The organism is Burkholderia sp. Bp9140 (genome assembly GCF_003853425.1).
Taxonomy (GTDB): Bacteria; Pseudomonadota; Gammaproteobacteria; order Burkholderiales; family Burkholderiaceae; genus Burkholderia.
Window position 1 is genome coordinate 1 of sequence record NZ_QTPQ01000033.1, and the last position, 100,690, is coordinate 100,690.

Annotated in this window: 92 protein-coding genes, 1 tRNA gene and 1 riboswitch; of the genes, 54 read left to right on the plus strand and 39 right to left on the minus strand. The window is 68.0% G+C overall.

Annotation, left to right across the window (positions count from 1 at the left end; translation table 11 throughout):
* From DIE21_RS25485 to DIE21_RS25495, 3 genes are all read left to right on the plus strand, one after another.
* Nucleotides 1-2,445, plus strand: a 2,445-nt coding sequence (locus DIE21_RS25485) for a tetratricopeptide repeat protein (RefSeq protein ID WP_124500297.1), incomplete at its 5' end; no start/stop codon positions are given.
* Nucleotides 2,442-4,928, plus strand: a complete 2,487-nt coding sequence (locus tag DIE21_RS25490; protein ID WP_124500298.1) for a tetratricopeptide repeat protein — start codon at nucleotides 2,442-2,444, stop codon at nucleotides 4,926-4,928. The genes DIE21_RS25485 and DIE21_RS25490, both read left to right, overlap by 4 nt.
* Nucleotides 4,925-7,186: a tetratricopeptide repeat protein gene (locus DIE21_RS25495; protein WP_124500299.1), complete on the plus strand. Its 2,262-nt coding sequence runs from the start codon at nucleotides 4,925-4,927 to the stop codon at nucleotides 7,184-7,186. The genes DIE21_RS25490 and DIE21_RS25495 overlap by 4 nt, the downstream gene beginning before the upstream one ends.
* Nucleotides 7,187-7,332: 146 nt before the next feature.
* Here the strand turns inward: DIE21_RS25495 and DIE21_RS25500 are convergent, their stop codons facing one another.
* The 3 genes from DIE21_RS25500 to DIE21_RS25510 all read right to left on the minus strand — a co-directional run bounded on the left by DIE21_RS25500 (nucleotide 7,333) and on the right by DIE21_RS25510 (nucleotide 10,104).
* Entirely contained in the window at nucleotides 7,333-7,629 is a 297-nt protein-coding gene (locus DIE21_RS25500) for a flagellar protein FliT (RefSeq protein WP_124500300.1), read from the minus strand.
* Between the two features lie 35 nt (nucleotides 7,630-7,664).
* Nucleotides 7,665-9,092, minus strand: coding sequence for a flagellar filament capping protein FliD (fliD, locus tag DIE21_RS25505; RefSeq protein ID WP_124500301.1), 1,428 nt, complete (start codon nucleotides 9,090-9,092; stop codon nucleotides 7,665-7,667).
* A gap of 187 nt (nucleotides 9,093-9,279) precedes the next feature.
* On the minus strand, nucleotides 9,280-10,104 hold the full coding sequence (locus DIE21_RS25510) for a flagellin domain-containing protein (RefSeq protein ID WP_012362818.1): 825 nt from the start codon (nucleotides 10,102-10,104) through the stop codon (nucleotides 9,280-9,282).
* A 541-nt stretch (nucleotides 10,105-10,645) separates the two neighbouring features.
* Here DIE21_RS25510 and rpsU point away from each other — a divergent pair.
* Entirely contained in the window at nucleotides 10,646-10,858 is a 213-nt protein-coding gene (gene rpsU, locus DIE21_RS25515) for a 30S ribosomal protein S21 (RefSeq protein WP_006401410.1), read from the plus strand.
* A 331-nt stretch (nucleotides 10,859-11,189) separates the two neighbouring features.
* Here rpsU and DIE21_RS25520 read toward each other — a convergent pair whose 3' ends face one another.
* The gene (locus tag DIE21_RS25520) at nucleotides 11,190-11,762 is read right to left on the minus strand and encodes a DNA-3-methyladenine glycosylase I (protein WP_124500302.1); all 573 of its coding nucleotides are present in this window, start codon (nucleotides 11,760-11,762) and stop codon (nucleotides 11,190-11,192) included.
* 141 nt (nucleotides 11,763-11,903) lie between these two features.
* Between DIE21_RS25520 and DIE21_RS25525 the strand changes: the two genes are divergently transcribed.
* Complete coding sequence (locus DIE21_RS25525; RefSeq protein WP_124500303.1) at nucleotides 11,904-12,785, plus strand: BadF/BadG/BcrA/BcrD ATPase family protein; 882 nt, start codon at nucleotides 11,904-11,906, stop codon at nucleotides 12,783-12,785.
* Between the two features lie 305 nt (nucleotides 12,786-13,090).
* Nucleotides 13,091-13,924, plus strand: a complete 834-nt coding sequence (locus tag DIE21_RS25530; RefSeq protein WP_124500304.1) for a Cof-type HAD-IIB family hydrolase — start codon at nucleotides 13,091-13,093, stop codon at nucleotides 13,922-13,924.
* Nucleotides 13,925-14,028: 104 nt separating this feature from the next.
* Here the strand turns inward: DIE21_RS25530 and aqpZ are convergent, their stop codons facing one another.
* Nucleotides 14,029-14,769, minus strand: a complete 741-nt coding sequence (gene aqpZ, locus DIE21_RS25535) for an aquaporin Z (protein WP_124500305.1) — start codon at nucleotides 14,767-14,769, stop codon at nucleotides 14,029-14,031.
* 300 nt (nucleotides 14,770-15,069) lie between these two features.
* Here aqpZ and DIE21_RS25540 point away from each other — a divergent pair, with 300 nt between their 5' ends.
* Nucleotides 15,070-15,366: an H-NS histone family protein gene (locus tag DIE21_RS25540; RefSeq protein WP_069746440.1), complete on the plus strand. Its 297-nt coding sequence runs from the start codon at nucleotides 15,070-15,072 to the stop codon at nucleotides 15,364-15,366.
* A gap of 101 nt (nucleotides 15,367-15,467) precedes the next feature.
* On the opposite strand, the gene DIE21_RS25545 is transcribed toward DIE21_RS25540, so the two are convergent.
* Nucleotides 15,468-16,532, minus strand: a complete 1,065-nt coding sequence (locus tag DIE21_RS25545; protein ID WP_124500306.1) for a glycosyltransferase family 4 protein — start codon at nucleotides 16,530-16,532, stop codon at nucleotides 15,468-15,470.
* Between the two features lie 664 nt (nucleotides 16,533-17,196).
* On the opposite strand from DIE21_RS25545, the gene flhD reads away from it, so the two are divergent.
* The 25 genes from flhD (at nucleotide 17,197) to metF (ending at nucleotide 42,922) form a co-directional block, all read left to right on the plus strand.
* Entirely contained in the window at nucleotides 17,197-17,517 is a 321-nt protein-coding gene (gene flhD, locus DIE21_RS25555) for a flagellar transcriptional regulator FlhD (RefSeq protein ID WP_014895554.1), read from the plus strand.
* Nucleotides 17,518-17,611: 94 nt separating this feature from the next.
* Nucleotides 17,612-18,166, plus strand: a complete 555-nt coding sequence (gene flhC, locus DIE21_RS25560) for a flagellar transcriptional regulator FlhC (RefSeq protein WP_124500307.1) — start codon at nucleotides 17,612-17,614, stop codon at nucleotides 18,164-18,166.
* 179 nt (nucleotides 18,167-18,345) lie between these two features.
* The gene (gene motA / locus DIE21_RS25565) at nucleotides 18,346-19,206 is read left to right on the plus strand and encodes a flagellar motor stator protein MotA (RefSeq protein ID WP_124486860.1); all 861 of its coding nucleotides are present in this window, start codon (nucleotides 18,346-18,348) and stop codon (nucleotides 19,204-19,206) included.
* 13 nt (nucleotides 19,207-19,219) lie between these two features.
* Nucleotides 19,220-20,239, plus strand: coding sequence for a flagellar motor protein MotB (gene motB / locus DIE21_RS25570; protein WP_124500308.1), 1,020 nt, complete (start codon nucleotides 19,220-19,222; stop codon nucleotides 20,237-20,239).
* Nucleotides 20,240-20,263: 24 nt separating this feature from the next.
* Nucleotides 20,264-20,641 (plus strand): response regulator, encoded by a 378-nt coding sequence (locus DIE21_RS25575; RefSeq protein WP_124500309.1) that lies wholly within the window; start codon nucleotides 20,264-20,266, stop codon nucleotides 20,639-20,641.
* Nucleotides 20,642-20,674: 33 nt separating this feature from the next.
* On the plus strand, nucleotides 20,675-22,891 hold the full coding sequence (gene cheA / locus DIE21_RS25580) for a chemotaxis protein CheA (RefSeq protein ID WP_124500310.1): 2,217 nt from the start codon (nucleotides 20,675-20,677) through the stop codon (nucleotides 22,889-22,891).
* Between the two features lie 48 nt (nucleotides 22,892-22,939).
* Nucleotides 22,940-23,455 carry a chemotaxis protein CheW gene (gene cheW / locus DIE21_RS25585; protein ID WP_124500311.1) on the plus strand — a complete coding sequence of 172 codons (516 nt, stop codon included), beginning with the start codon at nucleotides 22,940-22,942 and terminating at the stop codon, nucleotides 23,453-23,455.
* 37 nt (nucleotides 23,456-23,492) lie between these two features.
* A complete protein-coding gene (locus DIE21_RS25590; protein ID WP_124500312.1) occupies nucleotides 23,493-25,439 on the plus strand; it encodes a methyl-accepting chemotaxis protein in 1,947 nt (648 codons plus the stop codon).
* Nucleotides 25,440-25,442: 3 nt separating this feature from the next.
* The gene (locus tag DIE21_RS25595) at nucleotides 25,443-26,420 is read left to right on the plus strand and encodes a CheR family methyltransferase (protein ID WP_124500313.1); all 978 of its coding nucleotides are present in this window, start codon (nucleotides 25,443-25,445) and stop codon (nucleotides 26,418-26,420) included.
* The gene (gene cheD, locus DIE21_RS25600; RefSeq protein ID WP_124500314.1) at nucleotides 26,417-27,181 is read left to right on the plus strand and encodes a chemoreceptor glutamine deamidase CheD; all 765 of its coding nucleotides are present in this window, start codon (nucleotides 26,417-26,419) and stop codon (nucleotides 27,179-27,181) included. Before DIE21_RS25595 ends, cheD begins: the two co-directional genes overlap by 4 nt.
* Entirely contained in the window at nucleotides 27,178-28,269 is a 1,092-nt protein-coding gene (locus DIE21_RS25605; protein ID WP_124500315.1) for a chemotaxis response regulator protein-glutamate methylesterase, read from the plus strand. The genes cheD and DIE21_RS25605 overlap by 4 nt, the downstream gene beginning before the upstream one ends.
* Before the next feature lie 67 nt (nucleotides 28,270-28,336).
* Nucleotides 28,337-28,732: a chemotaxis response regulator CheY gene (cheY, locus tag DIE21_RS25610; RefSeq protein ID WP_006754880.1), complete on the plus strand. Its 396-nt coding sequence runs from the start codon at nucleotides 28,337-28,339 to the stop codon at nucleotides 28,730-28,732.
* Nucleotide 28,733: 1 nt separating this feature from the next.
* Nucleotides 28,734-29,465 (plus strand): protein phosphatase CheZ, encoded by a 732-nt coding sequence (gene cheZ, locus DIE21_RS25615; RefSeq protein ID WP_124500316.1) that lies wholly within the window; start codon nucleotides 28,734-28,736, stop codon nucleotides 29,463-29,465.
* Between the two features lie 259 nt (nucleotides 29,466-29,724).
* Nucleotides 29,725-30,228, plus strand: coding sequence for a DUF2844 domain-containing protein (locus DIE21_RS25620; RefSeq protein ID WP_124500317.1), 504 nt, complete (start codon nucleotides 29,725-29,727; stop codon nucleotides 30,226-30,228).
* Between the two features lie 16 nt (nucleotides 30,229-30,244).
* Entirely contained in the window at nucleotides 30,245-31,498 is a 1,254-nt protein-coding gene (locus tag DIE21_RS25625) for a DUF3443 domain-containing protein (RefSeq protein ID WP_124500318.1), read from the plus strand.
* A gap of 167 nt (nucleotides 31,499-31,665) precedes the next feature.
* On the plus strand, nucleotides 31,666-32,163 hold the full coding sequence (locus DIE21_RS25630) for a VOC family protein (RefSeq protein WP_124500319.1): 498 nt from the start codon (nucleotides 31,666-31,668) through the stop codon (nucleotides 32,161-32,163).
* Between the two features lie 362 nt (nucleotides 32,164-32,525).
* Entirely contained in the window at nucleotides 32,526-32,906 is a 381-nt protein-coding gene (locus DIE21_RS25635; protein WP_124500320.1) for a DUF805 domain-containing protein, read from the plus strand.
* Between the two features lie 386 nt (nucleotides 32,907-33,292).
* A complete protein-coding gene (gene flhB / locus DIE21_RS25640) occupies nucleotides 33,293-34,492 on the plus strand; it encodes a flagellar biosynthesis protein FlhB (RefSeq protein WP_124500321.1) in 1,200 nt (399 codons plus the stop codon).
* Nucleotides 34,489-36,591: a flagellar biosynthesis protein FlhA gene (gene flhA, locus DIE21_RS25645; RefSeq protein WP_124500322.1), complete on the plus strand. Its 2,103-nt coding sequence runs from the start codon at nucleotides 34,489-34,491 to the stop codon at nucleotides 36,589-36,591. The genes flhB and flhA overlap by 4 nt, the downstream gene beginning before the upstream one ends.
* Nucleotides 36,588-38,339, plus strand: a complete 1,752-nt coding sequence (gene flhF / locus DIE21_RS25650; RefSeq protein ID WP_124500323.1) for a flagellar biosynthesis protein FlhF — start codon at nucleotides 36,588-36,590, stop codon at nucleotides 38,337-38,339. Before flhA ends, flhF begins: the two co-directional genes overlap by 4 nt.
* Nucleotides 38,332-39,150, plus strand: coding sequence for a MinD/ParA family protein (locus DIE21_RS25655; RefSeq protein ID WP_124500324.1), 819 nt, complete (start codon nucleotides 38,332-38,334; stop codon nucleotides 39,148-39,150). The genes flhF and DIE21_RS25655 overlap by 8 nt, the downstream gene beginning before the upstream one ends.
* A 16-nt stretch (nucleotides 39,151-39,166) precedes the next feature.
* Nucleotides 39,167-39,901 carry an RNA polymerase sigma factor FliA gene (locus DIE21_RS25660; RefSeq protein ID WP_124500325.1) on the plus strand — a complete coding sequence of 245 codons (735 nt, stop codon included), beginning with the start codon at nucleotides 39,167-39,169 and terminating at the stop codon, nucleotides 39,899-39,901.
* A 78-nt stretch (nucleotides 39,902-39,979) separates the two neighbouring features.
* Nucleotides 39,980-40,095, plus strand: a riboswitch (S-adenosyl-L-homocysteine riboswitch).
* Nucleotides 40,096-40,129: 34 nt separating this feature from the next.
* A complete protein-coding gene (gene ahcY / locus DIE21_RS25665) occupies nucleotides 40,130-41,548 on the plus strand; it encodes an adenosylhomocysteinase (protein ID WP_124500326.1) in 1,419 nt (472 codons plus the stop codon).
* A 165-nt stretch (nucleotides 41,549-41,713) separates the two neighbouring features.
* On the plus strand, nucleotides 41,714-42,067 hold the full coding sequence (locus DIE21_RS25670; protein WP_006477367.1) for a phage holin family protein: 354 nt from the start codon (nucleotides 41,714-41,716) through the stop codon (nucleotides 42,065-42,067).
* Between the two features lie 24 nt (nucleotides 42,068-42,091).
* Nucleotides 42,092-42,922, plus strand: coding sequence for a methylenetetrahydrofolate reductase [NAD(P)H] (gene metF / locus DIE21_RS25675; protein ID WP_124500327.1), 831 nt, complete (start codon nucleotides 42,092-42,094; stop codon nucleotides 42,920-42,922).
* Between the two features lie 82 nt (nucleotides 42,923-43,004).
* Here the strand turns inward: metF and DIE21_RS25680 are convergent, their stop codons facing one another.
* Nucleotides 43,005-44,483: an amidase gene (locus tag DIE21_RS25680; protein ID WP_124500328.1), complete on the minus strand. Its 1,479-nt coding sequence runs from the start codon at nucleotides 44,481-44,483 to the stop codon at nucleotides 43,005-43,007.
* A gap of 81 nt (nucleotides 44,484-44,564) precedes the next feature.
* Nucleotides 44,565-45,257, minus strand: coding sequence for a dienelactone hydrolase family protein (locus DIE21_RS25685; RefSeq protein ID WP_124500329.1), 693 nt, complete (start codon nucleotides 45,255-45,257; stop codon nucleotides 44,565-44,567).
* A 272-nt stretch (nucleotides 45,258-45,529) separates the two neighbouring features.
* Here DIE21_RS25685 and DIE21_RS25690 point away from each other — a divergent pair, with 272 nt between their 5' ends.
* Together DIE21_RS25690 and DIE21_RS25695 are read left to right on the plus strand one after the other, a co-directional pair.
* Nucleotides 45,530-46,609: a nitronate monooxygenase family protein gene (locus tag DIE21_RS25690; protein ID WP_124500330.1), complete on the plus strand. Its 1,080-nt coding sequence runs from the start codon at nucleotides 45,530-45,532 to the stop codon at nucleotides 46,607-46,609.
* 450 nt (nucleotides 46,610-47,059) lie between these two features.
* Nucleotides 47,060-48,202, plus strand: a complete 1,143-nt coding sequence (locus DIE21_RS25695; RefSeq protein WP_124500331.1) for a branched-chain amino acid ABC transporter substrate-binding protein — start codon at nucleotides 47,060-47,062, stop codon at nucleotides 48,200-48,202.
* Nucleotides 48,203-48,301: 99 nt separating this feature from the next.
* Here the strand turns inward: DIE21_RS25695 and DIE21_RS25700 are convergent, their stop codons facing one another.
* The gene (locus DIE21_RS25700) at nucleotides 48,302-49,516 is read right to left on the minus strand and encodes an MFS transporter (RefSeq protein ID WP_124500332.1); all 1,215 of its coding nucleotides are present in this window, start codon (nucleotides 49,514-49,516) and stop codon (nucleotides 48,302-48,304) included.
* A 265-nt stretch (nucleotides 49,517-49,781) separates the two neighbouring features.
* Between DIE21_RS25700 and DIE21_RS25705 the strand changes: the two genes are divergently transcribed.
* The 3 genes from DIE21_RS25705 to DIE21_RS25715 all read left to right on the plus strand — a co-directional run bounded on the left by DIE21_RS25705 (nucleotide 49,782) and on the right by DIE21_RS25715 (nucleotide 52,488).
* Nucleotides 49,782-50,441 (plus strand): HugZ family protein, encoded by a 660-nt coding sequence (locus DIE21_RS25705; protein ID WP_124500333.1) that lies wholly within the window; start codon nucleotides 49,782-49,784, stop codon nucleotides 50,439-50,441.
* A 357-nt stretch (nucleotides 50,442-50,798) separates the two neighbouring features.
* A complete protein-coding gene (locus tag DIE21_RS25710) occupies nucleotides 50,799-51,092 on the plus strand; it encodes an H-NS family nucleoid-associated regulatory protein (protein WP_124500375.1) in 294 nt (97 codons plus the stop codon).
* A gap of 238 nt (nucleotides 51,093-51,330) precedes the next feature.
* Nucleotides 51,331-52,488: a cation diffusion facilitator family transporter gene (locus DIE21_RS25715; protein ID WP_124500334.1), complete on the plus strand. Its 1,158-nt coding sequence runs from the start codon at nucleotides 51,331-51,333 to the stop codon at nucleotides 52,486-52,488.
* Nucleotides 52,489-52,515: 27 nt separating this feature from the next.
* Here DIE21_RS25715 and DIE21_RS25720 read toward each other — a convergent pair whose 3' ends face one another.
* The 3 genes from DIE21_RS25720 to DIE21_RS25730 all read right to left on the minus strand — a co-directional run bounded on the left by DIE21_RS25720 (nucleotide 52,516) and on the right by DIE21_RS25730 (nucleotide 54,366).
* Entirely contained in the window at nucleotides 52,516-52,986 is a 471-nt protein-coding gene (locus DIE21_RS25720; RefSeq protein ID WP_006477376.1) for an Lrp/AsnC family transcriptional regulator, read from the minus strand.
* 79 nt (nucleotides 52,987-53,065) lie between these two features.
* Nucleotides 53,066-53,725, minus strand: coding sequence for an exonuclease (locus DIE21_RS25725; RefSeq protein WP_124500335.1), 660 nt, complete (start codon nucleotides 53,723-53,725; stop codon nucleotides 53,066-53,068).
* Nucleotides 53,722-54,366 carry an MBL fold metallo-hydrolase gene (locus DIE21_RS25730; RefSeq protein ID WP_124500336.1) on the minus strand — a complete coding sequence of 215 codons (645 nt, stop codon included), beginning with the start codon at nucleotides 54,364-54,366 and terminating at the stop codon, nucleotides 53,722-53,724. Before DIE21_RS25730 ends, DIE21_RS25725 begins: the two co-directional genes overlap by 4 nt.
* A gap of 659 nt (nucleotides 54,367-55,025) precedes the next feature.
* Here DIE21_RS25730 and DIE21_RS25740 point away from each other — a divergent pair.
* Nucleotides 55,026-55,637: a septal ring lytic transglycosylase RlpA family protein gene (locus tag DIE21_RS25740; protein ID WP_124500338.1), complete on the plus strand. Its 612-nt coding sequence runs from the start codon at nucleotides 55,026-55,028 to the stop codon at nucleotides 55,635-55,637.
* A 95-nt stretch (nucleotides 55,638-55,732) separates the two neighbouring features.
* On the opposite strand, the gene rsmI is transcribed toward DIE21_RS25740, so the two are convergent.
* Nucleotides 55,733-56,611 carry a 16S rRNA (cytidine(1402)-2'-O)-methyltransferase gene (gene rsmI, locus DIE21_RS25745; RefSeq protein ID WP_124500339.1) on the minus strand — a complete coding sequence of 293 codons (879 nt, stop codon included), beginning with the start codon at nucleotides 56,609-56,611 and terminating at the stop codon, nucleotides 55,733-55,735.
* 46 nt (nucleotides 56,612-56,657) lie between these two features.
* On the opposite strand from rsmI, the gene DIE21_RS25750 reads away from it, so the two are divergent.
* From DIE21_RS25750 to DIE21_RS25770, 5 genes are all read left to right on the plus strand, one after another.
* The gene (locus DIE21_RS25750) at nucleotides 56,658-57,086 is read left to right on the plus strand and encodes a YraN family protein (protein ID WP_124500376.1); all 429 of its coding nucleotides are present in this window, start codon (nucleotides 56,658-56,660) and stop codon (nucleotides 57,084-57,086) included.
* A gap of 126 nt (nucleotides 57,087-57,212) precedes the next feature.
* A complete protein-coding gene (locus DIE21_RS25755; RefSeq protein WP_124500340.1) occupies nucleotides 57,213-57,797 on the plus strand; it encodes an SIS domain-containing protein in 585 nt (194 codons plus the stop codon).
* Between the two features lie 17 nt (nucleotides 57,798-57,814).
* On the plus strand, nucleotides 57,815-58,612 hold the full coding sequence (locus DIE21_RS25760) for a BON domain-containing protein (RefSeq protein ID WP_124500341.1): 798 nt from the start codon (nucleotides 57,815-57,817) through the stop codon (nucleotides 58,610-58,612).
* On the plus strand, nucleotides 58,609-58,968 hold the full coding sequence (locus tag DIE21_RS25765) for a c-type cytochrome (RefSeq protein ID WP_124500342.1): 360 nt from the start codon (nucleotides 58,609-58,611) through the stop codon (nucleotides 58,966-58,968). Before DIE21_RS25760 ends, DIE21_RS25765 begins: the two co-directional genes overlap by 4 nt.
* 67 nt (nucleotides 58,969-59,035) lie before the next feature.
* Nucleotides 59,036-59,111: transfer RNA gene (locus DIE21_RS25770), tRNA-Ala, on the plus strand.
* 103 nt (nucleotides 59,112-59,214) lie between these two features.
* Here the strand turns inward: DIE21_RS25770 and DIE21_RS25775 are convergent.
* A complete protein-coding gene (locus DIE21_RS25775; RefSeq protein WP_260426773.1) occupies nucleotides 59,215-59,898 on the minus strand; it encodes a CGNR zinc finger domain-containing protein in 684 nt (227 codons plus the stop codon).
* Between the two features lie 79 nt (nucleotides 59,899-59,977).
* Between DIE21_RS25775 and DIE21_RS25780 the strand changes: the two genes are divergently transcribed.
* Entirely contained in the window at nucleotides 59,978-60,970 is a 993-nt protein-coding gene (locus DIE21_RS25780) for an arginase family protein (RefSeq protein WP_124500343.1), read from the plus strand.
* 46 nt (nucleotides 60,971-61,016) lie between these two features.
* Here DIE21_RS25780 and DIE21_RS25785 read toward each other — a convergent pair whose 3' ends face one another.
* Nucleotides 61,017-62,417 (minus strand): enolase C-terminal domain-like protein, encoded by a 1,401-nt coding sequence (locus DIE21_RS25785; protein WP_124500344.1) that lies wholly within the window; start codon nucleotides 62,415-62,417, stop codon nucleotides 61,017-61,019.
* 62 nt (nucleotides 62,418-62,479) lie between these two features.
* Entirely contained in the window at nucleotides 62,480-63,820 is a 1,341-nt protein-coding gene (locus tag DIE21_RS25790; protein WP_124500345.1) for an MFS transporter, read from the minus strand.
* 297 nt (nucleotides 63,821-64,117) lie between these two features.
* Here DIE21_RS25790 and DIE21_RS25795 point away from each other — a divergent pair, with 297 nt between their 5' ends.
* Both DIE21_RS25795 and DIE21_RS25800 read left to right on the plus strand, forming a co-directional pair.
* Nucleotides 64,118-64,744 carry a DUF2239 family protein gene (locus tag DIE21_RS25795; protein WP_124500346.1) on the plus strand — a complete coding sequence of 209 codons (627 nt, stop codon included), beginning with the start codon at nucleotides 64,118-64,120 and terminating at the stop codon, nucleotides 64,742-64,744.
* 15 nt (nucleotides 64,745-64,759) lie between these two features.
* On the plus strand, nucleotides 64,760-66,091 hold the full coding sequence (locus DIE21_RS25800) for a carotenoid oxygenase family protein (protein ID WP_124500347.1): 1,332 nt from the start codon (nucleotides 64,760-64,762) through the stop codon (nucleotides 66,089-66,091).
* Nucleotides 66,092-66,104: 13 nt separating this feature from the next.
* On the opposite strand, the gene DIE21_RS25805 is transcribed toward DIE21_RS25800, so the two are convergent.
* Genes DIE21_RS25805 through DIE21_RS25820 form a run of 4 tightly spaced genes read right to left on the minus strand, consistent with a single transcriptional unit; the run spans nucleotide 66,105 to nucleotide 70,363 of the window.
* Nucleotides 66,105-67,271: an ABC transporter permease gene (locus DIE21_RS25805; RefSeq protein ID WP_124500348.1), complete on the minus strand. Its 1,167-nt coding sequence runs from the start codon at nucleotides 67,269-67,271 to the stop codon at nucleotides 66,105-66,107.
* 4 nt (nucleotides 67,272-67,275) lie between these two features.
* Entirely contained in the window at nucleotides 67,276-68,430 is a 1,155-nt protein-coding gene (locus tag DIE21_RS25810; RefSeq protein WP_124500349.1) for an ABC transporter permease, read from the minus strand.
* 18 nt (nucleotides 68,431-68,448) lie between these two features.
* Entirely contained in the window at nucleotides 68,449-69,147 is a 699-nt protein-coding gene (locus tag DIE21_RS25815) for an ABC transporter ATP-binding protein (protein WP_124500350.1), read from the minus strand.
* 10 nt (nucleotides 69,148-69,157) lie between these two features.
* On the minus strand, nucleotides 69,158-70,363 hold the full coding sequence (locus tag DIE21_RS25820; protein ID WP_124500351.1) for an efflux RND transporter periplasmic adaptor subunit: 1,206 nt from the start codon (nucleotides 70,361-70,363) through the stop codon (nucleotides 69,158-69,160).
* 401 nt (nucleotides 70,364-70,764) lie between these two features.
* Here DIE21_RS25820 and DIE21_RS25825 point away from each other — a divergent pair, with 401 nt between their 5' ends.
* A complete protein-coding gene (locus DIE21_RS25825) occupies nucleotides 70,765-71,004 on the plus strand; it encodes a hypothetical protein (RefSeq protein WP_124500352.1) in 240 nt (79 codons plus the stop codon).
* 77 nt (nucleotides 71,005-71,081) lie between these two features.
* Here DIE21_RS25825 and DIE21_RS25830 read toward each other — a convergent pair whose 3' ends face one another.
* The gene (locus DIE21_RS25830) at nucleotides 71,082-71,840 is read right to left on the minus strand and encodes a Mut7-C RNAse domain-containing protein (RefSeq protein ID WP_124500353.1); all 759 of its coding nucleotides are present in this window, start codon (nucleotides 71,838-71,840) and stop codon (nucleotides 71,082-71,084) included.
* Nucleotides 71,841-71,936: 96 nt separating this feature from the next.
* Between DIE21_RS25830 and DIE21_RS25835 the strand changes: the two genes are divergently transcribed.
* Nucleotides 71,937-72,806 carry an NAD(P)-dependent oxidoreductase gene (locus tag DIE21_RS25835; RefSeq protein ID WP_124500354.1) on the plus strand — a complete coding sequence of 290 codons (870 nt, stop codon included), beginning with the start codon at nucleotides 71,937-71,939 and terminating at the stop codon, nucleotides 72,804-72,806.
* A 71-nt stretch (nucleotides 72,807-72,877) separates the two neighbouring features.
* The gene (locus DIE21_RS25840; RefSeq protein ID WP_124500355.1) at nucleotides 72,878-73,513 is read left to right on the plus strand and encodes a LysE family translocator; all 636 of its coding nucleotides are present in this window, start codon (nucleotides 72,878-72,880) and stop codon (nucleotides 73,511-73,513) included.
* Between the two features lie 73 nt (nucleotides 73,514-73,586).
* Here DIE21_RS25840 and DIE21_RS25845 read toward each other — a convergent pair whose 3' ends face one another.
* Nucleotides 73,587-74,879, minus strand: a complete 1,293-nt coding sequence (locus DIE21_RS25845; protein ID WP_124500356.1) for an MFS transporter — start codon at nucleotides 74,877-74,879, stop codon at nucleotides 73,587-73,589.
* Between the two features lie 96 nt (nucleotides 74,880-74,975).
* Between DIE21_RS25845 and DIE21_RS25850 the strand changes: the two genes are divergently transcribed.
* The gene (locus DIE21_RS25850; RefSeq protein WP_124500357.1) at nucleotides 74,976-75,896 is read left to right on the plus strand and encodes a LysR family transcriptional regulator; all 921 of its coding nucleotides are present in this window, start codon (nucleotides 74,976-74,978) and stop codon (nucleotides 75,894-75,896) included.
* Between the two features lie 203 nt (nucleotides 75,897-76,099).
* On the opposite strand, the gene DIE21_RS25855 is transcribed toward DIE21_RS25850, so the two are convergent.
* The 7 genes from DIE21_RS25855 to DIE21_RS25885 form a co-directional block, all read right to left on the minus strand.
* Nucleotides 76,100-76,933, minus strand: a complete 834-nt coding sequence (locus DIE21_RS25855; RefSeq protein ID WP_011350645.1) for an OmpW family protein — start codon at nucleotides 76,931-76,933, stop codon at nucleotides 76,100-76,102.
* 18 nt (nucleotides 76,934-76,951) lie between these two features.
* Nucleotides 76,952-78,193 carry a DUF2957 domain-containing protein gene (locus DIE21_RS25860; RefSeq protein WP_124500358.1) on the minus strand — a complete coding sequence of 414 codons (1,242 nt, stop codon included), beginning with the start codon at nucleotides 78,191-78,193 and terminating at the stop codon, nucleotides 76,952-76,954.
* A 155-nt stretch (nucleotides 78,194-78,348) separates the two neighbouring features.
* Nucleotides 78,349-79,782, minus strand: coding sequence for a DUF2957 domain-containing protein (locus DIE21_RS25865; RefSeq protein ID WP_124500359.1), 1,434 nt, complete (start codon nucleotides 79,780-79,782; stop codon nucleotides 78,349-78,351).
* Nucleotides 79,783-80,211: 429 nt separating this feature from the next.
* The gene (argC, locus tag DIE21_RS25870; protein ID WP_124500360.1) at nucleotides 80,212-81,162 is read right to left on the minus strand and encodes an N-acetyl-gamma-glutamyl-phosphate reductase; all 951 of its coding nucleotides are present in this window, start codon (nucleotides 81,160-81,162) and stop codon (nucleotides 80,212-80,214) included.
* Between the two features lie 189 nt (nucleotides 81,163-81,351).
* Entirely contained in the window at nucleotides 81,352-81,924 is a 573-nt protein-coding gene (locus DIE21_RS25875) for a flavodoxin family protein (protein WP_124500361.1), read from the minus strand.
* Nucleotides 81,925-82,138: 214 nt separating this feature from the next.
* The gene (locus DIE21_RS25880) at nucleotides 82,139-82,741 is read right to left on the minus strand and encodes a YbhB/YbcL family Raf kinase inhibitor-like protein (RefSeq protein ID WP_124500362.1); all 603 of its coding nucleotides are present in this window, start codon (nucleotides 82,739-82,741) and stop codon (nucleotides 82,139-82,141) included.
* A gap of 240 nt (nucleotides 82,742-82,981) precedes the next feature.
* Nucleotides 82,982-83,668 carry an orotate phosphoribosyltransferase gene (locus DIE21_RS25885; RefSeq protein ID WP_006752465.1) on the minus strand — a complete coding sequence of 229 codons (687 nt, stop codon included), beginning with the start codon at nucleotides 83,666-83,668 and terminating at the stop codon, nucleotides 82,982-82,984.
* 463 nt (nucleotides 83,669-84,131) lie between these two features.
* On the opposite strand from DIE21_RS25885, the gene DIE21_RS25890 reads away from it, so the two are divergent.
* Nucleotides 84,132-86,402 (plus strand): NADP-dependent malic enzyme, encoded by a 2,271-nt coding sequence (locus DIE21_RS25890; RefSeq protein WP_124500363.1) that lies wholly within the window; start codon nucleotides 84,132-84,134, stop codon nucleotides 86,400-86,402.
* Between the two features lie 144 nt (nucleotides 86,403-86,546).
* On the opposite strand, the gene DIE21_RS25895 is transcribed toward DIE21_RS25890, so the two are convergent.
* Nucleotides 86,547-90,137: an indolepyruvate ferredoxin oxidoreductase family protein gene (locus DIE21_RS25895; RefSeq protein ID WP_124500364.1), complete on the minus strand. Its 3,591-nt coding sequence runs from the start codon at nucleotides 90,135-90,137 to the stop codon at nucleotides 86,547-86,549.
* Between the two features lie 319 nt (nucleotides 90,138-90,456).
* Between DIE21_RS25895 and DIE21_RS25900 the strand changes: the two genes are divergently transcribed.
* The gene (locus DIE21_RS25900) at nucleotides 90,457-90,651 is read left to right on the plus strand and encodes a hypothetical protein (RefSeq protein WP_124500365.1); all 195 of its coding nucleotides are present in this window, start codon (nucleotides 90,457-90,459) and stop codon (nucleotides 90,649-90,651) included.
* Between the two features lie 152 nt (nucleotides 90,652-90,803).
* Here DIE21_RS25900 and hppD read toward each other — a convergent pair whose 3' ends face one another.
* Nucleotides 90,804-91,901 carry a 4-hydroxyphenylpyruvate dioxygenase gene (gene hppD, locus DIE21_RS25905; protein WP_124500366.1) on the minus strand — a complete coding sequence of 366 codons (1,098 nt, stop codon included), beginning with the start codon at nucleotides 91,899-91,901 and terminating at the stop codon, nucleotides 90,804-90,806.
* Nucleotides 91,902-92,113: 212 nt separating this feature from the next.
* On the opposite strand from hppD, the gene DIE21_RS25910 reads away from it, so the two are divergent.
* On the plus strand, nucleotides 92,114-92,638 hold the full coding sequence (locus DIE21_RS25910) for an Lrp/AsnC family transcriptional regulator (protein WP_124500367.1): 525 nt from the start codon (nucleotides 92,114-92,116) through the stop codon (nucleotides 92,636-92,638).
* Nucleotides 92,639-92,707: 69 nt separating this feature from the next.
* Here the strand turns inward: DIE21_RS25910 and DIE21_RS25915 are convergent, their stop codons facing one another.
* The 8 genes from DIE21_RS25915 to paaA form a co-directional block, all read right to left on the minus strand.
* Entirely contained in the window at nucleotides 92,708-93,355 is a 648-nt protein-coding gene (locus DIE21_RS25915; protein ID WP_124500368.1) for a GNAT family N-acetyltransferase, read from the minus strand.
* Between the two features lie 235 nt (nucleotides 93,356-93,590).
* Nucleotides 93,591-94,196: a TetR/AcrR family transcriptional regulator gene (locus DIE21_RS25920; RefSeq protein WP_124500369.1), complete on the minus strand. Its 606-nt coding sequence runs from the start codon at nucleotides 94,194-94,196 to the stop codon at nucleotides 93,591-93,593.
* Between the two features lie 23 nt (nucleotides 94,197-94,219).
* Nucleotides 94,220-95,035, minus strand: coding sequence for a DUF1835 domain-containing protein (locus DIE21_RS25925; RefSeq protein ID WP_124500370.1), 816 nt, complete (start codon nucleotides 95,033-95,035; stop codon nucleotides 94,220-94,222).
* A gap of 129 nt (nucleotides 95,036-95,164) precedes the next feature.
* Nucleotides 95,165-96,229 carry a 1,2-phenylacetyl-CoA epoxidase subunit PaaE gene (gene paaE / locus DIE21_RS25930; protein WP_124500378.1) on the minus strand — a complete coding sequence of 355 codons (1,065 nt, stop codon included), beginning with the start codon at nucleotides 96,227-96,229 and terminating at the stop codon, nucleotides 95,165-95,167.
* 124 nt (nucleotides 96,230-96,353) lie between these two features.
* Entirely contained in the window at nucleotides 96,354-96,917 is a 564-nt protein-coding gene (gene paaD, locus DIE21_RS25935; protein WP_124500371.1) for a 1,2-phenylacetyl-CoA epoxidase subunit PaaD, read from the minus strand.
* A gap of 25 nt (nucleotides 96,918-96,942) precedes the next feature.
* Nucleotides 96,943-97,746: a 1,2-phenylacetyl-CoA epoxidase subunit PaaC gene (gene paaC / locus DIE21_RS25940; protein ID WP_124500372.1), complete on the minus strand. Its 804-nt coding sequence runs from the start codon at nucleotides 97,744-97,746 to the stop codon at nucleotides 96,943-96,945.
* 10 nt (nucleotides 97,747-97,756) lie between these two features.
* The gene (paaB, locus tag DIE21_RS25945) at nucleotides 97,757-98,041 is read right to left on the minus strand and encodes a 1,2-phenylacetyl-CoA epoxidase subunit PaaB (protein ID WP_006752453.1); all 285 of its coding nucleotides are present in this window, start codon (nucleotides 98,039-98,041) and stop codon (nucleotides 97,757-97,759) included.
* Between the two features lie 36 nt (nucleotides 98,042-98,077).
* On the minus strand, nucleotides 98,078-99,076 hold the full coding sequence (gene paaA, locus DIE21_RS25950) for a 1,2-phenylacetyl-CoA epoxidase subunit PaaA (RefSeq protein ID WP_124500373.1): 999 nt from the start codon (nucleotides 99,074-99,076) through the stop codon (nucleotides 98,078-98,080).
* Between the two features lie 200 nt (nucleotides 99,077-99,276).
* On the opposite strand from paaA, the gene DIE21_RS25955 reads away from it, so the two are divergent.
* Nucleotides 99,277-100,542, plus strand: a complete 1,266-nt coding sequence (locus tag DIE21_RS25955; protein WP_124500374.1) for an SGNH/GDSL hydrolase family protein — start codon at nucleotides 99,277-99,279, stop codon at nucleotides 100,540-100,542.
* Nucleotides 100,543-100,690 lie beyond the last annotated feature (148 nt).

A 100,690-nucleotide genomic window follows, 5' to 3' on the forward strand; every position in this document is an offset into this window, starting at 1 on the left:
CTCGCGCCAGCGAAGGCGCTGTACGACGCGATCCTGCACGCGCAGCCCGGACAGCCGGACGCGATGCACTTCCTCGGGCTGCTCGCGTGCCAGCTGAAGCAGTACGACGCGGGCCTCGCGTTGATGGAGCGCTCGCTCGCCGCGCGGCCGGACGCGTCGTATTTCAACAACCTCGGCAACATGCTGCGCGAGTACGGACGGCTCGACGACGCGATCGCGCACTACCGTCGCGCGGTGGCGCTGCGTCCCGACTATCCGGAAGCACACAACAACCTCGGCAACGCGCTGCGCGACGCGCGCGAGCCGGGCGAGGCGATGCAGAGCTGTTCGCGGGCGATCGAGCTGCGCCCCGGTTACGCGGAGGCATACAACAACCTCGGCAACGTGCTGCAGGACCTGGGCGAGCTGGAAGCGGCCGCGGCGAGCTACGGCAAGGCGATCGCGTTTCATCCCGCGTACGCGGAAGCGCACAGTAACCTCGGCAACGTGCTGCGCGCACAGGAGCGGCACGCGGATGCGATCGCGCACTACCGCCGCGCGATCGAACTGAGTCCCGCGCTGCCCGCTGCGTCTCATGGCCTCGGCCTGTCGCTGTGGGCGCTCGGCGAACTGGGCGAGGCCGCGGGCGTGCTGCGCGCTGCCGCGGCCGAATCCGGCGACGCGGGCCTGCACAACAACTACGCGGGCGTGCTGCGCGACGCGGGCGACCTCGACGCCGCCGCGGCGCACTACGCACGCGCGATCGCGCTCGATCCATCGATGGCGGTCGCGCACGCGAACCTCAGCGGTGTGCGCCGCCGCCAGGCGCGTTACGCGGAAGCGCTCGCGCATGCGCGGGATGCGATCCGTATCGCACCGGATCTCGCCGACGCGCACAACCAGGCGGGCAGCGCTCACCACGGGCTGGGCGATCTCGTCGCGGCGCAAGCGTGCTACCGCACCGCGCTCGACCTGAATCCGGCCGACGGCGGCACGTGTCATAACCTGTCGGTCGTGCTGCTCAAGCGCGAGCGGCACGCCGAGGCGCTCGCGTATTGCCGGCAGGCGCTGGCGGCCGGCCGCCCGACCGTGTCGATGTACGTGAATCTTGGCGACATCCTGCGCGCGCAGGGCAACGTCGACGCCGCGGTGCCCGCGTATCGCGACGCGCTTGCGCTGGTGCGCGACGACGCGAGCGACGACGCGGCGGAGGTGCTTGGCCGCCTGCTGTTCGCCGCGGCGGCATCGGCGAACGTGTCCCCGGCCGACTACCTGAACGACGCGCGCCGCTACGGCCGTCACCTCGCGGCGCGTTCGACGCGCCATCCGCATGATGTGCGCGAACGCGCGGCCGATGCGCGGCAGCGCGCGCTGCGAGTCGGCTTCGTATCGGGCGACCTGCGGCAGCATCCGGTCGGGATCTTCCTCGAAAGCGTGTTCGCGCATCTCGATCGCAAACGCATTTCGCCGTACGTGTACACGACGTCCGACGAGGCGGACGCGCTCACCGCGCGACTGAAGCCGCACGCGGCCGTCTGGCGTTCGATTGCCGGATCCGATCCGCAGGCGGCCGCCCGCACGATTCACGACGACGGCATCGACGTGCTCGTCGACCTCGCCGGCCATACGCAGGCGAGCGGCCTGGCCGCATTCGGCTGGAAGCCGGCACCCGTGCAGGCGAGCTGGCTCGGCTTCTTCGCATCGACGGGCAGCGACGCGATCGACTATTTCATCGGTGACGCGCACACGCTGCCGGCCGACGAGGCACATCATTTCGTCGAGCAACCGTGGCGGCTGCCCGACAGCTACCTGTGCTTCACACCGCCGTCCGACGACGTCGCGGTCGGTCCGCTGCCGCTGGCCGCGAATGGCCACGTCACGTTCGGCTGTTTCGGCAAGCTCGTGAAGCTCGGCGACGACGTCGTGCGCGTGTGGTCGCGCGTGCTGCACGCGCTGCCCGGCGCACGGCTGTTGCTGAAGGCGCGCGAACTCGAGCAGGCGGCGGTGCGCGACGCGACCGCCGCGCGCTTCGCACGGCACGGGATCGACGCGGGCCGGCTGCTGTTCGACGGCGCATCGCCGCGCGCCGACTATTTCGCCGCGTACAACCGGATCGACGTCGCGCTGAGCCCGTTCCCGTATCCGGGCGGCACGACGACGGCCGAGGCGCTATGGATGGGCGTGCCGGTGCTCGGGATGCAGGGCGGACGGTTCGTCACGCACATCTGCGAGAGCCTGCTGCACGCGGCCGGGATGCCCGACTGGATCGCCGTCGATGAGGATGACTATGTCGCGAAGGCGGTCGCGGCCGCGCAGGACGGTGCGCGGCTGGCGGCGTTGCGCGCGACGCTGCGCGCACGCACGCTCGCGTCGCCGCTGTGCGATGCGGCGCGCTTCGCACGCAATCTCGAAGATGCCTTCGTCGGCATGTGGACACGCTATACGGAAACGGCACAGACAGCATGAACGATATCCAGCAGGCCTTGCAGCAGGCACTCGCGCACCATCAGGCCGGCCGCCTCGCGCCAGCGAAGGCGCTGTACGACGCGATCCTGCACGCGCAGCCCGGACAGCCGGACGCGATGCACTTCCTCGGGCTGCTCGCGTGCCAGCTGAAGCAGTACGACGCGGGCCTCGCGTTGATGGAGCGCTCGCTCGCCGCGCGGCCGGACGCGTCGTATTTCAACAATCTCGGCAACATGCTGCGCGAGTGCGGTCGGCTCGACGACGCGATCGCGCACTACCGTCGCGCGGTGGCGCTGCGTCCCGACTATCCGGAAGCGCACAACAACCTCGGCAACGCGCTGCGCGACGCGCGCGAGCCGGGCGAGGCGATGCAGAGCTGTTCGCGCGCGATCGAGCTGCGCCCCGGTTACGCGGAGGCATACAACAACCTCGGCAACGTGCTGCAGGACCTGGGCGAGCTGGAGGCGGCCGCGGCGAGCTATGGCAAGGCGATCGCATTTCATCCCGCGTACGCGGAAGCGCACAGTAACCTCGGCAATGTGCTGCGCGCGCAGGAGCGGCACGCGGATGCGAGCGTGCACTACCGCCGCGCGATCGAACTGAACCCCGCGCTGCGCGTCGCGCATCGCGGGCTGGCGGCCGCGCTGCGGGCGACCGACGATTTCGACGGCGCGCTCGAGCATGCGCGGGCGGGGCTCGAACCGGACGACGCCGAAGGCCATTGCGCGCTCGGGCGGTCGCTGCGCAGCATGAACGACTTCGATGGCGCCGCGCGGATGTTCGAGCGTGCGTGCGAGATCGATCCCGGCTACGCGCCCGCATGGTGCCGGCTCGGCGAGCTGCGTTGCCAGCAGGGCGAATACGAGGAATCCATGCGCCTGTGCCGGCATGCGATCGAACTCGATCCCGCGCTCGCGGATGCGTACAACTTCCTCGGTCTCGCGTATCACAACCTCGACCGCATGGCAGCGGCCGAGCTGAGCCATCGCCACGCGATCGACCTGAATCCCGACGACGCGGACGCGCACCACAATCTCGCGGCCGCGCTGTTCCGCCTCGACAAGCTCGACGAGGCGATGAGCGAATACCGGATCGCGCAGGAGCTCGGCGTCGATCCGGTGAAGATCCAGCTGACGCTCGGCGACATCCGCTGGGCCAAGCGCGATTTCGCGGGGGCGGTCGATGCGTTTCGCGAAGCCGTCGAACACGATCCGCACCGCGCTTACGCGCGGCTGCTGTTCAACATGTCGAGCTCGCCGGCATTCGCGCCCGAGGACTGGATCGTCGATGCGCGGCGCTACGGCGACTACCTGGCGCGCGACGCGCGGCTGCTGCCGCACGACCGCGAACAGCGTGCGCTGCAGGCGTGCGGCCGGCCGCTGCGCGTCGGTTTCGTGTCCGGCGACCTGCGCCAGCATCCGGTCGGGATCTTCCTCGAAAGCGTGCTCGCGCACCTCGATCGCACGCGCATCGAGCCGCATGCATACGTGACCTTCGTCGTCGAGGACGACGTGACCGCGCGGCTGAAGGCGGGTTTCGCGAGCTGGAAGAAGCTCACGTGCCTGAATCGCGACCAGGCCGCGCGGATGATTCGCGACGACGGCATCGACGTGCTCGTCGACCTGGCCGGCCACACCAACTGGAGCGGGCTGCCCGTGTTCGCGCACCGGCCCGCGCCCGTGCAGGCGAGCTGGCTCGGCTTCTTCGCGACGACCGGCTGCCGCGCGATCGACTACTTCATCGGCGATCCGCATACGCTGCCGGCCGACGAGGCGCATCACTTCGTCGAGCAGCCGTGGCATTTGCCGGACAGCTACCTGTGCTTCACGCCGCCGGCTTACGACGTCGAGGTCGGACCGCTGCCGATGGCCACGAACGGCGGCGTGACGTTCGGCTGCTTCGGCAAGCTCACGAAGATCAGCGATGACGTGATCGCGTTGTGGTCGCGCCTGCTGCACGCGCTGCCCGATGCGCGGCTGATGCTGAAGGCGCACGAGCTCGGCGCGAGCGACCTGAACCGCGCGACGCTCGAGCGCTTCGCGCGGCACGGCATCGGCGCGCACCAGCTGATCCTCGAAGGCGGTTCGCCGCGCGCGGAGTACTTCAACGCGTACAACCGGATCGACATCGCACTGAGCCCGTTCCCGTATCCGGGCGGCACGACGACGGCCGAAGCGCTGTGGATGGGCGTGCCGGTGATCGGGATGAAGGGCGGCCGCTTCGTTACGCATATCTGCGAAAGCCTGCTGCATGCGGCCGGGATGGGCGGCTGGATCGCGGCCGACGAGGACGCGTATCTCGCGAAGGCGATCGCATTCGCGAGCGACCGCGACGCGCTCGCGGCGTTGCGCGCGACGCTGCGCGAACGCACGCTCGCGTCGCCGCTGTGCGATGCGGCGCGCTTCGCGCGCAATCTCGAGGATGCCTTCCACGGGATGTGGGCCCGCTACGTGGCCGGCGACACGGATGGAACACGCTCATGACGGGCACTGTCGCGCAACGGCTGAACGCGGCGTTCGTGCACCACCAGGCCGGGCGCTTCGACGACGCGCGCGTGCTGTACGAGGCAATCCGGCGCGACGAGCCGGATCAGCCGGACGCGACGCATTTCCTCGGGCTGCTCGCGTGCCAGCTCGGCCAGTTCCCGGCCGGCCTCGCGCTGATGGAGCGCGCGATCGCGCTGCGCGCCGATCCCGTCTACCTGAACAACCTCGGCAACATGCTGCGCGCGCACGGTCGGCTCGACGATGCGCTCGTTGCATACCGGCGCGCGATTTCGCTCGCGCCCGGCTATGCGGAGGCGCACAGCAACCTCGGCAACGCGTTGCGCGACGCAGGCGACGCGGATGCCGCGATGCTGAGCTGTGCACAGGCGCTCGGGCTGCGCCCCGATTACGCGCCGGCCTACAACAATCTCGGTAACGCACTGCAGGACAAGGGCGAACTGGACGCCGCGGCGCGCGCGTACGAGAAGGCGATCGCGCTCGATCCCGGCTACGCGCAGGCCCGCTTCAACCAGGGCAACGTACTGCGTGCACAACGCCGGCCCGACGACGCTATCGCGTGCTACCGCCACGCGATAGCGCTGCAACCGGAACTGCATGCCGCGCATCACGCGCTTGGCGGATTGCTGTTCGAGCGCGACGAACTCGACGCGGCGATCGCGAGCCTCACCCGCGCGGCGCAATCGGGCGAAGTCGACTGCCTGTTCCACCTTGCGGCCGCGCTCGAGCGCGCGGGCGATCTCGGCGGCACGGTCGCAAGCCTGCGGCGCGCGCTGGCCGCGGCGCCCGATCGAGCCGACCTGCATCACCATCTTGCGCAGACGCTGGTCCGGCAGGGCAAGCGGCGCGAGGCGCTCGACAGCTGTCGTATCGCGCTGTCGCTGCCGAACCCGACTGCGCAGATGCACGCCGTGATGGGTGACATCCTGTGCGCGCTGTGGCACCTCGATGCGGGGCTCGCGAGCTACGATCGCGCACTCGAACTCGATCTGGCGTACCGCAATGCGCATTCGGGCCGCATGTTTCACGCGGCCGGCACGGACCGGCTGTCGCCCGCGCAACTGCTCGATCGCGCGCGCGAATTCGGCGCGCAGATGGCCGCGCAGGCATCGCCGCGTACGCATGTGCCGCGGCCGTCCGCCGGGCGTGTATTGCGCGTCGGGTTCGTGTCCGGCGACCTGAAGTCGCATCCGGTCGCGGTGTTCCTGCTGAGCGTCGTCGCGGCGCTCGATCCGTCGCGCATCGAAGCGGTGGCCTACGCGACGCAGTCGGCGGAGGACGACACGACCGCCGCGCTCAAGCGGCATTTCTCGCTATGGCGCGACATCACCGCGCTCGACGACCGCGCGGCCGCCGACCTGATCGAGCACGACCGCATCGACGTGCTGCTCGACCTGAGCGGTCATACCGCGTCGAACCGCCTGCCGGTGTTCGCATGGAAGCCGGCACCGGTGCAGGCGACCTGGCTCGGCTATTTCGCGACGACGGGCATCGCCGCGATCGACTACGTGATCGGCGATCGCCACGTGCTGCCTGACGACGAAGCACGTCACTTCGTCGAGCGGCCATGGCGGCTGCCCGACAGCTATCTGTGCTTCACGCCGCCCGCGCAGCCGCTCGAGGTCGGGCCGCTACCGGCCGCGCGCGAAGGTGTCGTCACGTTCGGCTGCCTGAACAACGCGAACAAGATCGGCGACGCCGTCGTCGCGCTGTGGTCGCGCGTGCTGCATGCGGTACCCGGTTCGCGCCTGCTGCTGAAGTCGGCGCAACTGGAAGAAGCCGCGCTGCGCACGAGCATCGCCGCACGCTTCGCGGCACACGGCATTCCCGCCGAGCGCCTGCTGCTGCGTGGCGGATCGAAACGGCTCGCGCATATCGGCACGTACAACGACATCGACATCGTGCTCGATCCGTTTCCGTATCCGGGGGGCACGACGAGCATGGAAGGACTGTGGATGGGCGCGCCGGTCATCACGCGGCGCGGCGACCGGTTCCTGTCGCATATCGGCGAAAGCATCCTGCATACGCTCGGGATGCCCGAATGGATCGCGGACCACGACGACGACTACGTCGCGAAGGCCGCCGCGTTCGCGAACGACCTGCCGCATGTCGCCGCGGTGCGGGCCGGGTTGCGCGCGCGGCTGCTGCGCTCGCCGCTGTGCGATGCGCCGCGCTTCGCCCGGAATCTGGAAGCGGCGTTCGCGCAGATGGTCGATGCGGCGGCGGCCGCTCGCTAGTCGGGCGACGCAGCCGATCCGGCACGGTGCGGATCCGTATCGTGCCGTCCCGTTCTTCTCGACGCAAAAAAATAGCCGCCCGAAGGCGGCTCGACGCTACGGCATCGGCGCACGCTCGACGGCGGCGCGCGTTGTTGTTCTTGTGCCTACAGCATGCCGGTCGACTGATATAGGCCGGCCGCGCGAATCCGCTCGCGCGATGCGGTGAACTGTTGCGTGAGGCGGTCGCGATCGGCTTGCGCGTCCTGCGTGATCGACGCGTCGATGTCCATGATCCGGCGGATCGTGTCGAGCGCCGCCGGCGTCTGCTCGGGCGACAGGCCCATCAACAGCGGCGAGCGCGCGTCGGCCAGCGCCGCGACGCGTTCCCAGTCGCGCAGCGCGGTGGCCGACTGCATCGCCTGGGTCAGGTGGAGCGCTTGATTCAGCGTATCGGTCGTCATGGTCGTCGTCCGGATCCGTCGTGCGAACAGGCCGCTTACTTGTTGGTGGCGAGCGCACCGGCGCTGTTCGAGCCGCCGAACAACTGGGTCAGGTACTTCGTGTTGTTCGCCATCGTCGCCATCAGGTTGTTCAGCGCGGTGAACTGCGCGTTGTACTGCGTGGTGAGCTGAGCCGAGTAGTTCTTCAGCTGCGTCGCCTGGTCGGACAGGTTCTTCAGGTCCGTATTGATCGCCGTGGTGCGCTGGTCGATCAGGCCGTTCGTCTGCGTGTACGTGTTGACCAGCTTGTTCAGCGTCTGGCCGACGCCGTTCGTCGTGTTGAACAGCGCGGCAACGGCCGGGCTGTTCGACGTGAGTGCGGTGTTCAGCGTGGTCGAGTCGACCTGCAGCGTCCCGTCGGCCTGCAGGTTGATGCCGATCGCCGCGAGCGAATAGGTCGTGCTCGGGCTGCCCGTCGTGACGCCGCCGCTGATCGCGGTCGCGAGACCGTTCGAGATCGTGTTCAGCATCGAGTCGCCGAGCAGCGGGCCGGCCGTCGACGTGTTCGGGTCGTACGACGACAGCGACTGCGCGGTCGTCACGTAGCTGTTGTAGGCGTTGACGAATGCGTTGATCGCGCTCGTCGTGGCCGTCGTGTCGGGCGAAAGCGTGACCGTCTGGGTCGTGTTCAGCGCGGCCGAAGTCAGGTTCAGCGTGACGCCCGTCAGCACGCCGGACACGCTGTTGGATGCGCTGCTCACCGGCGTGCCGTCGACGGTCAATTTCGCGTCCGCGGCCGGCGTCACGGTGGTATAGCCCGACGTCAGCTTCGAGTTGACGCCGGTGCCGCTCACCGACACCGTGTTGGCCGCGCCGGTGTTGTTCGACTGGATCACGAGATGCTGGCCGTCCGAGCCGGTGATCACCGACGCGGTGACGCCCGGGTTGCCGGCCGTCGTGTTGATCGAGGTCGCGATGTCGGACAGCGATGCGCCGGCCGCGACGTTGACGTTGAACGCCGTGTTGCTGCCGAGCGTGATGCTCAGCGAACCGGCCGAGATTGTGTCGGACGACGTGAGGCCCGCCGACGACAGCTTGTTCGCGCTCGCGAGCTGCGTGACGTTGACCGAGTACGAGCCTGCGACCGCCCCGCCGCCGCTCTTGACCGACGCGGTGATGCCGTTGCCGCTCGCGGTCGCCGCGAGGCCGCTCAGCGTCGTGCCGTTCGCGAGACTGGCGATCGCGGTCTGCAGCGCGGACAGCGCCGACTTGAGTTTGCCGACCGCCGACAGCTCGGTGTTGTCTGCCGTCTGCCGGGTCGTGAGGGTTTGGGTCTGACCGGCCGTCTTCGCGGTAACCAGTGCCGACACGAGCGAACTGACGTCGAGCGTCGAATTGGTCGCGCCGCTGATGATCGATTGCCCGGCCTGCGCCAGGAGGCTGCCGATATCGGTCGTGCTTGTGCTCGTGCTCGTCGTGGTCATGCGGGTGCTCCAGTCGTTTGCGCGATGGCGCGCGTTCCGGCGGGTCGCCGTGCTTCGATTCAAATGCAAGCAGGGAGGCGTGCCTCCCTGGAGTGTCGGGTTCGGTGGGCCGAACCGGCGTCGTCGCGCGCCGCAACGCGGACGACGCCGTGTGCGCGGGCGGCGAGCCCGGCGCGGATATTCCCGATTACTGCAGGAGCTTCAGGACCTGCTGCGGCAGCGAGTTCGCTTGCGCGAGCACCGAGATGCCGGCTTGTTGCAGCACTTGCGCCTTGCTCAGGTTCGCCGTTTCCGTCGCGAAGTCCGCGTCGGTGATCTGCGAACGCGCCGCGCTCATGTTGGTTGCCTGCGTTTGCGTCGTCGTGATCGCAGCCTGGAACGTGTTCTGTGCCGCACCCAGCGTTGCCTGGAACGTGTTGACGTTCTTCAGTGCCGTGTCGATTGCCGTGATCGCCGACTGTGCGCTCGTCTGGTCGCTGACCGTCAGGCCGCTCAGGCTCAGGCCTGCGCCCGTGCTCGTCCACACGGTCGCGCCGAAGTTGACGGCAACGGTCTGGTTCGCCGATGCGCCGACCTGGAACGTGACGTTGCCGGCGTTGCTCAGGATGGTCTGGCCGTTGAACGTCGTTTGCGTTGCCACGCGGTCGATTTCGCCCAGACGCGTCGTGACTTCAGCTTGCAGGTTGGCACGTGCGTTCGAGTCCAGCGAGCCGTCGCCGGATTCGACTGCCAGCGTACGGATACGCTGCAGGTTGTCGACGGTCGACTGCAGCGCGCCGGCTGCGGTCTGGATCATCGAGATACCGTTGTTCGCGTTTGCGACACCTTGCGTCAGCGCGTTGATCGCGGCCGTTTGCGTCGTCGAGATCGCGAGACCTGCCGCGTCGTCGGCTGCCGTGTTCACGCGCTTGCCCGACGACAGGCGGTTGATCGCTTGCGACAGTGCGCTTTGCGAGCCCGACAGATTCGTCTGCGTCGTCAGCGAAAGGATGTTGGTGTTGATGTTCAGCATTTGCTTCCTCGTTTTGGAAAATGCCTGAGTACAGACAGGATCGTTTTCGGCGTTGCGCTTTATCGCGAGTGGCGCTGCCCGCCTTTCCTGGTTGACGGCGGCACCCGGCGAAAACTTTAGAGGGATGTTCGAGGAAATTCGGGACGGACTGGCCGGGGCGCCGTGAAGTCCGCGCCCGGCATGGCCGGCAGCGATTTTGACCGGGCCGTGCGATGGCCTCGTTGGACGGCGTGTGCGGCCGCGCCGCGCAGGACGGTGAATCGGGATCGACAAAAGGGTAGTTTTGTCTGTGATTTCCTGATATGATGGCGGGCTGAATTGAGATTTTCTGTCAAGCCTGTGCCGTCTCGGCATTCTTGCTGGCAGTCAAACGCGGCGCTGCACGCGGCTTGTGAAGCGTACTCGCGGTGCTTTCCGCCTCTCTTTTCCGGCCTCCGAGGCCGTATTTCCGCTCGTTTCGCCTGTTGTGGGGACGCCCGGATGGCCGGTGCGTGGCGCTTGGCCGCTACGTTTTTGACCGTTTAAGCAATTTAGGAACGACATGACGACGATTCTTCTGAAAGAAAACGAGCCGTTCGAAGTGGCGATTCGCCGCTTTCGCCGTGCTATCGAAAAAAATGGCCTGATCGCTGAACTGCGCGAACGCCAGTCCTACGAAAAGCCGACCGCAGTCCGCAAGCGCAAGAAGGCAGCAGCCGTCAAGCGCCTGCACAAGCGCCTGCGCAGCCAGATGCTGCCGAAGAAGCTCCACTAAGAGCGTCTCGGGTTCGCCGCGAAACGGCGGAGCGTGCTTCGAAAGAAGCCGCTCCGCCGTTTTGCTTTTCGGGGCCGGAAACGGCCTCGCGGCGCCGGGACGGGGAAGGTCGAGCGGCGGCGTTGGCCCGACGGTGGCATGGCGATTTCGATCGGTAGCCGGCGGCGCTCGCCGCTGGCTACCCCCGTTCGGACGTCGATCTTCGCGCTCGGGCCGATCGTGAGTTTGGTGCGCTGACACGATGATGCGGCTATCCGGCCCGCCGGCCAGCCGGCCAGCCGAAAAATTTCCGCCGCCGTCAGCCTGCGTTGCGGCGCCGTGCCGGATTCTGCTAGCCGCCGAGCGCCGCGCATTTGACGTGACACGGGCAGCCGGCCTCGTGGTCGTTGACCATCCCGGTTGCCTGCATCAGCGCATAACAGATCGTCGAGCCGACGAACTTGCAGCCGTACGCCTTCAGCGCCTTGCTGAGCGCGTCCGACTGGGCGGTCGACGCGGGCGCGTCGCGATACGACTGCCATGCGTTCTGCACCGGCGTGTGGTCGACGAACGACCACAGGAAGTGCGCGAGCGACCCGTGGTCGTCGCGAATGCGTTGCACGGCCCGTGCATTGGTTACCGCGGATTCGACCTTCGCGCGATTGCGCACGATACCGGGATTCTCGAGCAGTTTCTCGATGCGCTTCGGCGTGAAGCGCGCGACCAGGTCGATATCGAAGTCGGCGAACGCCTCGCGATAGCCGGCGCGCTTGTTCAGGATCGTCGACCACGACAGCCCCGCCTGCGCGCCTTCCAGAATCAGCATTTCGAACAGATGGCGATCGTCATGCGACGGCACGCCCCACTCGGTGTCGTGATAGTGAGCATCCGCTTCCGTCCTTACCCAGTTGCACCGCTGCGGCATCGTCAGCCTCGTTCCCGTGTCGATTCGATCGTGCCAGCATAGCGGAAGGCCCATTCACGGCATAGCCGGCCGAACGGCAGATGGGCGCGCGGCGCCGATCCGGTTAAGCTTGGCGCCTGTTCGAATCAGCGGGATCAACGCATGACTGCATTACTGTTTGCGATCGGCATCGACGGCGGCGGCACCGGCACCCGCGCGGTACTGGCCGACCGGCACGGGCGCGAGCTCGCGCAGGGGCGCGGCGGCCCATCCGGGCTCGGCCTCGGCATCGAGCGCGCGTGGGCATCGATTGGCGCGGCCTGTGCCGACGCATTCACGCGGGCGGGGCTCGCGTTCGACTGGTCGCAGTGCGCGCTCGGCTGCGGGCTCGCGGGCGTCAACAATACCGCGTGGCTCGCCGCGTTCCGTGCGCAGGCGCCGCTCGACGCGCTCGCGGTCGAAAGCGACGCCTATACGACCGTCGTCGGCGCGCACGCCGGCGCGCCGGGGCTCATCGTCGCGCTCGGCACGGGCAGCATCGCGGCGGCGCTCGACGCGGCGGGCGAATGTCGCATCGCGGGCGGCTTCGGCTTTCCGTCCGGCGACGAGGCGAGCGGCGCGTGGCTCGGCGTGCGCGCGCTGGCGTATGCCCAGCAGGCGCTCGACGGCCGCGTGCCGCGCGACGCCTTCGCCGATGCGCTGCTCGCGGAAACGGGGGCGCACGATCGAGACGCACTCGTCCAGTGGTCGTGCGATGCGAACCAGACGATCTATGCGCGCCTTGCGCCGATCGTGTTCGCGCACCGCACCCATCCGCATGCGGCCGCGCTGATCGCGCAGGCCGGCGACGAGATCGGCAAGATGATCGACGCGCTCGATCCGCGGCAGGCGCTGCCGGTTGCGCTGTGCGGCGGGCTGGCCGGCGCGCTTGAACCGGCCGTGCCGGCGCGTCACGCGGCCCGGCTGCGCGCGCCGCTCGACGATTCCGCGCATGGCGCGTTGCGGCTCGCGCTGCAGGCGTTGAGGGCGGCTGAGGCGGGGTGAATGGTTCAAGCGGCCAGAGCGTGGTGAGTGGGCCGGGCAGGCTGGCCGGGTCAGGCAGGTCGGGTGGGTTGCGCGTATCGAGCGTATCGAGCGTATCGGGCGGACCTAGTGGACAGAGCGGACAGAGTGGACCGAGCGGACCGAGCGGACCCAACAGGCTGACCAGGCCGAACCGGCAGCGCGCCGAGGGCCGAACCGCCTGAAACCCGCCACCTCCGCCCGTCCCCCCAACCGCCCGGCGCGCCCCTGGGCACGACGTTAAAATAGCGGTTCCGCAGCGTCCTGCGCGCCATTCTCCGGTCCCCATGTACAAAGTCATCGCCACCGATCTCGACGGCACCCTGCTGAACAGCGATCACCAGCTCGATCCGTACACGATCGAGACCGTCCGCCGGCTCGACCGCGACGGCCTGCAGTTCGTGATCGCGACGGGGCGCCACTACGCGGACGTCGCGGGCATCCGCGACGTGCTGGGCATCCGGCCGTACCTGATCACGTCGAATGGTGCGCGCGTGCATGCGCCGGACGATACGGCGATCCATGCGCAGGACATCGATCCCGCGATCGTCCGCGGCCTCGTGCAGCCGGGCGTCACCGGCGCGCACGGGCGCGTGATCGTCAACCTGTTCACCGACCGCGGCTGGCTGATCGACCGCGAGGCGCCGCACCTGCTCGAGTTCCACCAGGATTCGGGTTTCCGGTACGACGTGATCGACATGGCCGCGCACGACGGCGCGGACATCGCGAAGGTGCTGTACATCGGCGAGCCGGCCGATCTGGCGGTGGTCGCCGAGCAGATGCGCGTGCGGTTCGGCGACGCGCTGTACGTCACGTACTCGCTGCCCGACTGTCTCGAAGTGATGACCGCCGACGTGTCGAAGGGCCGCGCGCTGCGTACGGTGCTCGCCCGGCTCGGCGTCGACGCCGGCCACTGCATCGCGTTCGGCGACAACATGAACGACATCGACCTGCTGGAAACGGCCGGCCATGCATTCATGATGAACAACGCAAACCCCGACCTGATCGCGCACCTGCCGCACATCCCGCGGATCGGCAACAACTTCGACGCGGGTGTCGCCCGCCACCTGCGCATGCTGTTCGCGCTCGAAGGCACCCTCGACGGCGTCGCCGCGTCCTGAGCGAACATGAAAAACGGGCGCCAGCGGCGCCCGTCCAAATTACCTGCCTCGATGTTGTTCGACAGCGTGAGGCTCGCTGCTCTGCTCGCGTGACCCCGTAGTGTTTATTCGATAGTGCGAGCGGATGCGGGCAGCAGGGCGACGGCATCGTCGCGCCCCGCGATCAGCGGGTAGATGATCCCCGCGATTGCCGCGCCGATGATCGGCGCGACCCAGAACAGCCACAGCTGCCCGATCGCCTCGCCGCCCACGAACAGCGCGGGGCCGGTCGAGCGGGCCGGGTTCACCGACGTGTTGGTGACCGGGATCGAGATCAGGTGGATCAACGTCAGGCACAGGCCGATCGCGATCGGCGCGAAGCCGGCCGGTGCGCGCTTGTCGGTGGCGCCGAGAATCACGAACAGGAAGAAGCCCGTCATCACGACTTCGCAGATGAACGCCGCGCCGAGCGCGTAGTGGCCGGGCGAGCGTTCGCCGAAGCCGTTCGTCGCAAAGCCGCTGCCGACGACGTCGAAGCCCGGCTTGCCGGTCGCGATCAGGTACAGCACGAACGCACCGAGCGTCGCACCGACCACCTGCGCCACGATGTACGGCGCGAGATCGCGCGCCGGGAAGCGGCCGGCGACCGTCAGGCCCACGCTCACAGCCGGATTCAAATGGCAACCCGAAATATGGCCGATTGCGAATGCCATCGTCAGCACGGTCAGGCCGAATGCAAGTGCGACGCCGGCAAAGCCGATGCCGAGGCCCGGAAAGGCGGCGGCCAGCACGGCGCTTCCGCACCCGCCGAGCACGAGCCAGAACGTGCCGAATGCCTCTGCAGCCAGACGCTGAGAAAGATTCATGTAAGGACCTTGTTCAAGTGGGTTGACGACAATCGGACGACCGGACGACTTATTCCGACGCCCGGAATTGGTCTGGATTATAGGAAATGAATCGGCTTCGAGAGGGTCAACGATTGTTAAATTTGAATGGCTGACGAATGGCTTTTATTAGAATAAGTCCGCATTCTCGATATAGCCGAATCGGTTAAAGATGACAGCATTAATTTCGAAGAGCAGGGCGGCAGTGCAGACGACGTAACGGGTGTTGGTGTTCCGGCCGGACTCGCCGGAGCCGCATCATGGAAAAAAGGGAGTCGAAAAATGTCTCAATACGCGAAACTCAAGGCGCAGATCGCCGATCTGCAGGCGCAGGCGGATGACGTGCGTCGCCAGGAAGTGGCGGCGGTGATCGCCGACGTCCAGCGAATGATTGCCGAATATGGGCTGACGGCCCAGGATCTGGGCTTCGTGGAGCGAGCGCGGCGCGGCCGTCCGCCGAAAAAGGCGCCGCTGCCTCCGAAATACCGCGACCCGAAGTCGGGTGCAACCTGGAGCGGGCGCGGCAAGCCGCCGAATTGGATCGTCGGGAAAAACCGCGATCGATTCCTGATCGAATGACCGCCCAAAAAGAAAGAGCCGCATCGGCGATGCGGCTCTTTGGTTTTTCCGCACCGATTTCGGCGCGAATTTTCCGGCATATTTCCTGACGAATTTCGGCGTCAGGCGCCCGCGACCCGGCGCAGCGCCGGCTGTTTTGCCGCCGTGCAAAGCGATTCGTAAGTTTCGACGTAACGTCGCGCCATCGCCTTCGAGCTGAAACGCGTATCGAAGCGTGCGCGGATCGCGTCGCGCGACAGGCTGTCGATCCGGTGCAGCGCGCCGACCGCGCCCTGCACGTCCTCGACGATGAAGCCGGTCACGCCGTCCTCGATCACTTCCGGCACCGAGCCGCGGTTGAACGCCACGACCGGCGTGCCGCAGGCCATCGCCTCGATCATCACCAGACCGAACGGCTCCGGCCAGTCGATCGGGAACAGCAGCGCCTTCGCGCCGGAGAGGAATGCCGGCTTCTGCGCCTCGTTGATCTCGCCGATGAATTCGACATGGGCTTCGCCGAGCAGCGGCTCGATCACTTCCTTGAAGTAGTCCGCATCGGCCTTGTCGACCTTCGCGGCGATCTTCAGCGGCAGCCCGCTTTGCGCGGCGATCCGGATCGCGGTGTCGACCCGTTTTTCGGGACAGATCCGGCCGAGGAAAGCGAGGTATTCGGGTTTCACGTCCGGTTGCGGCGTGAGCAGCGTGTCGGGCAGTCCGTGATACACGGTGCCGGCCCAGGCTGCCTGCGGCAGCGGCTTGCGCTGCGAATTCGAGATCGAGACGACCGGTGCGTCGGGGAACGCGTCGAACACCGGCTGCAGCTCCGGCAGGTCGAGGCGGCCGTGCAGCGTCGTCACGTAAGGCGTATCGAGGCGCGACATCAGCGGGAACGGCAGGTAGTCGAGGTGGAAGTGCAGCACGTCGAATTCGTGCGCGACACGGGCGACCTGCTCGATCAGGCGCATATGGGGCGCCATCGAGTCACGGATCGACGGGTCGAGCCGCAGTGCGCGCGGCCATGCCGCCTCGAGGCGGGCGGACGTGACGGAGTCGCCGCTGGCGAACAGCGTCACGTCATGGCCGAGCTCGACGAGCGCCTCGGTGAGGTAGGACACGACACGCTCGGTGCCGCCATAGAGTTTCGGCGGGACGGCTTCGTAAAGCGGCGCGATCTGGGCAATACGCATGGGCGTTCTCCGGTGTCGACCAGCGTGGGTGCTCGAGTGCGGATGCTGGTCCGATACAAGGTTGCGGAACTCGCCGACGCACGCCTTGGGCGGTGCGTAGCCGGGTCCGTGGCGGGATGCGCGGGACGCCGGGCGGCAAGTTGCGGGGCGGGCCGGCGCGGCTCCCGCCGCTGCCCATTGGAGTCCATTATCGATATCGCCTTCCGGGGTTCGAGTGTTTTTTCAAACACTTAAGGCTTGTTACACGCTGAAATACGCGAAAACCCCGATAAAAAGGGTGCGGATGCATGAATCGAGATGGACGCAACTATTGTTGCGATATTGTGAAAAACCACTATAATTTTTGCCGATTCACTGGCCGGCAGCCTTGCCGGACGGACTTCAGCCGGATTCGTCCAATATCGGACCGCATCACCGACGAATTCGCGCGCCACGCGCCCCCGCCGTTTGTCCCCTTTCAGTTCGCCTTGTCGGAAAAATTCCTACACGGTTTACAGACAAATCCTGCGCGGCATGCGCCACTTCGCTGATACCGGCATAAATGCCGTTTGGCCAAAATTCGCCCTGTAAGACTATAAACGTGCCGACAGCGCGCCCAGTGCGGCCTGATCGAGCAAACGTTTTCATAATGAAAGGCCAAAGCAAAGCTCTTAACGGGGGAATCATGAGCGCCACCAGCGAAATGCTCAGTGAGATCAAAGAGGTCAACCTGTCGTACCTCCTCCTCGCGCAGCGCCTGCTGCGGGAAGACAAGGCGATGGGCATGTTCCGCATGGGCGTGTCCCAGGAACTGGCCGACGTGCTCGCGAACCTCACGCTCGCCCAGACCGTGAAGCTCGCCGCATCGAACCAGATGTTGTGCCGTTTCCGCTTCGACGATCACGCGTTGCTGTCGTCGCTCGCCGACAAGGGGCGCAGCGACGTCGTCACGCACGCGCACTCGGCCATCCTGATGGCCGGCCAGCCGGTCGAAAGCGTCCGCTGATCCTTTTCCGCCTTGCGTTCGTCCCGGCGCGCCGCGCCGGCGGGCGGCGTATTGGCCACTCATCCGAACCACGTCAAGCAGACGGTTATTCAACATGGCAAGCAAAAGCGTCGTGATCGAGGTGAAGGAAATCACCCTCGCCATCGAACTGATCGAACTGGGCGCCCGGCTGCAGCTGCTGGAGGCGGAGACGAGCCTGTCGCGCGACCGCCTGATCAAGCTGTACAAGGAACTGAAGGGCGCGTCGCCGCCGAAGGGGATGCTGCCGTTCTCGACCGACTGGTTCATGACGTGGCAGCCGAACATCCACTCGTCGCTGTTCTACAACATCTACCGGTTCATGCAGGACCACGGCCGCTGCGAACCGATCCAGTCGATCGTGAAGGCATACCGGCTCTACCTCGAGCACGTGAACCTGTCCGGCGACGAGGCCGCGCTGAGCCTGACGCGCGCGTGGACGCTCGTGCGCTTCTTCGATTCCGGGATGCTGCAGATGACCCCGTGCACGCGCTGCGGCGGCCATTTCGTCGCGCATGCGCATGATCCGCATCAAGGTTTCGTGTGCGGCCTGTGCCAGCCGCCGTCGCGTGCGGGCAAGACCCGCAAGGCCGCCGCGGCGCGTGCCGAGCTGGCTGCCGCCGCGGCCTGAACCCCGCCGGACGGGAGCCGGGCGGGAGCCGGCTGGTTGCCGCGTGCCGGGCAAACCGGCCGGCGCTTGCTGGTAAACACCGCCGCGGCGCCGCGGCGCAGCCGCGAAAGTTTTCCTGCCGACTGCCGTAAACCTGATTAACGGCGGTCTCCCCGCCGGTCTTTCGTGAGGGACAGGCAGTGCTGATTATCGTGGGAACACTCGTGACGCTGTTGTCCGTCTTCGGCGGTTACGCGCTGGCAGGCGGGCATCTGGGCGCATTGGTCCAGCCGCTCGAGATCCTGATGATCGCCGGCGCGGGCGTCGGCGCGTTCATCCTCGGCAACGGCATGAAGACCATCAAGGCGACGCTGCGCGTGCTGCCGACGCTCTTCAAGGGCTCGAAGTACACCAAGGACGTCTATATGGAACTGATGGCGCTCCTGTACGTGCTGCTCGCGAAGGCGCGCAAGGAAGGCACGCTGACGCTCGAGGCCGACATCGACGATCCGGACAAGAGCCCGATCTTCACGCAATACCCGAAGATCCTCGCCGATCGCCACATCGTCGAATTCCTGACCGACTACCTGCGCCTGATGGTGGGCGGCAACATGAACGCGTTCGAGATCGAGAGCCTGATGGACGAGGAGATCGAGACGCACCACGCGGAAGGCGAAGGCCCCGCGCATGCGCTGATGCGCGTCGGCGACGCGATGCCGGCGTTCGGGATCGTCGCGGCCGTGATGGGCGTCGTGCACACGATGGCGTCGGCCGACAAGCCGCCCGCGGTGCTCGGCGCGATGATCGCGCAGGCGCTGGTCGGCACGTTCCTCGGGATTTTGCTGTCGTACGGGCTGATCGGGCCGCTCGCGAGCCTCGCGGAGCAGCGCGTCGCCGAGTCGACCAAGATGTTCCAGTGCATCAAGGTGACGATCCTCGCGAGCCTGAACGGCTATGCGCCGGCGATCGCGGTCGAGTTCGGCCGCAAGGTGCTGTTCTCGACCGAGCGTCCGTCGTTCACGGAGCTCGAAGAGCACGTGCGGCGCGTGAAGGCGAAGTGACGCGGAGCGTTCGATGAGCAAGAGCAAGGATCGCGCGATCGTCGTGAAACGGGTGGCCCCGCAGAAGAAGGGCCACCACGGCGGCGCATGGAAGCTCGCGTATGCGGACTTCATGACCGCGATGATGGCGTTCTTCCTGCTGATGTGGCTGCTGAGCTCGGTCACGCCGGTGCAGCTGAAGGGAATCGCCGAATACTTCAACACGCCGCTGAAGGCCGCGCTGTTCGGCAGCGGCGACCGCAGCTCGCAGGACTCCAGCATCATCAACGGCGGCGGCCGCGACCTGTCGAGCGCCGACGCGGGCACGCTGCGCCGCACCGACGGCACGACGTCGCTCGCCGATCGCGTCGCGAAAGCCGGCGACGACCATTCGCGGTCGCAGGCGCAGGGCGCGCAGGACCGGCTCGAGCAGACGCGCCTGCACGACCTGCAGATCAAGCTGATGGCGGCGATCGAGGCGAACCCGACGCTGCGCCAGTTCAGGCAGCAGATCCGCATCGATTCGACGCTGATGGGGCTGCGCATCGAGATCGTCGATTCGCAGAAGCGGCCGATGTTCGCGATGTCGAGCGACCACGTCGAGCCGTACATGCGCGACATCCTGCGCGAGATCGGCAAGACGCTGAACGACGTGCCGAACCGGATCATCGTCCAGGGCCACACCGACGCGGTGCCGTACGCGGGCGGCGAGGGCGGCTACAGCAACTGGGAGCTGTCGGCCGATCGCGCGAACGCGTCGCGCCGCGAGCTGATCGCGGGCGGCATGGACGAGGCGAAGGTGCTGCGCGTGCTCGGCCTCGCGTCGACGCAGAACCTGAACAAGGCCGATGCGCTCGATCCGGAAAACCGCCGGATCAGCGTGATCGTGCTGAACCGCAAATCCGAAGAAGCGCTGATGCGCGACGACGCGACGACCACGACGCTGTCGGCCGACGCGGCGGGCTCGAAGCTGCTGGCCCAGCAGCTCGGCGGCCCGTCGCCGGCCGCGCGACCGGCGCTCGCGAGCGCCGTCGCGGTCGCGCCGAAACCCTGACGTATCCAAGATTCCGAGACAGACATGATCCGAACCATTCTCGCCATCGACGACTCCGCGACCATGCGTGCGCTGCTGCAGGCGACGCTTGCGCAGGCCGGCTACGACGTGACCGTGGCGCCGGACGGGGAAGCCGGCTTCGACATGGCGGCCACGGTGCCGTACGACCTGGTGCTGACCGACCAGAACATGCCGCGCAAGAACGGCCTGGAGGTGATCGCCGCGCTGCGCAAGCTGACGGCGTACACGGACACGCCGATCCTCGTGCTGACGACCGAAGGCAGCGACGCTTTCAAGGACGCCGCGCGCGACGCGGGCGCGACCGGCTGGATCGAAAAGCCGATCGACCCGGCGGTGCTGCTCGACCTGGTCGCGACGCTCTCCGAGCAGACCGCCTCCTGACATGAACGCGACGAATCCAACCGGTGACCGGGCATGACTCTCGACATCACGCAGTTCTACCAGACCTTTTTCGACGAAGCGGACGAGTTGCTCGCGCAGATGGAGCAACTGCTGCTGAACCTCGACGTCGGCTCGCCCGACCCCGAGGACCTGGCCGCGATCTTCCGCGCCGCGCATTCGATCAAGGGCGGCGCGGCGACGTTCGGCTTTTCCGCGCTGACCGAGACGACCCACATCCTCGAGTCGCTGCTCGACCGCGCGCGCAACCATGAGCTGACGCTGACCAAGGAAATGGTCGACGCGTTCCTCGAGACCAAGGACGTGCTGTCCGACCAGCTGGCCGACTATCGCGCGAGCGCCGAGCCGGACGCGGCGGCCGCCGCGACGATCTGCGCGAAGCTCGAACGGCTGAAGGCCGAGAGCGGCGCAGGTGCGCCCGCGGACGCCGCGCCTGCCGCGGCGACTGCACCGGCACCGGCCGCCAGCAGCGACCGCGCGCCCGATCACGTGGTCGAACAGGCCGTCGCGGCCGCGCATCCGGCGGCCGATGCGGCCGACGCCGGCACGGACGGCCCGCACCTGAAGATCACGCTCGTCGGCGTCGACGCGAAGGACCAGGCGCTGCTGACCGAGGAGCTCGGCAATCTCGGCCGGATCGTCGGCCGCGAGGAAGCGGGCGCGGACCTGACGCTGTGGCTCGAATCGGACGTGCCGTCCGACGACATCGTCGCCGTGTGCTGCTTCGTCATCGACGACAGCCAGATCCGCATCGCGCGCGGCACCGCGCCGGCCGCACCGGCGGCGCCGGCCGCCACGCCGGCCGCGGCCGAGCCGGCCGTCGCGCCGGAACCCGCCGCCCGGGTCGAGGTATTCGCGCAAGCCGCCGGTGCCGCACCGGCCGCCGCCGCGCCGCAAGCGCAAGTGCCGCCGAGCGCCGCCGTGCCGCCGGCGCCGCAAGCGCACGCCGAACCGGCGGGGCAGGCCGCCCAGGCTGCCGCGCACCACGACGACAAGCGTCCGCGCCCGGCTGCCGCCGCATCGGGCGCCGAAGGCAGCTCGATCCGCGTCGGCGTCGAGAAGGTCGACCAGCTGATCAACCTGGTCGGCGAGCTCGTGATCACGCAGGCGATGCTGGCGGAAACCGCGAGCGCGTTCGATCCGGCGCTGCACGACCGCCTGTTCAACGGGATGGCGCAGCTCGAGCGCAACGCGCGCGACCTGCAGGAAGCGGTAATGTCGATCCGCATGATGCCGATGGACTACGTGTTCAGCCGTTTCCCGCGGCTCGTGCGCGATCTCGCCGGCAAGCTCGGCAAGCAGGTCGAGCTCGTCACGTTCGGCCAGGCGACCGAGCTCGACAAGAGCCTGATCGAGCGGATCATCGACCCGCTCACGCACCTCGTGCGCAACAGCCTCGACCACGGGATCGAAACCGTCGACAGGCGCGTCGCCGCCGGCAAGGACGGGGTCGGCCAGCTCGTGCTGTCGGCCGCGCATCACGGCGGCAACATCGTGATCGAGGTCAGCGACGACGGCGCGGGCCTGAACCGCGAACGGATCCTCGCGAAGGCCGCGAAGCAGGGCATGCAGATTTCCGAGAACATCAGCGACGACGAAGTCTGGCAGCTGATCTTCGCGCCGGGCTTCTCGACCGCCGAGACCGTGACCGACGTGTCGGGCCGCGGCGTCGGGATGGACGTCGTGAAGCGCAACATCCAGTCGATGGGCGGCCATGTCGAGATCACGTCGCAGGCCGGCCGCGGCACGACCACGCGGATCGTGCTGCCGCTCACGCTCGCGATCCTCGACGGGATGTCGGTGAAGGTCGGCAGCGAGATCTTCATCCTGCCGCTGAACTTCGTGATGGAGTCGCTGCAGCCGTCGAACGACGACATCTACACGGTCGGCAACGGCGAGCGCGTGGTGCGCGTGCGCGGCGAATACCTGCCGCTCGTCGCGCTGCACGAGGTGTTCTCGGTCGAGGACGCGCGCACCGATCCGACCCAGGGGATCGTCACGATCATGGAAACCGAGGGACGCCGCTTCGCGATGCTGATCGACGAGCTGGTCGGCCAGCAGCAGGTGGTCGTGAAGAACCTCGAAACCAACTACCGCAAGGTGCACGGCATCTCGGCGGCGACCATCCTCGGCGACGGCAGCGTCGCGCTGATCGTCGACGTCGCGGCGCTGAACCGCGAAACCCGTGCGATGCACGGTGCCCGAGCCGGCGCCGAGCTCGCGATCTTCTGACTCTCGCCATTCAACCGATTGGGGGCAAACGTGTCTGCTGAAGTCCAAATGATCAATCCGGCCGCGGCGAACGCGGCGACCAGCCGCCGCGACGCCGTGCAGGGCGATGCGACGGGCCAGGAATTCCTCGTCTTCACGCTCGGCGACGAGGAATACGGGATCGACATCCTGAAGGTGCAGGAAATCCGCGGCTACGACAGCGTCACGCGCATCGCGAACGCGCCGGAGTTCATCAAGGGCGTGATCAACCTGCGCGGGATCATCGTGCCGATCGTCGACATGCGGATCAAGTTCCATCTCGGCCGCGTCGAGTACGACCACCAGACCGTCGTGATCATCCTGAACGTGTCGAACCGGGTGGTCGGGATGGTGGTCGACGGCGTGTCGGACGTGCTGACGCTGCAGACGGACCAGATCATGCCGGCACCGGAATTCGGCGCGACGCTGACGACCGAGTACCTGACGGGCCTCGGCACGGTCGATGGCCGGATGCTGATCCTGATGGACATCGAGAAGCTGATGTCGAGCCGGGAAATGGCGCTGATCGAGACGCTCGGCGGGTAAGCGCGCCGCGTGCGCAGCAATTTCGGGAGAATCTGCAATGTTGCATAACTGGTCGATCCGCACGACGCTCACGGCGGTCGGACTCATCCTCGTGTGCCTGGCCGCCGCGGTCGGCGGGCTCGGCCTCTACGCGCTCGATCACGCGAGCCGCTCGCTCGACGAGGTCGCGCACGTCGACCTGCCGGCGATCCATTCGCTCGACGACACGTCGGCGTACCTGCTGCGCGCGCGCGTGTCGCTTGACCGCTTCCGCTCGCTGACCGAGGCCGGCAACACGGCCGATGCCGCCAAGGTGCTCGACCGCGCGCAGGAGCTGTACGCGAAGTCGAACCAGAACTGGCAGGCGTTCCAGGCGACGCCGAAGCTTGGCGTCGAGCAGGCGCTCGTCGACGAGCTCGCCGCGCGCTACGCGACGATCGTGAAGGAAGGCGTCGAGCCGGAATTCGCGGCCGCGCGCGCGGGCGACATGGCGGCCTATCACGCGGTCGCCGATACCAAGATCAGCCCGATGTTCGTCGCGTACGACCAGGCGGCATCGGCCGTGATCGCGTCGCTGCAGAAGCGTGCGGAAGAACGCCAGGCCGCGACGCAGTCGCAGATCTCGATGATGATCGGCCTGATCGCGGCCGGCATCGCGATCGCGTTCGTCGTCGTGATCGCGATCCGCTTCGCGCTGCGCGGGCTGATCGTGAAGCCGCTCGAGGACGCGATCGCGCACTTCGAGCGCATCGCGGGCGGCGACCTCACGCAGCCGGTGAACGTGTTCAGCACCAACGAGATCGGCCGCCTGTTCGGCGGCGTCAAGCGGATGCAGGACGCCGTGACGACGATGGTGCAGGCCGTGCATCGCGGCACCGAGTCGATCGACGTCGGCGCGCGCGAGATCTCGACCGGCAACACCGACCTGTCGCAGCGCACCGAGGAGCAGGCCGCGTCGCTGCAGGAAACCGCATCGAGCATGGAGCAGCTGACCGGCACCGTGCGGCAGAACGCGGAGAACGCACGGCAGGCGAGCCAGCTCGCGGTGAATGCGTCCGACATCGCGACGCACGGCGGCGAGGTGGTCGGCCAGGTCGTGTCGACGATGCAGGACATCGCGGCGAGCTCGGGCAAGGTCGTCGACATCATCGGCACGATCGAGGGCATCGCGTTCCAGACCAACATCCTCGCGCTGAACGCGGCGGTCGAGGCCGCCCGTGCGGGCGAGCAGGGCCGCGGCTTCGCGGTGGTCGCGGGCGAGGTGCGCTCGCTGGCCCAGCGCAGCGCGAGCGCCGCGAAGGAAATCAAGCAGCTGATCGGTGATTCGGCCGAGAAGGTCGAAAGCGGGTCGGCGCTCGTCGCGCGGGCCGGTTCGACGATGGATGAGATCGTGCAGGCCGTGCGCCGCGTGACCGACATCATGGGCGAGATCAGCGCCGCGTCGGACGAGCAGTCGACCGGCATCGAGCAGGTCAATCGCGCGGTCGGCCAGATGGACTCGGTCACGCAGCAGAACGCGGCGCTCGTCGAGCAGGCCGCGGCGGCGGCCGCGTCGCTCGAGGAGCAGACGCGCCAGATGAAGGCGATCGTGTCGGAGTGGCGCGTCGCGGGCGGCATCGCGCTCGCGCCGGCGCGCGGCGCCGCGCGCCCGGCCGCGCACGCACCGGCCGCGGTGCCGGCGTTGCCGTCGCAGAGCCGCCACGAAGCCGCGCCGGCCGCACTGCCGGCCCCGCAGGCCGCCGCCCAGCCGGCGCGTCGCGCCGCACCTGCGCCGCACGCGTCGGCACCGGCAACGAGCCACGAAGCGAAGCGCCCGACGGATGCCGCCGCACGCGCACCGAAGGACACGCCGGCCGCCGGCGGCTACGGCCCGCGTCTCGCGAAGGCGGCCGCACCGGCGCACAAGCCGGCCGAGAAGCCCGCACTGGTGCGTCCGGCGCTGAACGGCGAGAAGCCGGCGCTGGCCGCGGCCGGTACCTCCGACGACGACTGGGAGACCTTCTAAGCCATGCCGTCCGCGCGCGCACCGTTTCGACCCGATGCACCGGATACCTCGCCCCGCGCGGGCGAGCCGGGGCGCGACTTCGCGTTCACCGGCGCGGATTTCGCACGCATCCGCGCGCTGATCCATCAACGCGCGGGCATCTCGCTGTCCGAGCACAAGCGCGACATGGCGTACAGCCGGCTGGCACGCCGGCTGCGCGCACGCGGCCTCGACACGTTCCGCGACTACCTCGACCTGCTCGAGCAGGAGGACGATCCGCTCGAGTGGGAGGCGTTCACCAACGCGCTGACGACGAACCTGACCGCGTTCTTCCGCGAGTCGCACCATTTCCCGATCCTCGCCGACTTCGTGAAGGCGCGGCCGGCACCGGTATCGGTGTGGTGCTCGGCGGCGTCGACCGGCGAGGAGCCTTACTCGATCGCGATCACGCTGATCGAGGCGCTCGGCGAATCGGCCGCGCGCGGCGCATCGATCCTCGCGACCGACCTCGACACGCAGGTGCTCGCGAAGGCCGAGGCCGGCATCTATACGTACGACCAGGTCAAGCACCTGAGCCCGGAGCGTCTCAAGCGCTTCTTCCTGAAGGGCACCGGCGCGCAGGCCGGCCGTGTGAAGGTGCGCCCGGAACTGCGCGCGATGATCCGCTTCGAGCAGCTGAACCTGACCGATGCCGACTACGGGATCGCGAAGCCGTTCGACGCGATCTTCTGCCGCAACGTGATGATCTATTTCGACAAGCCGACGCAGGGGCAGGTGCTGTCGCGCTTCGAGCCGCTCGTGAAGCCGGGCGGGCTGCTGTTCGCCGGGCATTCGGAGAATTTCACCTACGTCACGCAGGCGTTCCGGCTGCGCGGGCAGACGGTCTACGAACTGACGCGCGATGCCGCGCCGGGCTCGCGCCCGCGCGGCGCGGCGCCGGCCGCGGCGGTGCCGCCGCGCGCCCACGCGCGTGCCGCGCTCGCATACGGAGAGCGCGGATGAGCGGCCTGCCGATCGCGACCAATCGCTACTTCGACAACCACTTCGAACGCCCCGGCGTGAAGCTGCTGCCGAACGAGTTCTACACGACGTCCGAGGACATGGTGCTGATGACCGTGCTCGGCTCGTGCGTCGCCGCGTGCCTGCACGACCCGTTCGCGGGCATCGGCGGGATGAATCACTTCATGCTGCCCGACGACGGCGTCGATGCCGGCGCGGCCGCGTCGGAGTCGATGCGCTACGGCGCGTACGCGATGGAAGTGCTGATCAACGAACTGATCAAGGCCGGCGGGCGCCGCGAGCGGATCGAGGCGAAGGTGTTCGGCGGCGCGGCCGTGCTGGCCGGGATGACGACGATCAACATCGGCGATCGCAACGCGGATTTCGTGCGCCGCTATCTCGCGCTCGAACGCATCCGCATCACCGCGGAGGATCTGCAGGGCGTGCACCCACGCAAGGTCGCGTTCATGCCGCGCACCGGCCGCGCGATGGTGAAGAAGCTGCGGCTGCAGGTGCCGGGCGTGACCGAGCGCGAAGCCGCGCTGGCGCGCGAGGCCGAACGCGCGCGGGCCGTCCGGCCGCGCGCGCACGTCGAGCTGTTCGCGGCGAAGCGGCCGGCCGCGCCGCCGCCGCCGGCGCGGCCGCGCATCGAGCTGTTCGGCGCACGCGGCGGCGCAGGCGCGCCGGCGACGAACGCGAAGACCAGCAGCCCGAGCGCCGGCAGCCCGTATGCGGCCAACCTTTCGAGAAAGCAGGAGGCATGACCGCAGTGCAGAAGATCAAAGTGTTGTGCGTCGACGACTCGGCGCTGATCCGCAGCCTGATGACGGAGATCATCAACAGCCAGCCCGACATGACGGTGTGCGCGACCGCGCCCGATCCGCTCGTCGCACGCGATCTCATCAAGCAGCACAACCCGGACGTCCTGACGCTGGACGTCGAAATGCCGCGCATGGACGGGCTCGACTTCCTCGAGAAGCTGATGCGCCTGCGGCCGATGCCGGTCGTGATGGTGTCGTCGCTGACCGAGCGCGGCTCCGAGATCACGCTGCGCGCGCTCGAACTCGGCGCGGTGGATTTCGTCACGAAGCCGCGCGTCGGGATTCGCGACGGCATGCTCGACTATGCGGAAAAGCTTGCGGACAAGATCCGCGCGGCATCGCGCGCGCGCGTGCGCCAGGCGCCGCAGCCGCAGGCCGCCGCGCGCACGGCGAGCGGCCAGCCGGCCGCGCCGCTGGTCAACAACCCGCTCGTCAGTACCGAGAAGCTGATCATCATCGGCGCATCGACGGGCGGCACCGAGGCGATCCGCGAGGTGCTGACGCCGCTGCCGCCGGATGCGCCGGCGGTGCTGATCGCGCAGCACATGCCGCCGGGCTTCACGAAGTCCTTCGCGCAGCGGCTGAACGGCCTGTGCCGGATCGCGGTGAAGGAAGCCGAGCACGGCGAGCGCGTGCTGCCGGGCCATGCGTACATCGCGCCGGGCCATGCGCACCTGCTGCTTGCGCGCAGCGGCGCGAACTACATCGCGCAGCTGTCCGACGAGCCGCCGGTGAACCGTCACCGGCCGTCGGTCGACGTGCTGTTCCGCTCGGCGGCGCAGCACGCGGGCAAGAACGCGATCGGCGTGATCCTCACGGGGATGGGGCGCGACGGCGCGGCCGGCCTGCTGGACATGAAGCGCGCGGGCGCCCACACGTTCGCGCAGGACGAGGCGAGCTGCATCGTGTTCGGGATGCCGCGCGAGGCGATCGCGCTCGGCGGCGCGGACGAGATCGCGCCGCTTTCCGAGATGAGCCGGCGCGTGATGGCGCGACTGGCGACGATGGGTGACCGCGTGCAGCGCGTCTGAATGAAATGTCACGGGGCACGTGCGATGCCGCGCGCCCCGACGGTAACGAATCTGCAAAGGAACGACGATGGACAAGAGCATGAAAATCCTGGTGGTGGACGATTTCCCGACGATGCGCCGGATCGTCCGCAACCTGCTCAAGGAACTGGGCTACACGAACGTCGACGAAGCCGAGGACGGTGCGGCCGGCCTCGCGCGGCTGCGCGGCGGCGGTTTCGACTTCGTGATCTCCGACTGGAACATGCCGAACCTCGACGGCCTCGCGATGCTGAAGGAAATCCGCGCGGACGCGACGCTCACGCACCTGCCGGTGCTGATGGTCACGGCCGAGTCGAAGAAGGAGAACATCATCGCGGCCGCGCAGGCGGGCGCGAGCGGCTACGTCGTGAAGCCGTTCACGGCCGCGACGCTGGACGAGAAGCTGAACAAGATCATCGACAAGATGGCCAAGGCCGGGAGCTGACGTGAACGAGCCGATCCATGCGGCGCTTGCCGGCGCGGCGGTCAACGCCGACGGCCACGCGGAAGGCGCCGATTACGCGAGCGACCGGATCCTCGCACGCATCGGCCACGTCACGCGCACGCTGCGCGATTCGATGCGCGAGCTCGGGCTCGACAAGCATGTCGAGCGCGCGGCGGAAGCCGTGCCCGATGCGCGCGACCGGCTGCGCTACGTCGCGACGATGACCGAGCAGGCGGCCGAGCGCGTGCTGAATGCGATCGAGATCGCGAAGCCGGTGCAGGAGCGCGTCCAGAACGAGGCCGAGGCGCTCGACGCGCGCTGGGCGCAGTGGTATGCGGCGCCGATCGAGCACGCGGACGTGCGCGAGCTGATGGACGACACGCGCACGTTCCTGCGCGCGCTGCCCGAAGCCGCGTCCGCGACCAGCGCGCAACTGCTCGAGATCATGCTCGCGCAGGATTTCCAGGACCTGACCGGCCAGGTGATCAAGAAGATCATGGACATGGTCTACCTGATCGAGCAGCAACTGCTCACCGTGCTCGTCGAGAACATCGCGCCCGAGCGGCGCGAGCAGTTCGCGGCGACCGCGGCCGCGCTCGCGGCCGAGCAGATCAGCGCGACCGGCAGCCCCGAGTCGCTGCTGAACGGGCCGCAGATCGCGCCGGAAGGCAAGTCCGACGTCGTGCAGGACCAGGCGCAGGTCGACGACCTGCTCGCGAGCCTCGGCTTCTGACCCCGGCACCTCGCACCGGGCCGCTCCGTGTCGCGGAGCGGCCCGGTGCGTAGGGTTTTCGCCGGTTCCCCCGCGCCCGCCGCGAGCGGGCGTCGCCGCACGTCATGCCGCGACGATTTGACACTCCAACACGCTCCGCAGGCATACTACGCATCAGCAGCAACGAAGCGTCATTCTTGAGACTTTGATTCGTCGGCCCGCGGCGCCGCGCCTGATGGCGGCACCCCCGGCAACGAAACCAGTCCCTTTGGGGGGGAACGTGAAGCTGAAACGCTTGGGCTGGGCCGCTGCGCACGCGACGGCCGCGATGGGTGTGCTGTGGAGCGTCCACGCACACGCCGAACTGGGCGGCGCGCCGATGTCGCCGCCGGCGGACGATCGCGCCGCCACCGTGCGTGCGATGCAGCGCGCGATGCGCTCGGCCGACGGCGCGCAGGCGAACGCGGCCGCCTACACCGTCCGCGAGATCACGCTCGGATCGGGCACCGTCATCCACGAATACACGACCGCGGCCGGCACCGTGTTCGGCCTCGCCTGGCGCGGGCCGAGCATGCCGGACCTCGAGTCGCTGCTCGGCAGCTATTTCCCGCAGTACACCGCCGGCGTCCAGGCCGCGCATGCGGCGCGCGGCTGGCGCGCGCCCGTGTCCGTCGATACGAGCGGCCTCGTGATCCGCACGGGCGGCCACATGGGCGCCTTCGCGGGCCAGGCGTGGCTGCCGGCGGCGCTGCCTGCCGGCCTGTCCGGCACCGACATCCAGTGACAGCGGGAGAGCGATCTTGAGAATTCCTCGTACCTTCAAGCGCTGGCTCGGCCTGCTGAGTGTCGCGGCCGCGACGGCCATGCTCGTGACCGCCTGCGGCGGCGGCGATGACAACAACGGCGGCAGCGGCGGCAATGGCGGCGGCTCCAATGTATCGGACGGCAATACCGCGAACACGGCCGTGATCACGGTCGGCACCGGCGTCGCGCACGTGATCAACATCCCGACCGTCAACGTGAAGATCTGCGCGCCGGGCACGTCGAACTGCCAGGTGGTCAACAACGTGCTGGTCGACACCGCGTCGTACGGGTTGCGGCTGGTCAGCAGTGCGCTGTCGTCGGGCGTGTTGAACAACCTGCCGCAGACGACGAGCGGCGGCGCGCCGGTCGCCGAGTGCGGCAAGTTCGTGTCGAGCTTCACATGGGGCTCGGTGCGTACCGTCGACCTGTCGATCGGCACCGAGCAGGCGGGTTCGCTGCCGGTACAGATCATCGGCGATCTCGGCACGACCAACGTGCCGAGTTCATGCTCGAACAACGGCGCCAGGACGTCGGCCAACACGGCAAGCGACCTCGGCGCGAACGGCATCCTCGGCATCGGGCCGGCGCCGCTCGACTGCGGCACGGCCTGCGCGACGTCGACGTCGGCGACGTCCAACAACTACTACGCGTGCCCGAACGGCAACTCGAGCTGCACGGTGACGCTGGTGCCGGTGGCGCAGCAGGTGGCGAACCCGGTCCATCACTTCGCGACCGACAACAACGGCGTGATCGTGCAGATGCCGACCATCTCGAACAGCGGGCAGGGCAGCGCGACGGGCCTGCTGACGTTCGGGATCGGCACGCAGAGCAACAATGCGCTTGGGGCGTCGACGGTGCTGACGTCGACGACGACGGGCGACGTGAACGCGACGTTCCTCGGCGGCAGCGTGACCGCGTTCTTCGATACGGGCTCGAACGCGTACTTCTTCAACGATTCGGCGCAGAAGACCTGCTCGACCAACACGCAGTTCTACTGCCCGTCGTCGACGACCACCTATACGGCGACGCTGACCGGCAAGAACGGTACGACGGGCGGCGTGTCGATGCCCGTCGCGAACGCCGACATGCTGTTCGCGAACGCGTCGACGTTCGCGTTCAACGACATCGCCGGCCCGTTCGGCGCAGACGGCTGGCTCGATCTCGGTCTGCCGCACTTCTACGGCAAGACGATCTACTTCGGGATGGACAAGACGGCGAGCGGCGGCGCGCAGCCTTACGTCGCGTTCTGACCACGCACGAACGGCGGCAGCAAGAAGGGGGCGAGCGATCGCCCCCTTTTTTTTGCGTCCGGCAGGGCAGCGGGCCGACTACGTACCGGGCGGCCGCGCCGCGCCGGCACAGCGCCTACGATATAAGACCGGCGCCGGTGCCGGCACGACCTCGAGGAGACAGCGCCATGAGCCAGCGAATCCAACGCATCACGCCGTTTCTGTGGTTCGACCAGGACGCCGAGGCGGCCGCCCGCTTCTACGTGTCGGTGTTCGACGACGCGCGCATCCTGCACGTCGCCCGCTACGGCAAGTCCGGCGCGCAGGCGTCCGGGCAGGCCGAGGGCGCGGTGATGACGGTGTCGTTCGAGCTGGACGGGCAGGCGTTTCTCGCGCTGAACGGCGGCCCGGCGTTTCCGCTCACGCCGGCCGTGTCGTTCGTCGTCAACTGCCGCGACCAGCCCGAGATCGACCGCTACTGGGCAGCCCTGGCCGAAGGCGGCGACGAGCGCGCGCAGCAGTGCGGCTGGCTGCGCGACCGCTTTGGCGTGTCCTGGCAGGTGGTGCCCGTGCAGATGCCCGAACTGATGTCGGGCGACCCGGCACGCGCCGAGCGCGTGATGGCGCAGGTGATCAGGATGAAGAAGCTCGATCTGAGCGTGCTGGAGCAGGCGGCGGCCGGCTAGCGCGAACGCGTGCCGCAGGCGCCGTTTCCGACATGTGCACGCGCGCCCGAAGCGATTCCCGACCGGCCGGTAAATCGGCCGGTGAACAATCGATTCGATTATCGGTCGCGATTCGTTTCATGCTGGTGTAATCAAGCCGTGGATTATCTGGCTGTCATTTATGCCAGGGCGTCGAGATTATAAAAATGACGTGACATGCCAATCGGCGAGACGGTGCGCCGCCGCGGCGGCCGCACTGGCGCTGCCGCCAGTGCGGCGCGGTGGCGAGCGCTGCGCGAAAAGAGATGCAATGCGCCGAAATTCAAACTTATAATGCCCGCGTTGTTTCCGGGGTCGCCGATTTAAGACAGGAGGGTAATAAGATGAATTTCACCGAAGCCATTCGTTCCGTATTCAACCAGTATGCGAAATTCGAAGGCCGCGCGCGCCGAGCCGAATATTGGTATTTCGCGCTGCTCACCGGCGTCGTGTCGATCGCCTGCCAGGTGCTCGCCGCCGTCGGCCGCGAAACCGGCGCGATTTCGCTGCTGCTGGCGATCGTCGCACTGGTCGTGTCGCTCGCCCTGGTGCTGCCGAGCCTCGCGGTCACCGTCCGCCGCCTGCACGACACGGGCCGCTCGGGCTGGTTCCTGCTGATCGCGTTCATTCCGCTCGTCGGCGGGATCCTGCTGCTCGTGTGGATGTGCTCGCGCGGCACCAGCGGACCGAACCGCTACGGCTCGGATCCGATTCCGGCGATCTGAGCGCCGCCCGCCCCGACGCGCGGCCGTCGCGTCGGGGCGGGCCGACGACCGCTTCACCGCCGCATCGATTCCCCGCTTCACCGCCTCATCCACCTCATCCACCTCATCCACCTCATCCACCTCATCCACCTCATCCACCTCATCCACCTCATCCACCTCATCCGCTTCATCCGCTTCATCCGCTTCACCGCGCCTGCCCGCGAGCGCGTCGTTCACCGCCTCTCCGCGTGTCGCCCCCAGCCTGCCGCCTCGCGCCGCCCCGGCTTGCCCGATTCCCCGAAATACCCCCCTTTCCCGGCTTTGCTCGACCGATCGGCGTTTGACGTGCGCATGAATAATCGGTGTCACTGGAAAGCGGCATTTCGCCGTACCCGACTGGAGGCCCCGTGGCAGACGAGAGCGATCTCGACAGAACCGAAGCCGCCACTCCCAGGCGCCGCGAGAAGGCGCGCGAGGAGGGGCAGGTCGCGCGTTCGCGCGAGCTGGCTTCGTTCGCGCTGCTCGCGGCCGGTTTCTACGGCGCATGGCTGCTCGCGGGTCCGTCGGGCGCCCATCTCCAGGCCATGCTGCGCGGCGCGTTCGCGTTCGACCGCGCGACCGCGTTCGACACGCACCGGATGCTGTCGGCGGCCGGCAGCGCGAGCGTCGAAGGTCTCGCCGCGCTGCTGCCGATCCTCGCGCTCACCGGCCTCGCCGCGCTGCTCGCGCCGATGGCGCTCGGCGGCTGGCTGATCTCGCAGAAGACCTTCGAGCTGAAGTTCGACCGCCTGAACCCGATTTCGGGCCTCGGCCGGATGTTCTCGATCCAGGGGCCGATCCAGCTCGGGATGTCGCTCGCGAAGACGCTGGTCGTCGGCGGGATCGGCGGGATCGCGATCTGGCGCAGCAAGGACGAACTGCTCGGTCTCGCGACCCAGCCGCTCGGTTCGGCGCTCGCCGATGCGATGCATCTGGTCGCCGTGTGCTGCGGCACGACGGTCGCCGGGATGCTGGTGGTCGCCGCGCTCGATGTGCCTTACCAAATCTGGCAGTACAACAAGAAGTTGCGCATGACGAAGGAAGAAGTGAAGCGCGAGCATCGCGAGAACGAAGGCGATCCGCACGTGAAGGGCCGCATCCGCCAGCAGCAGCGCGCGATCGCGCGGCGCCGGATGATGGCCGCCGTGCCGAAGGCCGACGTGGTCGTCACGAACCCGACGCACTTCGCCGTCGCGCTGCAGTACACGGACGGCGAGATGCGCGCGCCGAAGGTGGTCGCGAAGGGCGTGAACCTCGTCGCCGCGCGCATCCGCGAACTCGCGGCCGAGCACAACGTGCCGCTGCTCGAGGCGCCGCCGCTCGCGCGTGCGCTGTATCACAACGTCGAACTCGAACGCGAGATTCCCGGCTCGCTGTACTCGGCCGTCGCCGAGGTGCTCGCATGGGTCTACCAGCTGCGGCGCTTCCGCTCGGAAGGCGGCGCCTTCCCGGCCGCGCCGGTCGATCTCGACGTGCCGGCCGAACTCGACAAGGGGTCGTCGGTATCGGCCGACGACGAGCGTGAAGAAGCCGAAGACACGCTCGGCAAGCAAGGAAACGCGGCATGAGCACCCCCACCACCGGCCTGTTCGCCAAGCGGGCGAACCCGTTCGCCGGCACCAACCTGCGCGCGCTCGCGGGCCCGATCCTCATCTGCATGATCCTGGGGATGATGATCCTGCCGCTGCCGCCGCTGCTGCTGGATCTGCTGTTCACGTTCAACATCGCGCTGTCGGTGATGGTGCTGCTCGTCAGCATGTACACGATGAAGCCGCTCGACTTCGCGGCGTTCCCGAGCGTGCTGCTGTTCTCGACGCTCCTGCGCCTGTCGCTGAACGTCGCGTCGACGCGCGTCGTGCTGCTCGAGGGCCACACCGGGCCGGACGCCGCCGGCCAGGTGATCGAGGCGTTCGGCCACTTCCTCGTCGGCGGCAACTTCGCGGTCGGCATCATCGTGTTCGTGATCCTCATGATCATCAACTTCATGGTGATCACGAAGGGCGCGGGGCGGATCGCCGAAGTGTCCGCGCGCTTCACGCTCGATGCGATGCCCGGCAAGCAGATGGCGATCGACGCCGACCTGAACGCGGGCCTCATCAACGAGGAGCAGGCACGCAAGCGCCGCCTGGCCGTGTCGCAGGAAGCCGAGTTCTACGGGTCGATGGACGGTGCGTCGAAGTTCGTGCGCGGCGACGCGATCGCGGGCCTGATCATCATGGCGATCAACGTGATCGGCGGGCTGATCGTCGGGATGGTGCAGCACGACATGAGCTTCGCGGCGGCCGGCACCAACTACACGCTGCTGACGATCGGCGACGGCCTCGTCGCGCAGATTCCGTCGCTCGTGATCTCGACGGCGGCCGGCGTGATCGTGTCGCGCGTCGCGACCGACGAGGACATCGGCACGCAGATCACCGGGCAACTGTTCACGAACCCGCGCGTGCTGACCATCACCGGCGCGATCATCGTGCTGATGGGGCTGATCCCGGGCATGCCGCACTTCGCGTTCCTCGCGCTCGGCGGCGGCGCGATCTGGCTGGCCCGCACGCAGACCCGCCGCGCGGCGGCCCGCGTGGCGGCCGGCGACGTGACCGAGATCGCGCCGCCTGCCGCGCTGCCGGGCGACAGCCACGAGGCGACCTGGGACGACGTGCAGCTGATCGATCCGCTCGGCCTCGAAGTCGGCTACCGGCTGATTCCGCTCGTCGACAAGAACAGCGACGGCGAACTGCTCAAGCGCATCAAGAGCATCCGCAAGAAATTCGCGCAGGAAATCGGCTTCCTGCCGCCGGTGATCCACATCCGCGACAACCTCGAGCTGCGGCCGAACGCGTACCGGATCGCGCTGAAGGGCGTTGAGATCGGCGCGGGCGAAGTGTTCCCGGGCCAGTGGCTCGCGATCAACCCGGGCCAGGTGACGGCCGCGCTGCCGGGCGCCGCGACGCAGGACCCGGCGTTCGGGCTGCCGGCCGTGTGGATCGACGTCGCGATGCGCGAGCAGGCGCAGGTGTACGGCTACACGGTGGTCGACGCGAGCACCGTCGTCGCGACGCACCTGAACCATCTGGTCGTCCAGCACGCGGCCGAACTGCTCGGCCGCCAGGAAGTGCAGGCGCTCGTCGAGCGCACCGGCAAGGATGCGCCGTCGCTCGTCGAGGACCTCGTGCCGAAGACGATCTCGCTCACCACGCTGCAGAAGGTGCTGCAGAACCTGCTCGAGGAAGGCGTGCCGATCCGCGACATGCGCACGATCCTCGAGGCCGTGTCCGAACACGCGGGCCGCGGCGACGCGTATGAAATCACCGCCGCGGTGCGGCTGTCGCTCGGCCGCGCGATCACGCAGCAGTGGTATCCGGGCGCGGGCGAGATGCAGGTGATGGGCCTCGATTCGAATCTCGAGCGCGTGCTGTCGCAGGCGCTCGCCACCGGCGCGAACCCGGGCCTCGAGCCCGGCCTCGCGCACAACCTTCTGACCGGCACGCAACAGGCGATGCTGCGTCAACAGAATCTCGGGCTGCCGCCCGTGCTGCTGGTGCAGCACGCGCTGCGCGCGATGCTCGCGCGCTTCCTGCGCCGCAGCCTGCCGCAACTGAAAGTGCTGTCGTATGCCGAAGTGCCGGACACGCGCACGATCAAAGTCGTTAACGTCATCGGGGGTTCCGCTTGAACATTCGCAAATTCACCGGCGCGACCAGCCGCGACGCGCTTCGCCTCGTGCGAGAGGCACTGGGCGCCGACGCCGTCGTGCTGTCGAACCGCACGCTCGATGACGGCAGCGTCGAAATCGTCGCACTCGCCGACTCGGATCTCGCCGCGGTCACGCCGCCGGCCGCCGCCCGAGCGCGCACCTACGCGTCGCGCGCACCGGAATCCGTACCGGCCGCGGCCGTCCCGGGCATCGTGTCGCGCCCGGGCGCCGCGCTCGCGCGGCCGGCCGTCAATCCGTATGCGGCAGGCGACGGCGGGCTGCCGGACGTGTTCTCGTCGGTGTTCGGCGCAAGCGCCGAAGCGACGGCACCGGCGGCGGAAGCGGCCGCCTTCGATGCCGACGCGCACGCAACGGACGCGGCATCGCCGTCGCCGGTTGCGCCCGCGCCCGCTGCCGGCGCGCCGGCAGCGTCGTCCGAACCCGCGCCGTGGCTCGTCGAGCACGCGAAGCGCCTGACGCAGCAGCGCGAAGCGCTGATCGCCCGCGCGCAGGCGGCGCAGGCCGCACCGCAAGCGCCGGTGCGCCCGCAGCAGGATGCCGCGTCCGCGACGCCGGCCGGTTGGGCCCGCGACATCGTGCGCGACGCCGAACGCCGGATGTCGCCGGCGCCCGCCCGCGCGAGCGAAGCGCGCGCCGAGAAGCCGGCCGAACGCCCGCGACTGTCCGCCGATGCAGCCGCCGCGGTGGCCGACGCGGTGAAGGCGCGCATCGAGAGCATCGTCAACGACACGGTGATGCACGAGCTCGGCGCGATGCGCGGGATGATGGAAGAGCAGTTCGACAGCCTGATGTGGCACGACCGCCAGCGCCGCAGCCCGGTGCACGGCGCGCTGACCAAGCACCTGTTCTCGGCCGGCTTCTCCGCGCAGCTGGTGCGCATGCTGGTCGACAACCTGCCGTCCGGCGACGGCGCGCAGACCTTCGAGCAGGCCGCCGACTGGGCGCAGTCGGTGCTCGCGGCGAACCTGCCGGTGCTCGAGAGCGAGGACGCGCTGATGGAGCGCGGCGGCGTGTTCGCGCTGATGGGGCCGACCGGCGTCGGCAAGACGACCACCACCGCGAAGCTCGCCGCGCGCTGCGTGATGCGCTTCGGCGCGAGCAAGGTCGCGCTGCTGACCACCGACAGCTACCGGATCGGCGGCCACGAGCAGCTGCGCATCTTCGGCAAGATCCTCGGCGTGCCGGTGCACGCGGTGAAGGATGCGGGCGATCTCGAGCTCGCGCTGTCCGAGCTGCGCAACAAGCACATCGTGCTGATCGACACGATCGGCATGAGCCAGCGCGACCGCGCGCTGTCCGACCAGATCGCGATGCTGCACGGCGCGAACGCGCCGGTGCAGCGCCTGTTGCTGCTCAACGCGACGAGCCACGGCGACACGCTCAACGAGGTCGTCCAGGCCTACCGCAGCGCGGCCGAGTTCCCCGATCTCGCCGGCTGCATCCTGACCAAGCTCGACGAGGCGACTCACCTCGGCGGCGTGCTCGACACGGTGATCCGCTACAAGCTGCCGGTCCACTACGTGTCGACCGGCCAGAAGGTGCCGGAGAACCTGTACGTCGCGTCGACCAGATTCCTGCTGAAAAGCGCGTTCTGCGTGCCGCGCGACGGCTCGCCCTTCGTGCCCCAGGACGAAGACATGCCGACGCTGCTGTCCGCCCTGACCGCACGTTCCACCGCCGAGCTGCACGAGGTGCGATTTGGATAAACGGATCATCGACCAGGCCGAAGGGCTGCGGCGCCTGCTGGCCGGACGCGCGTCGCGCATCGTCGCGGTGACGGGCGGGCCGGCGGGCGTCGGCTGCACGTCCACCGTCGTGAACGTCGCGGCCGCGCTGACCGCGCTCGGCAAGGACGTGCTCGTCGTCGACGAGCGCGCCGACGTGCATTGCGCCGCGGCGACGCTCGCGGGCGCATGGCTGCGCGACGGCGAACGCACGCGCGTCGCCGCCGGGTTCGGCCTGTGCGCGGCCGCGCGGCTCGCGCGCGACGGCTACAGCGACGCGCAGCTGAGCGACTTCATCGACGGCCAGGCCGACATCGTGCTGGTCGACGCGCAGCTCGGCGCCGACGGCGCGTTCTCCGCGCTTGCGCGCGAGGCGCACGACGTGCTGATCGTCACGCGGGTTGCCGCGCAGGCGATCACCGAGGCGTATGCGTGCATGAAGCGCCTGCATTTCGCGCACGCGGTCGCGCAGTTCCGCGTGCTGACCAATCACGTCGGCAGCCACGCCGACGCCAGGACTGCATTCGACAACCTCGCGGGCGTCGCGAGCCGCTACCTGACGGTGTCGATCGCCGACGCCGGCTGCGTGAGCGCCGATCCGCTCGTCGAGCATGCGCGCGAACTGGTGCATACCGCGGTCGACGCGTTCCCGTCGTCGGCCGCCGCGCGCGATTACCGGCAGATTGCCGCCGACCTGCTGTACTGGCCGATGCGCCCGGGTTCGGGCGCGGGCCGCGCCGTGCATGCGGGCGGCAAGCCGTCGTACGAGGCGGGTGCGGCCCACGCCGCGTGAGCGGAAGGAGAGAGCCATGATGTACAACGCTCAAGGAAAGATGACCCAGGCCGACGTGCTCGCGCAATACGCGCCGCTCGTGCGGCGCCTGGGGCTGCAGCTCGTCGCGAAGATGCCGGCGAGCGTCGACCTCGACGACCTGATCCAGGCCGGCATGATCGGCCTGATGGACGCGGCCGGCCGCTACAAGGAAGACCAGGGCGCGCAGTTCGAGACCTATGCGACCCAGCGCATCCGCGGCGCGATGCTCGACGAGCTGCGCAGCAACGACTGGCTGCCGCGCAGCCTGCGCAAGACGTCGCGCGAGGTCGAGTACGCGGTGCACCAGGTCGAGCAGCAGCTCGGCCGCTCGGCGAGCGAGATCGAGATCGCGCAGCACCTGAAGATGCCGCTCGACGAATACCAGGGGATGCTGCAGGACCTGCACGGCAGCCAGCTGATTTACTACGAGGATTTCGACCGCGCGGCCGACGACGAGCCGTTCCTCGACCGCTATCGCGTCGATCACGCCGATCCGCTGTCGACGTTGCTCGACGACCACCTGCGCGAGGCGCTCGTCGACGCGATCGACCGGCTGCCCGAACGCGAGAAGCTGCTGATGTCGCTGTACTACGAGCGCGGGCTGAACCTGCGCGAGATCGGCGCGGTGCTCGAGGTCAGCGAATCGCGCGTGTGCCAGCTGCACAGCCAGGCCGTCGCCCGCCTGCGCGCGCGGCTGCGCGAACAGGCGTGGGTCGGCGCGGAGAACTGACCCTTTCATTGCCCCACGCGCGCGCCGACACCGCGCGCGGCGCGCATTTCCCGCGCCGATTTGCTACAATCCCTCCCGTTTTCCGAGGAGCGTTGCGACGGACCTTCTGCGTCCGCCAGGCTCGGAAAGCTTCACCAAGCAGCCGTGCGGCGAGATTCGCGCCGGCCCCGCTTCCTGAACGGCGCTCACGTCACCAATTTCTAGAACTTTTTTAGAAAGGAGGGCGTGATGAACGCCATTATCGATTCGCAAGCTTCCAAGGATTACGTCGTCGCCGACATGGCGCTTGCCGGCTGGGGCCGCAAGGAACTGAACATCGCCGAGACCGAAATGCCGGGCCTCGTGCAGATCCGCGACGAATACAAGGCGCAGCAGCCGCTGAAGGGCGCGCGCATCGCAGGCTCGCTGCACATGACGATCCAGACCGGCGTGCTGATCGAGACGCTGAAGGCGCTTGGCGCCGATGTCCGCTGGGCGTCGTGCAACATCTTCTCGACGCAGGACCACGCCGCCGCCGCGATCGTCGAAGCCGGCACGCCGGTGTTCGCGTTCAAGGGCGAGTCGCTCGACGAATACTGGGAGTTCTCGCACCGCATCTTCGAATGGCCGAACGGCGAATTCGCGAACATGATCCTCGACGACGGCGGCGACGCAACGCTGCTGCTGATCCTCGGTTCGAAGGCCGAGAAGGACCGTTCGGTGATCGCGAAGCCGACCAACGAGGAAGAAGTCGCGCTGTACAAGTCGATCGCGACGCACCTCGACGCCGACCCGACCTGGTACTCGACGCGCCTCGCGCACATCAAGGGCGTGACCGAAGAGACCACGACCGGCGTGCACCGCCTGTACCAGATGGAAAAGGACGGCCGCCTGCCGTTCCCGGCATTCAACGTGAACGACTCGGTCACGAAGTCGAAGTTCGACAACCTGTACGGCTGCCGCGAGTCGCTCGTCGACGGCATCAAGCGCGCGACCGACGTGATGATCGCGGGCAAGGTCGCGGTCGTCGCGGGCTACGGCGACGTGGGCAAGGGCTGCGCGCAGTCGCTGCGCGGCCTCGGCGCGACCGTGTGGGTCACCGAAATCGATCCGATCTGCGCGCTGCAGGCGGCGATGGAAGGCTACCGCGTCGTGACGATGGAATACGCGGCCGACAAGGCCGACATCTTCGTGACGGCGACCGGCAACTACCACGTGATCAACCACGATCACATGAAGGCGATGCGCCACAACGCGATCGTCTGCAACATCGGTCACTTCGACTCGGAAATCGACGTCGCGTCGACCCGCCAGTACGAGTGGGAAAACATCAAGCCGCAGGTCGACCACATCATCTTCCCGGACGGCAAGCGCGTGATCCTGCTGGCCGAAGGCCGCCTCGTGAACCTCGGCTGCGCGACCGGCCACCCGTCGTTCGTGATGTCGAACTCGTTCGCGAACCAGACGCTTGCGCAGATCGAGCTGTTCGTGCGCGGCGGCGAGTACGAGAACAAGGTGTACGTGCTGCCGAAGCATCTCGACGAAAAGGTCGCGCGCCTGCACCTCGCGCGCATCGGCGCGAACCTGTCCGTGCTGTCGGACGAGCAGGCTTCGTACATCGGCGTGCAGAAGGACGGCCCGTTCAAGCCGAACCACTACCGCTACTGATGCGCCGAGGCCGCCGTGCCGCGTGCGCCCCGCAACGGGCGCGCGCGGGTCGGCGGCACGGTGCCGGATCGCCGTCCGTCGCATCGTGCCCGCGGGCATGCGTGGCGGCCGGCGGCGGTAACCGAGCATTGACCGACCAGATCGACAACCGAACCGGAGCCCTCCATGAGCGTCATCCTCACCTGGGTCATCAACGCCCTCGCGCTGCTGATCATCACGTACCTCGTGCCGTCGATCCACATCAAGAGCTTCGGCACCGCGCTGATCATCGCGGTCGTGCTCGGCCTGATCAACACGGTGATCCGTCCGGTGCTGATCCTGCTGACGCTGCCCGTCACGATCGTCACGCTCGGGGTGTTCATCCTCGTCGTGAACGCACTGTGCTTCTGGTTCGCGTCGTCGCTGCTGAAGGGGTTCGAGGTGTCGGGGTTCTGGTCCGCGTTCTTCGGTTCGATCCTGTACAGCATCGTGTCGTGGCTGCTGTCCGCGCTGATCTTCGGGCAGCGCGACATCGGCTGACGGCCGGGCCCACTCTTGCGAATCATGAAACCGATCGAACTTTCGTTTGAATTCTTCCCGCCGAAGACGGCGGACGGCGTCGAGAAGCTGCGCGCGACGCGTGCGCAGCTGCTGCCGCTGAAGCCGAAATTCGTCTCCGTGACGTTCGGCGCCGGCGGCTCGACCCAGCAGGGCACGCTCGATACCGTGCTCGACATGCAGAAGGACGGCCTCGAAGCCGCGCCGCACCTGTCGTGCATCGGCTCGTCGCGCGACAGCCTGCGCGCGATCCTCGACCAGTACCGCTCGTACGGCATCCGGCATATCGTCGCGCTGCGCGGCGACCTGCCGTCGGGGATGGGCGCGGTCGGCGAGCTGCGCTATGCGTCCGAGCTGGTCAGCTTCATCCGCGCCGAGCATGGCGACTGGTTCCACATCGAAGTCGCCGGCTATCCGGAGTACCACCCGCAATCGCGCTCGCCGAAGGCCGATCTCGAGAACTTCGCGCGCAAGGTGAAGGCCGGCGCGAATTCCGCGATCACGCAGTACTTCTTCAACGCCGACGCGTACTTCCGCTTCGTCGACGATGCGCGCAAGCTGGGTGTGGACGTGCCGATCGTGCCGGGCATCATGCCGATCACGAACTTCTCGCAGCTGATGCGTTTCTCGGAAATGTGCGGCGCGGAAGTGCCGCGTTGGGTCGCGCGCCGGCTCGAGAGCTTCGGCGACGATCGCGACGCGATCCGTGCGTTCGGCGCGGACGTCGTCACGGGCCTGTGCCAGCGCCTGATCGATGCGGGCGTGCCGGGGCTGCACTTCTATACGCTGAACGCGGCGTCCGCGACGCGGACCATCTGCGAACGGCTCACCATGTAAGCGTCATCACGCGGTCGCATGCGCAAAGGCCCCGCCGGCAAAACCGGCGGGGCTTTTTTTGCTGTCGATCGAAGCGCTTGCGTCAGCGCTGCGCCTGCATCAGCGGCGGACGCCGGTCGAACCACGGCCGTGCCCGTTCGAGCTGGCGTGCGAGTTTCAGCAGCAGCGCCTCGTCGGCGTGGCGTGCGACGAACTGCACGCCGATCGGCAGCCCGCGCGGGTTCCAGTAGAGCGGCACCGACATCGCCGGCTGCCCCGTCAGGTTGAACAGCTCGGTGCAGCCGGCCCAGGCGAACGCCTTCTCCGACGCCTTCGCGAGCATTTCCCGCAGCAGCGGCTTCACCGGCAGCGCGCCGAGCAGCTTCATCTGCGCGGCTTCGAGCGGCGTCGGCTGCAGCTCCCCGATCCTGACCGGCGGCCCTGCGAGCGTCGCGCACAGGATCGCGTCGTAGCGTGACACGAGGCCCGCGACCTGCACGGTGAGCTGGCGCTGCCATTCGAGCACGTCCGGCAGGCGCGCGCGGGCGACGCGCCGGCCGACCACGGCCATCGCCCACGTCGCCGGTTCGAACTCGGCGCGCTTCGGCGTGCGCCCGGTCAGCGCGCGGGCGCCGAGCACCATCTCCTCGGCGATCGTCGCCCACAGCGTGAGAAAGGTTTCGGCCGCGCGCCCATAGTCGATGTGCAGCGTCGCCGGTTCCACGTGATGGCCGAGCGATTCGACGAGCGCGGCCGCGTCGTCGAGCGCCGCGCGCGTGTCGTCGGCGAGCGCCGGCGCGAGCATCGGGTCGACGACGAGGCCGATCCGCAGCGGGCCGGGCGGCGTGTCGAGCTCGCCGAGAAAGGTGCCGGGCGCGCCGGGCGGCAGCGTCTGGCCGGTCGTCACGTCGAGCAGCAGCGCGCTGTCGCGCACGCTGCGCGACACCGCGTGCTGGACCACCAGCTCGCCGTTCGACGGCAGGTCGACCAGCATCGGGTTGCGGCTCGGCTTCAGGCCGAACAGCCCGCAGCACGACGCCGGGATCCGGATCGAGCCGCCGCCGTCGGACGCATGCGCGAGCGGCACGATGCCGGCCGCGACGGCCGCGGCCGCGCCGCCGCTCGAGCCGCCGGGCGTGTGATCGAGGTTCCACGGATTGCGGCACGCGCCGAACAGCTCGGGTTCGGTGTACGGCATCTGGCCGATTTCCGACGTGTTGGTCTTGCCGAACACGTTGAGCCCCGCCGCGCGGCTGCGCGCGATCAGCGGCGAATCGTCGGCGGGGACGAAGTAGCGATAGTGGCGGCTGCCCATCGACAGCGGCAGCCCGGCCACCGCCGCGCCGAGATCCTTGACCAGATACGGGACACCGGCGAACGGCGCGCCGGTGCTGGTGTCGCCGGCCGACGCCGCGCGTTTGCGCGCGGCGTCGTAGTCCTGCAGCACGATCGCGTTGACCGCGCCGTTGACCGCTTCGGCCTGGCCGATCGCGGCGTCGAGCAGCTCGCGCGGGCTCGCCTTGCGCTCGCGTACGAGTGCGGCGAGGCCGATCGCGTCATGCGCGAGATAGTCCGAGTGCATCGCTGTCACCCCCGTTGTGACCTGTGGCGATGAAAGGAGGATAACGCGGGCCCGGCGCACCGGGCCCGCCACCGGCTGCCTTTACAGGTGCTCGGCGAGGAACGTCAGCGTGCGGCCGTGCGCGAGGGCCGACGCGCGCTGGTTGTAAGACGCGCGGTCCGTGCAGTTGAAGCCGTGCTCGGCGCCCGGGTACAGGTGGAACGACGCATTGCGGCGGCCCGCGAACGCGCCCTTCACCTGCTCGACGGCGTCGAGCGGGATCCCGTGGTCGTTCTCCGCGTAGTGGAACAGGATCGGCTGCGTGATCTTGCCGGCAAGGTCGAGCGCATTCTGGATGCCGCCGCCGTAATAGGCGACCGCCGCATCGACCTTGGCCGCAGCGGCCGCGCGGTACGCGAGCTGGCCGCCGAAGCAGTAGCCGATCGCGGCGATCTTGCCGGCGACTTCCGGGCGTGCGCGCAACGCGTCGGCGGCCGCGCCGATGTCCGCGACCGCGAGGCCGACGTCGGTCTTCTTCATCAGCTCGATGCCTTTGTCGCGATCGGCGCCTTCGTAGGCCAGCTCGACGCGCGGCTGAGTGCGCCAGAACACGTCCGGCGCGAGTGCGACGAAGCCGTCGGCCGCGTACTGGTCGGCGACCGCGCGGATGTGCGAGTTCACGCCGAAGATCTCCTGGATGATGATGACGGCGGGGCCCGTGCCGCGCTTGGGCAGCGCGAGATAGCCGCCGAAGCTGTCGTTACCGGTCGGGATGTCGATCCATTGGGCAGTCACGTTTGAACTCCTGGCGAACGGGCGCGCGACGGGCGCGCCGCGGATGGAAAAAGGGGCGGCCTAGTGTGCCACCAATCCCGTGGCGCTGCAGCGCGCGCAAGCGGCGCGCCTGCCGGGTGGGCGCGCTTGTCGAACCGGCGTCCCGCACGCGCTTCTCGCGCAGCGATCGTTTTGATCTCGATTATTCATTTTTCGAGGGCGCGCCGCTTCGATAGAGTCGACGTGTCGGCTTTTACAAAGCGCTTTCGCGCATCGTCATCGAAGGATTCACCATGTCCGCCCGTGCATTGTCCACCCCGTTTTCCGAACGCTTCGGCCTGCGCCTGCCGCTCGTGCAGGCGCCGATGGTCGGCGCGACCACGGCCGCGATGGTCGCGGCCGCGTCCAATGCCGGCGCGCTCGGCAGCCTTGGCGCCGGCGCGTTCGTGGCGGACCGTCTCGTGACCGAAGTCGCCGCGATTCGCGCGGCGACCGCGCGGCCGTTCGCCGTGAACCTGTTCGTGTTGCCCGAGGCCGCACCCGACGCGTCGACCGTCGCGCGCGCGCTCGCCGCGATTGATCCGCTGAACGCGACGCTCGGGCTGCCGCCCGGCGCCGCGCCCGCGCGCTACGCGCCCGACTTCCGCGCGCAGCTCGATGCGCTCGTCGCGCTGCGCGTGCCGGTCGCGAGCTTCACGTTCGGCGTGCTCGACGCGGCCGACGTCGCGCGCCTGAAGGCTGCCGGCACCTACGTGATCGGCACCGCGACGCACGTCGCCGAAGGGCTCGCGTGGCAGGCGGCCGGCGCCGACGCGCTGTCCGCGCAGGGCGCCGAAGCCGGCGGCCATCGCGGCACCTTCATCGGCTCGGCCGACGACGCGCTGATCGGCACGCTCGCGCTGGTGCCGCAGCTCGTCGATGCGACCGGCCTGCCGGTGCTCGCCGCGGGCGGCATCATGGACGGCCGCGGGATCGCCGCCGCGCTCGCGCTCGGCGCGCAGGGCGCGCAACTCGGCACCGCGTTCCTGACGTGTGTGGAAAGCGCGATCGCGGCGGACTGGAAGGCGCGGCTGCTCGCGAGCGCCGACACGTCGACGCAGGTCACGCGGGCGATCACCGGGCGTCATGCGCGCGGACTGCGCAACACGCTGATGGCGCGGCTCGGCGAACGCGCGGCCGATGCCGCGCCGTATCCGGTGCAGAATGCGCTGACGCAGCCGTTGCGCCAGGCCGCCGCGCGCGCGAACGACGGCGACTACCTGTCGCTGTGGGCCGGGCAGGGGGCGCCGCTCGCACGGCGGCGCGACGCCGCGCTGACGACGTCGCAGCTCGTCGGCGCGCTCGATGCCGAATGGCGCGCAATGGCCGCATGAACGGCTCGACGGCCGCCGGATCGGCGCGTATCGGAGCCCGTATCGCGCCGAAAACGCGCGTGCTGTCACACGCGTTTCATTCAACGATCCCCCGCACAAAATACCGAATCGAAATGACGCGGGAATGCTTTAAATCAACCTTTCGACCAGGCTGTCCGAAATTAGCGGAAACCCTTATCCGGCGGGGCTTGCAGCGATATTCGAGTAGTCATTCCAAAGTGCCCGTATCGGTAGTGTTACCACTACCCCAAAAAAGTCCCACAAATTAATTTGATCACCTACACTTGCGCGCAAGTACGGGCGGTCGGTCGCTAAAAGCGGCCGTTTCCCACGTGCTTGAGGCCAAGTGCATGAACGATGCAACCGGCGAATCGTCCAGTGATGCAAACACAGGGATGGCAGCGGGGCACCGGGCGATGGCGTTTATTGGGACCGAAACTGGAGACTTACATGAATATCAAGATGCAAAAGCTGTTGCCGATCACCGCAGCTGCGATGCTGTGCGCTGCAGCTGCAGGCAACGCAGCCGCCGATCAAGTCGTCAAGATCGGCCACGTCGCGCCGTTGACGGGCGGCATTGCACACCTGGGCAAGGACAACGAAAACGGTGCACGTCTCGCGGTCGAGGAGATCAACGCCAAGGGTCTCACGATCGGCGGCCAGAAGATCACGCTGCAACTGGACCCGCAGGATGACGCGGCCGACCCGCGCCAGGCCACGCAGGTCGCGCAGAAGCTCGTCGACGACAAGGTCGTCGCCGTCATCGGCCACCTGAACTCGGGCACGTCGATCCCGGCCTCGAAGATCTACAGCGATGCGGGCATCGTGCAGATCTCGCCGTCGGCGACCAACCCGGCTTACACGCAGCAAGGCTTCAAGACCACGTATCGCGTGGTGGCGACCGATGCGCAGCAGGGCCCGGCACTCGCCGACTACGCGCATTCGAAGGGCATCAAGAGCGTCGCGGTGGTCGACGATTCGACCGCTTACGGCCAGGGTCTCGCGAACGAGTTCGAGAAGAAGGCGAAGGCGCTCGGCCTGAAGGTGCTGTCGCACGACGCGACCAACGACAAGGCGGTCGACTTTCGCGCGATCCTGACCAAGATCAAGGGCGAGAATCCGGACGCGATCATGTACGGCGGCATGGACGCCACCGGTGGCCCGTTCGCGAAACAGGCGAAGCAGCTCGGCCTGCGCGCGAAGATCTTCGCGGGCGACGGCGTGTGCACGGAGAAGCTGGCGGACCTGGCCGGCGATGCGACCGACAACGTCGTGTGCTCGGAAGCCGGTGCATCGCTCGAGAAGATGCCGGGCGGCGGCGCGTTCAAGGCGAAGTACGAGAAGCGCTTCGGCCAGCCGATCCAGATCTACGCACCGTTCACGTATGACGCGGTGTACATCGTCGCCGACGCGATGAAGCGCGCGAACTCGACGGACCCGGCGAAGATCCTCGGCGCGATGCCGGCGACGAAGTACACGGGCGTGATCGGCACCACGACCTTCGATTCGAAGGGCGACCTGCAGCACGGCGTGATCTCGCTGTACAACTACAAGGGCGGCAAGAAGACGCTGCTCGACGAAGTGAAGATGTAAGCTGAAGATCGGTCGACAGAAGGGGTGAAAGCGCGCCTGCGGCAACGCGGGCGCGCTTTCTTTTGGCGGCTCGCAGCAGGCGGTGCGTCCGCCGCGCGCTCAGATCTTCAGGTGCGCAAGCACCCTCGGCGCGATGGCCGCGACGAGCGCCGCGCACAGCGCGACAACCGACAGGCCGACGGTCAGGTTCGCGGTTTGCGCGACCGCGCCGATCACGACCGGACCGAACAGCAGTCCGAAATACGCGAGCCCGGCCACGTGCGCGAGACCTTCGGCCGCGTGGATGCCTTTCACGCGCGCGGCAGCGGCGAACAGCACGGGCATCATGTTCGCGAGGCCGAGGCCCATCAGCGTGAAACCCGTCAGCACGGCGGCCGGGTTCGGCAACAGCAGCGCGCCGATCATCCCGGCGCACGCGAGCGACGCGCTTGCGAACACGAGCTGCGGCGCGCCGAACCGCGCGCGCACCGCGTCGCCCGCGAAACGCGCGATCGCCATTCCGCCGGAGAATGCCGCATACGCGGCGCTCGCGAGCGCGGGGCTCGCCGCGACGACGTCGCGCATATAGACCGTTGCCCAGTCGTACATCGCGCCTTCGGCAATCAGCGCGATCAGCGCGATGCCGCCGAGCATCCACAGCGCGGGCGAGCGCCAGCGGTTGCCGCCGCCGTGCGCGTGCTCGTGATGCGGCACGTGCGGCAGCACGGCCGGGCTCGCGGCCACCAGCACCGCCGCGTTGATGGCCGCCGCGAGCGCGAGATGCATGGCGGGCGCCATGCCGGCCGACAGCAGCGCGCCGCCGGCCGCCGCGCCCGACATCCCGCCGATGCTGAACATCCCGTGCAGCGACGACATGATCGGCTTGCCGAGCGCGATCTCGACCGCGCTCGCCTCCGCGTTCATCGCGACGTCGAGCGTCGCCATCGAGAAGCCGAACAGCGCGAGCACGACCAGCAGCATCCAGTAGTCGGGCACGACGAGGATCAGCGCCGCGCACGCGGACATCACGAGCCCGCCCGCGAGGCACGCGGTGCGCGAGCCGACGCGCGTGATCCAGCGCGCGATCGTCAGCATCGCGGCGATCGACCCGCCCGCGACCGCGAACAGCGCGATCGACAGCAGCCCGGGGCTCAACGCGAACTTGTCGCGCACGGTCGGCACATGCACGCCCCACGACGCGTACATCATGCCGGCGACGAAGAACAGCGCCATCGTGGCCGTGCGTGCGCGCTGGCGAACCGGCAAGGCCAGCACGCGGTGCGCGTCGGGCGGCGCGGCGAAGGCGGACGAGGATCGGGAGGAAGATTCGGACACGGAATGCTCTTGAATGGACGATGCGCGGGCGCGTCGCGCCCGTCGGATTCGTCCGATTCTATCGAACCGCTTACGGTCTTGCCGGCGCGCTGGCCGTCAGGCCCGTCGCGCACGCCGCTTGCGCGGGCCGCATCTGCCATCCGGCCGATGCCCGGCGGGCCGCCGCCGCGGGTAACATCGATGCGCAGGCGGCGTACCGGAGCTTGCCCGTGTTGCGCGCCTTCGCCATCCTTGCCGCCCAGGCCTTCCGACCGCAGGAGTCACCGTGAACATCGATCCCGCCCTTGCCCTGCACCTGCTGCACCGCTGCGCGCTCGGCACGCTCGCGACCCACGCGCGCGACCCGCAAGGTTTTCCCTATCCGACGGTCGTGCCGTTCGCCCCCGACGCGAATCATCGGCCCGTGATTCTCGTGAGCGGCCTCGCCGAGCACACGCGCAATCTCGCCGCCGATCCGCGCGCGGGCTTCCTCGTCGTCGACGCGCCGGACGGCGACGTGCTGAACGCCGAGCGCGCGACGCTGCTCGGCCGCTTCGTGCCGCTCGGCGACGATCCGCATGTCGCCGCGCGCTATACGCGCTACGAACCCGACGCGGCGCGCTATCTCGCGCTCGGTGATTTCACGTTCTGGGCGCTCGACATCGAGCGGCTGCGCTATATCGGCGGGTTCGGCCGGATGGGCTGGGTGGACGGCACGGGCCTCGATGCGCTGCCGCCGCTCGGGTTCGACGACGAACGGGCGTTGTGGGACGCGTACGACGCGAGCGCCGCGCGCCGCGACGGGCTCGACCTGCTCGGCGTCGACCGCCGCGGCGCCGACTGGCGCTGCGACGGCCGCCGCGTGCGCACGCCGTTCGACCCGCTGCCGGGCGACGCCGGCGCGCTGCGCGAGCGGTTGATGGCCTGCGCGCGGGATGTGACGTGACGCCGCGGATGCCGCTTTGTCTGTTTAGCGAACCGCGCCATGTGATTTATGCAAAAACTTGTCGCCTGATGAAAGCTTCGATTTTCCCACATGCAGGGTAATTGCGTATGTTGATAGACCTATTACCGGATCGGTAATGTCCTAATCTCTACGCAAGCGCATGAAAATTTGAGAAAAGGCCGTGGCCGGTCAAAATGACATGCGCGAATTACAATTGGTCTCGGGATTTTCGTGAATCCCGCTTCTATCAAATCTTTTTTGTGCTAATCTCTGCCTTCGAAAATCCGAGGCACAAATATTCCATGAATGGTGAACCGGCTGCAGACCGGCGCCATTGATCATATAGAAAGGGAAACTATGTCTTCTTACAAGGACCTGCTGGCCCAGCGGGAGAAGCTGGAGAAGCAAATCGAAGAAGCGAAGTCGCGCGAATACGCCGAAGTGCTGAATGACGTGAAGCAGAAAATTGCCGACTACGGCTTTTCGCTCGCCGATCTCGGCCTCAGCCGCGCGAAGGCCGGCAAGGTCGGTCGTCCGCGCGCCGGCGTGGCAGCCAAGTACCGCGATCCGGAAACGGGCGCGACGTGGTCGGGCCGCGGCAAGCCGCCGCGCTGGATCGCCGGCAAGAACCGCGAACAGTTTACGATTTAAACGATCGTTTAAGTCGTCGTCTCAAAAAGAGCCGCGTATCCGTCGAGGAGCGCGGCTTTTTTGTATTCCGGCGCCGGAACGTATGCGTGTTGTCATGAAAATGTCAGAAACGGTGCGTGAATGAAAATGCGACCCGTTCGCATAAGCGATTGATTTAAATGGAAAATTTTGTGTTATCGGAATGCCGCGCGGGCTGCGTTTGATAGAATTCCGTATCCCAATCGATATCTCGTATTTCATGTCCACGTTTTCTGGCGACACGCATAGCGCGGATAAGCACGCGGTCGCGCGCAAGAGCACCTTCGTCAGTATCGTGCTGAATGTCGTGCTGGCGACGTTTCAGATCGTCGTGGGCGTGGTTGCGCATTCGCAGGCATTGATTGCCGATGGCGTCCATTCGATTTCCGATTTGATCTCGGATTTTGTCGTACTGGTTGCGAATCGCCATAGTGGTGCATCGCCGGATGCCGATCACAATTACGGACACAGCCGCTACGAGACCGTCGCGTCGCTGTTTCTCGGCGCGATCCTGATCGCGGTCGGCATCGGCATGCTCTGGCGCGCCGGCAACCGTCTCGTGAACCTCGAGAACATCCCCGCCGTCCATTTCTCCGCGCTGATCGTCGCGCTGACCGTGCTCGTGTCGAAGGAGGCGCTGTTCCGCTACATGCTGCGCGAGGCGCGGCGCGTGCGCTCGGCAATGCTCGTCGCGAACGCATGGCATGCGCGCTCGGACGCCGCATCGTCGCTCGTCGTTGCGATCGGCATCGTCGGCAGCCTCGCCGGCGTGCGGCTGCTCGACCCGATCGCCGCCGCGATCGTCGGCTTCATGGTCGCGCGCATGGGCTGGACGTTCGGCTATGACGCGCTGCAGGACCTGTCGGATCGCGCACTCGACACCGCCGCCTCGGCCGAGATCCGCGCGCTGCTCGCGGCGACGCCGGGCGTGCGCGACGTGCACGACCTGCGCACGCGCAAGATGGGCGATACGGCGCTCGTCGACGCGCACATCCTCGTCGATCCCATGATCTCCGTCTCCGAAGGGCACTACATCGCGGAAACCGCGCGTGCGCGCGTGCTGAGCGACCCGCGCGTGCTCGACGCGCTGATCCACGTCGACCCCGAGAACGACGCGGCGCGCCGTCCGGCGCTCGCGCTGCCGCCGCGCGACGAGATCACGGCGCGGCTCGAGACCGCGCTTGCGCAGCGCGGGCTGCATGCGGCCGCGATCAACCTGCACTACCTGAGCACGGGGCTCGAGATCGACGTGACGCTCGACGCCGGCGCAGGCGATACCGACGCGGCACTGGCCAGCCGGCTCGATGTCGACACGCTGAAGCGCCAGTTCGGCGCGCGCCGGATCGGTTTCACGCGCGGGCTGCCTGCGCAGGCGTGAGCGGCGCCGTCGAACGCGTCGCGTGCGTTACAGCGGCAATTGCGTGTCGAACTTGATTTCGCGCAGCACGACGCTCGTGCGCACCTGCGACACGGCCGGGATCTTGAAGATGCGTTCGTGCAGGAACACGTCGTAGGCCTTGATGTCGGGGGCGACGATCTTGAGGATGTAGTCGGCTTCACCCGTCGTGCTGTAGCACTCGGTGACTTCCGGGCAGGTCGCGATCTCGCGCTCGAACTGCTCGACGCCGCCTTCGTTGTGGCGGGTCAGGTGCACGTGCGCGAGCGCGCACACGTGCAGGCCGAGTTTCTCGCGGTCGAGCAGCGCGGTGTAGCGCTGGATCACGCCGGACTGTTCCATGTCCTTGATGCGGCGCCAGCACGGCGTGCTCGACAGGCCGACCTGGTCGGAGATTTCCTGTACGGAACGGCGCGCGTCGAGCTGCAACAGGCGAAGGATTTTTTGCGAAAAGGAATCGAGCGTCACCTGCGCCTCCATGCGGCAGCTACAACACGCTGAATGTTAGAGGGCCGGGGAAGGAAAGGCAATCTGGCGGCGCGCCGGTGAGCGAGATTCGCTAATTTGCGCGCGGATCCGTGGGGTTTTGTCCCACCCCTGCCTGTTCCGACCGGTCGGTGTCGGCCACCGCGAGGCCCGCGAGCGCCGCCTGCTGACGGCGCAGGTCGGCGAGCATGTTGCAGAACAGTGCGCCTTGCTCGATCGCGTCGTCGAGCGCGACGTGCGTGTGCGGGTGATCGTCGAACCAGTGCTTCGGAAAGCGCGGCTTGATCGCCTTGCGGTACGGCAGGCCCGTCATCGCGAACGCGAGCGTCTTGATGTCGAGCGCCGACCACGAGAACGGGCAGCGTCCGGCGAAGCGCATCATGTACCAGAACATGAACGTGAAATCGAAGCCGGCCGGCATCGCGACGAACACCGGCTTGCCCGGCAGCGCCTCGACCCACTCGACGTACGCGACCAGCGCGGCCTCGGGCGCCTGCAGGTCGCGCCGGCATGCGGCCCACGCGTCGGGCTCCGTCTTCCACCACGCTTCCTGCACCGGATGGGCTTGCGCGCCAGGCAGCGTCTCGAGGTTCGCCGAGAACGTCGCGATCAGCTGCTTGTCCTCGGTATAGGCGGCCGACGCGAAGCTCAGCATCGAGTGCGGGCCGGGAATCGGGCCGTCGGCCTCGACGTCGGTGCTGACGTAGATTTCGGGGATGGCGGTCTGGTTCATCCGAACACCTTGTCGGACACGAACGGATTCGTGCGGCGCTCGTCGCCGAAGGTCGACACCGGGCCGTGGCCCGGCACGAACGTGACGTCGTCGCCGAGCGGCCAGAGCTTCTCCTTGATCGAGCGCACGAGGTCCGCATGGTTGCCGCGCGGGAAATCGGTACGGCCGATCGAGCCGGCGAACAGCACATCGCCGACGATCGCGACGCGATGCGCGCGGCTGAAGAACACGACGTGGCCGGGCGTGTGGCCGGGGCAGTGATAGACCTCGAGCGTCTCGTCGCCGAACTGCACGGTGTCGCCGTCGTTCAGCCAGTGGTCCGGCTCGAACGTCTCGGCGGCCGGGAAGCCGAAGCGCTGGCTCTGCATCGGCAGTTGCTCGATCCAGAAGCGCTCGTCTTCCTGCGGCCCCACGATCGGCACGCCGTAGCGCGTCGCGAGCGCCTTCGCGCCCGCGCAGTGATCGACGTGGCCGTGCGTGAGCAGCACCTTCTCGACCTGCACGTTCTGCCGCGCGATCTCCTGTTCGATCCGTTCGAGATCGCCGCCCGGATCGACGATGGCGGCGCGGCCGGTCTTTTCGCAGACGAGCAGCGAGCAGTTCTGCTGGAACGGCGTGACCGGAATGAGCGTGACTTTCATGGAGGCACCGGCGGCTAAAAGGAGCGATTGTACCGGTCGCGCGCGCTGCCTGCCGGCCCTGCGGAGCAGTGTCGGACACGCTTCCGCGGGCAATCCCCGAGCATCCCGATTGTTACCGCCATAGTGAGAATCAATGGTCCGGACGGGGTGCTTTTCGAGATGGGCTTTTGGTTTATGTATAATGCGCTCCATTGCACGTGAATTTCACGCAATTCGCTGGTGTTTCGACCCCGTTGAATGGGGTGTCGGATTCACCGTCAAGCATCGACCGCCGGGGAGTCCGGCGGTGTATCCAGCACCGAGCATTCGGTGCTCACGTCTTGTCCGGCCGGGTGCTGCGCGCCCGTCTGCGGCCCTGCTGCCGCGCCGCCGGATGAGGCCTGTGCCGCCGTTCCTGTGCGTTGGCTGTACGCGACGCGCGCGAACGTGAAAGCCATGTTCGATGGCGGCATGTGGGGTCTGGTCAGGCTGCCGGGGACAGGTTGCGCCAGACGTGAAAACTAATCAGGACGGTTGCGGCAGAGACGAAAGCCGCGCCCATGCTAGCCGCCTGCTCGCGTATCCGAGCGGGGCGTGCACGCATTTGCCGTCCGGGCCGCGTATCTGCGTTGTTGAGCAGCGTTGCGTTGGTGCGGCCCGAACCAGAAGGCGACACGTCGATGAATTTTCGTTTTCCGACTCGATTCGGGACCATTGCATTATTTTTTGCGCTGACGGGCTGTGCGGTGCCACCCAGCCAGACCACCGGCAGTGCCAACCAGAAGAACGCGGTCGGCAAGACGGCCGCGGCCGCGAAAGCGGATGACGATAAGCAGCAACTGAATTTCGATTCCGCGCTGGCATCGATGCCGGCTGCCGACAGCAAGGACGCGAAGAAGTCGTCGCTGGCCGACGCCGAGCCGATCGACGGCAAGGATGTGTCCGACTTCCGCCAGACGGGCCGGGCATCGTGGTATGGCCGGGATTTCCACGGCCGCCGCACCGCGAACGGCGAGCGCTTCAACATGAATGCGCTGACCGCCGCGCACCGCACGCTGCCGCTGTCGTCGTACATCAAGGTGACGAACTCGTCGACCGGCAAGTGGGTCGTCGTGAAGGTCAACGACCGCGGGCCGTACAAGCGCGGCCGCGTGCTCGACCTGTCGTATGCCGCTGCCAGGATGATCGGCCTCGTGCACGCCGGCACGGGCCGCGTGAAGATCGAAGGGCTGTCGCCGCAGGAAGCGCGCGAGGCACGCGACGAAATGTTGGCGTCGGTCTCGGCGAAGTAACGCGGCGGTTCGTCCGCCCATGCAAAAGGGCTGCCTTCGGGCAGCCCTTTTGCGTTTCCGCGGGCCGGGCGGCGGATGCCGCCCGCGCTCGCGCGTCAGCCTTCCTTCAGCGCGAGCGCGCGCGCATACAGCGCGTTGCGCGACGCACCCGTCAGCGCGGCCGCGAGCTTCGCCGCGCTCTTCACCGGCACTTCTTCCAGCAGCAGTTTGAGCAGCGCGTCGTGCGCGGTGTCGTCGGCCTCGCCGCTGTCGGCTGGCGCGCCTTCGACGACCAGCACGAACTCGCCGCGCTGCCGGTTCGCATCGCCGTCGAGCCAGCTCTGTCCTTCGGCCAGGGTGCCCTGGAACAGTTGCTCGTGTAGCTTGGTGAGCTCGCGTGCGATCAGCAGCCGGCGCGCGGGGCCGAACGCGTCGGCGAGTGCCGCGACGGTCTCGGCGATCCGGTGCGGCGCTTCGTAGAACACCAGCGCGTACGGGTGCCGCACGAGCGCCTGCAGCGCGCTCGCGCGCTGCTTCGCCTTCGGCGGCAGGAAGCCCGCGAACGTGAACGCGCCGGCCCAGTCACCCGCCACGCTCAGCGCGGTCACGGCCGCGCTCGCGCCCGGCAGCGGAATCACCGCGAAGCCGGCCGCGCGCACGGCGTCGACGAGCCGCGCGCCGGGGTCCGAGATGCCGGGTGTGCCGGCGTCCGACACGTACGCGACGCGTTCGCCTGCGCGCAGCAGCTCGATCACGCGCAGCGCCGCTTCGCGTTCGTTGTGCTCGTGCACGGCGACGAGCGGTTTCGAGATGCCGTAGCGGGCTAGCAGCTGGCCCGTATTGCGGGTGTCTTCGGCCGCGATGCGGTCGGCGAGGCCGAGCACGTGCAGTGCGCGCAGCGTGATGTCGGCGGTGTTGCCGATCGGCGTCGCGACCACGTAGAGCGCGGCGTCCGGGTAATGCTGCGTTTTCGCGAGTTCGAGGAGGGCAGTCATGGCAGGCAATGCGCGCAATCGCGGCGCAAGCGGAACAAGGACGGCATTGTGCCACGCGGCGCCGGCCGCGCAGGGCAGCGGGCGCGGTTTGCCGCCCGGCGGCGGCAACTTTTCCCGCGCGGCGCGATCCAGATCGGTGGGTGCGACGTTCGAGCAGCGCGCGCGGCAATTCCTGGAGCGCCGCGGCCTCGTATGCGTCGCGGCGAACGTGACGATGCGCGGCGGCGAGCTCGACCTCGTGATGCGCACGCCCGACGGCACGCTCGTGTTCGTCGAGGTGCGCGCGCGGCGCAGCAGCCGGCACGGCGGCGCGGCCGCGAGCGTCGGCTGGCGCAAGCGGCGGCGTCTGGTCGCGGCCGCGCTCCATTTCTGGGTGCGGCACGGCGCGGGCGCCGCGTGCCGTTTCGACGTCGTCGCGTTCGAGGCCGGCCGGCTCGAGTGGCTGCGTGACGCATTTCGTGCCGACGATGCGTAGCCGCGAGCTGTGACGAGATGTAAAGAGTTCTTGCCATACCGCCGGAGAGGATGCCGGAGTGCGGTAAACTCGCCGCACCCATGACGTTGCGCGCGGCGTGCCACGCGCCCAGTTCACCAGGAATCGATGTCAGTCGAACGTATTCAGCAACATTTCCGCGACAGCGCCGCGCTTCACGCCGAAGCGGCCGATGCGCTGTCGCTGCCGATCGCGGCCGCGGTCGACGCGATGTTCGCCGCGCTGGCGAACGGCAACAAGATCGTCGCGTGCGGCGACGGCCCGTCGGCTGCCGCCGCGCACTACCTCGCCGTGTCGCTCGTCGGCGGCTTCGAGCGCGAGCGTCCGGGCCTGCCCGCGATCGCGCTGGCCACCGATGCGTCGCAGGGCGGCCTCATGGGGGCGTTGGCCGCCGACCAGCTGTTCGCGCAGCAGGTGCGCGTGCTCGGGCAGACCGGCGACATCCTGCTGGTGCTCGACGCGAGCGGCGCGTCGCCGCGCGTGCTGGCCGCGATCGACGAGGCGCACGAGCGCGAGATGACCGTCGTCGCGCTGACGGGCGGCAGCGACCACGCCATCGCGGCCGCGCTGTCCGACACCGATATTCCGATCAGCGTGCCCGCCTCGCGTGCGGCGCGCGTCCACGAAGTCCATCTGCTGACCATCCACTGCCTGTGCGACGGCATCGACGCGATGCTGCTGGGTGAGGATTGAACGAAGGAGAGCCGTCGATGAATCAAAGCCGCGTCAAACAGACGCTCGTCAGAACCACCTTGCTCGCCGCGCTGACGGCGGGCCTCGCGCTGTCGCTGCAGGGCTGCGTGCTCGGCGTGCTGGGTGCGGCGGCCGGCGGCGGCGCGCTGATCGCGACCGATCGCCGCACGCTCGGCGCGCAGACCGAGGATCGCGAGATCCAGGTCAAGTCGCTCACGCAGATCAACAACGGGCTGCCGGACCAGTCGCACGTGAACGTCACGGTGTTCAACCGCCGTGTGCTGCTGACGGGCGAAGTGCCGAACAACGCGTCGAAGCAGCGCGCCGAGGAAATCGTGCGCGGCATCAACAACGTGAACGCGATCGTCAACGAGCTGTCGGTCGAGCCGGCATCGTCGCTGTCGTCGCGCGCGAACGACTCGTACCTCGAAGGGCGCGTGAAGTCCGAGCTGATCGCGACGAAGGGGCTGTCGGCGAACTACTACAAGGTCGTCAGCGAGCGCGGCAACATCTACCTGATGGGGCTCGTGACGGTCGACGAAGGCAATCGCGGCGCCGATGCGGCGAGCCAGGTGCCGGGCGTCGAGAAGGTCGTGAAGGTGTTCCAGTACGTCAAGCCGCAGGACGCGCAGGCATTGCAGGCCGCGTCGCCGAGCGATGCGTCCGGTGCGCAGGCCGCGGCCGCCCCCGCGGATGCCGCGACAGTCGGTGCGGTGCCCGATGCGTCGGTCCAGTCCACGCCGCTGCAGCCGCCCGCGCCGATCTCGAATTCGTCGAGCGTGCACCCGGGCAACCCGAAGGCAACGCCGCAATGAAGTCGATGCAGATGAAGATCCGGCAATGGATGGTGCAGGGCGCCGCGGCCGCGGGGCTCGCGGCAGCGGCGCTCGGCACGGCGCATGCGGACGTCGGCGACGGCCTGAAGGTCGCGCGCAGCAACGCCTGCATGGGCTGCCACGCGGTGGACCGCAAGCTCGTCGGCCCGTCGTTCAAGGATATCGCCGCCCGCTACAAGTCCGATCCGCAGGCCGCCGCGAAGCTGTCGAAGAAGGTGAAGGACGGCGGCTCCGGCGTCTGGGGCGCGATTCCGATGCCGGCGCACCCGCGCATGAGCGACGCGGATCTGCGTTCCGTGGTCGAATGGGTGCTGGCCGGCGCGCCGTCGAAGTGACGCATTCGGCGGTGACGGAACCCCTATTGCCAAGCGCGGAAATGCATGTGTATGATGGTGGACTGTTGGGGCGGTAGCTCAGCTGGGAGAGCGTCGCGTTCGCAATGCGAAGGTCGGGAGTTCGATCCTCCTCCGCTCCACCAACGGAATCCGAAGGGCTCGGTCGCAAGACCGGGCCCTTTTTGTTTTCCAGCATGCCGCGCACAACGCAGGCGCCTCATACCTTGCTTTCGACGCGACCCGTTCCTATTCGGCCGCGTCGCGATCGTGTGCCGGCCCGGCCGCCCCGTGCCTTGTCGCGTGGTAATGCCGTCGTGCCTTCGCGACGTTTCCGCAGGTTGCCATGTCGCACCACTTGCGGCGCCCCGTCTTCGAGCTGTCGATGAACAGCCACGCGCAATTCGGCCCCGCGCACATCCGGAGCCGACCATCCGGTATCGCTTGGAGCAGCTTCACCGCGTCGAGCGCAATCCGATCGGTGGGCAGGTGCAGGTCCGTGCCGCCGCGCGTATCCGGCGCGTCGTGGAATTCCACTCGTCCGGCCGCCGTCGCGACGAGGCGCTGCCCGCTCACCGCGCGCCGCCACACGTGCTCCAGCGTGGTGAGATCCGCCGTGCCCGGCGATGCGCGGTGCGCCAGCGCATCGAAAATGCCGAACAACGCTTCACGCAAGCGCCTGGCATCGCGCAGCGCACGGTCGGCCGCCGCGGGCGCTTCGGCCGCGCGGGCCGCGAGCGGCTTCAGGTCGAGCGCCGGCAGCAAGCCCGACGACGCCAGCCACGCGAGATACGCGGAATAATCGGGCAGCCAGTCGCGCGGCGTCTCGTCACGGCCGGTCATCGTGTTGACGAAGTCGAGAACGAAGTGACCGCCGATGAAATCGCGAGCCTCGAACGTGTGCGCTTCCATAACCGGTGAAATCGTTGACATGGGTTAAATCGATGCTAACCTTTGATGACCTTTTGACAGGTTATCACGCATGATGACCACAATTGCGCGAGGAGAAGTCATGACGGTGCCGACCGCTTCGTCCGACCTGCAGGCTGAACGTTCGTCAACCGGTGTCGCTCGACCGATCGAACTCATCGCCGCGCCGAGCAGCCTCGGCCTCAAGCCGAACGGCGCCGGACGAGAGCCCGACACGTGGCGCGGCCCGGACGCGCTGCTCGCTACCGGGCTCGCCGCACGTCTGAGCGCGCGCGTTTCGTGGCTCCAGCATCCCGCCTATGCGTTCGAGCCGCAACCCGGCACCCGCATCCGTAACGGCGAGTCGATCCGCGCGTTCTCGCTCGAACTTGCCGCGCACGTCGCCGGCGCGCTCGACCGGCACGCCTTTCCGATCGTGCTCGGCGGCGACTGCAGCATCCTGCTCGGATGCCTGCTGGGAAACCGGCACGCAGGCGGCAGCGGGCTTGTCCATGTCGACGGACACAGCGACTTCTTCCATCCGGGCAACTACGACACGTCGACGCGGCTCGGCTCCGCGGCGGGGATGGACCTCGCGCTGGCGACCGGCCGAGGAGAGCCGCTGCTGACGTGCTGGCCGGATCTGGACGGCCCGCTGGTCGACGATCGCGACGCATGCCAGGTCGGCGAGCGCGACGCCGAATCCGCCGCGTTCGAGGCCGCCTACGGCGATATCGTCCGGACCGCGATCACGCGCACGACGATCCAGCAGTTGCTGGCGCGCGGGCCTGCCGCCGTTGCTCGCGAACTCGTCGACTGGCTGCGCATGCGCGCGCTTCGGCGGGTGTGGTTGCACGTCGATCTCGACGTGCTCGATCAGTCGCAGCTTCCGGCCGTGGATTCGCCCGGCTCGCCGGGGCTGGACTTCGACGGGCTCGATGCGTTGCTCGGGCCGCTCGTCGCATCCGGCCGCGTTGCGGGGATCGACTTCACGATCTACGACCCGGGGCTCGATCCGGCGCTCGCGCATGCGGACCGGATCGCGTGCAGCGTCGCACGGAGCGCGGCCGCGCTGCCGGGGGCGCGTAGCCGATAGCGCGGCCCGTCGTACGGGCGACGGCCGCCGCGACGCGAAGGCGAGCCTATTGGCGACGCCCGAAACTCGGCCGCTTCGGATCGTACGTCCAGCCGGGCACCAGATAACGCATCGCCATCGCATCGTCGCGCGCCGTGCCGCCGACTTCCCGATACAGCGCATGCGCGGCCTCGACCTGCGCCATGTCGAGCTCGATCCCGAGCCCCGGCCGCTCGGGCACGGCCACCCGGCCGCCGACGATCTCGAGCGGTTCGCGCGTGAGCCGCGCGTCGCCTTCCTGCCAGATCCAGTGCGTGTCGATCGCGGTGATCGTGCCGGGCGCCGCGGCGGCCGCGTGCGTGAACATCGCGAGCGACACGTCGAAGTGGTTGTTCGAGTGCGAACCCCACGTGAGTCCCCAGTCGCGGCACAGCTGCGCGAGCCGCACCGAGCCCTGCATCGTCCAGAAGTGCGGATCGGCGAGCGGGATGTCGACCGCCTGCAGCCGCACCGCGTGATCCATCTGACGCCAGTCGGTCGCGATCATGTTGGTCGCGGTCGGGATGCCGGTCGCCCGCCGGAACTCGGCCATCACCTCGCGGCCGGAGTAGCCGGCCTCCGGCCCGCACGGGTCCTCCGCATACGCGAGCAGATGGCCTTGCCCGCGGCACAGCGCGACCGCTTCGTCGAGCGACCACGCGCCGTTCGGGTCGAGCGTCGCGCGCGCGTCGGGAAAGCGCGCCTTGATCGCCGCGATCGCTTCCATCTCGTCCGCGCCGGCCATCACGCCGCCCTTCAGCTTGAAATCGACGAAGCCGTAGCGCTCGACCGCGGCCTCGGCCTGCTGCGCGATCGCGGCCGGCGTGAGCGCGGCTTCGTTGCGCAGACGGAACCACGGGTCCCGCGCCTGCGCTTCGTCGCGATACGGCAGGTCGGTGCGGCGCCGGTCGCCGATATAGAAGAGATAAGCGAGCATCGGCACCGCGTCGCGCTGCTGGCCTTCGCCGAGCAGGGCCGCCACCGGCACGTCGAGATGCTGGCCGAGCAGGTCGAGCAGCGCGGCCTCGATCGCGGTGATCACGTTGTCGAGCCGTAGGTTGATCTCGTGCGGCTGGCGCAGCACGGCCGCCTCGCCGGCCGACGTCACCTCGTGCCGGATCGTGCGCCCGGCACCCGCATCGCTGCCGGACAGCGCCGCGCGCACCGTGTTGAGCGTCGCCTGGTAACGGCCGATCGACTGGCCGGTCACGAGATCGGTCATCCGCTCGAGCGCATGGCGGATGCCTTCGCCGCCGGGCACTTCGCCGACGCCCGTGTGGCCGCTGCTGTCCTTGAGGATCACGAGGTTGCGCGTGAAATACGGCGCGTGCGCGCCGCACAGGTTCAGCAGCATGCTGTCGCGGCCGGCGACGGGGATCACCTGCATGCGCGTGACGCGCGGGGTGCCGGCACGGCGGGATTCGGACATCGGTTCGCTCCTGGTTCCGTTGATGCACGGGCTGCCGGACGCGCCGGCGCGGCCCGCGCCGTTCAGTTCAGCTCGACGCGGCGAATTTCGCCGACGACGAACAGGTAGCAGATCACGGCAACGAGCGCGTGCGCGACGACGTAGACGAGCGCGCCGTTGAACGAGCCGCTGCGGTCGACGATATAGCCGATCGCGATCGGCGTCGTGATGCTGGAAAGGTTGCCGCAGGTGTTGAGCAGCGCGCCGCTCAGGCCGGCGATCTGGCGCGGCGCGGTGTCGGCGTTGACGGCCCAGCCGAGCGCGCCGAGCCCCTTGCCGAAGAACGACAGCGCCATGAACAGCACGACCAGCACGTGCGAATCGGTGTAGTTGCAGACGATCATCGACATCGACAGCAGCATGCCGATCACGATCGGCACCTTGCGCGCGACCGACAGCGATTGGCCCTGCTTGAGCAGCGCGTCGGACACGATGCCGCCGAGAATCCCGCCGAGGAACCCGCACACGGCGGGGATCGACGCGACGAGCCCCGCGTTGAGGATCGACATCCCGCGCGCCTGCACGAGATAGACGGGAAACCACGTGATGAAGAAGTAGGTGAGCGCGTTGATGCAGTACTGCGCGACGTACACGCCGACGAGCATCCGGTTCCTCAGCAGCGCCTTCACGTGACGCAGCGACGGTCCGCCGTCGCGCGCGCCGGTCGCCTGGTCGATGTTGACGAGCGCACCGCCTTCGGCGAGGTAGTCGAGCTCCGCGCGGTTGATGCGCGGGTGCGCCTTCGGGTCGTACATCGTGCGGTTCCACACCAGCACGAACGCGAAGCCGAGCACGCCCATCACCGCGAACACCGACTGCCAGCCGAACGCGTGCACGAGCCAGCCCATCAGCGGTGCGAACACGACGGTCGCCGCGTACTGCGCGGCATTGAAGATCGCCGACGCGGTGCCGCGCTCCGAGGCCGGGAACCAGGTGGACACGATCCGGCTGTTGGCCGGGAACGACGGCGCCTCGGCCGCGCCGACGAGGAAGCGCAGCGCGAACAGCAGCGCGAATGCGGCCGCCCCGCCGAAGAAGCCGATGCCGCCCTGCAGCAGCGTGAACAGCGACCAGAAGAAGATGCTGAACGCATAGACGATGCGCGACCCGAAGCGGTCGAGCAGCCAGCCGCCCGGCAGTTGCGCGATGACGTACGACCAGCCGAATGCCGAGAAGATGAAGCCCATCTGCACGTGGCTCAGGTGCATCGCGCGGGCGAGTGCCGGGCCCGCGATCGCGATCGCCGCGCGATCCGCGTAGTTGATCGTCGTGACCGCGAACAGCACGGTCAGCACGAGCCAGCGCACGCGGGTGCGCCGGGCCGTTGCCGACGCGGACGCCGGCAATGCGTGAAGCGGATTCATGACTGTCTCCTCCGAAGAGCGGAAGGTGCCGTCGTGCGGCTGCGCGTCGGGTGCGCGCGTTTTTTCGTGGTGAGGTTGCCGGCCGGAGGCCGGACGCCGATGCCCCGGGACGGGGCGTCCGGATCATTCTGTCATGGCGAAAATTGCACTTTCATGCCAATTACTGACTTGATCGATTCAGGATTTGAATCGATCGGTCGCGTCGAGATATCAAATTTTTACCCGGGTGATATTGACATTCAATTTATACCCGGATAAAAATAGCGCCATTCTGATTGCTGCCCACGGGCGACCACGATGACACTTTCCGCGCTTTTCCCTTCCTACTCGGCGTTCGACGGCCACCGCCGCATCGCGTCCGGCCCCCTCGCGGCTGTGGCGGTCGCGGTCCGGCAGGCGTCCGGCGACACGATGTCCGGCACGATCGTGATCTTCGACGACGCGACCGGCCGCGCGATCGACCTCGACCTGCGCGGCACGGCGGACGATATCCGCGCGCGTTACACGGCGGCACCAGCCGATGCGCCGGCGCCAGCCGGCGAGCCGGCTGGCGCCGGCGAACAACGCGGCCGCGGCCGCCCGAAGCTCGGTGTCGTGTCGCGCGAGGTCACGTTGCTGCCGCGTCACTGGGACTGGCTCGCCGCGCAGCCGGGCGGCGCGTCGGTCGCGCTGCGCAAGCTCGTCGAGGACGCGCGGCGCACGCATGCGGCGGCCGACCGGCGTCGCGGCGCGCAGGCGCGTGCGTACCACTTCATGTCGGCGATCGCGGGCGACCTGCCCGGTTTCGAGGAGGCCGCGCGTGCGCTGTATGCGAACGACCTTGCGCGGATGGCCGAGCTGATCGCCGGCTGGCCGGACGACGTGCGCGACCACGCGCTCGCGCTGGCGCGCGGCGATCTGCCGCCGTCGTCCGAAGACTGCTGACGGAGCGCCGAGGCGATGACCGTATTCGACCTGAATCACGGTGCGATCGCGCCGGTCGCCGACGAGGTCGACCTGGTCGACCTGCGCGTGACCGGCACGATCCCGCCCGAACTCGACGGCACGCTGCTGCGCAACGGCCCGAATCCGCCGGGCGGCCGTTTCGACGGGAACGACGTGCTGTCGTGGTGGCCGGAAGCGGCGATGCTGCACGCGATCGCGTTCGAAAACGGCCGCGCGGCCGGCTACCGGAACCGCTGGGCGCGCACGCGGCGCTGGGCCGCCGTGCATGCCCCCGCGCAGGCGCCGCACCTGTCCGACACGAATCCGAACGTGAACGTGCTGCTGCATGCGGGCGAATTGCTCGCGCTGGCCGAAGGCGGCGCGCCGCTTGCGATCACCGCCGCGCTCGACACGCTCGGTGCGCCCGCGCGGCACGCGGCGTTCGGCGGCGCGATGAGCGCGCATCCGAAGGTCGATCCGGTGACGGGCGAACTGATCCTGTTTCGCGCGGACTGGCGCGAACCGTGGCTGCGCTACGGCGTCGCGGACGCGCAGGGCGTGCAGCGCGTCGACCTTGCCGTCGAGGTGCGCGCACCGTCGATGATGCACGACCTCGCGATCACCGAAACCCGCAGCCTGCTGCTCGACCTGAACGTCGGCTACGACTTCGCGATGCTGAAGCAGGGGCACCGGATGCCGCTGCGCTGGCACGACGACCGCGACGCGCGGATCGGCGTGATCCCGCGCCACGGCGGCGACGTGCGCTGGTTCGGCATCGAGCCGTGCTTCATCCAGCACGTCGTGAACGCGTACGACTGCGACGCGTCGTGCATCGTGCTCGATGTGGTCCGCTATCCGTGGTTCCTGCGGCTCGACGCGCGCACCGGCCGCTTTGCCGACAATCCGGTCGGCGAGCTGTGGCGCTACGTGATCGACACCGCGAACGGGCTGGTCGACGAAGGGCCGCTCGCCGACGGCGGCATCGAGCTGCCGCGCATCAACGAAAGCCGGACGGGGCGCGGCTACCGCTACCTGTATGCGGCCGAGCAGCCGAACAATGCGGAAATGCGCGGCGTGATGCGCTTCGACCACGTGCGCGGCACGACGACGCGCTACGCGGTGCCGGCCGGCGACCAGAACGGCGAGCCGGTGTTCGTGCCGCGCCCGGGCGGCAGCGACGAGGACGACGGCTGGCTGCTGGTGGTGGTCTACCGCGCGGTGACGGATACGAGCGACGTCGTGATCCTCGATGCGCGCGCGATCGATGCGGCGCCGGTCGCGACGGTGCACCTGCCGCGTCGCGTGCCGGCCGGGTTCCACGGCGCGTGGGTGCCGCGCGCACGTTGAGCGGCCGCGCGCGTCACCGCGCGCGCAGCGCGTCGACGATGTTCAGCCGCGCGGCGCGCATCGCCGGCAGGAACCCGCCGACGAGCCCCATCAACAGCGAGAACAGCAGCGTCTTCACGACGATCGCGGGCGTCAGCACGAAGCGGAACGACAGGTCGGAGAAGGTCTGGAAGTTGGTCGTCGAGAACGACGCGAACTCCATCAGCGACGCGCACGCGAGCCCCGCGACGCCGCCGGCGAAGCCCAGCAGCAGCGCCTCCAGCAGGAACGCGGCGAGCACGTTCATGCGCTTGAAGCCGAGCGCGCGCAGCGTGCCGATCTCGGCGGTGCGGTTCGAGACCGACGCGTACATCGTGATCATCGCGCCGATCATCGCGGCGATCGAGAAGATCGTCGACAGCGTGATGCCGAGGATGTTGATGAAGGTCGACAGCGCCTTCGACTGGTCGCCGTAAAACGTCTGCTCGCGTTTCGCTTCGTCGGTCAGGCGCGGGTCGACGTCGATGTCGGCCTTGAAGCGCGCGAAGCCGTCGGCGCTCGGGATGCGCAGCACCATCGACGAGTAGCTGGAGCGCCGGAACGACTGCATCAGCTGGTCGACGTCGCCCCAGATCTCCGAATCGAAGCCGCTGCCGCCGGCGTCGAACACGCCGACGACGGTCCAGTCGCGCTGCGCGAAACGCAGGCGGTCGCCGAGCTGCGTGCCGCTGAAGCCTTTCGCGATCGCGCTGCCGACGACGATTTCCGACGAGCCCGGCGCGAACGTGCGGCCGGCCACGCGCTTCACGCGCGGCCGCAGCGCGAGGCCGGCCGGCGACACGCCGCGAATCACGACGTTCGACGGCTTGCCGGTCGACGTCTTCACGAGCGAGATCAGCACGACGGCTTCCTTCGACACCCGCGGCCGGCCGTCGGGGCCGAGCGCGACGGCCGGATGCATCTCGAGCGCGTTGGCCTGCTGGTGGTCGATCGAACTCTGGATCTCGGTTTCGGCGCCCTTGCGGATCACCACGACGTTGTCCGGTTCGCCGGTCGACACGAGCGTCTTCGTGAGCCCCGCATCGAGCATCTGCACCGTCGCGAACACGAAGATCACGAGCGCCATGCCGCCCGCGGTGAGCGCGGTGGTGAGCCGCCGGGTCCACAGGTTGCGCGCGATGTAGGTCAGCGGAATCGCCATGCGCCTACCCGATCGCCCGCAGGCCTTCGACCACGCGCACGCGCGCGGCCTGCCACGCCGGCACGAGCGCGGCCGCGAGGCCGACCGCGCCCGAGCACGCGGCCTGCAGCGCCATCGTCCCGGCCGACACCTTGAACACCGGGAAGATCCCGCCGGCGGCCTGCTTGAACAGGACCGCGGCCGGCGGCGTCGCGAGTATCCCGAGCGCGCCGCCGACCACCGCGATCACGACCGATTCGCCGAACACGATCAGCGCGAGAAAGCCCGGGCCGAAGCCGAGCGCCTTCAGCGTCGCGTATTCGGCGGTGCGTTCGCGCGCGCTCATCGCCATCGCGTTCGCCATCACGGCCATGATGATCAGGATCACCACGTACGACACGACGCGGATCGCCGCGATGATCTGGTTCGACATCGCGACGAAGCCGAGCTGGAACGCCTGCTCGGTCTCGGTCAGCGTTTCGGCGAGCGAGTTCCTGAACACCGCGTCGACGTTGCGCGCGATTGCGGCGCCGTCGTCCGGATTCGCGACGCCGAGCACGAACACGCCGACCTGGTCGGCCTGTTTCGGCGTGCGCTTGCGCACCGTCTCGTTCAGGTAGTCCCAGTGGAACACCAGCTGGCGCGTGATCGTCGAGTCGTCCCGGCCGTCGAGAATGCCGCGCACGACGAAATCCCACGTGCCCGGATAGATCGTGCCCTTCAGCGGAATCACGTCGCCGATCCGGAAGCCGAACTGGGTCGCGAGCTGCCGCCCGACGAGGCAGCCGCGGCGGTCGCGGTCGTAGTCGGCGCGCTGCTGCGCCGGGAGGATGAATTCGGGATACAGGTCGAGGTAGTTCTCCGACACCGCAAAGCTCGCGAAGAAGTTCTTCGGGTCGCGGTACACGCCGCCGAACCAGTTCGAGCGGACCACGGCCGTCACGCCGTCGACGCCGCGAATCCGGTTCTCGTAGCTGACCGGCAGCGGGAACACGAGCGAGATCGCGTTGCGGGTGACGAGCCGGCCGCTGGACGCGGCGGCCGCGCCCGCGTACCACGCGTCGACGACGGTGTGCAGCAGCCCGAACGCCAGCACCGCGATGGTCAGCCCGAGCACGGTCAGCAGCGTGCGCAGCCGGTGCCGCAGCGCATTGCGCGCGATCAGCTTCAGCACGATCATCTTGCGCGCTCCCGTCCGTCAGACGGCGTGCCCATCGATCAGCTCCCCTTTTTCCAGATGCACGAGCGCGCGCGCGGCGGCGGCCGCGTGCGCATCGTGGGTCACCATGATGATCGTCTTGCCGAGCTCGGCGTTCATTCGCTGCAGCATCGCCAGCACGTCGCTGGCCGACGCGCGGTCGAGGTCGCCGGTCGGCTCGTCGGCGACGATCAGCACCGGATCGGTGATCAACGCGCGCGCGATCGCGACGCGCTGCTGCTGGCCGCCCGACAGCTCGGACGGGTAATGGCTGGTCCGGTCGCCGAGGTTCACCATGTCGAGCACCAGTTCGACGCGCTCGCGCCGTTCGCGGCGCGACAGGGGCGTGAGCATCAGCGGCAGCTCGACGTTCTCGAACGCGGTGAGCACCGGCATCAGGTTGTAGAACTGGAAGATGAAGCCGACGTTCGCCGCGCGCCATTCGGCCAGTTGCGCTTCCTCGAGCCGCGTGATGTCGAGGCCGCCCACGCGCAGTTCGCCGCTGTCGGGCCGGTCGATGCCGGCGACGAGATTGAGCAGCGTGCTCTTGCCGGAACCCGACGGCCCCATCAGCGCGATGAAGTCGCCTTGGCCGATGTCGAGCGTGATGTCGGTCAGCACCGGCACGACCTGGTTGCCGCGCCGGTACGACTTCGCGACGTGGCTGATCTCGACGAGGGGCGGCGAGGCGTCGTTCACGCGCGCCACGCTATTTCTTCGCGACGGTCACTTTCGCGCCGTCCTTCAGCTTCGCGCCCGGCGCGAGCACGACCATGTCGCCGGGCTTCACGCCGCGGATCGCGACGAGTTCGCCGATCCGCGTGCCGGTCGTCACCGCCGCCGCATGCACGGTGTCGTCCTTCACGACGAACACGACCGGCCGGCCGTCGCGCTCGACCACCGCGCTCGCCTGCACGGCCGTCACCGGCTGCCGGTCCTGCGGCGACGCGGGCTTCGACAGGAACGCGATCTTCGCGCTCATGTCGGGCAGCACGCGCTCGTCGCGGTCGACGAAACGCACCTTCACGAGCACCGTCGCCTTCGAGCGGTCGACGGTCGGCACGATGCGCGACACGCGGCCCGCGAAGCGCATGTCGGGCAGCGCGTCGAGCTGGATCTCGCACGGCTGCTCAGCCCGGATCTTCGCGATGTTCGATTCGGCGACATCGGCCTCGACCTCGAGCGTGTCCATGTCGGCGATCGTCACGACCGCGCCCTTGCTGTCCGACGCGGACGAGAACGGCGTGATGTTGTCGCCGACGTTCGCATGCTTCGCGAGCACGATCCCGTCGAACGGCGCACGGATCACCGTCTGGTCGACCGCGACCCGCGCGGCCTGCGCGTTCGCTTCGGCGGATGCGATCGCGGCCTGGTCGCTGTTGACCGACGCGCGCGCCTTGTTCACGCGCGCCGTATCGGTGTCGAGCAGCGCGGCCGGCACCGCGCCCTTCGGCGCGAGCACCGTGGTGCGGCGCAGCGCGATCTCGGCGTCCTTCAGTTCCGCCTGCGCGACGCCGAGGTTTGCGCGGGAGACCTTCACCTGGGCGAGCGCCTGCGCCAGCGACGCCTCGACGTCGCGGCTTTCGAGCCGCGCGATGATCTCGTCCTTCTTCACGCGCGTGCCTTCGAGCACGCCGAGCCATTCGACGCGTCCCTGGCCCTTCGACGCGACCGCGGCCTTGCGCTGCGGCACGACGTAGCCGGTTGCATTGAGCAGGGTGTCGTTCTGGTACGGGTAGGCCGACGTGACGGAAGCCGTGTCGACCGTCGGCCGGCCGGTGAGCGCGAGCGCGGCGACGATCGCGACGATGACGAGCGCGGCGGCCACCGCATAGCGGCCCCACCGGCGCCGGCGTGGCACCGGTGCGATCGGACGCCGCTCGATTTTCAGTTTGTCCAGATTGTGTTCGGGCAATTTGAGTGCCTCGAGACGGCGGCGGCCTGGCGACCGCCCGCGCTCCGGTTTCCGGGGAAAGGGACGGATGGATGACCAGTATAGCGTCGCGGGGCAGCGCGCGAGAGCCGGTTTGCCGAGCCGCCGCGGCCGCCGGCGGCGGGCCGTGCGATGGCGGATACGCGTGGCGGGGCGGCCGGAAGCCGGCATCGTCGGGGAAAACCCGAGAGGCGCAAGCCGCGTGTCAACTCGCCGCGAAGGTGGCGCGTTGTGGAGCCAGTACGTCAGTCTTTGTCGCGGCGAAACGGCGCAAGCCGGCCGCCCGGCGGCGACCGGAAACCCCGGCGCGACTGGTGTTCCGATGCGAATGCCTCGCATCTCTTACCGGTACGTTTGACTTTTTCTCCGCTAAAGGAAGAACAATGAAGAAGACGCTCGCTTCGATCATGACTGCAGCATTCGCACTCGCATCGGTTTCGGCATTCGCACAGGAGGCGGCTTCGGCGCCGGCAGGCGACGCGATGGCGCCCGCTTCGGCACCGATGAAGAAGGATCACAGCAAGCCGAAACACCAGCTGAAGACCCACGGCTCGGCGAAGGGCAAGGCGAAGGCCGCTGCTGCTTCGGCTGCCGGCACGAACGACAAGGGCGCGGCAAACTAAGCGCTTCGCCCGGGGCCGGCATTGCCGGCCGTCAGTCGAAAAACCCCGCATGCTTCGGCATGCGGGGTTTTGTTTTTTCAGGCGTCGCCAAGGCTGGACGGAGGTGCTGGCGCACGCATCGCGTCGACCACCGAACGCATGCGCCGCCAGTGCGAGCCTTCCCAGAACACGCGCCGGCACACGTCGCACGCGGCGAAGCGCCGGTGCCGCTGCCGGACGCCGTCCGGCACGCGCGGCGCGGCGGCGGCCGCGTCGAGCGGATGCAGCGGCGCATTGCAGCGCAGGCACAGCCGGAACGGCCGCATGTGCGGCACGAGGTCGAGCCGTGCGAACAGCTCGCGCAGCTGCGCGTCCGGCTGCTGCGCGTGCAGGTAGCAGCCGCGCGCGACCGCGCGCCGCTTCAGCAGCTCGCGGTCGCGGGTCAGCACGATCCTGCCTTCGCGCGCGGCGAGCGCAACGAGTTCGTCGTCGCGGTAGTGGTTGTCGTAGCAGGTGTCGAAGCCGGCGAGGCGCAGCAGTTGCGCGAGGCCGCCGAGATGCGCGTCGGCGACGAAGCGCCATGGCTCCGGTTGCGGTGCGGTTGCACCGTTCGATGCCTGCCGCGCGCGTTCCGGAAACGCTTCGACACGGTCGCCGTCGTCGAGCGGCCGGTCGAGCGTGGCCGGCGCCTCGTTCACGCGAAGCCGGCCGATTTCGGTATGCGGGACGCCGAGCGCCTCGATCGCATGCTTCACCGTCGCATCGCGTGCGCACGCGTGCCCGAACGCGCGGTCGCGCTGCGCGCGCGGGAGAAAGGCGTTCAGTTCGTCGTGGAAGCGGAAGGTCGCGGTCGCCATCCGTGCAGTATCGCACCGCGCACGGCCGAAGGCAGGCGCTGCAGACGGCCGGCAACTGTGTTTAACTCCCCGCTTCACTGGGCGAAGGAGCAGGCAATGGATCTCGGATTTATCGGGCTGGGCGAAATGGGGCAGGCGATCGCGACGAACCTGCTGAAGGCGGGACATGCGGTGCGGGTCTGGAACCGGTCGCGCGAGCGTGCCGAGCCGCTCGCCGCGCTCGGCGCGCGGATCGTCGCGTCGCCGGCCGACGCGTTTCGCGGCGATGCCGTGTTCTCGATGCTCGCCGACGATGCGGCCGCGCGCGAGGTATTCGACGATGCGCTGCTCGCGCAGGCGCCGCGCGGCCTGATCCACGTGAACATGGCGACGGTATCGGTCGCGCTCGCCGAATCGCTCGCGCATGCACACGCGTCGCGCGGCCTCCAGTATGTCGCCGCACCCGTGATGGGGCGCCCGGACGTCGCGGCCGCCGCGCGCCTGACGATCATGGCCGGCGGCCCGGCCGAGGCGATCGACCGCGTGCAGCCGCTGTTCGACGCGGTCGGCCAGAAGACCTGGCGGTTCGGCTCGCTGCCGCAGCATGCGAACGTCGCGAAGATCGCGGCGAACTTCACGCTCGCGTCGGCGATCGAGACGCTCGGCGAGGCGTCCGCGCTGCTCGGCGCGCACGGCGTCGCGATGCGCGATTTCCTCGACGTGATCACGAACAGCGTGTTCCCCGGGCCGGTCTACGAAGGCTACGGCGGAATGATCGCCGAGCGCAGCTACGAACCCGCGCGATTCAAGGCGCGCCTCGGGCTGAAGGACGTGCGGCTCGCGCTGCAGGCCGGCGACGCGGCGTCGGTGCCGCTGCCGGTGGCGAGCGTCGTGCGCGACAGCCTGCTCGACGCGCTCGCGCACGGCGGCGGCGAACAGGATTTCGCGGTGCTCGGCGAAGTCGCGCTGCGCCGCGCGGGCCGTTGAGCCGGAGCGGGACAGAAACGCCACGCACGCGGCATAATCGGCAGTTCGTTTCTCTTTCGGCCGGGGTGGTCATGAACCTGCATACGTGGTGGCTTTTCGTGGCGACGGTGTTCGTCGTGTCGGCGATTCCGGGACCGAACATGCTGCTCGTGATGACGCACGGCGCGCGGCACGGGCTGCGCCGCTCGTCGTCGACGATGGCCGGCTGCCTGAGCGCGCTGGTGCTGATGCTGGCGGTGTCCGCGGCGGGGCTCGGCGCGGTCCTCGAGGCCTGGCCGGCGATGTTCGATGCATTGCGCTTTGCGGGCGCGGCCTACCTGATCTATCTCGGCGTGAAGGCATGGCGCGCACGCGTCGACGATGCGCCGGCCGCCGACGTCGATGCCGTCTTGCAGGGCGCATCGGCATCGCGCTGGGCGCTGTTCCGCAATGGTTTCCTGGTCGCGGGCAGCAACCCGAAGGCGATCCTGTTCGCGGCCGCGTTGCTGCCGCAGTTCATCAATGCATCCGAGCCGACGCTGCCGCAGTTCGGCATCCTCGTCGTCACGTTCGCGGTGATCGAGGTCAGCTGGTATCTCGTCTACGCGTCGTTTGGCACGCGCATCGGCGCGACGCTGAAGAGCCAGAGCGTCGCGAAGGTCTTCAACCGGCTGACGGGCGGCATCTTCGTCGGCTTCGGCGCGATGATGGCGCTGGTTCGCCACTGAGTTCGGCCCGCGCGGCCTGCCGGACGCCCCGCACCTCGTCAGAGGGCGGGGCGTTCTCATATGCGGGCCCGCGTCACGCGCGCGGCCACGCGGTGGCGCCCCTCCGGCGCCCGGCTGACACGCCGAACGCGGCGGCCGCACCCGCAAACGCGAAGCCGACGCCGCACACGGCGCGCCACCCGTCCCACGCCCACGCGCTGCCCGCGAGGGCCGCGCCGAGTGCGCCGCCGACGAAGAACAGCCCGACGAACAGCCCGTTCAGACGCCCGCGTGCGGCCGGGTTCAGCAGGTTGATTTCCCGGCGGCCGATCGTCTGGTCGACGATCACGCCCGCGTCGAGCAACGCCGCGCCGCCGGCCAGCAGCGCCAGCGCGACGCCGCGATGCGCGTGCGCATCGAAGCCGAACCAGCCGGCGCCGGCGATGCCGAGCACGGTGAGTGCCGCGAGCATCGTCACGTGCGCGATGCGCCGCGCGGCCGGGCCATGACCGCGATCGCCGGCGCGGCCGGCCAGCGGTGTGACGATCGCGCCGCTCGCGCCGGCGAACGCGAACAGCGCGATGCCGTGCAGGTCGAGGCCGAACGGCGGCTGGGCGAGCCGCAGCCCGACGGCGGTCCAGAACGCGCTGAACGCGGCCATCGCGAGCGCGGCCGACAGCGCATGCCGGCGCAGCACCGGTTCGTCGGCCAGCAGGCGGCCCATCGACGCCAGCAGCGCGCGATAGCCGTCGGTCGCCGACGGCACGCGCGGCGGCAAGCGCAGCGCGAGCACCGCCGCGATCGCCGCGTTCGCGAGCGCGGCCAGCGCGTAGAACGCGCGCCAGCCGGCCGTGCCGGCTATCAGGCTGGCGAGCGGTCGCGACAGCAGGATGCCGAGCATCAGTCCGCTCATCACGTTGCCGACCGCGCGCCCGCGCTGCGCTTCGGGCGCCATCGACGCGGCCATCGGCACCAGCATCTGGATCACGCTCGACGCGGCGCCGGCGGCCAGCGTCGCCAGCAGGAAGACGGTGCCGGAACGCGTGAATGCCGGCAGCGCGAGCGCGGCCGCGCACGCGACGAGCGTCATGACGATCAGGCGGCGGTTCTCGAGCAGGTCGACGAGCGGCACCAGCAGCACGAGGCCGGCCGCGTAGCCGAGCTGCGGCAGCATCGCGACGAGGCCCGTGAGGCCGGGCGGCAGCCGCAGGTCGGCGCTGATCGGGCCGGTCAGCGGCTGCGCGGCAAACAGGCCCATCACGATCACGCCGACCGTCGCGGCGAAGAAGAGTGTCATGCCCGCGCTCAGTGCGGGCGGTGTGCCGAGCGCGGGGTGGCCGGCGGCGGGGCAGGAGTCGGCAGGGCAGGAGTCGGCAGGGCAGTTCATCGGAAGCCAGGGAGTCGAGCGAAGGAATCCCCATCGTAGGCGGCGGGTGTTTATGCCACAATTGAAATATGTCTAACATGATTATGCGAGTTTGCTTTGAATACGCGTGATCTCCAGGCGTTCGTCGCGGTAGTCGACAGCGGGTCGATGGTCGCCGCCGCCGCGAAGCTTCATCTGACGCAGCCGGGCCTCACCCGGCGCGTGCAGCACCTCGAAACGCTGCTGGGCATGCCGCTGCTCGAGCGTCAGAGCAAGCCGCTGAAGCCGACCGCCGCCGGTCGTGACGTCTATGCGCTCGCGCGCAATGTGCTGGGCGCGGTCGACGAATTGATGGCGGCGGGCGCACCGGACAGCGAGCCGTCGGGCGAACTGCGCATCGGCGTGCCGCCGTTCCTGTCCGAGCTGGCGCTCGAGCGGCCGATCGACCGGCTGCGCGACGCGTTTCCGCGGCTGACGCTGCGCGTGACGGCCGGCTGGTCGCCGGCGCTCGTGCAGGGCATCGAGCGCGGCACGCTCGATGTCGCGACGGTGATGGTGCCGGCCAGCGCGGCGCTGCCCGACACGCTGACGGCCACGCTGCTCGGCATGCAGCCGACGGTGCTCGTCGCCGCGCGCGATTTCCCGCTGCCGGACGGCCCGCTGTCGCTCGACGTGCTGTCCGGTTTCCCGTGGGTGCTGAGCCAGGACGGCTGCGGGATGCGTTCGGCGCTGAGCCGTGCGCTTGGCGCGGCCGGGCTGCCGTTCGACGTCGCGGTCGAGGCGTTCGGCTCGGAGTTGCAGCTGTCGCTCGTCGCGCGCGGCGCCGGCATCGGCATCGCGTCGCCGAACGCGCTGGCGCGCAGCGCGCATCGCGATGCGCTGCGGGTGGTGGAAACGGCGGGGCTGGAGACGCGGATCAACGTCTGGATCGTGCACGGCGCGCTGCCGGGCCGCCTGACGCGGCCGGTCGCGCTGCTGCGCGATGCGCTGGGAGCGGTGCTCGACCGGGAGAATGGCAAGGGGTCTGAATCGAACTAGCGATCTAGAGTGCGCATTCGAGGGAAAATCCTGATTTTCTCTATGGAAATGTTGCAATGCGGAAATCGATTCGCTATAGTTACACCTGTCTCCTCCATGTCTCCTCTGATATGGATTCAGCCCGCCTCTTAGGCGGGCTTTTTTTTGCCCGCGATTTTGCCGCGGGCCATCCATTCGTCCTTCGTCCGTTCCCGTTGCCGGCGTCAGAACTTGTAGGTCATCCCGACGTAGCTGATGATCGGGTCGGCCTTCAGGTCCGATTTCGACTCGGAGAGCACCGTGCCGTCGGCCGCCTTGATCGTCACCGTCGACGTCGTCTTCAGCGGGATGTAGGTCACCGACGCGATCAGCCCGAAATGCTCGGTCATGTTGTACTGCAGGCCCGCGTTGAACACCGGCTGCCATGACGACGACGCCTTCGCCTCCACCGATGTCGTACCCGGCTTGCCCGCGCCCGCCGCGAGAATCGCGCCGAGGTTGTCCTGCGTCTGCTTGATGAAGTTCGTGTTGAGCTGCAGGTCGCTGAACCAGTTGTACGACACGCCGAGGCCGAGGAACGGCCGGAACTTCGCGGTCGCCTGCCCGAAGTAGTACTGCAGCAGGACCGCCGGGCTCCACTGCCGCACGCTCTTCACGATCGGGTTCACCGACGCGAGCCCGATGTTCTGCGTGCCGAGCGCGCCGGCAGGTCCTGGCGGCTTGATCGTGCCCTGGCCCGACACCTTGAACACCGGCGGCACGCCGGCCACCGACGTGACCGCGATGTGGTCGGTCAGGAAGTGGCTGACCGTCAGGCCGACCGTATCGGCGCCGCTCGTACGCAGCCCGGTGCCCGGCGACGTGAACGACGGCGGCAGCCGCAGCGGCGTGTTGATCGGCGTCGGCGCGACGTTGGTCGTCATCGGCGTGCTGCTTTGCTGCGGCATCACGTGGAACCAGCCCAGCGTGACGACGTTGCTGCCGGCGCTCTGCGCGTGCGCCGCGAGCGGCGCCAGCACGGCGGCGCCGGCCGCCGCGCAGAGAAGGGTTTTCTTCATCACGGCTTCCCCCTCCGCTTACTGGACGAATGCGCCGATCGTGAAATACGGCGTCGATCCGGCGTTGTCGAGGAACCCGAACACGCCGCCCGTGAAGATGAACTTGCCGGTCGGCGACGTGCTGCCCGAACCCGTGTGGATCGTCGTGACCGTGCCCGGCACCTTCTGCGTGTAGTCGAGATCGAGGACTCTCGTGAGCGACGCCTGCGACGGCTGGAACGGATCGAGCAGCGTCGCCTGGTTGTTGATCAGCGCGGTGGTCCGGTAATTGAACTCGCTGTCGACGCCGATGTACTCGCCGTTCTGCGAACCGACCGTGACCGCCGTCTGCGGCGAAAGGATCGAGATGCTCGACTCGTCGTCGGCGGTCAGGCCCGGCACGCCGTTGCTGTCCGGCGTCGGGTTCGGGTTCGCGACACCGGTGCGCACGAGGATCGGCACCAGCTGGTTGCGCAGCTTGCCGACGATCATGAAGCCCTTGCCCTGTGGCGTCGCCGACAGCGTCGGCTTCAGCTGGCTCGCGTAGTTGTTCGACTGGAACGCACCGCTGCCGTCGGCCGACTGCACGAAGTTCGTGCCCTGCTGCGCGCACGCGCCGCCGGCGAACTGACCGGTCGAGTCGCACTTGGTCCACGTGCCGTCCGCGTTGATCGTCACCTTGGCATCGATCGATGCCGGCGCGAATTTTTGCGACGGCACTTCGCCGAAGCCGACGTGGCTGTACGTGCCCGCGACCTTCGTGATGTCGGTTTCGATCGACGAGAAGCCGATGAACGGGTAATACGGGAATTTCGTGTCGGGCACCGCGGCCTGGCCGAGCACGCCGTCGAACTGGATCTCCTTGCCGGGAATCGTGCCGCCCGCGACGCCGAAGCCGACGAAGATGCGCGCCGGCCGCGACGCATCCAGGCTCGCGCCGTTCAGCCGGAACGCGCACTGGTTGAGCTTGTTGGTCGGCAGCAGCGTTTCCTGCGTGAGCGTGCCGCTGTCGACGGTGCCCGCGCGGGTCGGCGTGACGGTGCCCGTCTTTTGCGGAACCGGCGATTCGACATAGGTGACCTGCCAGGTCATCTTGGTCGTGTCCAGCTGGACCTTGGCCAGTTCGCCGCTGCCGGCGCCGCCCGTGTATACGGTGCTGTAGTCGAGCGACGCCGGGCACAGCCGGTCTTCGACGAGCGGGGGCGGATTGTCGCTGCCGCCGCCGCATGCGGAAAGAAGGGGGGCGGCAAGGGCCGCCGCCAGAATGAGGTTGCGCTTCATGTTGCTCCTCCAGATTTGTCTTGTCGGGCGGCCGGCTCCCTGTCGGCCGCTTCTGTTGCTTGTGCTCGTGCTGCCCGCGTCGTGCCGGACGCCGTCGTTTCGTGCCTTTCCTGCATCCCGCGGCGGCGCACCGCCCGCCGCCGCGTCCCCGATCGTTACTTGCTGATCTGCGCGCCCACGCCGAAGTACGGCGTCGACGACGTGCTCGAGTTCGCCGACGTCGACGTGACGCCGCCGTTCACCGTGCCCTGGATCAGCGCCGCGTACAGGCCGCCCGTCGCGATCACCACGCCCGATGCGGACGGGTAGGTCGCACCGCTCGCCGGCGTCGTCGTCGTGTTCAGCAGGCCCGGCGTGCCCTGGCCGTAGTCGAGCGTGAAGCCGTCTTCTTCAGCCTGCGTGGTCGGGTTGATGAACGACGCGTTGCTGCCGCGGATCAGTGCGGCCGTGTACTTGAAGTTCGAGTCCGCGCCCGCGTAGCCGCCGTCGATCGCGCCCGACTGGATCGCGCTCGCCGCGCCGAGCACCGCGATGCCCGACTCGTCGTCGACCTTCGCGTCGGTATGCAGCGCCAGGTCCGTGCCCAGATACACGTAGCCCGTGCGGACCACCACCGGCACGGTCGCGCCGTTGAGCTGGCCGATCACCATGTGCGCGGTCGCCGACTTGCCGGTCGCGCCGATCAGCGGCAGTTGCGTCTGCGGCAGGATCTGCGGTGCCTTCGTGCTGTCGAGGTAGCCGCCGTTCGCGGTGTTGACGGTCCACGGATCGCCGGTCGTCAGGCAGCCGCCCGACGCCGTCGACGTGCACGCGCCGTTCGCATCGAACGTCTCGCTCGAATTCGTGCCCTTCGTCGCGTAGTTGCCTGACGGCACGAGGTGATAGAGCAGCGCGTTGTAGGTGCCCGGCAGCTTCGTGAGGTCGGTCGTCGTGTTCGCGAAGCCGAGGAACGGATAGAAGTCGAAGTGGCGGTTCGGCACCTGGCCGACGTTCTTGTAGAGCGGGACGCCGGCGACGGTGATCGTCAGCCCGTCGTACTGCACCGTCGCACCGGGGATGCCGCCGCCCGCGACACCCATGCCGACCAGCAGCATCGGCGGGTTCGCATGGTTGAAGTCGGCGGCCGTCGAATAGGTCGAGCCGTTCGGTGCGGCGCCCGAACCCGGCGTGAGGACGAAGGCGCAGCGCGTCTGTTCCGCGGTCGGCAGCGTGCCGGTCGGCGGATGAATGACCTTGCCGGTGATCGTGGTGCCGGCGCGGGTCGGCGTGACCGTGCCGGTCGCGAGCGGAATCGGCGATTCGAGCCACTTGAGCGTGTACGTCATCGCTACCGCGTCGATGTTGACGCTGACGATCTCGCCGCTACCGGCGCCGCCGAGGTACGTGCTCTTCACGATGTCGGCATCGGCCGGGCACAGCGCGCCGTTGACGGGCTGCGACGGCGGCGGCCCTTGCGTGCCGCAGCTCGATCCGGAACATTGGGGGGCGTCGATCGGCGCGGGCGTGCCGCCGTCCCCTCCACCACAGGCAATCAGGAAAGGTGCGATGGCAAAGGCCGTTGCCACCCCCTTCGATAAGGCGTGCGACATGCCGCTGTCTCCAGTCGTTTAATTGTGCGAGCTAATGTCGCTGCCCGGATTTTTGCTGTCAATTGATGAACTCGTCTAAAAAAGGCGATTGAAACAAAAGGGGCGTCACGAATCCTTGCAGACTGGGGATTTCAGTAAGAATTAAAACGCGCGGAGGGCGGTGGAGTGCTGCCGAAGTGGGGCGGATGCCACGCACGGACGGCTCCCGGAGCCTTCCCGCGTATAACGGCAGTGTTTAAAGCGAGGGTATCCGGTTTATCCCTATTCGGGATTGACTGGAGAAAGCCGGTACGAAATTAATTCCCCGGTAATCGCGCAATGGAAAGCTTGTAAATATTTGTAAATGCGCTGTCCGGATTTTATATATTGCCTGATACGGATAAATAAAAAGCCGGCCAGCGGCCGGCTTTGCATCGCGTGCAAGCGGGATCAGCGCTTGAGGCCCGTATCCTCGGCGGCACCGATGTTGAGGTTCATGCACTGGATCGCGGCGCCCGATGCACCCTTGCCCAGGTTGTCGAGGCGCGCGACCGTGACGAAGCGTTCTTCGTTGCCGAACACGAACAGGTCGACACGGTTCGTGTCGTTGTTCGCCTGCACGTCGAAGAAGCCGCTGTCGAGATTCGCATCCGCGTTGAACGGCGCGACGCGCACGAACGGTTCGTCCGCGTAGTACTCGGCGAACACGCGCTGCACGTCCTGCGGCGTCGCGCGCTTCGCGAGCTGTTCCGGCGAGAAGTAGGTCGTCACGGCCAGGCCTTTCAGGAACGGCCCGACGATCGGCGTGAAGATCGGTGCGTGCGCGAGGCCCGTGTGAGCGGCCATTTCCGGCAGGTGCTTGTGCGCCAGCGCGAGCGCATACGGACGCGGGCTCGCGAGCTTGCCGCCGGGCGCCGCGCTTTCGTATTCGGCGATCATCGACTTGCCGCCGCCGCTGTAGCCGGTGATCGAGTAGCTGTGCGCGGCGAAGGTCGGCGCGACGATGCCGGCATCGACGAGCGGACGCATCGCGAGCACGAAGGCCGATGCGTGGCAGCCCGGCACGGCGATGCGCTTCGACGTCCGAATCTTCTCGCGCTGCGCGCGGGTCAGTTCCGGCAGGCCGTACGCCCAGTCAGCGCTCGTGCGGAACGCGGTGCTCGCGTCGATCAGCGTCGTGTTCGGGTTCTCGACCAGCGATGCCGATTCGCGCGACGCGACGTCCGGCAGGCAAAGGAACGTGACGTCCGACGCGTTGATCAGGCGGCGGCGCTCGTCGACGTCCTTGCGCTTCGCTTCATCGATGCGCAGGATCTCGATGTCGTTGCGCGCCGACAGGTATTCGAAGATCTTGAGGCCGGTCGTACCTTCCTGGCCGTCGACAAAAACTTTGGTGCTCATTTCGCTCTCACTGAATGAAACGGGAGCCGCGGCGCCCTGAAACCGCCATTCTAAGACGTCATCCGGCGGGCCTGCACCGCACGGGGCGAAAAAAAGACGGCCCGCGGACCGTCTTGCGTCCCTTTCACGCGCCGGCACCGCGTCGCCGCGCCACCGGCGATGCGAGCGGGCGGGCGCCCCCGGGCGCGTTCAGCGGCTGCCGGCCACCCAGCGGGCCGTCGCTTCGGCGACGCGCCGGCCGAACGCCTTCGCGGTGTCGAGGTCGCCCGGCAGCGGGCCCTCGTCGGGCGTCGCGTCCGCCGGCGACTGCGCGAGCAGGCCCGTGAAGCCGCCGACGTAGTTGATGTCGTTGCGCGTGGCCGCCTTCGAGTTGGCCGGCATCATGCCGGTGCCGACCCACACCATCCCATGTTGCATCGCCAGCGTGACGAAATACTGAATCGTCGAGAACTTGTCGCCGTTCATCGTCGCGGAGTTCGTGAAGCCCGCGGCGATCTTGTCCTTCCACTTCTGCGTGAACCACGGTTTCGACGTGGCATCGGCGAACTGCTTGAACTGTGCGGACGGGCCGCCCATGTAGGTCGGCGCGCCGAAGACGATCGCGTCCGCCGCGTCGAGCGCGGCCCAGCCCGCGTCGTCGAGTTCGCCGACGGCGATCAGGCGTGCGGTGGCGCCGGCGTCCTGCGCGCCCGCGTGGACGGCGTCGGCCAGTTTCTGCGTGTGACCGTAGCCGCTGTGATAGACGATGACGATGTTCGACATGAAGCGTTCTCCGGAAGAGGGCGAAACGGCGGGCGCCGCGGCCTGCCGCGTCACGCGCCGCACTCGGGCGGCGCGACGGATGCGCGACGGGATGCCGCGATCGGTGCAGCCGAGTCTAGCAAGCCGAAATGACGGGAAAAAAGCGCGCGTCGCGCGCCTGGAAGTTCGCAGGCGCGGGCAATCGCGACCCGAACATGCGGCGGCGCGCGACTGCTTACTGCCCGTAATTGACCGTGAGCCGCGCGGTGCCGATCGTCAGCGTGCCGATCTCGTGCTCGAACATCGGTGCGGGGCGCCCTTGCGCGACGCGCAGGTCCGTGCCCTTCAGCGCATGGACGGTGATCACGTAGCGGTGCGGCTTGCCGGGCGGCGGGCACGGGCCGCCGTAGCCGTCGATCCCGAAGTCGTTGCGCGCCTCGCTCGCGCCGATGCGCCGCAGGAACCCCGACGCGCTCGCATCGGCCGGCAGGCTCGTGACGCTCGCCGGGATGCCGGCGACGGCCCAGTGCCACCAGCCATGCCCCGGCGCATCGGGATCGAAGATCGTGATCGCGTAGCTGCGCGTGCCGGGCGGCGGATTGCGCCAGCTCAGCTGCGGCGAACGGTTCTCGCCCTTGCAATCGCCGCGGTCGAACACGTTCGCGGCGCCGACGCGCCCGCCGGGCGTCAGTTGGCTGCTCGACACGGTGAACGGGCCTTCCGCCCGCGCGGGCGGAACGGCGATCGCGACGCACGCGGCGGCGCAGAGAAGGGCGGCGATGAACGGAGACGGACGACCCGGAGACGCAGGCGAAGTGATCCGGCGATCCACACGCATATGGCGCTTCTCCCGTCACGTGGGCCGGGCCGATGCTCCCGGCGTTGTTGGCGTTGTGCGTTGCCCGCGCAGCTGATGGCGGCGATGGATCAAGTCTAGCATTAGGGTTCGATGAACGATGCATGCCGCGGCCCGCGATTCGGCACGACGCTGATCCGGATCGACGGACGAAAAAAAACCGCTCGCGATGAAGCGAGCGGTTTTTCCAGCCAGGGTGCCGGCCTGCGTGCCGGCACGGCGTCATTCCTTCGGGGCCGTTGCGCCGCCGTGCGCGGCCGACCACTCGGCCGGCGCGTGCAGGAACTTCTCGACTTCGTCGAGCGTCTTGGTCTCGAAGTAGCCCGATGCCTTCGCGACGCGCAGCACGTCCCACCAGGTCGCCAGCGCGTGCAGGTCGACGTCGATGTCCTTCAGGACCGACACGCTTTCCTTGAAGATGTTGTAGTGGAACAGCACGAAGCAGTGGTTCACCGTCGCGCCCGCGGTGCGCAGCGCGTTGACGAAATTGATCTTGCTGCGGCTGTCGGTCGTCAGGTCTTCCACCAGCAGCACGCGCGAGCCTTCTTCCAGATGACCCTCGATCTGCGCGTTGCGGCCGAAACCCTTCGGCTTCTTGCGCACGTACTGCATCGGCACCATCATGCGGTCCGCGAGCCATGCCGCGAACGGGATGCCGGCCGTCTCGCCGCCCGCCACCGAGTCGATCTGCTCGAAGCCGACGTCGCGCATGATCGTCGTTTCCGCCATTTCCATCAGCGCACGACGCACGCGCGGATACGAGATCAGCTTGCGGCAGTCGATGTAGACGGGGCTTGCCCAGCCGGACGTGAAGATGAACGGTTTTTCGGCGTTGAAGTGCACCGCCTGCACTTCGAGCAGGATTTTGGCGGTCGTATCCGAGATCGACTGACGATCGTAGCCTGTCATGGGCATTCCTTGGGTGATGAGCGAAGAGCGGGCGCGGGCCCGGTGGCGCAGCAAGGGGAACCTGCCCGAGGGGCCGGGGTGCGATCGGCGGGCCAATCGCATCGCTGCGCGCGTAGCCGGCTATTTTACCCGATTCAGGCCGGTTTTCGGCGGAATTCGCGCAGGTTCGGCGCGCGGCTCACCACCGGCGAAACAAACGGGGCGCGACCGGCCCGATGCTGATGCCGGGGATGCGGCGCCGCACCAACGGACGTCATTTAGGGGGTGTACACTAGGCGACCCTTAGAAATCGTTCAGTACTTTGTACTTTCTTCTTGCCACTACCCGCCAAGGTTCGATGGCGTGCCGACCCGGCGCGTCGCGTGCCGTCTCGCAGTCGACCATCCCCTCGATTCAGGCAGACACGGCTCAAGGTGCTGTGTACTGAACCGTCAAAATTTCGCATGTCTCTCGCAGGTCAATCATGGACGAACAACTGAAGCAGGCCGCTCTCGCGTATCACCAGAACCCGAAACCCGGCAAGATTTCGGTCACCCCGACCAAGCCGCTGTCGAACCAGCTCGATCTGTCGCTCGCGTATTCGCCGGGCGTCGCCGCCGCGTGCGAGGCGATCCACGCCGATCCGCTCGACGCGCAGAAGTACACGTCGCGCGGCAACCTCGTCGGCGTCGTGACGAACGGCACGGCCGTGCTCGGTCTCGGCAACATCGGCCCGCTGGCCGCGAAGCCGGTGATGGAAGGCAAGGGCTGCCTGTTCAAGAAGTTCGCCGGCATCGACGTGTTCGACATCGAGCTGTCGGAGTCTGACCCCGACAAGCTTGTCGAGGCGATCGCGATGCTCGAGCCGACGCTCGGCGGCATCAACCTCGAGGACATCAAGGCGCCGGAATGCTTCTACATCGAGCAGAAGCTGCGCGAGCGCATGAAGATCCCCGTCTTCCACGACGACCAGCACGGCACCGCGATCATCGCGTCGGCCGCGATCCTGAACGGCCTGAAGGTCGTCGGCAAGAAGCTCGCCGAAGTGAAGCTCGTGTGCTCGGGCGCGGGCGCCGCGGCGATCGCGTGCCTGGACCTGCTCGTGAACCTCGGCCTGACGAAGGCGAACATCCTCGTCGCCGACTCGAAGGGCGTGATCTACGAAGGGCGCGGCAACCTCGATCCGTCGAAGCAGCGCTACGCGGCGACCACCGACGCGCGCACGCTCGCCGACGCGATCGTCGGCGCGGATGTGTTCCTCGGCTGCTCGAGCGCGGGCGTGCTGAAGCAGGACATGGTCAAGACGATGGGCGACCGCCCGCTGATCCTGGCGCTTGCGAACCCGGAACCGGAAATCCGCCCGGAAGACGCGAAGGCCGTGCGCCCGGACGCGATCGTCGCGACCGGCCGTTCGGACTACCCGAACCAGGTCAACAACGTGCTGTGCTTCCCGTTCATCTTCCGCGGCGCGCTCGACGTCGGCGCGACGACGATCACGGAAGAAATGAAGCTCGCGTGCGTGCGCGCGATCGCCGAGCTGGCCGAGGAAACCGACCAGAGCGAGGAAGTCGCGAAGGCGTATGAAGGCCACTCGCTCGAGTTCGGGCCGGACTACCTGATTCCGAAGCCATTCGACCCGCGCCTGATCATCAAGATCGCGCCGGCCGTCGCGCAAGCCGCGATGGATTCGGGCGTCGCCACGCGTCCGATCCAGGACATGGACGCGTACCGCGAGCAGCTCGGCGCGACCGTCTACCGCACCGGCATGGTGATGCGTCCGGTGTTCGCGACCGCGAAGCAGAAGCAGGCGCGCATCGTGTTCGCCGAAGGCGAGGACGAGCGCGTGCTGCGCGCCGCGCAGTTCGTGCTGCAGGAAAAGATCGCGAAGCCGATCATCGTCGGCCGTCCGTCGGTCGTCGAGATGCGCCTCGTGAAGATCGGCTCGAAGCTGAAGGCCGGCACCGATTTCGAAATCGTCGACCCGGAAGACGATTCGCGCTACCACCGCTACTGGCAGGCGTATCAGGAGATTGGCGCGCGCGACGGCGTGACGCCGGAAGTCGCGAAGGCCGCGATGCGCAAGTTCAACACGCTGATCGGCGCGATGCTCGTGCACCTGGGCGACGCGGACGGGATGATCTGCGGGATGATCGACACGTTCCACAGCCACCTGAAGTTCATCGAGCAGGTGCTGGGCCGCGCGAAGGGCGCCGAGCACTTTGCCGCGATGAACCTGCTGATGCTGCCGGGACGCAACCTGTTCGTGTGCGACACGTACGTGAACGAGCTGCCGAGCGCCGAACAGCTTGCCGACATGACGATCCAGGCCGCGGCCGAGATCGAGCGCTTCGGCATTGCACCGAAAGCCGCGCTGCTGTCGAATTCGAACTTCGGCAGCGCGCCGTCGGCGTCGTCGCGCCGGATGGGTGAGGCCCGCAAGCTGATCGTCGAACGTGCGCCGAACCTGGAAGTCGATGGCGAAATGCACGGCGACGCGGCGCTGTCGGAAGTGATCCGCAAGCAGGCATTCCCCGGCACGACGCTGTCGGGCGAAGCGAACCTGCTGATCATGCCGAACGTCGAAGCGGCGAACATCGCGTACAACCTGCTGAAGATGGTCGGCGGCGAAGGCGTGACGGTCGGCCCGTTCCTGCTCGGCGCAGCAAAGCCGGTCCACATCCTGACGCCGGCCGCGACCGTGCGCCGGATCATCAACATGACGGCCGTTGCCGCCGCGAACGTGAACACGAAGTAAGTCCACGCCCGCATGTGCCGCGCTTCAGGCGCGGCGCAATGAAAAACGCCACGGCACCTGCGTTCCGTGGCGTTTTTTTATCGTGAGGTGAGTCGTTGGCAGCGCGTGGCGGGCATCCGAACCGCGAATGCCCGCCACGCACCGTTACGCGACCTGCTGGTGCGACTGGCCGCCCGTCGGCGAACGCCACTTTGCGAGCAGCGTGTCCCACTTCTGGCGCACCGCGCGCAGGTTGTTCTCCTTCACGTGGCCGTAGCCGCGAATGCCGTCCGGCAGCGCCGCGAGCTCGAGCGCGAGCGGGCGGTTGGCCGCGTTCAGCTTGGCCGACACTTCGCCGATCAGCGCTTCGTACTCGTCGATCAGTGCGCGCTCGGCGCGGCGCTCCGCGGTGCGGCCGAACGGGTCGAGCCCCGTGCCGCGGAGGAACTTTGCCTTCGCGAGCAGCCGGAACGCCGACATCATCCACGGGCCGTACGCCTTCTTCACGAGATGGCCGTGTGCGTCCTTCTTCGCGAACAGCGGCGGCGCGAGGTGGAATTTCAGCTTCCAGTCGCCTTCGAACTGCGACGACAGACGCGCGAGGAACGCGGGATCGGACTGCAGCCGTGCGACCTCGTACTCGTCCTTGTACGCCATCAGCTTGAACAGGTTGCGCGCGACCGCTTCGGTCAGCGGTTCCTGCACGGTGTCGCCGTCCGCCAGTGCGCGTTCCGCCGCCCGCACCTTGTCGACTAAGGCCGCATAGCGCGATGCGTACGCCGCGTTCTGGTACGCGGTGAGGAAGTCCACGCGCTTCGCGATCAGGGCATCCACCGCCTTCTTCGTGTGCAGCGCGATCACCGTCGCGCCCTGCGCGGGGCGTGCGTCGCCGGCCGCGGCCTGCTTCACGCTTGCGAGGTCGTGCGCGGCGCGCCGGCCCCAGTCGAATGCCGCACGGTTCTTCTCGACCGACACCGCGTTCAGCTCGATCGCGCGTTCGAGCGACGCGAGCGTGAGCGGCAGCCAGCCCTTCTGCCACGCGTAGCCGAGCACGAACGGGTTCGTGTAGATCGCGTCGCCGAGCAGCGCGACCGCGAAGCGGTTCGCGTCGATGAAGTCGACGGCAACGCCTGCCGCCGCGCGGATGTCGTTTTCGGCGGACAGGCCGGGGAACGCCCAGTTCGGGTTCTTGATGAATTCGGCCGTCGGCGTCTGCGCGCTGTTGACGACCACGCGCGTCGTGTCGTGCCGCATGCGCGACGTGCATTCGTCGCCGGCCGTGACGATCGCGTCGCAGCCGATCACGAGGTCGGCTTCGCCCATCGCGATCCGCGTCGCGTGGATGTCGGTCGGCGCGTGCGAGATCTGCACGTGGCTCATCACGGCGCCGCCCTTCTGCGCGAGGCCCGTGACGTCGAGCACGGTCACGCCCTTGTTCTCCAGGTGCGCGGCCATCCCGAGCAGCGCGCCGATCGTGACGACGCCCGTGCCGCCGACACCCGTGACGAGCACGCCGTATGCACGATCGATCGCCGGCAGCGTCGGCTCCGGAATCGGCGGCAGCGCGCCGCCGTCGACCGACACGGCCTTCGGCTTCCTCAGCTGGCCGCCTTCTACCGTCACGAAGCTCGGGCAGAAGCCCTTCACGCACGAGAAGTCCTTGTTGCAGCTCGACTGGTTGATCTGGCGCTTCGTGCCGAATTCGGTTTCGAGCGGCTCGACCGACAGGCAGTTCGACTGCACCGAGCAGTCGCCGCAGCCTTCGCACACCGCATCGTTGATCACGACGCGCTTCGCCGGATCCGGATACGTGCCGCGCTTGCGGCGGCGGCGCTTCTCGGTCGCGCAGGTCTGGTCGTAGATCAGGATCGTCGTGCCGGCGATCTCGCGCAGCTCGCGCTGCACGTCGTCGAGCCGGTCGCGGTGATGGATCGTCACGTCCGGCGCGAGCAGCGCCTTCTGGCCGTCGTACTTCTCCGGCTCGTCGGTGACGATCACGATCTTCTTCGCGCCTTCGGACGCGAGCTGGTGCGTGATCTGCGGCACCGTCAGCACGCCGTCGACCGGCTGGCCGCCCGTCATCGCCACGGCGTCGTTGTAGAGGATCTTGTAGGTGATGTTCGCCTTCGACGAAATCGCCGCGCGCACCGCCAGCAGGCCCGAGTGGAAATACGTGCCGTCGCCGAGGTTCGCGAACACGTGCTTTTCGTCCGTGAACGGCGCCTGGCCGATCCACGGCACGCCTTCTCCGCCCATCTGGCTGAAGGTGCTCGTGTTGCGGTCCATCCACACCGTCATGTAATGGCAGCCGATGCCCGCGATCGCGCGCGAGCCTTCCGGCACATTGGTCGACGTGTTGTGCGGGCAGCCCGAGCAGAACCACGGCTTGCGCTCGGTCTGCACGTGCGGCTTCGCGAGCGCCATTTCCTTGGCGTTGATCACCGCGAGCCGCGCGGCGATGCGCGCGCGCACCTCGGACGGCAGCTCGAACTTCTCGAGGCGCGTCGCGATCGCCTTCGCGATGATCGCGGGCGACAGTTCATAGTGTGCGGGCAGCAGCCAGTTGCCCATCGGCACCGACCATTCGCCGCCGGCGCCGTCCTTCTCGTCGAACTTGCCGAACACGCGCGGGCGCTGCGCATCGGGCCAGTTGTACAGCTCTTCCTTGATCGCATATTCGAGGATCTGGCGCTTTTCCTCGACGACGAGGATTTCGTCGAGGCCGCGCGCGAACGCCTGCGCGCCCTGCGCTTCGAGCGGCCATACGCAGCCGACCTTGTACAGGCGGATGCCGATCCGTGCGCAGGTTTCGTCGTCGAGGCCGAGGTCGATCAGCGCCTGGCGCACGTCGAGATACGCCTTGCCGCCCGTCATGATCCCGAAGCGGGCATTCGGCGAGTCGATCTCGATCCGGTCGAGCTTGTTGGCGCGCACGTAGGCGAGCGCCGCGTACCACTTGTAGTCGAGCAGCCGCGCTTCCTGCACGAGCGGCGGGTCGGGCCAGCGGATGTTCAGGCCGCCGTCCGGCAGGATGAAGTCGGTCGGCAGCACGATCTCGGTGCGATGCGGGTCGATGTCGACCGACGCTGACGATTCGACCACGTCCGTCACGCACTTGAGCGCGACCCACAGGCCCGAGTAGCGGCTCATCGCCCAGCCGTGCAGGCCGAAGTCGAGATATTCCTGCACGTTGGACGGGAACAGCACCGGCAGCCCGCAGGCCTTGAAGATGTGTTCGGACTGGTGCGCGAGCGTCGACGATTTCGCCGCGTGGTCGTCGCCGGCGAGCACGAGCACGCCGCCGTGCGGCGACGAGCCGGCCGAGTTCGCGTGCTTGAAGACGTCGCCGGTGCGGTCGACGCCCGGGCCCTTGCCGTACCACATGCCGAATACGCCGTCGTACTTCGCGCCGGGGTACAGGTTCACCTGCTGCGAGCCCCACACGGCGGTGGCGGCGAGATCTTCGTTGAGACCGGGCTGGAAGACGATCTGGTGGGCCGCGAGGTGCTGCTTGGCTTTCCACAGCGAGAGGTCGAGGCCGCCGAGCGGCGAGCCGCGGTAACCGGAGATGAAGCCGGCCGTGTTGAGGCCGGCGGCGCGGTCGCGTTCCTGCTGGAGCATCGGCAGGCGCACGAGGGCCTGGATGCCGCTCATGTACGCGCGGCCGCGTTCGAGCGTGTATTTGTCGTCAAGCGTGACGGACTTCAGCGCGGCTTCAAGCGACGCGCGTTGGCCTGCGTCTAGCGGGGCATTCATTAACTGTCTCCTCCACCCAGTTTGGGATCACCAAAGCTTCAGTTGCTTCGACGTCTTGTGAACGTGTCGGCAGTGGCCGGCATATTGGCCGGTTTTGAGAGATGGTAGCACTGGGATAAACCCGTCGCCCACCGGCCGGCGCGCCGCCACGCATCGACGAAGCGGCGCGCGGGACGGCGTTACAGCATGTAAAAGCATGTAAAGCCGGCCCCATCTTCGTACAAATGCCGTTAATCTTGTCGGCCTGCCGGAGGTGCCCGGCCGCGTCGGTCCGTTTCGATGCAACCGGGGAGGCGCCGGCAGTCTTAAAGGAGGTGCAATGAACACACGTCATATCCAGAGTTTCCTGATCGTGTCCGCGGCGTTTTTCGCGATGACCGGCCCGGTGCACGCGCGGGGCGCGAGCGCACTGGCGGCAGCCGGCGCGCAGATGCGTCAGATCGCGCCGGCGCAGGACGCCAACGCACGGCTGGCGGCCGAGCATGCCGTCGCGCCGAAGGCGAACGTGCGTTGATCCGTTCGCGCGGCCGGCCGACCGCGCCGGAACGACTGAAACGACAAAAGGGCGGGAATCGCGAGATTCCCGCCCTTTTTCGTTGTGCCGCTGATGTTCGTGCGGCTGCCCGGGCTGCCGGGCGCCGCGCGGCCGTCTGCGTCAGGCCTTGGTCAGGCCTTGTCCTGGACCACGCCGCGGCGGATCTGGTCGAGCTCGATCGATTCGAACAGCGCCTTGAAGTTGCCTTCGCCGAAACCCTGGTTGCCCTTGCGCTGGATGATCTCGAAGAAGATCGGGCCGATCTGGTTCTCGGTGAAGATCTGCAGCAGCAGGTCGTCGCGGGCGCCGTCGATCAGGATCTTGCGCTTCTTCAGCTCGTCGAGCGATTCGCCGTGGTTCGGCACGCGGCGGTCGACCAGCTCGTAATACGTGTCGATCGTGTCGAGCAGCTTCACTTCCTTGCCGCGCAGGCCGTCGACCGCGCCGTAGATGTCGTTCGTGCCGAGCGCGATGTGCTGGATGCCTTCGCCGTGGTACGCGTCGAGGTATTCCTGGATCTGGCCGGCCGTGTCCGAGCCTTCCTCGTTGATCGGGATCCGGATCTTGCCGCACGGCGACGTCATCGCCTTCGACTTCACGCCCGTCACCTTGCCTTCGATGTCGAAGTAGCGCACTTCGCGGAAGTTGAACAGGCGCTCGTAGAATTCGGCCCATTCCTGCATGCGGCCGCGATGCACGTTGTGCGTCAGGTGATCGATGTAGGTGAGGCCGTGGCCGACCGGATTCGGGTTCGCGCCGGCGATCGGCTCGAAGTCGACGTCATAGATGCTGATATCGCCGATCGCGCCCGGCTGCGCACCATTCTTGCCGCGCCAGCGGTCGACGAAATAGATCAGCGAATCGCCGATGCCCTTGATCGCCGGGATGTTCAGCTCCATCGGGCCGGTCTTGTTGTCGAAGCCCCAGGCGCCGAGTTCGAGCGCGTGCTTGTATGCCTTCGCGGCGTCCTGCACGCGGAACGCGATCGCGCAGATCGACGGGCCGTGCAGGCGCGCGAAGCGTTGTGCGAACGAATCGGGTTCGGCGTTGATGATGAAGTTGATGTCGCCCTGACGGTAGACCGTCACGTCCTTGTGGCGATGGCGCGCGATCGCGGTGAAACCCATCCGTTCGAACAGTTGTCCGAGTGCTTTCGGATCCGGCGCGGTGTATTCGATGAATTCGAAGCCGTCGGTGCCGACGGGGTTCTCCCAGTTGGGGATCTGCATGCCGTGTCTCCTGTGTGCTGTGCGATCGGCCGGGGCGATGAGGGTGCCAGGCCGGTTCCATGTCGAAGGTGACGCGTGGCGCGGTGCGCGCAACGCATCCATCCATGCGACAAAGTGTAGCGGGCAGGGGAGAGCGTAAACTTGCGAACTTAATCGTCTGTGCCTACGATGGCGCAATTTCAAGTCCCAAAATATTCATCGGAGGGCAGAAAATGGCGCAAGCCGAACTGGATGCCATCGACCGGCGGATTCTCGCGATTCTTCAGGAGAACGGTCGCCTGTCGAACCAGGAGATCGCCGAGCGCGTGAACCTGTCGCCGAGCCCGTGCCTGCGCCGGATCCGGCGGCTCGAGGAGCTCGGCGTGATCACCGGCTACGTGGCGCTGCTCGATCCGCAGAAGCTCGGGCTCGATCTGCTCGCCTATGTGAGTGTGCGGCTCGAGAAGCGCGGCGGCCTGGCGCCGGTTCGTGCCGACGAGACGTCGGCACGCGCGGGCGCGACCCACGCGGAACTGTTCCGCGCGGCCGTGCAGACCTGGCCGGAAGTGGTCGCGTGCCATGCGATGACGGGCGACATGGATTACCTGCTGCGCGTGCAGGTCGAGGACATGGCGCATTTCTCCCGCTTCGTGCAGGAGCATTTGCTGCACCATCCGTCCGTGATCGACGTGAAGACGAGCTTCTCGCTCGAGTGCTTCAAGGAGACGACGGCGTTGCCGATCCGGTCGGTGCGCTAGCGTGCGATGCCGGGAATGGGAGAAAGGAACGCGGGCCGGGCGCTCCGCGGGGCGCCCGGTCGGCCGATGTCACGCCGTCAGCGCGGCGGGCATCAGCGATTCGATGAACTTCGACGTGCGGTGCGCCTGGCGCTTCAACGCATAGTCGAATACCGCAGCCTGTTCCTGCAGCATCTCGGCGAGGATCGTCGAGTGGTCGGCCGGCGGCAGCGACAGGTACGCATCGGCTTCGCCGTATGCGTATTCGATCCGCATCCCGGACTTCTTCGCGATGTGCATCATCGTCGCGTTGCGCGACAGGCAATGCATGTACAGCATCGTCACGCGGGTGTTGCGGCTGCGGATCGCTGCGCGCTCGAACAGCTTCGAGCCGACGCCGCGGCCGCGGGCGCTTTCGAGCACCGACACGCCGAATTCCGCCGTGCGCGTGTCGCCTTCGGCGGGCAGGTACGCCAGGTGGCCGACGCCAAGCAGTTCGAGCGCATGGTCGAACACGCCGAACACGGTATCGCGGCCGAAGTCGATCGTGCGGACATAGTTCTCGATCACGTGGTCGGGCACCATCTGGCCGAAGCGCAGCAGGCGGTCCTCTTCGTTGAGCGAGAGAAAGTGGGTGAGCATTCGCTCACGGTCTTTGGAAGCCAGTTCCCTGACGAGAACCGGCGCAGTACCGGCGTGGCCGACAGCATCGGCACGGCGGTCGAATTGCGTGTTCATCGTGGGTTCCTCAGTGTGTAACTGCACAAACGTCTTGTGCGATGCAACAGCATTCTACCCGAGTGGGGTTGGGGAAAACCCGTATTTGACGTTATTTGTGCTGAGGGGAAATTCTAAATCCGCTTACTTCATTCTCTATCTGTTTGATTTATAACGGATTAAAAATTCATCATATGAAATGCGCGGCGGCCTGTCGCAGTGTGCCCGCCGCACAACGCGTGCTGCTGCGCGGCAATCACGCGCCCGACGACAGCCCGTGCTCCATCAGGTCGATCACCTGTTCGGCGAAGTCGCGGTAGCCGAGGCGGCCGCCCGGCTTGAGCCACGTGAACGTCCAGTTGATCATCCCGAACACCATCATCGTGACCGATGTCTGGTTGTCCTTCGAGATCCGCTCCGGGTAGGCGCGCGCGAGCTGGCGCGCGAATGCCGCGACGATGTCGCGCTGGCGGTCGAGCACGATTTCGCGCTGCGCATCCTCGAGATACTTCACGTCGTTGAGCAGCGCGACGTGGCGGCTGTGCGACGTCTCGTACTCGGCGAGGAACGCGCGCACCAGTTCGGCGAACGCGTCGCGCTCGCTGAGGCCGCGCCGCTGGCTCGCGCCCTCGACCTCGGCGATGATCAGCATCAACCGCTTCGTGTAGCGGTCGAGCAGATCGAACAGGATCGCTTCCTTGCTCTCGTAATAGTGATAGAGACGTGCCTTCGACGTGCCGCTCGCGGTCGCGAGATCGGACATCGACGTGCTCGGATAGCTCGTCTGCGCGAATTTCTCGGCGGCGAGATCGAGGATCTGCTCGCGCTGGGATTCGTGGTCGGGCGCTCGGGTACGGGCCATGGTCGAATGCGAAAGAAGTAGCGTTAGCGAGGCGCGGCAGCCGCGCGCATCTGCGTGGAAGAGAGGGCGGCCGGCGCGTCGTCCTGCAGCTCGAGCCGGCCGGCCGCCGCGAGTTCGCGGCAGCGCCACCAGGCGATCGAGTCGCTGACGAACAGCCCGCCGCGGTCGGCGCCGGCCATGATGCCGCCGACGATGCGTCGCGCGGGCAGCCAGCCGGTTTCCGCGTGTGCGACGATCAGCGCATCGAGGTCTGCATAATGGCCGCTCTTGATCGTATTGCTGACCCAGTAGCGCAACTCGGCATTCAGGTGCTTCGCCTCCTGCCATTCGAGCGCGAGGCGGCCGATGCGCAGTACCGAGATCGGTGCGGCCGCCGGCCGTTTCCGGGCGAGCGCCGCGGGCGAGAACATCCCCGTCGAACATGCGAGGTCGGTGCGGGCCAGCGCCGCGCGCTGCGGCGCGTCGAGATCGGCGGCCGACAGCCGCACCTCGTTCAGCCGCTGCGGCACGTTGCGCAGGTGATAGGCGACGCGGCGCAGCAGCAGCTTGTCGCCGACGCTCGGCGCGTGCCAGACGACCACCTGGCCCGACTCCGTCGCGAGCTGGTCGAGCCGGGCGAACTCGCCTTCGATTTCCGCGTTCCAGTCGGGAATCTGGTCGCCGAGCACGCGCTGCCAGAACGCGGCGCGTGTGTCGGGCGTCTCGTCGGCACCCTTCAGCGGCCCGACCGCGAGATCGTCGAGCAACCCGACGACGCGCTCGTCGCGTCCGGCTTGCGCGAGAGCCTCGCGCAGCGACGCGGCGGCGGTGCCGCCCTGAATCACGTGAATGGTACTCATCGGCCTGTCATCAACAAAAGAAAACCGCCGGCCGGGCGGACGTGATGACGTCCAGCCGGCCGGCGGCCCCTAGTGTAAGCGAGATGTGTGACGACGAGAAACCGGCGCACCGCGCCGGTACGACGCCGCTCAACGCTCGTCGAAGCTCACGACGACCTTGTCGCTGATCGGGTGGCACTGGCACGTGAGCACGAAGCCGTCCTTCACTTCGTGTTCCTCGAGCGTGTAGTTCTTCTCCATCCGGACTTCGCCTTCGACCACCTTCGCCCGGCACGTGCAGCACACGCCGCCCTTGCACGCGTACGGCAGCGCGAGGCCCGCGCGCAGGCCGATGTCGAGCAGGCTCACGCCTTCGTACGGCAGGCGCAGCTTGCGCCTCTTGCCGTCGAGCACGATTTCGAGGTCGGCGGCCGGCGTCTGGTCGGTGATCTCGACGACGGGCGCGCCGGCCTGCGGCAGCGGCGTGCCGAAGCGCTCGACGTGCACCTTCGCCTGCGGCACGCCGGCTGCCTTCAGCGCGGCTTCGGCCGCATCCATCATCGGCGCGGGGCCGCAGATGAACGCTTCGTCGATCGTGTCGGCCGGCGTCAGCGTGGCGAGGAATTCCGCGCATTTCGCCTGGTCGAGCACACCGTTGAACAGCTCGACGTCCTGCTGGTCATCCGACAGCACGTGATACAGGACGAAGCGGTTCATGTAGCGGTTCTTCAGGTCTTCGAGTTCCTCCGCGAACATGATCGCGTCGACGCTGCGGTTGCCGTAGATCAGCGTGAAGGTGCTGCGCGGTTCGAGTTCGAGCGTCGTCTTCACGATCGCGAGCACCGGCGTGATGCCCGACCCGCCGGAGAACGCGACGTACTGCTTGCCGTGGTCGGCGTTCAGGTGCGTGAAGAAGCGGCCGTCCGGCGTCATCACGTCGATCGTGTGGCCCGGCTCGAGCGTGTCGAACGCGAAGTTCGAGAAGCGGCCGCCGCGCACGCGCTTGATGCCGATGCGCAGTTCGCCGTCGCGGTCGTAGTCGGTCGTGCCGACGCAGATCGAGTACGAGCGGCGCGTTTCCTCGCCGTCGATGTGGGTCTTCAGCGTGACGAACTGGCCCTGCGTGAAGCGGTACGCGTCGCGCAGCTCAGGCGGCACGTCGAAGGAGACGGTAACGGCGTCGGCGGTCTCGGGCCGCACGTCGCGGATACGCAGCGGGTGAAATTGCGGGGTCGACGACGACCCCCGCCGGGCCGCTGCGCGCGACGGATCTGCTTCCGGGGGATGGGGGGGCTGCGCCCCCCCAGGCGAACGAAGAGAGCGTGGGGGCTGTTTCATCTCAGTAAGGTTTGAAGTAGTCGAAGGGTTCGCGGCAGTCGACGCAGCGGTACAGCGCCTTGCAGGCCGTGGACGCGAATTGCGCGAGACGCTCGGTGCGGGCGGAGCCGCAGCGCGGGCAAACGGGCGCCGCGACGGGCCGCGGCACGAAACGCACGACGTTTTCCCGCGGCGCGGCGCGGCCGCACTGGCCGACGGGCGGCGCGATGCCGTATGCGCGCAGCTTGTCGCGCGCTTCCTGCGTGATCCAGTCGGTCGTCCACGCGGGCGCGAGCACCGTCGCGATCCGGTGCGGCGGCAGGTCGGCGGCCTGCAGCGCGGCGGCGATGTCCTCGGCGATCTGCGACATGGCCGGGCAGCCGGAGTAGGTCGGCGTGATCACGACTTCGAGCAGGCCGTCGTCTGCGCGACGGACGTCGCGCAGGATGCCGAGCTCGCGGATCGACACGACCGGGATTTCAGGATCGGGCACCGCTTCGAGCACGTCCCACGCGCGCGCGAGCAACGGATCGTTGCGATGCGCGGCGGGCGCGGCGTCGGCGGGGGCGGCGGTCTGGACGGACATCGTCGGGCTCCGTTGGGTCGGCCGGTTACCAGGTCGCGCCGGGGTGCTGGCGCGCGAGGCTCTGCATTTCCGCGAGCAGGTAGCCCATGTGCTCCGAGTGCTCGCCCTGCTTGCCGGTCGTCACGTGCTGCACGGGCGCCGGCAGGTCGAGCGTCGCCTCCGCGAGCGCATCGTCCACGTCCGCGCGCCATGCGGCTTCGAGCGCGGCCGGTGCGGGGCCGATGCCCGGTGCGGCGACCGCGTCGTCGATTGCATCGGCCGCGAAGAATTCGCGCGTGTACGGAATCAGGTAGTCGAGCGCGGCCTGGGCGCGGCAATGCGATGCGTCGGTGCCGTCGCCGAGGCGCACCAGCCATTCGCGTGCGTGCTGCACGTGATAGCGGGTCTCCTTCACCGATTTCGCGGCGATCGCGGCGAGCTGCGCGTCTGTCGACGTTTCGAGCGCCGTCCACACGTGCAGCATCAGCGTCGTGTAGAGGAAGTTGCGCACGATCGTCACCGCGTAGTCCTTGTCGGCGTGCGCGGTGCCGGCGATCGGGCCGTAGTGCGGCAGCTCGGCGAGCGTGAAGTTCGCGAACTCGCGCTCGGGGCGGAAGTACGCGTAATCGTCTTCCGTCTTCGCCGCGCCGTTGAGCTGGCGCTCGAGTTCGGCTGCGTGCGTATACAGCATGCGGGCCTGGCCGATGAGGTCGAGGCTCATGTTGGTGAGCGCGATGTCTTCCTCGAGGATCGGGCCGTGGCCGCACCATTCGGCGTTGCGCTGACCGAGGATCAGCGCATTGTCCGCGAGGCGCAGCACGTAGGAGAGGTGTTCGGGTGTGATCGTCATGGCGCGGGCGTTACATGTGGTTGACTTCGTCGGGCAGCGTGTAGAACGTCGGGTGACGGTAGATCTTGTCGCCTGCCGGTTCGAACAGCTCGGCCTTTTCGGCCGGATCCGACGCGGTGATCGCCGACGACGGCACCACCCAGATGCTCACGCCTTCCTGGCGGCGCGTGTAGACGTCGCGCGCCATGCGCAGCGCCATCGACGCGTCGGCGGCGTGCAGGCTGCCGCAATGCTTGTGATCGAGGCCCTGCTTGCTGCGCACGAACACTTCCCAGATCGGCCATTCCTTGTTCATCACTTTCTCCTGAATCCTGAATTCGATGGTTGCCGCTCAGGCGGCGTGCTGTTCGGCGCGGGCGCGGCGCTTCGCTTCGTGCGCGAGCGCGGCTTCGCGCACCCACGCACCATCGTCGTGCGCCTTCACGCGGGTCGCGAGGCGTTCCTTGTTGCACGGGCCGTCGCCGTTGACCACGCGCCAGAACTCATCCCAGTCGATCGCGCCGTAGTCGTGGTGGCCGCGCGCGTCGTTCCATTTCAGGTCCGGGTCGGGCAGCGTCACGCCGAGCACCTTTGCCTGGTCGACCGTCGCGTCGACAAACTTCTGCCGCAGGTCGTCGTTCGTGATCCGCTTGATGCCCCATTTCGCGGACTGGTTGCTGTGGACCGAATCGGCGTCGCTCGGGCCGAACATCATCAGCACCGGCCACCACCAGCGGTTCACCGCCTGCTGGACCATCGCGCGCTGCGCGTCGGTACCCTTCATCATCGACAGCAGCGCATCGAAGCCCTGGCGCTGGTGGAACGACTCTTCCTTGCACACGCGGATCATCGCGCGTGCGTACGGGCCGTACGTGCAGCGGCACAGCGGGATCTGGTTCATGATCGCGGCACCGTCGACGAGCCAGCCGATCACGCCGACGTCGGCCCAGGTCGGCGTCGGATAATTGAAGATGCTCGAGTATTTCGCCTTGCCGGCGTGCAGCGCGTCGATCAGCGAATCGCGCGATACGCCGAGCGTTTCGGCTGCGCTATATAGATAGAGGCCGTGGCCGGCTTCGTCCTGGACCTTCGCGAGCAGGATCGCCTTGCGCTTCAGGCTCGGCGCGCGCGAGATCCAGTTGCCTTCCGGCAGCATGCCGACGACTTCCGAGTGCGCGTGCTGCGAGATCTGGCGAACCAGCGTCTTGCGATAGGCGTCGGGCATCCAGTCCTGCGGTTCGATCTTGCCGTCCGCGGCCATGACCGCGTCGAACCGCGCTTGCTCGGGCGACTCGGCGGTGGCGTCGAGCGGCGCGACGTTGCCGGGGATGTCGAGGGATTGCGTGTACATGGCGGAGGTTCTCGTCCGGTTGAATGTGTGCGAAGTATAAACCAACCGACCGGTCGGTTAATAAATTTCTTGCCGATTTGCGGCGAGACGCGGGTAAACGAGGGGCGTCGGGGTGCAATCGCTGGCGTGGGAGGTGGTCCGGCGCGTGAGACGGGCGGCTTCTGCGGCACAATGCCCGCTTTCCGATGGGGATTTCGCCGATGTCATTTCGAAGCAGTTTCGTCGCGACCGTGCTGGGCGCGTCCGTTTTCCTGTCGCCGGTCGCGGCCTCGGCCGCTCCGGCCGGGTGGGTCGCCGCATGGGCGACTGCGTTGCAGCCGATTCCCGACCTGGCTGCGCCGCCACCGCTCTATCGCGCGCCCGACGTGGCTGGGCGGACCGTCCGGCAGATCGTCTATCCGACGGTATCGGGACGTGCCGCGCGGCTTCGCGTGAGCAATGCATATGGTCGCGCGCCGCTGGTGATCGAGGCCGCCGGTCTGGCGCGTGCGGGAGACGGCGCGGCGCTTGCCGACGGGGCGAGCGCCGGCGTGCGCTTCGGCGGCAAGGCGTCGGTGACGCTCGTGCCGGGCCAGGAGCTCGAAAGCGACCCGGTGGCAATCGACGTGACGGCCGGGCGGCCGTATGCGATCAGTCTGCGGATGGGCGCGAACCAGCGGATGACCGTGTGGCACCGTGTGTCGAACCAGCTCAACTACGTATCGGCGCCGGGTGATCACGTGAGCGATCCGGGCGCTGGCGCATTTCGCACGCGCTTTACCCAGTATGCGTGGGTGACGGAACTGGCCGTCGAGGCGGGTGCTGCGCGGGCGAGTGTCGCGGCGATCGGTGATTCGATTACCGACGGGCTGCGCTCGAGCCTGAACCGCAACCGTCGCTGGCCGGACGCGCTGGCGCACCGGCTGGCCGCGGCAGGTCCGGATCCGCTTGGCGTGGTGAATCTCGGGATCAGCGGCAACCGGTTGCTCAGCGATTCGGCGTGCTATGGCACGTCGCTGGCGTCGCGGTTCGAGCGCGACGCGCTGTCGCGCGCGGGGGTGAAGGCGGCGATCGTGCTGATCGGCATCAACGACATCAACTTTGCGGCCATGCCGCCGCGTGCGGGGCTCGATTGCGACAATCCGCATACGCAGGTCACGGCCGCGGCGTTGATCGACGGCTATCGCCGGTTGATCGAGGCCGCGCACCGCCAGGGGGTGAAGGTCTTCGGCGCGACACTTACGCCCGCGGCGTTGCCGGCCGGGCGCGAGACGATCCGGCTCGAGGTGAACCGGTGGATTCGGGGTGGCAGCGGTTTCGACGGCGTGGTCGACTTCGACGCGATACTGCGCGACCCCACGCGCCCGAGTGTTCTGCAGCGCCGATATGACAGTGGCGACGGCATTCACCCGAGTGACGCCGGTTACACGGCGATGGCCGACGCAGTGCCGGTGGAGTCGCTGCAGGCCGCAGCCGGCGGCAAGTGACATCGCCATATATATGGAGGGAGACGATCTGCCGGCTGCTTCAGGATCGCGAGCGGTGTGTATTTCATCGAACCCCAGCCCCCGTGCGCGGCAGCGCACGGGGGCTTTTTCAAAATATTTTCACAAAGGGGGTTGCGGAGACGGTGGC

What these genes read in the sequence shown, in the direction of transcription:
- DIE21_RS25680 (WP_124500328.1), bottom strand. Translation starts at nt 44,483, where the DNA reads ATGCACTCGGACTATCTCGCGCATGACGCGATCGGCCTCGCCGCACTC.
- flhD (WP_014895554.1), top strand. Translation starts at nt 17,197, where the DNA reads ATGAGCGCCACCAGCGAAATGCTCAGTGAGATCAAAGAGGTCAACCTG.
- DIE21_RS25895 (WP_124500364.1), bottom strand. Translation starts at nt 90,137, where the DNA reads ATGAATGCCCCGCTAGACGCAGGCCAACGCGCGTCGCTTGAAGCCGCG.
- DIE21_RS25800 (WP_124500347.1), top strand. Translation starts at nt 64,760, where the DNA reads ATGACCGTATTCGACCTGAATCACGGTGCGATCGCGCCGGTCGCCGAC.
- DIE21_RS25900 (WP_124500365.1), top strand. Translation starts at nt 90,457, where the DNA reads ATGAACACACGTCATATCCAGAGTTTCCTGATCGTGTCCGCGGCGTTT.
- DIE21_RS25530 (WP_124500304.1), top strand. Translation starts at nt 13,091, where the DNA reads ATGTACAAAGTCATCGCCACCGATCTCGACGGCACCCTGCTGAACAGC.
- DIE21_RS25690 (WP_124500330.1), top strand. Translation starts at nt 45,530, where the DNA reads ATGTCCGCCCGTGCATTGTCCACCCCGTTTTCCGAACGCTTCGGCCTG.
- DIE21_RS25605 (WP_124500315.1), top strand. Translation starts at nt 27,178, where the DNA reads ATGACCGCAGTGCAGAAGATCAAAGTGTTGTGCGTCGACGACTCGGCG.
- DIE21_RS25860 (WP_124500358.1), bottom strand. Translation starts at nt 78,193, where the DNA reads ATGAAGCGCAACCTCATTCTGGCGGCGGCCCTTGCCGCCCCCCTTCTT.
- DIE21_RS25525 (WP_124500303.1), top strand. Translation starts at nt 11,904, where the DNA reads ATGACTGCATTACTGTTTGCGATCGGCATCGACGGCGGCGGCACCGGC.
- DIE21_RS25835 (WP_124500354.1), top strand. Translation starts at nt 71,937, where the DNA reads ATGGATCTCGGATTTATCGGGCTGGGCGAAATGGGGCAGGCGATCGCG.
- DIE21_RS25490 (WP_124500298.1), top strand. Translation starts at nt 2,442, where the DNA reads ATGAACGATATCCAGCAGGCCTTGCAGCAGGCACTCGCGCACCATCAG.
- DIE21_RS25500 (WP_124500300.1), bottom strand. Translation starts at nt 7,629, where the DNA reads ATGACGACCGATACGCTGAATCAAGCGCTCCACCTGACCCAGGCGATG.
- DIE21_RS25540 (WP_069746440.1), top strand. Translation starts at nt 15,070, where the DNA reads ATGTCTCAATACGCGAAACTCAAGGCGCAGATCGCCGATCTGCAGGCG.
- DIE21_RS25840 (WP_124500355.1), top strand. Translation starts at nt 72,878, where the DNA reads ATGAACCTGCATACGTGGTGGCTTTTCGTGGCGACGGTGTTCGTCGTG.
- cheY (WP_006754880.1), top strand. Translation starts at nt 28,337, where the DNA reads ATGGACAAGAGCATGAAAATCCTGGTGGTGGACGATTTCCCGACGATG.
- rsmI (WP_124500339.1), bottom strand. Translation starts at nt 56,611, where the DNA reads ATGACTGCCCTCCTCGAACTCGCGAAAACGCAGCATTACCCGGACGCC.
- argC (WP_124500360.1), bottom strand. Translation starts at nt 81,162, where the DNA reads ATGAGCACCAAAGTTTTTGTCGACGGCCAGGAAGGTACGACCGGCCTC.
- rpsU (WP_006401410.1), top strand. Translation starts at nt 10,646, where the DNA reads ATGACGACGATTCTTCTGAAAGAAAACGAGCCGTTCGAAGTGGCGATT.
- DIE21_RS25510 (WP_012362818.1), bottom strand. Translation starts at nt 10,104, where the DNA reads ATGCTGAACATCAACACCAACATCCTTTCGCTGACGACGCAGACGAAT.
- DIE21_RS25925 (WP_124500370.1), bottom strand. Translation starts at nt 95,035, where the DNA reads ATGAGTACCATTCACGTGATTCAGGGCGGCACCGCCGCCGCGTCGCTG.
- fliD (WP_124500301.1), bottom strand. Translation starts at nt 9,092, where the DNA reads ATGACCACGACGAGCACGAGCACAAGCACGACCGATATCGGCAGCCTC.
- DIE21_RS25915 (WP_124500368.1), bottom strand. Translation starts at nt 93,355, where the DNA reads ATGAACACGCAATTCGACCGCCGTGCCGATGCTGTCGGCCACGCCGGT.
- DIE21_RS25670 (WP_006477367.1), top strand. Translation starts at nt 41,714, where the DNA reads ATGAGCGTCATCCTCACCTGGGTCATCAACGCCCTCGCGCTGCTGATC.
- DIE21_RS25795 (WP_124500346.1), top strand. Translation starts at nt 64,118, where the DNA reads ATGACACTTTCCGCGCTTTTCCCTTCCTACTCGGCGTTCGACGGCCAC.
- DIE21_RS25855 (WP_011350645.1), bottom strand. Translation starts at nt 76,933, where the DNA reads ATGAAGAAAACCCTTCTCTGCGCGGCGGCCGGCGCCGCCGTGCTGGCG.
- DIE21_RS25865 (WP_124500359.1), bottom strand. Translation starts at nt 79,782, where the DNA reads ATGTCGCACGCCTTATCGAAGGGGGTGGCAACGGCCTTTGCCATCGCA.
- DIE21_RS25740 (WP_124500338.1), top strand. Translation starts at nt 55,026, where the DNA reads ATGAATTTTCGTTTTCCGACTCGATTCGGGACCATTGCATTATTTTTT.
- DIE21_RS25755 (WP_124500340.1), top strand. Translation starts at nt 57,213, where the DNA reads ATGTCAGTCGAACGTATTCAGCAACATTTCCGCGACAGCGCCGCGCTT.
- cheA (WP_124500310.1), top strand. Translation starts at nt 20,675, where the DNA reads ATGACTCTCGACATCACGCAGTTCTACCAGACCTTTTTCGACGAAGCG.
- DIE21_RS25830 (WP_124500353.1), bottom strand. Translation starts at nt 71,840, where the DNA reads ATGGCGACCGCGACCTTCCGCTTCCACGACGAACTGAACGCCTTTCTC.
- DIE21_RS25575 (WP_124500309.1), top strand. Translation starts at nt 20,264, where the DNA reads ATGATCCGAACCATTCTCGCCATCGACGACTCCGCGACCATGCGTGCG.
- DIE21_RS25875 (WP_124500361.1), bottom strand. Translation starts at nt 81,924, where the DNA reads ATGTCGAACATCGTCATCGTCTATCACAGCGGCTACGGTCACACGCAG.
- DIE21_RS25955 (WP_124500374.1), top strand. Translation starts at nt 99,277, where the DNA reads ATGTCATTTCGAAGCAGTTTCGTCGCGACCGTGCTGGGCGCGTCCGTT.
- DIE21_RS25635 (WP_124500320.1), top strand. Translation starts at nt 32,526, where the DNA reads ATGAATTTCACCGAAGCCATTCGTTCCGTATTCAACCAGTATGCGAAA.
- hppD (WP_124500366.1), bottom strand. Translation starts at nt 91,901, where the DNA reads ATGCAGATCCCCAACTGGGAGAACCCCGTCGGCACCGACGGCTTCGAA.
- cheD (WP_124500314.1), top strand. Translation starts at nt 26,417, where the DNA reads ATGAGCGGCCTGCCGATCGCGACCAATCGCTACTTCGACAACCACTTC.
- DIE21_RS25805 (WP_124500348.1), bottom strand. Translation starts at nt 67,271, where the DNA reads ATGGCGATTCCGCTGACCTACATCGCGCGCAACCTGTGGACCCGGCGG.
- DIE21_RS25845 (WP_124500356.1), bottom strand. Translation starts at nt 74,879, where the DNA reads ATGAACTGCCCTGCCGACTCCTGCCCTGCCGACTCCTGCCCCGCCGCC.
- flhA (WP_124500322.1), top strand. Translation starts at nt 34,489, where the DNA reads ATGAGCACCCCCACCACCGGCCTGTTCGCCAAGCGGGCGAACCCGTTC.
- DIE21_RS25695 (WP_124500331.1), top strand. Translation starts at nt 47,060, where the DNA reads ATGAATATCAAGATGCAAAAGCTGTTGCCGATCACCGCAGCTGCGATG.
- cheW (WP_124500311.1), top strand. Translation starts at nt 22,940, where the DNA reads ATGATCAATCCGGCCGCGGCGAACGCGGCGACCAGCCGCCGCGACGCC.
- paaB (WP_006752453.1), bottom strand. Translation starts at nt 98,041, where the DNA reads ATGAACAAGGAATGGCCGATCTGGGAAGTGTTCGTGCGCAGCAAGCAG.
- DIE21_RS25715 (WP_124500334.1), top strand. Translation starts at nt 51,331, where the DNA reads ATGTCCACGTTTTCTGGCGACACGCATAGCGCGGATAAGCACGCGGTC.
- paaA (WP_124500373.1), bottom strand. Translation starts at nt 99,076, where the DNA reads ATGTACACGCAATCCCTCGACATCCCCGGCAACGTCGCGCCGCTCGAC.
- ahcY (WP_124500326.1), top strand. Translation starts at nt 40,130, where the DNA reads ATGAACGCCATTATCGATTCGCAAGCTTCCAAGGATTACGTCGTCGCC.
- paaD (WP_124500371.1), bottom strand. Translation starts at nt 96,917, where the DNA reads ATGTCCGTCCAGACCGCCGCCCCCGCCGACGCCGCGCCCGCCGCGCAT.
- DIE21_RS25910 (WP_124500367.1), top strand. Translation starts at nt 92,114, where the DNA reads ATGGCGCAAGCCGAACTGGATGCCATCGACCGGCGGATTCTCGCGATT.
- paaC (WP_124500372.1), bottom strand. Translation starts at nt 97,746, where the DNA reads ATGACGATCACACCCGAACACCTCTCCTACGTGCTGCGCCTCGCGGAC.
- DIE21_RS25920 (WP_124500369.1), bottom strand. Translation starts at nt 94,196, where the DNA reads ATGGCCCGTACCCGAGCGCCCGACCACGAATCCCAGCGCGAGCAGATC.
- DIE21_RS25825 (WP_124500352.1), top strand. Translation starts at nt 70,765, where the DNA reads ATGAAGAAGACGCTCGCTTCGATCATGACTGCAGCATTCGCACTCGCA.
- DIE21_RS25630 (WP_124500319.1), top strand. Translation starts at nt 31,666, where the DNA reads ATGAGCCAGCGAATCCAACGCATCACGCCGTTTCTGTGGTTCGACCAG.
- DIE21_RS25595 (WP_124500313.1), top strand. Translation starts at nt 25,443, where the DNA reads ATGCCGTCCGCGCGCGCACCGTTTCGACCCGATGCACCGGATACCTCG.
- DIE21_RS25785 (WP_124500344.1), bottom strand. Translation starts at nt 62,417, where the DNA reads ATGTCCGAATCCCGCCGTGCCGGCACCCCGCGCGTCACGCGCATGCAG.
- DIE21_RS25890 (WP_124500363.1), top strand. Translation starts at nt 84,132, where the DNA reads ATGGACGAACAACTGAAGCAGGCCGCTCTCGCGTATCACCAGAACCCG.
- DIE21_RS25545 (WP_124500306.1), bottom strand. Translation starts at nt 16,532, where the DNA reads ATGCGTATTGCCCAGATCGCGCCGCTTTACGAAGCCGTCCCGCCGAAA.
- DIE21_RS25590 (WP_124500312.1), top strand. Translation starts at nt 23,493, where the DNA reads ATGTTGCATAACTGGTCGATCCGCACGACGCTCACGGCGGTCGGACTC.
- DIE21_RS25725 (WP_124500335.1), bottom strand. Translation starts at nt 53,725, where the DNA reads ATGAACCAGACCGCCATCCCCGAAATCTACGTCAGCACCGACGTCGAG.
- DIE21_RS25765 (WP_124500342.1), top strand. Translation starts at nt 58,609, where the DNA reads ATGAAGTCGATGCAGATGAAGATCCGGCAATGGATGGTGCAGGGCGCC.
- DIE21_RS25775 (WP_260426773.1), bottom strand. Translation starts at nt 59,898, where the DNA reads ATGTCAACGATTTCACCGGTTATGGAAGCGCACACGTTCGAGGCTCGC.
- aqpZ (WP_124500305.1), bottom strand. Translation starts at nt 14,769, where the DNA reads ATGAATCTTTCTCAGCGTCTGGCTGCAGAGGCATTCGGCACGTTCTGG.
- DIE21_RS25885 (WP_006752465.1), bottom strand. Translation starts at nt 83,668, where the DNA reads ATGACAGGCTACGATCGTCAGTCGATCTCGGATACGACCGCCAAAATC.
- DIE21_RS25730 (WP_124500336.1), bottom strand. Translation starts at nt 54,366, where the DNA reads ATGAAAGTCACGCTCATTCCGGTCACGCCGTTCCAGCAGAACTGCTCG.
- DIE21_RS25660 (WP_124500325.1), top strand. Translation starts at nt 39,167, where the DNA reads ATGATGTACAACGCTCAAGGAAAGATGACCCAGGCCGACGTGCTCGCG.
- DIE21_RS25790 (WP_124500345.1), bottom strand. Translation starts at nt 63,820, where the DNA reads ATGAATCCGCTTCACGCATTGCCGGCGTCCGCGTCGGCAACGGCCCGG.
- DIE21_RS25780 (WP_124500343.1), top strand. Translation starts at nt 59,978, where the DNA reads ATGACGGTGCCGACCGCTTCGTCCGACCTGCAGGCTGAACGTTCGTCA.
- DIE21_RS25520 (WP_124500302.1), bottom strand. Translation starts at nt 11,762, where the DNA reads ATGCCGCAGCGGTGCAACTGGGTAAGGACGGAAGCGGATGCTCACTAT.
- metF (WP_124500327.1), top strand. Translation starts at nt 42,092, where the DNA reads ATGAAACCGATCGAACTTTCGTTTGAATTCTTCCCGCCGAAGACGGCG.
- DIE21_RS25760 (WP_124500341.1), top strand. Translation starts at nt 57,815, where the DNA reads ATGAATCAAAGCCGCGTCAAACAGACGCTCGTCAGAACCACCTTGCTC.
- DIE21_RS25810 (WP_124500349.1), bottom strand. Translation starts at nt 68,430, where the DNA reads ATGATCGTGCTGAAGCTGATCGCGCGCAATGCGCTGCGGCACCGGCTG.
- DIE21_RS25880 (WP_124500362.1), bottom strand. Translation starts at nt 82,741, where the DNA reads ATGCGTGTGGATCGCCGGATCACTTCGCCTGCGTCTCCGGGTCGTCCG.
- flhC (WP_124500307.1), top strand. Translation starts at nt 17,612, where the DNA reads ATGGCAAGCAAAAGCGTCGTGATCGAGGTGAAGGAAATCACCCTCGCC.
- DIE21_RS25710 (WP_124500375.1), top strand. Translation starts at nt 50,799, where the DNA reads ATGTCTTCTTACAAGGACCTGCTGGCCCAGCGGGAGAAGCTGGAGAAG.
- motB (WP_124500308.1), top strand. Translation starts at nt 19,220, where the DNA reads ATGAGCAAGAGCAAGGATCGCGCGATCGTCGTGAAACGGGTGGCCCCG.
- DIE21_RS25495 (WP_124500299.1), top strand. Translation starts at nt 4,925, where the DNA reads ATGACGGGCACTGTCGCGCAACGGCTGAACGCGGCGTTCGTGCACCAC.
- DIE21_RS25720 (WP_006477376.1), bottom strand. Translation starts at nt 52,986, where the DNA reads ATGGAGGCGCAGGTGACGCTCGATTCCTTTTCGCAAAAAATCCTTCGC.